The 115,343-nt window shown below is 28.5% G+C and carries 97 protein-coding genes, 34 tRNA genes, 4 rRNA genes, 3 pseudogenes, 2 riboswitches and 1 other annotated feature (1 of these 141 running past the window's edge); of the genes and pseudogenes, 115 read left to right on the top strand and 23 right to left on the bottom strand.

Annotated features, from left to right (window positions below):
* A protein-coding gene (locus tag DR020_RS04680; protein ID WP_112365398.1) for a sigma 54-interacting transcriptional regulator crosses the window boundary here: on the bottom strand, positions 1-157 show its beginning. 1,859 nt of this gene lie to the left of the window's left edge; only the first 157 of its 2,016 coding nucleotides appear in the window; it begins with the start codon at positions 155-157; its stop codon lies off the left edge, out of view.
* A 419-nt stretch (positions 158-576) separates the two neighbouring features.
* On the opposite strand from DR020_RS04680, the gene ptsP reads away from it, so the two are divergent.
* The gene (gene ptsP / locus DR020_RS04675) at positions 577-2,196 is read left to right on the top strand and encodes a phosphoenolpyruvate--protein phosphotransferase (protein WP_055260076.1); all 1,620 of its coding nucleotides are present in this window, start codon (positions 577-579) and stop codon (positions 2,194-2,196) included.
* A gap of 150 nt (positions 2,197-2,346) precedes the next feature.
* On the top strand, positions 2,347-2,661 hold the full coding sequence (gene trxA / locus DR020_RS04670; protein ID WP_055260003.1) for a thioredoxin: 315 nt from the start codon (positions 2,347-2,349) through the stop codon (positions 2,659-2,661).
* A gap of 43 nt (positions 2,662-2,704) precedes the next feature.
* On the opposite strand, the gene DR020_RS04665 is transcribed toward trxA, so the two are convergent.
* Together DR020_RS04665 and DR020_RS04660 are read right to left on the bottom strand one after the other, a co-directional pair.
* Positions 2,705-3,331, bottom strand: a complete 627-nt coding sequence (locus DR020_RS04665) for a cell wall hydrolase (protein WP_112365397.1) — start codon at positions 3,329-3,331, stop codon at positions 2,705-2,707.
* Between the two features lie 74 nt (positions 3,332-3,405).
* Positions 3,406-4,362, bottom strand: coding sequence for a hypothetical protein (locus DR020_RS04660; protein ID WP_112365396.1), 957 nt, complete (start codon positions 4,360-4,362; stop codon positions 3,406-3,408).
* Positions 4,363-4,538: 176 nt separating this feature from the next.
* Here DR020_RS04660 and cdaA point away from each other — a divergent pair, with 176 nt between their 5' ends.
* The 13 genes and pseudogenes from cdaA (at position 4,539) to DR020_RS04595 (ending at position 19,344) form a co-directional block, all read left to right on the top strand.
* A complete protein-coding gene (gene cdaA, locus DR020_RS04655; protein ID WP_055260009.1) occupies positions 4,539-5,393 on the top strand; it encodes a diadenylate cyclase CdaA in 855 nt (284 codons plus the stop codon).
* Positions 5,363-6,667, top strand: a complete 1,305-nt coding sequence (locus DR020_RS04650) for a CdaR family protein (protein ID WP_055260010.1) — start codon at positions 5,363-5,365, stop codon at positions 6,665-6,667. Before cdaA ends, DR020_RS04650 begins: the two co-directional genes overlap by 31 nt.
* Positions 6,668-6,761: 94 nt before the next feature.
* Positions 6,762-8,360, top strand: coding sequence for an NAD(P)/FAD-dependent oxidoreductase (locus tag DR020_RS04645; RefSeq protein ID WP_112365395.1), 1,599 nt, complete (start codon positions 6,762-6,764; stop codon positions 8,358-8,360).
* A 115-nt stretch (positions 8,361-8,475) separates the two neighbouring features.
* Entirely contained in the window at positions 8,476-9,381 is a 906-nt protein-coding gene (gene ptb / locus DR020_RS04640; protein ID WP_112365394.1) for a phosphate butyryltransferase, read from the top strand.
* A gap of 59 nt (positions 9,382-9,440) precedes the next feature.
* Positions 9,441-10,511: a butyrate kinase gene (buk, locus tag DR020_RS04635; protein WP_112365393.1), complete on the top strand. Its 1,071-nt coding sequence runs from the start codon at positions 9,441-9,443 to the stop codon at positions 10,509-10,511.
* Between the two features lie 183 nt (positions 10,512-10,694).
* The gene (locus DR020_RS04630) at positions 10,695-11,804 is read left to right on the top strand and encodes an ABC transporter ATP-binding protein (RefSeq protein ID WP_058993761.1); all 1,110 of its coding nucleotides are present in this window, start codon (positions 10,695-10,697) and stop codon (positions 11,802-11,804) included.
* Positions 11,805-11,831: 27 nt separating this feature from the next.
* Positions 11,832-12,773, top strand: coding sequence for a PucR family transcriptional regulator (locus DR020_RS04625; RefSeq protein ID WP_112365392.1), 942 nt, complete (start codon positions 11,832-11,834; stop codon positions 12,771-12,773).
* Between the two features lie 243 nt (positions 12,774-13,016).
* Positions 13,017-14,237 carry a sugar ABC transporter substrate-binding protein gene (locus tag DR020_RS04620; protein ID WP_058993765.1) on the top strand — a complete coding sequence of 407 codons (1,221 nt, stop codon included), beginning with the start codon at positions 13,017-13,019 and terminating at the stop codon, positions 14,235-14,237.
* A 76-nt stretch (positions 14,238-14,313) separates the two neighbouring features.
* Positions 14,314-15,249: pseudogene (locus DR020_RS04615) on the top strand (ABC transporter permease subunit).
* Between the two features lies 1 nt (position 15,250).
* The gene (locus DR020_RS04610) at positions 15,251-16,138 is read left to right on the top strand and encodes a sugar ABC transporter permease (RefSeq protein ID WP_058993768.1); all 888 of its coding nucleotides are present in this window, start codon (positions 15,251-15,253) and stop codon (positions 16,136-16,138) included.
* Between the two features lie 99 nt (positions 16,139-16,237).
* Positions 16,238-17,272 carry a LacI family DNA-binding transcriptional regulator gene (locus DR020_RS04605; RefSeq protein ID WP_112365391.1) on the top strand — a complete coding sequence of 345 codons (1,035 nt, stop codon included), beginning with the start codon at positions 16,238-16,240 and terminating at the stop codon, positions 17,270-17,272.
* A gap of 39 nt (positions 17,273-17,311) precedes the next feature.
* Positions 17,312-18,793, top strand: coding sequence for a 4-alpha-glucanotransferase (gene malQ, locus DR020_RS04600; protein WP_112365390.1), 1,482 nt, complete (start codon positions 17,312-17,314; stop codon positions 18,791-18,793).
* A gap of 239 nt (positions 18,794-19,032) precedes the next feature.
* The gene (locus tag DR020_RS04595) at positions 19,033-19,344 is read left to right on the top strand and encodes a YerC/YecD family TrpR-related protein (protein ID WP_112365389.1); all 312 of its coding nucleotides are present in this window, start codon (positions 19,033-19,035) and stop codon (positions 19,342-19,344) included.
* 18 nt (positions 19,345-19,362) lie between these two features.
* On the opposite strand, the gene DR020_RS04590 is transcribed toward DR020_RS04595, so the two are convergent.
* On the bottom strand, positions 19,363-20,646 hold the full coding sequence (locus tag DR020_RS04590; RefSeq protein ID WP_112365388.1) for a DUF349 domain-containing protein: 1,284 nt from the start codon (positions 20,644-20,646) through the stop codon (positions 19,363-19,365).
* 259 nt (positions 20,647-20,905) lie between these two features.
* Here DR020_RS04590 and glmM point away from each other — a divergent pair, with 259 nt between their 5' ends.
* From glmM to DR020_RS04560, 6 genes are all read left to right on the top strand, one after another.
* The gene (gene glmM / locus DR020_RS04585; RefSeq protein ID WP_055260022.1) at positions 20,906-22,255 is read left to right on the top strand and encodes a phosphoglucosamine mutase; all 1,350 of its coding nucleotides are present in this window, start codon (positions 20,906-20,908) and stop codon (positions 22,253-22,255) included.
* Positions 22,256-22,669: 414 nt separating this feature from the next.
* Entirely contained in the window at positions 22,670-24,496 is a 1,827-nt protein-coding gene (gene glmS / locus DR020_RS04580; RefSeq protein ID WP_112365387.1) for a glutamine--fructose-6-phosphate transaminase (isomerizing), read from the top strand.
* Positions 24,497-24,689: 193 nt separating this feature from the next.
* Positions 24,690-25,256 (top strand): 5-formyltetrahydrofolate cyclo-ligase, encoded by a 567-nt coding sequence (locus DR020_RS04575; protein WP_070101208.1) that lies wholly within the window; start codon positions 24,690-24,692, stop codon positions 25,254-25,256.
* Between the two features lie 179 nt (positions 25,257-25,435).
* Positions 25,436-26,161, top strand: coding sequence for a gamma-glutamyl-gamma-aminobutyrate hydrolase family protein (locus DR020_RS04570; protein ID WP_058993779.1), 726 nt, complete (start codon positions 25,436-25,438; stop codon positions 26,159-26,161).
* Between the two features lie 58 nt (positions 26,162-26,219).
* On the top strand, positions 26,220-27,515 hold the full coding sequence (locus tag DR020_RS04565) for an APC family permease (RefSeq protein ID WP_112365386.1): 1,296 nt from the start codon (positions 26,220-26,222) through the stop codon (positions 27,513-27,515).
* 171 nt (positions 27,516-27,686) lie between these two features.
* A complete protein-coding gene (locus DR020_RS04560; protein WP_058993784.1) occupies positions 27,687-29,381 on the top strand; it encodes a M3 family oligoendopeptidase in 1,695 nt (564 codons plus the stop codon).
* A gap of 51 nt (positions 29,382-29,432) precedes the next feature.
* Here the strand turns inward: DR020_RS04560 and thrS are convergent, their stop codons facing one another.
* Positions 29,433-31,364 (bottom strand): threonine--tRNA ligase, encoded by a 1,932-nt coding sequence (gene thrS, locus DR020_RS04555; RefSeq protein WP_055260028.1) that lies wholly within the window; start codon positions 31,362-31,364, stop codon positions 29,433-29,435.
* 68 nt (positions 31,365-31,432) lie between these two features.
* Positions 31,433-31,640, bottom strand: a binding site (T-box leader).
* A 280-nt stretch (positions 31,641-31,920) separates the two neighbouring features.
* Between thrS and DR020_RS04550 the strand changes: the two are divergent.
* From DR020_RS04550 to DR020_RS04540, 3 genes and pseudogenes are all read left to right on the top strand, one after another.
* Positions 31,921-34,946 (top strand): annotated as a pseudogene (locus DR020_RS04550) (glycoside hydrolase family 2 TIM barrel-domain containing protein).
* Between the two features lie 226 nt (positions 34,947-35,172).
* Positions 35,173-35,256 (top strand) — tRNA-Leu (locus DR020_RS04545).
* Positions 35,257-35,271: 15 nt separating this feature from the next.
* A tRNA-Gly gene (locus tag DR020_RS04540) sits at positions 35,272-35,346 on the top strand.
* An 84-nt stretch (positions 35,347-35,430) separates the two neighbouring features.
* Here the strand turns inward: DR020_RS04540 and DR020_RS04535 are convergent.
* Positions 35,431-35,835, bottom strand: a complete 405-nt coding sequence (locus tag DR020_RS04535) for an HNH endonuclease signature motif containing protein (RefSeq protein WP_055260030.1) — start codon at positions 35,833-35,835, stop codon at positions 35,431-35,433.
* A gap of 162 nt (positions 35,836-35,997) precedes the next feature.
* Here DR020_RS04535 and DR020_RS04530 point away from each other — a divergent pair, with 162 nt between their 5' ends.
* The 10 genes from DR020_RS04530 (at position 35,998) to DR020_RS04485 (ending at position 39,981) form a co-directional block, all read left to right on the top strand.
* A complete protein-coding gene (locus DR020_RS04530) occupies positions 35,998-36,669 on the top strand; it encodes a hypothetical protein (RefSeq protein ID WP_112365385.1) in 672 nt (223 codons plus the stop codon).
* 108 nt (positions 36,670-36,777) lie between these two features.
* Positions 36,778-36,854, top strand: a tRNA-Arg gene (locus tag DR020_RS04525).
* Positions 36,855-36,857: 3 nt separating this feature from the next.
* A tRNA-Gln gene (locus DR020_RS04520) sits at positions 36,858-36,932 on the top strand.
* Position 36,933: 1 nt separating this feature from the next.
* Positions 36,934-37,007: transfer RNA gene (locus tag DR020_RS04515), tRNA-Gly, on the top strand.
* Between the two features lie 22 nt (positions 37,008-37,029).
* Positions 37,030-37,105 (top strand) — tRNA-Lys (locus DR020_RS04510).
* 3 nt (positions 37,106-37,108) lie between these two features.
* A tRNA-Gly gene (locus DR020_RS04505) sits at positions 37,109-37,182 on the top strand.
* Positions 37,183-37,205: 23 nt separating this feature from the next.
* Positions 37,206-37,281, top strand: a tRNA-Lys gene (locus DR020_RS04500).
* 3 nt (positions 37,282-37,284) lie between these two features.
* Positions 37,285-37,358 (top strand) — tRNA-Gly (locus DR020_RS04495).
* A gap of 101 nt (positions 37,359-37,459) precedes the next feature.
* Entirely contained in the window at positions 37,460-38,293 is an 834-nt protein-coding gene (locus DR020_RS04490; RefSeq protein ID WP_112365384.1) for a pyridoxamine kinase, read from the top strand.
* Between the two features lie 89 nt (positions 38,294-38,382).
* A riboswitch (SAM riboswitch) is annotated at positions 38,383-38,530 on the top strand.
* 143 nt (positions 38,531-38,673) lie between these two features.
* Positions 38,674-39,981, top strand: coding sequence for a Na+/H+ antiporter NhaC family protein (locus DR020_RS04485; RefSeq protein ID WP_055260033.1), 1,308 nt, complete (start codon positions 38,674-38,676; stop codon positions 39,979-39,981).
* Between the two features lie 122 nt (positions 39,982-40,103).
* Here DR020_RS04485 and ispF read toward each other — a convergent pair whose 3' ends face one another.
* The gene (gene ispF, locus DR020_RS04480; RefSeq protein WP_055260034.1) at positions 40,104-40,577 is read right to left on the bottom strand and encodes a 2-C-methyl-D-erythritol 2,4-cyclodiphosphate synthase; all 474 of its coding nucleotides are present in this window, start codon (positions 40,575-40,577) and stop codon (positions 40,104-40,106) included.
* A gap of 115 nt (positions 40,578-40,692) precedes the next feature.
* Here ispF and DR020_RS04475 point away from each other — a divergent pair, with 115 nt between their 5' ends.
* Genes DR020_RS04475 through rluF form a run of 3 tightly spaced genes read left to right on the top strand, consistent with a single transcriptional unit; the run spans position 40,693 to position 43,091 of the window.
* Positions 40,693-41,259, top strand: a complete 567-nt coding sequence (locus DR020_RS04475) for a class D sortase (RefSeq protein ID WP_112365383.1) — start codon at positions 40,693-40,695, stop codon at positions 41,257-41,259.
* Between the two features lie 29 nt (positions 41,260-41,288).
* Positions 41,289-42,305 (top strand): anti-sigma factor domain-containing protein, encoded by a 1,017-nt coding sequence (locus DR020_RS04470; protein WP_112365382.1) that lies wholly within the window; start codon positions 41,289-41,291, stop codon positions 42,303-42,305.
* Positions 42,306-42,326: 21 nt separating this feature from the next.
* Positions 42,327-43,091, top strand: a complete 765-nt coding sequence (gene rluF, locus DR020_RS04465) for a 23S rRNA pseudouridine(2604) synthase RluF (RefSeq protein WP_112365381.1) — start codon at positions 42,327-42,329, stop codon at positions 43,089-43,091.
* 42 nt (positions 43,092-43,133) lie between these two features.
* Here the strand turns inward: rluF and DR020_RS04460 are convergent, their stop codons facing one another.
* A complete protein-coding gene (locus DR020_RS04460) occupies positions 43,134-44,087 on the bottom strand; it encodes an alpha/beta hydrolase (protein ID WP_055260038.1) in 954 nt (317 codons plus the stop codon).
* A 277-nt stretch (positions 44,088-44,364) separates the two neighbouring features.
* Between DR020_RS04460 and DR020_RS04455 the strand changes: the two genes are divergently transcribed.
* The 15 genes from DR020_RS04455 (at position 44,365) to DR020_RS04385 (ending at position 60,312) form a co-directional block, all read left to right on the top strand.
* Positions 44,365-45,819: a tagaturonate reductase gene (locus DR020_RS04455; protein ID WP_112365380.1), complete on the top strand. Its 1,455-nt coding sequence runs from the start codon at positions 44,365-44,367 to the stop codon at positions 45,817-45,819.
* A gap of 80 nt (positions 45,820-45,899) precedes the next feature.
* Positions 45,900-47,387: a UxaA family hydrolase gene (locus tag DR020_RS04450; protein WP_112365379.1), complete on the top strand. Its 1,488-nt coding sequence runs from the start codon at positions 45,900-45,902 to the stop codon at positions 47,385-47,387.
* A gap of 117 nt (positions 47,388-47,504) precedes the next feature.
* Entirely contained in the window at positions 47,505-48,905 is a 1,401-nt protein-coding gene (uxaC, locus tag DR020_RS04445) for a glucuronate isomerase (RefSeq protein ID WP_112365378.1), read from the top strand.
* Positions 48,906-49,205: 300 nt separating this feature from the next.
* On the top strand, positions 49,206-50,213 hold the full coding sequence (locus DR020_RS04440) for a LacI family DNA-binding transcriptional regulator (protein ID WP_055260042.1): 1,008 nt from the start codon (positions 49,206-49,208) through the stop codon (positions 50,211-50,213).
* 287 nt (positions 50,214-50,500) lie between these two features.
* A complete protein-coding gene (locus DR020_RS04435; RefSeq protein WP_055260043.1) occupies positions 50,501-51,151 on the top strand; it encodes a bifunctional 2-keto-4-hydroxyglutarate aldolase/2-keto-3-deoxy-6-phosphogluconate aldolase in 651 nt (216 codons plus the stop codon).
* Positions 51,152-51,164: 13 nt separating this feature from the next.
* The gene (locus DR020_RS04430; RefSeq protein ID WP_055260044.1) at positions 51,165-52,184 is read left to right on the top strand and encodes a sugar kinase; all 1,020 of its coding nucleotides are present in this window, start codon (positions 51,165-51,167) and stop codon (positions 52,182-52,184) included.
* A gap of 76 nt (positions 52,185-52,260) precedes the next feature.
* Entirely contained in the window at positions 52,261-53,328 is a 1,068-nt protein-coding gene (locus tag DR020_RS04425; RefSeq protein ID WP_112365377.1) for a mannose-1-phosphate guanylyltransferase, read from the top strand.
* A gap of 174 nt (positions 53,329-53,502) precedes the next feature.
* Positions 53,503-54,075, top strand: coding sequence for a DUF3867 domain-containing protein (locus DR020_RS04420; RefSeq protein WP_055260046.1), 573 nt, complete (start codon positions 53,503-53,505; stop codon positions 54,073-54,075).
* 150 nt (positions 54,076-54,225) lie between these two features.
* Positions 54,226-54,810 carry a zinc dependent phospholipase C family protein gene (locus tag DR020_RS04415; protein WP_058993810.1) on the top strand — a complete coding sequence of 195 codons (585 nt, stop codon included), beginning with the start codon at positions 54,226-54,228 and terminating at the stop codon, positions 54,808-54,810.
* Positions 54,811-55,258: 448 nt separating this feature from the next.
* The gene (locus DR020_RS04410) at positions 55,259-55,888 is read left to right on the top strand and encodes a redox-sensing transcriptional repressor Rex (RefSeq protein WP_055260077.1); all 630 of its coding nucleotides are present in this window, start codon (positions 55,259-55,261) and stop codon (positions 55,886-55,888) included.
* Positions 55,889-56,250: 362 nt separating this feature from the next.
* On the top strand, positions 56,251-57,141 hold the full coding sequence (locus tag DR020_RS04405) for a sulfide/dihydroorotate dehydrogenase-like FAD/NAD-binding protein (protein ID WP_112365376.1): 891 nt from the start codon (positions 56,251-56,253) through the stop codon (positions 57,139-57,141).
* Complete coding sequence (gene gltA / locus DR020_RS04400; protein WP_112365375.1) at positions 57,141-58,532, top strand: NADPH-dependent glutamate synthase; 1,392 nt, start codon at positions 57,141-57,143, stop codon at positions 58,530-58,532. Before DR020_RS04405 ends, gltA begins: the two co-directional genes overlap by 1 nt.
* Positions 58,533-58,640: 108 nt before the next feature.
* Positions 58,641-58,940 carry a hypothetical protein gene (locus DR020_RS04395; RefSeq protein ID WP_112365374.1) on the top strand — a complete coding sequence of 100 codons (300 nt, stop codon included), beginning with the start codon at positions 58,641-58,643 and terminating at the stop codon, positions 58,938-58,940.
* 20 nt (positions 58,941-58,960) lie between these two features.
* Positions 58,961-59,386 (top strand): C-GCAxxG-C-C family (seleno)protein, encoded by a 426-nt coding sequence (locus DR020_RS04390; RefSeq protein WP_112365373.1) that lies wholly within the window; start codon positions 58,961-58,963, stop codon positions 59,384-59,386.
* Positions 59,377-60,312: a DNA-3-methyladenine glycosylase family protein gene (locus tag DR020_RS04385; protein ID WP_055260052.1), complete on the top strand. Its 936-nt coding sequence runs from the start codon at positions 59,377-59,379 to the stop codon at positions 60,310-60,312. The genes DR020_RS04390 and DR020_RS04385 overlap by 10 nt, the downstream gene beginning before the upstream one ends.
* Here DR020_RS04385 and DR020_RS12730 read toward each other — a convergent pair.
* Complete coding sequence (locus DR020_RS12730; RefSeq protein ID WP_160110448.1) at positions 60,309-60,950, bottom strand: TIGR01906 family membrane protein; 642 nt, start codon at positions 60,948-60,950, stop codon at positions 60,309-60,311. The two genes, DR020_RS04385 and DR020_RS12730, sit on opposite strands and share 4 nt — an antisense overlap.
* Before the next feature lie 406 nt (positions 60,951-61,356).
* Between DR020_RS12730 and groES the strand changes: the two genes are divergently transcribed.
* The 16 genes from groES (at position 61,357) to DR020_RS04300 (ending at position 83,362) form a co-directional block, all read left to right on the top strand.
* Positions 61,357-61,641 (top strand): co-chaperone GroES, encoded by a 285-nt coding sequence (groES, locus tag DR020_RS04375; RefSeq protein ID WP_112365371.1) that lies wholly within the window; start codon positions 61,357-61,359, stop codon positions 61,639-61,641.
* A gap of 45 nt (positions 61,642-61,686) precedes the next feature.
* Positions 61,687-63,312, top strand: a complete 1,626-nt coding sequence (gene groL, locus DR020_RS04370; RefSeq protein ID WP_055260055.1) for a chaperonin GroEL — start codon at positions 61,687-61,689, stop codon at positions 63,310-63,312.
* Positions 63,313-63,748: 436 nt separating this feature from the next.
* Positions 63,749-64,831 carry a TRAP transporter substrate-binding protein gene (locus DR020_RS04365; protein WP_112365370.1) on the top strand — a complete coding sequence of 361 codons (1,083 nt, stop codon included), beginning with the start codon at positions 63,749-63,751 and terminating at the stop codon, positions 64,829-64,831.
* 47 nt (positions 64,832-64,878) lie between these two features.
* A complete protein-coding gene (locus DR020_RS04360) occupies positions 64,879-65,430 on the top strand; it encodes a TRAP transporter small permease (RefSeq protein ID WP_070101207.1) in 552 nt (183 codons plus the stop codon).
* Positions 65,430-66,737 (top strand): TRAP transporter large permease, encoded by a 1,308-nt coding sequence (locus tag DR020_RS04355; protein WP_055260057.1) that lies wholly within the window; start codon positions 65,430-65,432, stop codon positions 66,735-66,737. The genes DR020_RS04360 and DR020_RS04355 overlap by 1 nt, the downstream gene beginning before the upstream one ends.
* Positions 66,738-66,854: 117 nt before the next feature.
* Entirely contained in the window at positions 66,855-67,619 is a 765-nt protein-coding gene (locus tag DR020_RS04350; RefSeq protein WP_058993830.1) for a prepilin peptidase, read from the top strand.
* Positions 67,620-67,747: 128 nt separating this feature from the next.
* Complete coding sequence (locus tag DR020_RS04345; RefSeq protein WP_055260059.1) at positions 67,748-68,170, top strand: type II secretion system protein; 423 nt, start codon at positions 67,748-67,750, stop codon at positions 68,168-68,170.
* 166 nt (positions 68,171-68,336) lie between these two features.
* A riboswitch (purine riboswitch) is annotated at positions 68,337-68,434 on the top strand.
* A gap of 218 nt (positions 68,435-68,652) precedes the next feature.
* The gene (guaB, locus tag DR020_RS04340; RefSeq protein ID WP_112365369.1) at positions 68,653-70,107 is read left to right on the top strand and encodes an IMP dehydrogenase; all 1,455 of its coding nucleotides are present in this window, start codon (positions 68,653-68,655) and stop codon (positions 70,105-70,107) included.
* 53 nt (positions 70,108-70,160) lie between these two features.
* On the top strand, positions 70,161-71,690 hold the full coding sequence (gene guaA / locus DR020_RS04335; RefSeq protein WP_112365368.1) for a glutamine-hydrolyzing GMP synthase: 1,530 nt from the start codon (positions 70,161-70,163) through the stop codon (positions 71,688-71,690).
* A 276-nt stretch (positions 71,691-71,966) separates the two neighbouring features.
* On the top strand, positions 71,967-73,316 hold the full coding sequence (locus DR020_RS04330) for a glucose-6-phosphate isomerase (RefSeq protein WP_055260062.1): 1,350 nt from the start codon (positions 71,967-71,969) through the stop codon (positions 73,314-73,316).
* A 381-nt stretch (positions 73,317-73,697) separates the two neighbouring features.
* Positions 73,698-75,707, top strand: coding sequence for a triple tyrosine motif-containing protein (locus tag DR020_RS04325; protein ID WP_112365367.1), 2,010 nt, complete (start codon positions 73,698-73,700; stop codon positions 75,705-75,707).
* Between the two features lie 115 nt (positions 75,708-75,822).
* A complete protein-coding gene (locus DR020_RS04320; protein ID WP_112365366.1) occupies positions 75,823-76,551 on the top strand; it encodes a pseudouridine synthase in 729 nt (242 codons plus the stop codon).
* Positions 76,552-76,936: 385 nt separating this feature from the next.
* Positions 76,937-79,228, top strand: a complete 2,292-nt coding sequence (gene pcrA, locus DR020_RS04315) for a DNA helicase PcrA (RefSeq protein ID WP_112365365.1) — start codon at positions 76,937-76,939, stop codon at positions 79,226-79,228.
* A 14-nt stretch (positions 79,229-79,242) separates the two neighbouring features.
* Positions 79,243-81,243 carry an NAD-dependent DNA ligase LigA gene (ligA, locus tag DR020_RS04310; RefSeq protein WP_055260066.1) on the top strand — a complete coding sequence of 667 codons (2,001 nt, stop codon included), beginning with the start codon at positions 79,243-79,245 and terminating at the stop codon, positions 81,241-81,243.
* Positions 81,244-81,351: 108 nt separating this feature from the next.
* The gene (locus DR020_RS04305) at positions 81,352-81,825 is read left to right on the top strand and encodes a hypothetical protein (protein ID WP_055260067.1); all 474 of its coding nucleotides are present in this window, start codon (positions 81,352-81,354) and stop codon (positions 81,823-81,825) included.
* Between the two features lie 67 nt (positions 81,826-81,892).
* Positions 81,893-83,362, top strand: coding sequence for an ABC transporter substrate-binding protein (locus tag DR020_RS04300; protein ID WP_112365364.1), 1,470 nt, complete (start codon positions 81,893-81,895; stop codon positions 83,360-83,362).
* A 225-nt stretch (positions 83,363-83,587) separates the two neighbouring features.
* Here DR020_RS04300 and DR020_RS04295 read toward each other — a convergent pair whose 3' ends face one another.
* On the bottom strand, positions 83,588-85,078 hold the full coding sequence (locus DR020_RS04295) for a hypothetical protein (RefSeq protein ID WP_112365363.1): 1,491 nt from the start codon (positions 85,076-85,078) through the stop codon (positions 83,588-83,590).
* A 266-nt stretch (positions 85,079-85,344) separates the two neighbouring features.
* On the opposite strand from DR020_RS04295, the gene DR020_RS04290 reads away from it, so the two are divergent.
* The 23 genes from DR020_RS04290 (at position 85,345) to DR020_RS04180 (ending at position 89,214) form a co-directional block, all read left to right on the top strand.
* Positions 85,345-85,980: an XTP/dITP diphosphatase gene (locus tag DR020_RS04290; RefSeq protein ID WP_058993848.1), complete on the top strand. Its 636-nt coding sequence runs from the start codon at positions 85,345-85,347 to the stop codon at positions 85,978-85,980.
* Positions 85,981-85,990: 10 nt separating this feature from the next.
* Positions 85,991-86,467: a metallophosphoesterase gene (locus DR020_RS04285; protein ID WP_112365362.1), complete on the top strand. Its 477-nt coding sequence runs from the start codon at positions 85,991-85,993 to the stop codon at positions 86,465-86,467.
* 276 nt (positions 86,468-86,743) lie between these two features.
* A tRNA-Pro gene (locus tag DR020_RS04280) sits at positions 86,744-86,819 on the top strand.
* Between the two features lie 15 nt (positions 86,820-86,834).
* Positions 86,835-86,908, top strand: a tRNA-Gly gene (locus DR020_RS04275).
* Positions 86,909-86,935: 27 nt separating this feature from the next.
* Positions 86,936-87,012, top strand: a tRNA-Arg gene (locus DR020_RS04270).
* Between the two features lie 4 nt (positions 87,013-87,016).
* A tRNA-His gene (locus DR020_RS04265) sits at positions 87,017-87,092 on the top strand.
* Between the two features lie 3 nt (positions 87,093-87,095).
* Positions 87,096-87,170: transfer RNA gene (locus DR020_RS04260), tRNA-Gln, on the top strand.
* A 6-nt stretch (positions 87,171-87,176) separates the two neighbouring features.
* A tRNA-Lys gene (locus DR020_RS04255) sits at positions 87,177-87,252 on the top strand.
* A 6-nt stretch (positions 87,253-87,258) separates the two neighbouring features.
* Positions 87,259-87,342: transfer RNA gene (locus DR020_RS04250), tRNA-Leu, on the top strand.
* A 24-nt stretch (positions 87,343-87,366) separates the two neighbouring features.
* Positions 87,367-87,441: transfer RNA gene (locus DR020_RS04245), tRNA-Gly, on the top strand.
* Between the two features lie 3 nt (positions 87,442-87,444).
* Positions 87,445-87,518 (top strand) — tRNA-Gly (locus DR020_RS04240).
* A gap of 27 nt (positions 87,519-87,545) precedes the next feature.
* Positions 87,546-87,622 (top strand) — tRNA-Arg (locus tag DR020_RS04235).
* Positions 87,623-87,626: 4 nt separating this feature from the next.
* Positions 87,627-87,702 (top strand) — tRNA-His (locus DR020_RS04230).
* A 3-nt stretch (positions 87,703-87,705) separates the two neighbouring features.
* Positions 87,706-87,780, top strand: a tRNA-Gln gene (locus DR020_RS04225).
* A gap of 6 nt (positions 87,781-87,786) precedes the next feature.
* Positions 87,787-87,862, top strand: a tRNA-Lys gene (locus tag DR020_RS04220).
* A 6-nt stretch (positions 87,863-87,868) separates the two neighbouring features.
* Positions 87,869-87,952: transfer RNA gene (locus DR020_RS04215), tRNA-Leu, on the top strand.
* Positions 87,953-87,976: 24 nt separating this feature from the next.
* Positions 87,977-88,051, top strand: a tRNA-Gly gene (locus tag DR020_RS04210).
* Between the two features lie 3 nt (positions 88,052-88,054).
* Positions 88,055-88,128: transfer RNA gene (locus DR020_RS04205), tRNA-Gly, on the top strand.
* Positions 88,129-88,155: 27 nt separating this feature from the next.
* Positions 88,156-88,232: transfer RNA gene (locus tag DR020_RS04200), tRNA-Arg, on the top strand.
* A 3-nt stretch (positions 88,233-88,235) separates the two neighbouring features.
* Positions 88,236-88,311, top strand: a tRNA-Pro gene (locus tag DR020_RS04195).
* Between the two features lie 14 nt (positions 88,312-88,325).
* Positions 88,326-88,399: transfer RNA gene (locus DR020_RS04190), tRNA-Gly, on the top strand.
* 43 nt (positions 88,400-88,442) lie between these two features.
* Positions 88,443-88,519, top strand: a tRNA-Arg gene (locus DR020_RS04185).
* Positions 88,520-88,638: 119 nt separating this feature from the next.
* On the top strand, positions 88,639-89,214 hold the full coding sequence (locus DR020_RS04180) for a Pycsar system effector family protein (protein ID WP_112365361.1): 576 nt from the start codon (positions 88,639-88,641) through the stop codon (positions 89,212-89,214).
* A gap of 23 nt (positions 89,215-89,237) precedes the next feature.
* Here DR020_RS04180 and DR020_RS04175 read toward each other — a convergent pair whose 3' ends face one another.
* From DR020_RS04175 to DR020_RS04160, 4 genes are all read right to left on the bottom strand, one after another.
* Positions 89,238-90,644: an NUDIX hydrolase gene (locus DR020_RS04175; protein WP_112365360.1), complete on the bottom strand. Its 1,407-nt coding sequence runs from the start codon at positions 90,642-90,644 to the stop codon at positions 89,238-89,240.
* Complete coding sequence (locus DR020_RS04170; RefSeq protein ID WP_112365359.1) at positions 90,635-91,159, bottom strand: ImmA/IrrE family metallo-endopeptidase; 525 nt, start codon at positions 91,157-91,159, stop codon at positions 90,635-90,637. Before DR020_RS04170 ends, DR020_RS04175 begins: the two co-directional genes overlap by 10 nt.
* Before the next feature lie 93 nt (positions 91,160-91,252).
* Complete coding sequence (locus tag DR020_RS04165) at positions 91,253-92,425, bottom strand: tyrosine-type recombinase/integrase (RefSeq protein ID WP_112365358.1); 1,173 nt, start codon at positions 92,423-92,425, stop codon at positions 91,253-91,255.
* Complete coding sequence (locus DR020_RS04160; protein ID WP_112365357.1) at positions 92,406-93,224, bottom strand: helix-turn-helix domain-containing protein; 819 nt, start codon at positions 93,222-93,224, stop codon at positions 92,406-92,408. The genes DR020_RS04165 and DR020_RS04160 overlap by 20 nt, the downstream gene beginning before the upstream one ends.
* 165 nt (positions 93,225-93,389) lie before the next feature.
* Here DR020_RS04160 and DR020_RS04155 point away from each other — a divergent pair, with 165 nt between their 5' ends.
* The 9 genes from DR020_RS04155 (at position 93,390) to DR020_RS12480 (ending at position 98,750) form a co-directional block, all read left to right on the top strand.
* A complete protein-coding gene (locus tag DR020_RS04155; protein ID WP_160110447.1) occupies positions 93,390-93,587 on the top strand; it encodes a helix-turn-helix domain-containing protein in 198 nt (65 codons plus the stop codon).
* Positions 93,588-93,606: 19 nt separating this feature from the next.
* A complete protein-coding gene (locus DR020_RS04150) occupies positions 93,607-93,840 on the top strand; it encodes a MerR family transcriptional regulator (RefSeq protein WP_112365355.1) in 234 nt (77 codons plus the stop codon).
* 68 nt (positions 93,841-93,908) lie between these two features.
* Positions 93,909-94,694, top strand: coding sequence for a hypothetical protein (locus tag DR020_RS04145; protein ID WP_112365354.1), 786 nt, complete (start codon positions 93,909-93,911; stop codon positions 94,692-94,694).
* 14 nt (positions 94,695-94,708) lie between these two features.
* Positions 94,709-96,031, top strand: coding sequence for a replicative DNA helicase (locus DR020_RS04140; RefSeq protein ID WP_112365353.1), 1,323 nt, complete (start codon positions 94,709-94,711; stop codon positions 96,029-96,031).
* Positions 96,032-96,241: 210 nt separating this feature from the next.
* Positions 96,242-96,523 carry a hypothetical protein gene (locus tag DR020_RS04135; RefSeq protein ID WP_112365352.1) on the top strand — a complete coding sequence of 94 codons (282 nt, stop codon included), beginning with the start codon at positions 96,242-96,244 and terminating at the stop codon, positions 96,521-96,523.
* Positions 96,524-97,304: 781 nt separating this feature from the next.
* Positions 97,305-97,520 (top strand): hypothetical protein, encoded by a 216-nt coding sequence (locus tag DR020_RS12200; RefSeq protein WP_146739586.1) that lies wholly within the window; start codon positions 97,305-97,307, stop codon positions 97,518-97,520.
* Positions 97,521-97,718: 198 nt separating this feature from the next.
* The gene (locus tag DR020_RS04130) at positions 97,719-98,027 is read left to right on the top strand and encodes a hypothetical protein (RefSeq protein ID WP_112365351.1); all 309 of its coding nucleotides are present in this window, start codon (positions 97,719-97,721) and stop codon (positions 98,025-98,027) included.
* 45 nt (positions 98,028-98,072) lie between these two features.
* Positions 98,073-98,438 carry a recombinase family protein gene (locus DR020_RS12485; RefSeq protein ID WP_235865662.1) on the top strand — a complete coding sequence of 122 codons (366 nt, stop codon included), beginning with the start codon at positions 98,073-98,075 and terminating at the stop codon, positions 98,436-98,438.
* A gap of 39 nt (positions 98,439-98,477) precedes the next feature.
* A complete protein-coding gene (locus tag DR020_RS12480; protein ID WP_235865663.1) occupies positions 98,478-98,750 on the top strand; it encodes a hypothetical protein in 273 nt (90 codons plus the stop codon).
* 510 nt (positions 98,751-99,260) lie between these two features.
* Here the strand turns inward: DR020_RS12480 and DR020_RS04120 are convergent.
* Positions 99,261-100,205 carry a hypothetical protein gene (locus DR020_RS04120; protein ID WP_112365350.1) on the bottom strand — a complete coding sequence of 315 codons (945 nt, stop codon included), beginning with the start codon at positions 100,203-100,205 and terminating at the stop codon, positions 99,261-99,263.
* 95 nt (positions 100,206-100,300) lie between these two features.
* Between DR020_RS04120 and DR020_RS04115 the strand changes: the two genes are divergently transcribed.
* From DR020_RS04115 to DR020_RS12470, 3 genes are all read left to right on the top strand, one after another.
* On the top strand, positions 100,301-100,741 hold the full coding sequence (locus DR020_RS04115) for a hypothetical protein (RefSeq protein ID WP_112365349.1): 441 nt from the start codon (positions 100,301-100,303) through the stop codon (positions 100,739-100,741).
* 125 nt (positions 100,742-100,866) lie between these two features.
* A complete protein-coding gene (locus DR020_RS12475; protein WP_235865665.1) occupies positions 100,867-101,238 on the top strand; it encodes a recombinase family protein in 372 nt (123 codons plus the stop codon).
* Positions 101,239-101,267: 29 nt separating this feature from the next.
* Positions 101,268-101,498, top strand: coding sequence for a hypothetical protein (locus tag DR020_RS12470; protein ID WP_235865664.1), 231 nt, complete (start codon positions 101,268-101,270; stop codon positions 101,496-101,498).
* A 463-nt stretch (positions 101,499-101,961) separates the two neighbouring features.
* Here the strand turns inward: DR020_RS12470 and DR020_RS12465 are convergent, their stop codons facing one another.
* Positions 101,962-102,234, bottom strand: coding sequence for a hypothetical protein (locus tag DR020_RS12465; RefSeq protein WP_235865663.1), 273 nt, complete (start codon positions 102,232-102,234; stop codon positions 101,962-101,964).
* Between the two features lie 39 nt (positions 102,235-102,273).
* On the bottom strand, positions 102,274-102,639 hold the full coding sequence (locus DR020_RS12460; RefSeq protein WP_235865662.1) for a recombinase family protein: 366 nt from the start codon (positions 102,637-102,639) through the stop codon (positions 102,274-102,276).
* Between the two features lie 942 nt (positions 102,640-103,581).
* On the opposite strand from DR020_RS12460, the gene DR020_RS04100 reads away from it, so the two are divergent.
* The 3 genes from DR020_RS04100 (at position 103,582) to DR020_RS04090 (ending at position 105,802) form a co-directional block, all read left to right on the top strand.
* A complete protein-coding gene (locus DR020_RS04100; RefSeq protein ID WP_112365348.1) occupies positions 103,582-103,953 on the top strand; it encodes a nuclear transport factor 2 family protein in 372 nt (123 codons plus the stop codon).
* Between the two features lie 389 nt (positions 103,954-104,342).
* Positions 104,343-105,461, top strand: coding sequence for a hypothetical protein (locus DR020_RS04095; RefSeq protein WP_112365347.1), 1,119 nt, complete (start codon positions 104,343-104,345; stop codon positions 105,459-105,461).
* 5 nt (positions 105,462-105,466) lie between these two features.
* Positions 105,467-105,802: a hypothetical protein gene (locus DR020_RS04090; protein ID WP_146739585.1), complete on the top strand. Its 336-nt coding sequence runs from the start codon at positions 105,467-105,469 to the stop codon at positions 105,800-105,802.
* Positions 105,803-105,878: 76 nt separating this feature from the next.
* Here the strand turns inward: DR020_RS04090 and DR020_RS04085 are convergent, their stop codons facing one another.
* Positions 105,879-106,373 carry a site-specific integrase gene (locus DR020_RS04085; protein ID WP_112365345.1) on the bottom strand — a complete coding sequence of 165 codons (495 nt, stop codon included), beginning with the start codon at positions 106,371-106,373 and terminating at the stop codon, positions 105,879-105,881.
* Positions 106,374-106,858: 485 nt separating this feature from the next.
* Between DR020_RS04085 and DR020_RS04080 the strand changes: the two genes are divergently transcribed.
* From DR020_RS04080 to DR020_RS04040, 9 genes are all read left to right on the top strand, one after another.
* Positions 106,859-108,368, top strand: a 16S ribosomal RNA gene (locus tag DR020_RS04080).
* A 93-nt stretch (positions 108,369-108,461) separates the two neighbouring features.
* Positions 108,462-108,537, top strand: a tRNA-Ala gene (locus tag DR020_RS04075).
* 3 nt (positions 108,538-108,540) lie between these two features.
* Positions 108,541-108,617: transfer RNA gene (locus DR020_RS04070), tRNA-Ile, on the top strand.
* Positions 108,618-108,721: 104 nt separating this feature from the next.
* A 23S ribosomal RNA gene (locus DR020_RS04065) occupies positions 108,722-111,625 on the top strand.
* A 56-nt stretch (positions 111,626-111,681) separates the two neighbouring features.
* Positions 111,682-111,799: ribosomal RNA gene (gene rrf, locus DR020_RS04060) — 5S ribosomal RNA — on the top strand.
* Positions 111,800-111,805: 6 nt separating this feature from the next.
* Positions 111,806-111,880, top strand: a tRNA-Asn gene (locus DR020_RS04055).
* A 2-nt stretch (positions 111,881-111,882) separates the two neighbouring features.
* Positions 111,883-112,000, top strand: a 5S ribosomal RNA gene (gene rrf, locus DR020_RS04050).
* Together the 16S, 23S and 5S rRNA genes with 5 tRNA genes alongside form the textbook arrangement of a ribosomal RNA operon.
* A gap of 75 nt (positions 112,001-112,075) precedes the next feature.
* Positions 112,076-112,151 (top strand) — tRNA-Phe (locus tag DR020_RS04045).
* Between the two features lies 1 nt (position 112,152).
* Positions 112,153-112,227, top strand: a tRNA-Cys gene (locus DR020_RS04040).
* A gap of 92 nt (positions 112,228-112,319) precedes the next feature.
* Here DR020_RS04040 and DR020_RS12725 read toward each other — a convergent pair.
* From DR020_RS12725 to DR020_RS04020, 5 genes and pseudogenes are all read right to left on the bottom strand, one after another.
* On the bottom strand, positions 112,320-112,685 hold the full coding sequence (locus DR020_RS12725) for a hypothetical protein (protein ID WP_408069132.1): 366 nt from the start codon (positions 112,683-112,685) through the stop codon (positions 112,320-112,322).
* An 86-nt stretch (positions 112,686-112,771) separates the two neighbouring features.
* A complete protein-coding gene (locus tag DR020_RS12720) occupies positions 112,772-113,149 on the bottom strand; it encodes an LD-carboxypeptidase (protein ID WP_408069128.1) in 378 nt (125 codons plus the stop codon).
* Positions 113,150-113,352: 203 nt separating this feature from the next.
* Positions 113,353-114,293: pseudogene (locus DR020_RS04030) on the bottom strand (magnesium transporter CorA family protein).
* 478 nt (positions 114,294-114,771) lie between these two features.
* The gene (locus DR020_RS04025) at positions 114,772-114,993 is read right to left on the bottom strand and encodes a hypothetical protein (RefSeq protein ID WP_112365344.1); all 222 of its coding nucleotides are present in this window, start codon (positions 114,991-114,993) and stop codon (positions 114,772-114,774) included.
* The gene (locus DR020_RS04020; protein WP_112365343.1) at positions 114,987-115,217 is read right to left on the bottom strand and encodes a hypothetical protein; all 231 of its coding nucleotides are present in this window, start codon (positions 115,215-115,217) and stop codon (positions 114,987-114,989) included. The genes DR020_RS04025 and DR020_RS04020 overlap by 7 nt, the downstream gene beginning before the upstream one ends.
* Positions 115,218-115,343 lie beyond the last annotated feature (126 nt).

Raw genomic sequence — 115,343 nt, 5'->3', positions numbered from 1 at the left:
ACATGCTCATACCAAGCCATTGGGAATATTCTTTTTTCTTTATATATAAAGTAACTTTGTATTTTGATTGAATTTCTGAAGCTTTATTAACTATCATAGCTGAATATCTTGTATGAAGACCTTGGCGATTTTTAAAGGTTATTTCTTGAAAAAACATATTATGATACTCCTTGTAAGTAATTATTGATAAAAAATATCAATATATTTTAAAGTTGATATTTTTTATCAATGATTATAAATAACATTATTAATAGGTTTATATCAATATTATACATTATAAAATAAAAAAAATATAAAAGTTGATAAAAAATATCAAAAAATTAAATTATTATTTTAGATTGTAACAAAAAATTATCTATAATAACAAAATAATAAAAAGATTTTGAATTTTATTAATTTATTAGTAAATATAAGATGTTTTCAAGGAAATATTATTTCTAATTTTAACTTTAAATGAAAAAATATATTAATTTTTTTGAATTGGCATACTTCTTGCTAATAAAAATAAGTAAAGTTTATTTTATTGAATTTTAATATAATTTAAATAAATTATGTATGTTTTAGGAGGCAGTTATGATAAAAAGTGGTATTGCAGCATCAAAAGGATATGCTATAGGAAAAGTGTTTATACAAGAGCATGAAGAAATAGTTATAAATGATAATAAAATTTCAGATATAGAAGCAGAAAAAAATTTATTGAGAGTATCATTACAGGCTTCAAGAGAACAGTTAACTAAGATTAAAGAAAAAACTTTAAATGAAATTGGTCAACATGAGGCTCAAGTTTTTGAAGCTCATTTAATGTTGTTAGATGATGTTGAATTTACAGGTCAAATGGAAATGACTATAGAAAATGAGAGTTTAAATGCTATGAAGGCTGTACAAAATGTTACAGATACTTTTGTTATGATATTTGATTCTATGGATGATCCATATATGAGAGAGAGGGCAGCTGATATAAAAGATGTTTCAAAAAGAATAATTTCTAATTTAGCAGGAAAAGGTGGAAGTGATTTTGCTATAACAGAAGAAAATACAGTAATTGTTGCCCATGATTTAACTCCATCTGATACAGCACAATTAGATAGAAGTAAGGTTATAGGTTTTTTAACTAACATTGGAGGGAGAACATCTCACTCTGCTATAATGGCTAGAACATTGGAAATTCCAGCAGTAGTAGGGTTAGGAGATATAACAACTTCAGTGAATAATGGAGATATGATTATAGTAGATGGTATGGAAGGACTAGCAATAATAAATCCAGATCAACAAACTATAAATGAATATATTTCTAAAAAAGAGAAATTTCATGCAGAACAAGAAGAGTTAAAGAAACTTATAGATGTTAAAACTGTGACTAAGGGTGGAAGAAGAGTTGAAGTTTGTGGTAACATAGGTAAACCACAAGATATAGATCAAGTATTAGCTAACGGTGGAGATGGTGTTGGTCTATTTAGAACTGAATTCTTATATATGGATAGAGAATCTGCACCAACTGAAGAAGAACAATTTGAAAGCTATAAATATGTTTTAGAAAAAGCATGTGGTAAGCAAGTAGTTATAAGAACATTAGATATAGGTGGAGATAAAACACTTCCATATTTACCATTGCCAGAAGAAATGAATCCATTCTTAGGATATAGAGCAATAAGACTTTGCTTAGATAGAAAAGATATATTTAAGGTTCAAATAAGAGCTTTACTTAGAGCGTCTGTATATGGAAATCTTGCTGTAATGTTTCCAATGATATCAGGCTTAGAAGAATTCCAAGCAGCAAAAGAATTTGTTGAGGAATGTAAAGCAGAATTAAAGAATGAAGGAATATCATATTCAGATTCAATTCAATGGGGTATCATGGTTGAAATTCCAGCAGCAGCAGTTTATGCTGATGAACTAGCAAAATACGTTGATTTCTTCTCAATAGGAACCAACGATTTAATACAATATACTTTAGCAGCAGATAGAATGAGTGAAAAAGTATCTTATCTTTACAACCCAATGCATCCATCTGTTTTAAGATTAATAAAAATGACTATAGATGGAGCACATAAACATGGTAAGTGGGTTGGAATGTGTGGAGAAATGGCAGGGGATGAAACTGCTATACCAACATTAGTTGAATATGGATTAGATGAATTTTCAATGAGTGCTACATCAATTTTATCAGCTAAAAAAATAATAATGGAACAAGAATAATTTAATTTGTAACAATACTTATTAACCCTAAGTTTTGTAAAGGTGTAGACAAATTGTCTACACCTTATTTAATAGTAAAATATTTACTAGAATATTTAAATATAATATAATAATTTGATATTTTAATAAGTTAGATTGGAGGAACTTATTATGGTAATGCATGTAAGTGCTAGCGATTTTGAAGAAGAGGTTTTAAAAGAAAAAGGTGTAGTTGTTGTAGATTTTTGGGCAACTTGGTGTGGACCATGCAAAATGATAGCTCCTATAGTAGAAGAACTAGATGAGGAAATGTCAAATGTTAAATTTGTAAAAGTAGATGTTGATAAAAATCCACAAATAGCTAATCAATATAAAATAGTAAGTATACCAACTTTAAAAATATTTAAAGATGGTAAGCTTATCAATACTTTAATAGGATTTAAAACTAAAGATGCATTAAAAATTGATGTAGAAGCATGTTTATAAAATGAAAAAAGAACTGTTTCATTATTTGAAACAGTTCTTTTTTTTATTGTGTTACATTAAAAAAAACATGTTGACCAATGGTTGTTACATTACATTTTTCTATTTCCTTCATCCAAGAACAAGTTGCTATTTTAGGATTGTAAAAATATAGGGCATTTTCTGTTGGATCTAAACCTTTAATAGCATCTTTAACTGCATTATAGCTATCACTATTTGGAGTTGCATTTATAACACCATTTACAACGCAAGAAAATGCATTTTTTTGTGTTATAACTCCTTCAACCGTATTTGGAAAGTTAGGACTAGTAACTCTATTTAGTATTACAGAAGCAACTGCAATTTTGCCAGTGTACGGCTCACCTTTGCTTTCAGCAAAAACTACTTTTGCCATTAAATCTATATCTGATTTTGTTAAATAAACTTTTTTTGATGATGAATTAAAAACTTCAATTATTTCATCAGATTGAGAGAATAAATCAGTTTCTGTTAAAGGTTCATTAGTTATTTCGTCTTGAGTATGATTAAAATTTAATTCGCTTGTGTATATATAGTTATTTGTGATATTTTCCTTATTAAAATTTTCTAGTCCTAAGGCATTTTTTTGACATATATTAGTGATAACAACAAAAATGAAGGTTAATAAAAAACATACATAAGTTTTCTTTTTCATATTGTCCTCCTAATATTAGTGTTATTTTACCTTGTATATTGTATCCATAAAGAGAAAGTTAATTCATGTAAATATTATTTTTTTAAATCATTTAGTAAGGTTTGTAAATTTCTCAATGAATTATTCATATTTTCATATTCTGATTTAGCATTTATATAATATTCATTATTTGAATTATTATTTTTATTTTCTTCTGTAACTCCTTTTAATAACAAATTAATGTAATTACTATAATGGTTTAAAACTTCATTAAATGAGATAAAAATATCGTTGCTGTCTTCTGGGATAGATAAAATATAAAATTTTTTCTTAATAGTTTCAAAATTATTCATTTTATTATGAATATCAGTAATAATTGTATTTAAGCTTCTATTGTTCTTTCTAATAGTCGATATTGTTTCGAATAGATTTTCTGTTAAATCATCAAATTCTAATAGAAGAGAATCTAAAGTAACTATAAATTCATTCATTTGTGTAGTTTTAATATCTGAATCCCTATTTAATTTTATAATTTCATTTATATAGCTGAATATATTATTTAGTAATTTACTGTCATTAGATATTAATGAAACAGATATATTATTTTTGTTACAAGTTTCATAAATATTTATAATGTCATTTTTTAAAGAAGTAGTTTCTTTATACTTGTTGTATAAGTCGTCTGTGGTAGGATCATTTAAAATATCAATTAAAGAAGTGTAAAAGGTTATATTCATGTTTAAACCTTTTTTTAGAGTTTCGTGTATATCTTTATATTTTTTAGATGTTTGTATATCTTTTAATGTATTTGATAGAGTTGTTAGATTATCAATTTTATCTTCTAATATATTTACATATTCATTAGAATTGGTTGTGTCTTCTAAAGGTTCATCTAAATTTATGCTTGTAATTGACTTTCCTAAATTATTTAATGTAATTAAGTCATTAGATTTGACACATGTAATAACAATAATAAAAATTAAAAGTAAAATTAGTATCATTGTAGAAATAAAAAATTTATTTTTATAAAAATCTTTATAGTTAAATTTCAAAATATCCCCCCTGTAAAAGAATTAATAAAAGTTTACACAATAAAAATATATGAAAGCTTTATAAATAACATTACTTATAATATGTAAATTAAAAAATTATCATTAACTTTGTATTTAAGTTAAAAGTTTTATTGTATAATATTAAAGAGTATTTATAACAACTGGAGTGAAGCGATATGCAGACTATAATTAATATGATTTTAAGTGATATTCAAAACATAACTATTTGGTCTGTTGTAGATATATTAGTAGTAGCTTTTATTTTTTATAAAGGTTATATGTTAATTAAGGAAACTAGAGCAGAACAATTGTTAAAAGGTATTTTACTTATATTAATATTAATACCTGTTAGTTATATATTAAAATTGGATATTTTGTACTTTATATTAAGTAAAACAATAACTATTGGAGTTATTGCTGTTATTATAATATTTCAGCCTGAAATAAGAAGAGGATTAGAACATATAGGAAGAAGCACATTTGATGATTTTCATATAATACAAAACGATGAGGAAATTGAGAAAGTAATAACTAATATATGCGAAGCTGTTGAAAATATGGCAAAGACAAAAACAGGGGCATTAATAGCTATAGAACAAGGAACAGGGCTTGGGGATATAGTATCCACAGGAATAAAAATGGATTCTTTAGTGTCTAGAGAGCTTATAGAAAATATATTTGTAAAAAATACTCCGCTTCATGATGGTGCAACTATTATAAAAAATGATAGGATATTAGCATCAGCTTGTGTATTGCCTTTAACCAATAATAATAATATAAGCAAACAACTTGGAACTAGGCATAGGGCTGCTATTGGACTTTCGGAAGCATCAGATGCACTAATAATAATAGTGTCTGAAGAGACTGGTGCAATTTCATTAGCCATTAAAGGAAGATTAACTAGGAATTTTGATGGGGATAAATTAAAATCAATATTATTAAAAATAATAAAGAGTAAAAATCAAAGAAAAAGTAAGTCGTTTGGTCAGAAGGTGAAGGCGTGGGTAAAAATAATAAAAAGAGAAAAATAATTTCTCAAGTATTAAAAATAGTTAAAGAAAAAAATTTAATGGTTAAGCTTGTTTGCTTACTCCTATCTTTTGGTCTTTGGATATATATATCTAATATTGAAAATCCAATTAAGCAGTATACTATAACGAATATACCTGTTCAGATAATAAATTTAGATGTTTTAAAAGAGGATAATTTAACTCTAGCTCCGGATCAAAATTTTACTATTTCTTTAACTATACAAGGAACTTCAACCAATATTTATAGTATAAATAAATCTCAATTTACAGCAGTTGCAAATTTATCTAATTATACGTTAAAATCAGGGGATAATAGTATACCAGTAGAAATAACAAATTCACCTAATAATGTAAATATAAAAAATAATGGAGTATTAAGAATTAATATTAAATTAGAAAATATTACTGAAAAAACAATGCCTGTGAAATCAGAACTTAATGTTACGACTAGTAATAGCACCTATGTTAAGAATATTTCTTTTTCTACCAATCAAATTACAGTATCTGGCCCCGAAGAAACAGTAAATGAAGTTTCTAAATTAGTTGTAAGAGGTAATGTTACTGCAAATAATAGCACGACCACAGCAAGTTTTCCTGTGGTAGCCGTTGATTCAAGTGGCAATGTTGTTAATGATGTTGTGCTATCAACTAATAATGTACAGACAACAATAACAGTAGAAAAAGGAAAATTAGTACCTATAAAAGTTCAAACTACGGGAGAACTTAGGGCAGGACTTACACTAGAGAATATAATAGCAAATCCTAATACAATAAAAATATTGGGTAGTGAGAGTGTCTTAGATAGCACTGATGAGATTTTATCTGAACCTATAAATTTAAATTCTATAACTGGGAATGAAACGATAATAACTAATCTTATAGTTCCTAGAAACATTACATTATTGCCTAATGAAAATGAGATTAATGTGGATGTAAAAGTTTCAGGAGCAGATGAAAATAATTCGGAAAATGTTGTAAATGGAAACACAGAAACTACGAAAACTTTTGAAATTCCAATAACTATAGAAGGAAATTTAAGTGGATATACTGCAAATTTAAGTAGTAATACTGTAACTGTTGTCTTAAAAGGGACAAAAAAAGAATTAGATAATTTACAAGCATCTAACTTATCATGCAAGGTTGATGTTTCAAAATTAACAAAAGAAGGTGGAGTTGTGAGTCCAACTGTAAATATAAATAATGAGAATAATGTTTTAGTGGATAGTCAAAATCCACAAACTGTAGATGTTACATTTACTAAAGCAGAAGAATAAAATATAATTTTAAATTACCACAGAGATATTTATGTAATAAAAATTTCTGTGGTAAAATAATTTTACAAAAGTTTAGAAAAAAGGAGTTTAGTGTATGACTATAAGAGTAAATAATATAAGTTTAAGTATAGATGAAGATATATCTTGTATAGAGAAAAAAGTTTCTAAAAAATTAAATGTACCTGTTAAAGATTTGGGGAAAATAAAAATATTAAAAGAATCAATAGATGCTAGAAAAAAAAATAATATTAGGTTTAATTATGCGATTAGTTTAGAATGCAAAAATGAAAAGAAAGTTGTATCTAGAGCTAATAGTAATGATGTACAGATAGATGTTGCACTAAATACAGAGGAGTTTAAATTTGGGAATAAAGTTTTAGAGCATAGACCGGTAGTTATAGGGCTTGGGCCTGCAGGGCTTTTTGCAGCATTAACTTTAGCAAGACAAGGATATAACCCAATAGTGTTTGAGAGAGGTGAGAATGTAGACAAAAGAAGTGAAACTGTTGAAAAATTTTGGGATACAGGTATTTTAAATACAGAATCTAATGTACAATTTGGTGAAGGAGGAGCAGGAACTTTTTCGGATGGAAAATTAACTACTAGAATAAAAGATGCACGATGTAATATTGTTTTAGAAACTCTAGTAAAACATGGTGCAGATGAGTCTATAATGTATGTTGGTAAACCACATGTTGGAACTGATGTATTAAAGGGAGTTGTTAAAAATATTCGTGAAGAAATAAAATCTCTAGGTGGAGAGGTATATTTTAATTCAAAGTTTGAAGGAATTATAAAACATAATAATAAGTTAAAGGCGATTATAGTAAATGGAGAAGAGATTCCTTGTGAAGTTTGTATTTTAGCATTAGGACATAGTTCGAGAGATACATATGAGTTGCTTTTTAGGGAAGGAATATTTATGACCCCTAAGCCATTTGCAATTGGAGTTAGAATAGAGCATCCTCAAAGCTTAATAAATGTAAATCAATATGGCAATTATGCAAATCATAAAAGATTAAATGCAGCAGATTATAGATTAACATATCAAAGTCAAAAAATGCAAAGGGCAGTATATTCATTTTGTATGTGTCCAGGCGGGGTAGTTGTTAATGCATCGTCAGAGGATGAAAGGCTTTGTGTAAATGGAATGAGTTATAATTCTAGAGATAAAGAAAATGCTAATTCAGCTTTAGTTGTTACTGTTTCTAGTAAAGATTTTAAAAGTGATAAACCTTTAGCAGGGATGGAATTTCAAAGGCATTATGAAAATTTAGCATATAAGATAGGTGGAGGTAATTTTAAAACACCAATTCAACTTTTAGGAGACTTTTTAAATGATAGAAAAACTACCAAACTAGGAAAAGTTAATCCAAGTGTGTTAGCTAATGACTATACTTTAGCTAGTATAGGGGAAGCATTACCAAGTTATGTGGTCGATTCTTTGAAAGAGGGAATAGAAAGCTTTGATAAAAAAATAAATGGATTTGCAGATTATGATGCTATTTTGACAGGAATAGAAACTAGAACATCTGCACCAGTTAGAATAGAAAGAAATAAGAATTTAGAGAGTATATCTTTAACAGGATTATATCCAGCTGGTGAAGGTGCAGGATTTGCTGGTGGAATAATATCTGCTGCAGTAGATGGAATAAAAGTAGCAGAAAGTATTATGGGATACTTTTGTAAATAAGGTAAAAATTAATTAAAATTTTCAGAAAATTTATGTTTTCTGAATTTTTTTTGTTAAAATAATATATATATGTTAATAAAATAACAAATCTATAAAGAATAGGGAGTAATATGTTATGAATAAAAATTTTAATGAATTATTTACTAAAGTTAAATGTATAAATAAAAAGAGAGTTTCTGTAGCTGTAGCACAAGATGAACCAGTTTTAGAAGCTATTAAAGAAGTAGTTCGTGAGGGACTAGTTGAGGCTATATTAGTTGGAAATAAAGAAGAAATACAAGATATAGCTAAAAAAATAGATATGAATTTAGAACAAGTTCAAATAATTAATGAAAAAGATGTAAAAAAGGCAACTTTAAAGGCAGTTGAGATAGTTTCAAATGGACAAGCAGACATGGTTATGAAAGGACTAGTGGATACTGCAACGTTTTTGAGAAGTGTGTTAAATAAGGAAGTAGGTTTAAGAACAGGTAAACTTATGTCCCATGTATCAGTTTTTGATGTGGAAAAAATGAATAGATTACTGTTACTAACAGATGCGGCTTTTAACACATATCCAGATGCAAATGCAAAGAAAGATATGATAGAAAATGCAGTACAAGTTGCTAAATCTTGTGGAATAGATACTCCAAAAGTTGCGGTGGTTGCTCCGGTTGAAGTGGTAAATATGGATATGCAGGCAACGGTAGATGCAGCAATTCTTGCAAAAATGAATGATAGAGGGCAAATAAAAGGGTGCATAGTAGATGGTCCGTTTGCTCTTGATAATGCTATATCAGTAGAAGCTGCACATCATAAAGGAATATCAAGTGAAGTAGCTGGAAAAGCAGATATATTATTGTTACCTAATATTGATGTGGCTAATGTTATGTATAAGACATTAACTTATATGTCAGATTCGAGAAATGGAGGAGTTTTGGTAGGAACGGCAGCACCAGTAATTTTAACATCTAGAGCAGATAGTTTTCATACAAAAGTTAATTCAATAATTTTAGCGGCATTAATTGCTGAAGCAAAATAAAAATATATATTAAATTAAGTTTTTAAGTAAACATTTAAAATTAATGGAGAGTGGTTTAAATGTCATATAAATTATTAGTAATAAATCCGGGTTCTACATCAACTAAAATAGGATTATTTGAGGGAGAGAGAGAGCTGTTTCAAGAAACAATAAGACATACAAATGAAGAATTAAAAGGATATAATGCTATTTATGATCAGTTTAAATTTAGAGAAGACCTTATATTAAATGTACTTAAAGAAAAAAATTTTGATATAAAAAAATTGAATGCAGTAGTTGGAAGAGGTGGTATGTTAAAACCTGTTGAGGGTGGAACGTATATAGTTAATGACATTATGATTGAAGATTTGAAGATTGGGGTGCAAGGTCCTCATGCATCGAACTTAGGTGGAATATTAGCAAGGGCAATAGGGGATGAATTAAATGTACCATCTTATATAGTAGATCCAGTAGTTACTGATGAATTAGAAGATGTAGCTAGATTGTCAGGAATTTTAGAAATCCAAAGAAAGAGTAAATTTCATGCTTTAAATCAAAAAGCAGTTGCTAAAAGATATGGTAAAGAAACAGGAAAAGGATATGAAAATTTAAATTTAATTGTTGTTCATATGGGTGGAGGAATATCTGTTGGAGCTCATAAAAAAGGGAAAGTTGTAGATGTAAATAATGCATTAGATGGAGATGGACCGTTTTCACCAGAAAGAGCAGGAAGCGTACCAGTTGGAGATTTAATAAAAATGTGCTTTAGCGGTAAATATTCTCAAAATGAAGTTTATAGAAAGATAGTTGGAAAAGGTGGTTTTGTTGGATATTTAAATACTAATGATGCGAGAGGAATAATTGATAAAATGAAAAAGGGAGATAAAAAATGCGAAAAAGTTTATAAAGCATTTATTTATCAAATAACAAAAGAAGTTGGAAAAATGGCTGCTGTATTGAATGGACAAGTAGACCAAATACTTTTGACAGGTGGAATTGCTTATTCAAATGTATTAGTGCCAGATTTAAAATCTAATATAGAGTGGATATCAGATGTTACTGTATATCCAGGAGAAGATGAACTTCTTGCATTGGCACAAGGAGCTATAAGAGTATTAAGTGGGGAAGAAAAAACAAAAGAATATAAGTAATTATATAAAGTGAGAGTTGTATGCTAAGTAATGATTACAGTATACAACTTTTTAATATAATAAATTTATATGAATATACAAAAAAATATTAATATATTTGTGTTTTTTTATTATTTATTAAATTTTATAAGAATTGTATAATATTACTATAAAAATATTGTTTTAAATAATGAGGGGGATTTTATGGCTAATTTATCATTAAGGCATATCTATAAAATATATCAAGGGGATGTAGCTGCTGTTAAAGATTTTAATTTAGAAATAGAAGATAAAGAGTTTATAGTATTTGTTGGACCATCTGGTTGTGGAAAATCTACTACATTAAGAATGGTTGCAGGGCTTGAGGAGATATCAAAGGGAGAACTTTATATAGGAGATAAGTTGGTAAATGACGTTGAACCAAAGGAAAGAGATATAGCAATGGTTTTTCAAAGTTATGCGTTATATCCACATATGAGTGTATACGATAATATGGCTTTTGGATTAAAATTGAGAAAAGTTCCAAAGGTAGAAATAGATAAAAAAGTTAAAGAAGCGGCTAGAATTTTAGATATAGAGCATTTGCTAGACAGAAAACCAAAAGCATTGTCTGGTGGGCAAAGACAAAGGGTTGCTCTTGGAAGAGCTATTGTTAGAGAACCTAAGGTGTTTTTGATGGATGAACCATTATCTAATTTGGATGCTAAATTGAGGGTTCAGATGAGAACGGAAATATCTAAGTTACATCAAAGATTACAAACTACATTTATATATGTAACTCATGACCAAGTTGAAGCTATGACAATGGGAACTAGGATTGTTGTTATGAAAGATGGTGTAGTTCAACAAGTTGCAACACCTCAAGAAATATATAATAATCCAGCCAATATATTTGTTGCAGGATTTATAGGAAGTCCACAAATGAACTTCATTGAAGGAAGTGTAATTGAAGAAGGTGGGAAGTATTTTGCTAAGTTCCAATCTGAAAAAATAGAAATTGGAAATGATAAAGGAAAGAAATTAAAAGACAAAGGTTATATTGGGAAAATAGTTACGTTTGGAATAAGACCAGAACATCTAGATGATAACATAAATTTAGTAAAAGAGAATCTAAATAAAATAATTCATGTAAAAACAGAGGTTGTAGAACTTATGGGGGCTGAGAGTTATATATATACTAAATGTGGAAATCAAAATATAACTATAAGAGTAAACGGAAGTACTAAATTAGGAAATGGCGATAATGCTAAAGTGTATATTAATACAGATTATTTACATGTGTTTGATAAGGATAGTGAAAATAAAATAATTTAATTAACAAAAGAATTTTGGGGTGAATTTATGAGAAATTTTCATGATTTTTTTAGTGAAATATATTATAGCACAAAAATTCCTTTTAATATAAAATTAAATAATAATCAAGAAATAAAGTTTTTATCAGATAATTTAAGCAAAGATGATATTGTAGAAGAGAGTATAAATTTAAATAAAGAATTTAAAATTATAACAAGTAAAAGCTATAAAAATTGTATTCCGTTGCTTAGATATATAATAGAAAATAGAATAGATAAAATTGAAACTGATAAGGAAAAAATATTATTAGATTTAATAAAGAATGATATAGTAGATTTAGAATATATAAAAGCTAATTTACCGTGGATTTTAGAGAAAGTTGGGCTAGTAACCATATTTTCAGGTAGCAACAATGAAGATATATTATCTATAATAAAACAAAGTTACTCTAATTATGATATTATAGTTTGGCAATATAATAATTATGTCATGATGTTATGTAATTTGGATGATATTAAAGATCATGTGGAAGGTATTAGAGATTTGCTATATTCAAATCTTTATATTAAATGTTATATAAGTTATTGTGTTATAGATACGATAAAAGATATAAAAAATAAAATACATGAAAATATAAGGATAATAAATTTGGTCAAAAAGTATAATTTGTCCGAAGGAGTGTATAATGAAAAAAATCTTATAATTGAAAATATAGTAGATGGTATTAATAAAGAGATAAAAAAAGAAATAATAAAAAATTTTAGTCATGGATTTTCTAAATTAGATAGGCATACAATTAAAACGATAGATGTTTTTTTAAAATCTGGTTTAAATATAACAGATGCTTCTAAAAAGCTTTATATTCATAGAAATACTTTAATTTATAGATTAGATAAGATAGAAAAGTATACAGGATATGATATAAGAAATTTTAATGAAGCTATGATTTTTAAAATAGCGTTCCTTTTATGCTTAGAGAAAAAAGTGTAAAAAGATAATGCAATATATCTTAATGGTATATTGCATTATTTAATTTTAGATAAATTAACAATTGAAATTTTTTAATTATTTATATAAATAATTACTTATTTAATTAAAATAGTAAAAAAAGAAAATAAATATTGAAAATAAATGAGATGAATATTATAATAATAATTGGAAACTATACACAATAAAATTAAAAAATGGAATTTTAAAAATATTATGATTTTTAGAGTATTTTAGGGGGTATTTATGAGTAAACGTACAAAGGTTTTAGCAGCATTAATGTCTACAATAATGGCAGGATCAATTGTTGGTTGTGGAAGTAGTGATACTACTACAAGTTCAAATGATGATTCAAAGAAGGAACTTACAATATGGTCTCATTTAAAGACTGGAGAGATTAAAGCAATTGAGGAATTAGCTAATAAATGGGGAGAAGAAAATGGATACAATGTAAAGGTTGTAGATGATCAAGGAGAACCTCAAGATTATATACAAGCAGCAAATAGTTCTAAAGGACCAGATATATATTTTGGAGTTGCTCATGATAATTTAGGAACATTCCAAAAAGCAGGACTTTTAGCAGAGGTTCCAGAGGGAGTTATAGATGAAGGGGCTTTAGCATCAGAGCAATTAGTAGATGCTGTAACTATAGATGGAACACAATATGCAGTTCCAATAGCGCAAGAAACAACAGCATTATTTTATAATAAAGATTTAGTTTCAGAAGTTCCAGAAACTATGGAAGAATTAGTAGAAGTAGCAGCAGAAAAGGGATTTAAGTATGCAATTGGAGATTTTTATAGATCTTATGGATTTATAGCTGCTAATGGTGGATACGTATTCAAAAATAATGATGGTGTATTAGATTCCACAGATATAGGTTTAAACAATGAAGGAGCAATAAAGGGATATGAATTTCTTGAAGATTTAGTTGTTAATAGGAAGCTTATGGCATCAGATATAAATGGTGATGCTGCAATAGGAGAGTTTACATCTGGGAATACAGCATTTTTTATATCAGGACCTTGGGATGTAGCAGCATTTGAAGAGTCTGGTTTAAATTTTGGTGTGGCTAAAATACCTAGCTTAAACGGTAATGAGGTTACTCCGTTTATGGGAGTACAAGCGGCTTTTGTAAGTTCTAAATCAGATAAACAAGATGATGCTTGGGAACTTGTTAAATATTTAGCTGAAAATTCAGGAGACATAGTTTTAGAAGAAGGAAACAGGATACCTGTTTATACAGATTCTTTTGAAACAGAGGCATTTAAGAATAATAAGTATATGGGAGCTTTTGTTGAACAAGCAAAAGTAGCAGATCCAATGCCTAATATACCAGAAGTTCAAGCAATGTGGAAGCCAGGAGAAACAAATATATTACTTATGATTCAAGGTCAACAAACAGCAAAAGAAGCTGCAGATAAAACAGTTGAACAAATTAAAGAAGGAATAGCACAACAAAAATAATTTGATATGAGGGGGAGAATTTCTCCCCTGAATTATATTAATTGAATTTATTATTTTGGTATAAGGGGGAGAGATTATGCAAATTTCATTAAAAAATAAAAGTAAAAAGACTACGTTAAAATCTATACCATATCTTTTACCAGCTATGATATCAATATTTATATTTACGATATGTCCTATAATTTATACAATTATCATAGCTTTTACTAATAAAACTTTGATACAAAGTGAACCATTTAGATTTGTAGGATTTAGTAATTTTATAGAAGTTCTTACGGGCCCTTTTAAAGATGTGTTTTTCCCAGTTTTTTCATGAACTATAGTGTTTGCTCTATGTTCAACTTTGGGAACGTTTTTATTAGGACTTATAGTAGCTATATTATTAAACAATCCTAATATAAAGGAAAGAGGGATATATAAAGCTATACTTATTCTTCCTTGGGCTCTTCCAGCAACAGTTGCTATTTTATCATGGCAAGGTTTATTAAATGGAAGTTATGGAGCAATAAATAATCTTCTTATGAATATTAATCTAATATCAGAACCAATTCCATGGCTTACTGATCCAATGTGGGCTAGGTTTGCTCTTATAATGGTTAATATATGGCTTGGATTTCCATATATGATGAATGTATGTTTAGGATCATTAGCTGCAATACCAGATTCTTATTATGAAGCAGCAGATGTTGATGGTGCGAGTAAAATGCTTCAATTTTTTAAAATTACATTGCCTTCATTAGCACAAACTGCTTATCCATTAATAATTTCATCTTTTGCATTTAACTTTAACAATTTTGGTTCAGCATATCTTATAACAGGAGGAAATCCAGCGAGATTAAACACTCAATTTGCTGGATATACGGATATTTTAGCTTCTGTAAATTACAAATTAGCAACTACCTTTGGTAGATTTGAAATAGCATCAACAATAAGTATTATAATATTTGTAATTTTAGCGACTATTTCATATTTTCAAATGAAATTATCAGGACAGTTCGAGGAGGTAGAATAACATGCAAATAGTAGAAAAAGAAAGAATAAGCAAGTCATCAACATTAAAATATAAAAAAAAATTAAGACCAGGAGAAGTAAGAAAAGCTTGGATTTCAAGAATTCTTCTTTGGGTAATGATGGCAATAGTTTTATTTCCGGTTTTAGCTATAGTGTCTGCATCAATGGCGAAAGGAAATGCATTTACTCAATCAACAATTTTCCCGACGTCTTGGACATTAGAAAACTACAAAAAGGTTATAAGTAATACAAATTTTTTAATATGGGTTAAAAATTCATTAATAGTTTGTTTTGCTACAGCAATAATGCAATTAGCAATGACTATACCAGCATCATTTGCCTTTTCAAAGCTTAAATTTAAAGGAAGAAGAAAAGGGTTAATGTTTTTATTGCTTCTTCAAATGTTTCCAACAACTATGGCACTTCCAGCTATACTTGGAATAGCTTATAAATTGAATGGAATGGATAAAATAATTACATTAATAATAATAGGTTGTGGTGGAAGTGCATATAACATATGGCTTCTTAAAGGATTTTTAGATGGTATACCAAAAGAGCTTAGTGAAGCAGCATTTGTTGATGGTGCGACTACTTTTCAAACCTTTGTAAAAATAATATTACCTTTAACTAAAAATATGTTGGTAGTTATATTTTTATTTAGTTTTATAAGTTCTTATGGAGAGTATATATTTGCTTCAGCTCTTTTGAAAAATCCAGATAGTCAAACACTTATGGTTGGTCTTAGAGGTTTTATAAATAATAAATTTTCTGCCAATTGGCCTCAATATTCAGCAGCTGCTGTAATGGCGTCAGCACCAATTGTTGTACTATTTTTAATGTCACAAAAATTCATATCAAAGGGATTAGTGTCAGGTGCTGTAAAAGGTTAAAATATAAAAAATAGATAATTTAAAGATAAAAAATATATATACGAAAAATATTTGGATGATTTTGTGATTACATGCGTATTTTTAGGAGGTAGCTAAATAATGAACATTAAAGATATAGCAAAAATAGCAGGAGTGGGTGTTAGTACAGTATCTCGAGTGTTAAATAATCATTCTGATGTTAAGGATGAAACCAGAGAAAAAATACTTAAGATTATAAAAGATAGTAATTATGTACCTAATAATAGCGCTAGGATTTTAAAACAAAATAATACTAAAAATATAGGAGTATTAGTTAAAGGTGTATTTAACCCTTTTTTCTCAGAGATGATAAATATAATAGGAAATAAAATACATGAATATGGATACACTATGGTTCTTCAACAAAATGATTATACATTTGACGAAGATATGGACACATTGCTAGGGTTTATTAAAGAAAAAAGATTACAAGGAGTTATTTGTCTTGGGGGGAATTTCATTGATATTAAAGAAGATAGTTTTGATTCAGTTGATGCACCCATAGTATTAACTTCTGTAAACACTATATCAGATCTTGGAAAGGGTAAATATTCATCAATAGGAATTGATAATAAAAAATCTGCATATCATGCAACTAAATATCTTATAAATTTAGGTCATAAAAACATAGCTATAATGCTAGGAGAAAAGGATGATTTAGGAATTGGATGGTGGAGACTTAAAGGTTTTAAAGAGGCATTACTAGAATATAATTATAATTTTTCAGAAGAGCATATATTAATCGGAAATTATGAGGTAGAAAGTGCATATAAAACAACTAAAAATTTATTGATGGAAAGACCTGATATAAGCGCTATATTTGCAATATCAGATGCAATGGCAATAGGAGTTGCAAAAGCTATAATAGATAGTGGTCTTAAAATAGGACAAGATATTTCTATCATAGGTTTTGATGGAATGAATATAAGTGAATTTTATAATCCTAGCATAACTACAGTAAAACAACCTAAAGAATTGATGGCAGTAATGAGTATAAATCATTTATTTGATTTAATAAATAAAAAAGAAGGCCATAAACATATATTATTAGATACAGAATTAGTTAAAAGAGAATCATCTAAAGAAGTTAAAATAGTAGAAAATATTTTAGCATAAAATATTTTAATAAACGTGGTAATTTTGGGGGGAGAATAAATGAAAAGACGAAGTGGAATAATAATGCATATATCATCATTGCCAGGGAAATATGGTATTGGCACATTTGGAAAAGAGGCTTATGATTTTGCAGATTTTTTAAAGAAAGCAGGACAAAGTTATTGGCAGATATTACCTTTAAATCAAACTAGCTATGGAGATTCACCATATCAATCATTTTCAGCTTTTGCAGGAAATCCTTATTTTATAGATTTGGATATGTTGAATGAAGAAGGATTTTTAGATGAGAAGGACTATATTAATACAAATTTTGGAGATGATGAAGAAGATATAGATTATGGCTTATTATTCATTGAAAAATTAAAAGTTTTGAGGATAGCTTATGAAAAATCAAAGCATAAATTAGGTGAAGATTATGAAGAATTTAAGAGAGAACAGAGTTTTTGGTTACATGATTATGCCTTATACATGGCAATAAAGGGACGTTTTAATCTTAAATCATGGCAAAATTGGGCAGAAGATATTAAAAAAAGATATGCCTACTCTATGGATTATTATAATAGAGAATTAGCAAGTGATATTGAGTATTGGAAGTTTATTCAGTATATGTTTTTCAAACAATGGTATAAACTAAAAAAATATGTTAATTCCTTAGGAATAGATATAATTGGAGATATGCCTATTTATGTTGCTGAGGATAGTGCTGATGTTTGGTCAAATCCACAAGCCTTTTTATTAGATGAAAATCAAATTCCGATAAAGGTTGCAGGGTGTCCTCCAGATGCATTTTCTAAAACTGGTCAACTTTGGGGAAATCCTATTTATGATTGGGATTATTTAGAGAAAACAGGATATAAATGGTGGGTAGATAGAGTTAGAGAGAGTTTTAAAATATATGATGTAGTGAGAATAGACCATTTTAGAGGGTTTGAATCGTATTGGGAAGTGCCTTATGGAGAAAAAACAGCGATTAATGGGCAGTGGACTAAAGGACCTGGAATGAAATTATTTAAAGCAATAGAGAGTGTATTGGGTAGAGTCAATGTTATTGCGGAAGATTTAGGGTATTTAACTGATGAGGTTCTAGAATTTAGAGATGAAACAGGATTTCCAGGAATGAAAATTCTGCAATTTGCGTTTGATTCTAGAGAAGAAAGTGATTATTTACCTCATAATTATATAAAAAATTGTATAGCTTACACAGGAACTCATGACAATGATACTTTTAGAGGGTGGTATGAGCTTACTGGTAATAAGAAAGATATAGAATATTGTAAAAAGTACTTAAAACTAAATGATGAAGAAGGATATAATTGGGGGTTTATAAGAGGGGTTTGGAGTAGCGTTGCAGATACATCAATAGCATTAATGCAAGATTTTTTAAATTTAGGAAATGAATCAAGAATGAATATGCCATCAACTACGGGAACCAATTGGAGATGGAGATTAAAGAAAGAAATGCTTACAGATGAGCTTGCAAATGAGATATATAATATAACCAAACTATATGGTAGATGCTGATTAGATTTTTATATGGAATTTTAAACAAATTCCATATAAAAATTGACATTTATAGAATAATATAATAAAATATAAGTAGAGAGTAAATTAATTCTCTGAAAAATGGAAACGTTTCTAAAATAAAAATACAATCTCTTTTATTAGTATAGTTAGGATAAGGCTATCCCAAAAGTCTTATCTTTTTTTTTATATAAAAATTAAGTATAATAGTAACATATTAAAAAAGGAGATGAGAGGATTTGAAGGAATTTGAATCTAAGCTAAAATCAAAGGAATTGGATTATTTTTTTACTGCTATTTTAAATATTAAAGATATAGAGGAATGCTATAGATTTTTTGAGGATGTTTCAACAATAAGTGAATTAAAGGCTTTATGTCAAAGATTTCAGGTAGCAAAAATGCTAAGAGAAAAGAAAACTTACATTGAAATAGGGGAAGTAACAGGTGCCTCAACAGCAACTATAAGTAGAGTCAACAGATGTTTAAATTATGGAAGTAATGGATACAATACTATATTAGATAGATTAGAAGTAGAAGAAAAAGAGCAATAAAAATACTGCTCTTTTTTGTTATTTTAAATTATCTATTTGTTTTTTTAAATCAAATATTTCACTTTGAACTTGTTTGATTTTTGCCTTGTTACTTTCAAGTCTAGATTTTATATCTTCAACGATATTTTGCATATTTTCTATTCTCTCTATAGAAGTAGGTCTTCCATTAAATAATCTATCAGTAAAATCATTTAATCTTTCTTCATCATTTTTAATGAATGTTTTTAATTTTTTTATAAACTCTTCTTTTTTGTCTATAAGACCTTGTAAAAATTCTTCTTGTTTATGAGCTCTAGCAGAATTGATTTTATCAAAATAGTCTTGTCTAAGAGCATAAAATTCATCTCTTGCCTCTTTAAATTCGTTTATAATATTTTCATTTTCTTCTTTACCACAAAATCCTATGTGGAAGAATTTTTCACTTAAAGCTTTTACTTTTTCAGATGCTTCTTTCCAATTTTCATTTTCATAAAGACCTTTTAATTCTTCTATAATAGCACGTCTAGCCTCTAAATTAGCTCTATTTCCAGCTTTAAGCTCATCAAAATATTCTTGTCTTTTAGAGAAAAATTCGTTTTTAGCATTTGCATAACCTTCACTTATCTCATCATTGCCTTCTTTTCCTGAGAAACCAATACTTTTAAACTTGTTACATAAAGCTGTAAATTCTTCTGTAGCTTTTTTCCAATTTTCATTATTAACTAATTCTTTAAGCTTTTTAATAATTTCTTTTTTTCTTTCAGCTTTAACAGCAAAATCTTTTTGAAGATTTTTAACAGTTTCTTTTCTCATTGAATAAAGATTTGACTTTATTTCTTTAAATTCATGGAATAATTTATCGTTTATATCTTTTCCTGCAAATCCTATTTCGTAGAATTGTTCACTATATTTTTTTAAAAGTTCATCAGTTTCTTTTAATCCATTAGAGTAAGATAGGTCTTTTAGTAAGTTTATTAATTCTAGTTTTTTATTTTCGTTTTCTTTGAAATGTTCTTTAGATTTATCATAAAATTCTTGTCTAGCCTTAAAGAAACAATCCTTTGCTTCTTTTAATTCTTCGTTTAGCATATTGTTTTCTTTTTGATCGTAGTAAGGAATATTTTTATATTCTTCAAGTAAAGCATCTAATTTGATTTTAGCTTCTTTCCAGTTTGTTGAATTTTGTGCAAGTTCCTTTATTGAATTTATAATTTTTCTTTTTTCATCGGAAGTTTCTTTTTCATGTTCCATTAGAAGATCTCCGAAATTTTCTGTGCTTTTTTCAGTATTTTCTTCTATGTAAATAGATTCATTGTTTGACATATATAAAGTCCCCTTTCTTAAATTAACACTTAATATAATTTTAAGATGTTATTAACATTATGTCTATAAAAAAAATAATTTAATAGTTGCAATTAATATATATTAATAACTATAAAATTTTATGAGCAATTAAAACAAATTATTCTTATATAACATTATTTTGTTATACGGAGAATATAAAATTATTAACAGCTAGTAATATATGTGATATTATAAGTTGAAGAACAAAATATCAATAAAAGAGAAAGGGTGCTGAAATTTGTCAAGATTATTCGGAACAGATGGAGTTAGAGGAATTGCAAATACAGAGTTAACATCAGAGTTAGCATATAATTTAGGAAGAGCAGGAGCTTATGTATTAACAGAAGGAACTCATAAGCCTAGAATAATAGTAGGAAAAGACACTAGAATATCAAGTTATATGCTAGAATCAGCATTAATTGCGGGAATACTCTCTGTAGGTGCTGAGGTATTATGTGTTGGAGTGATACCAACACCAGCTGTTGCACATTTAACAAGAGTTTATGGTGCTGATGCTGGAGTAATGATATCAGCTTCTCACAACCCTGTTGAATATAATGGAATTAAGTTTTTTAATAATAAAGGATATAAATTATCAGATGATTTAGAGGATCAAATACAAAAAGTAATAGAGAATGGATTTAAAGATGTGCCATCTCCAACAGGAATTGCTTTAGGTAGAAAGATAGAAGAATTAGGAGCTCTAGATGATTATGTAGAATTTGCTAAAAATACTGTAGGAATAGATTTAAGCGGATTAAAGATAGCATTGGATTGTGCAAATGGAGCTTCATATCAAGCTGCTGTAAGAGGATTTAGAGAACTTGGAGCTGAGGTTTTTGTAGTAAATGATAATCCAGATGGGACAAACATAAATGAGAACTGTGGTTCAACCCATCCAGAAGAATTAATGGATTATGTTACAAGAAAAAAATGCCATATGGGATTTGCTTTTGATGGTGATGCAGATAGATGTTTAGCTGTTGATGAAAAGGGAACTTTAATAAATGGAGATTATATTTTAACTATTTGTGGAAAGTATTTAAAGGATTTAGGTAGATTAAAAGACGATACAGTAGTTGTTACTGTTATGAGTAACTTAGGAATGATGTTAGCTTGTGAAAAAGAAAAAATTAAAACGGTTAAAACTAAAGTTGGGGATAGGTATGTCTTAGAAGAAATGATTAATAACGGTTATACTCTAGGAGGAGAGCAGTCAGGGCATATAATATTCTTAGAGCATAATACAACAGGTGATGGATTAGTTACAGCTCTTCAAATGGCATCTATAGTTAAAAAGACAGGGAAAACATTAAGTGAATTAGCATCAATAATGAAAGAACTTCCTCAAGTTTTAGCTAATGCTAAAGTACCTAATAATATGAAAAATATTCATCAAGAAGATGAGGAAATAAAAAATGAAATAGCTAAAATAGAAAAAGCATTAAATGGAGTTGGACGAGTTTTAATAAGACCTTCAGGTACAGAACCTTTAGTTAGAGTTATGTTAGAGGGAGAAAATCAAGAAGAGATAAATAAAATGGCTCATGATTTAGCAAATTTAATAATAAAAAAGGCAAATAAATAGTTTGTAAGCTTTGTGTGGGGAGATGTTAAGTCTCCTCTAAGATTACTAGAGTAAAAATTAAAAAAATATCTTTTATAAGATATAGTATAAATATAGATTAAATTACTTGAAAAAAAGTTTTTTGATGGTAGAATATTAAATTGTAAGCAATAATATGCTAAAGCACAATATAACATAGTAGCATATTATATTAGTATAGGACTAAATAGTAAAAATAAAAGCGCCAGAGCTCTAAAATTAAGAGTTGACGAGGATGAGGAGTATCGAATTTTCGGCGGATACCTCACGGTAAGACACTATCGTAAAAGTTGGACAAAACTTAAAAGTGATTTTAAGGACAAAGCCAATAAGGTGTTATAAATAAATTTTATTTAGTCCTTTCTTTAAAAAATTAAAAAAAGGAAGGTATTTCACATGTGCGGAATAGTTGGATATGTAGGCAATGAAGAGGCTACGAAGATACTGATAGAAGGTTTATCTAAATTAGAGTATAGAGGGTATGACTCAGCAGGAGTTGCTGTACTTGAAAATAGAAAGATTAATGTTAGAAAGTGTAAAGGAAGACTTTTAAATCTTGAGAAAAAATTAAAAAATAAACCATTGAATGGAAAAATAGGAATAGGTCATACTAGATGGGCGACTCATGGAGAGCCATCAGATATAAATTCACATCCTCATAGTAATAAAGATGTTACTTTAAGTGTGGTTCATAATGGTATAATAGAAAATTATGCTAAGTTGAAAGAAATGTTAAAAGCAAAGGGATATGAGTTTTTCTCACAAACTGATACAGAAGTTATACCTAATCTTATAGATTATTATTATGAAGGTGATTTATTAGATGCGGTTATGAAAGCTACATCTAAGATGGAAGGTTCTTATGCAATAGGGGTTATTTGTAACAATGAACCAGATAAAATAGTAGCTGTTAGAAAAGATAGTCCATTAATAGTTGGTGTTGGACAAGATGAATTCTTTATAGCATCTGATATACCAGCAGTTTTAAATCATACAAAAGATGTGTATCTTTTAAATGATAAAGAATTTGTTGTTTTAACTCAAAATGGTGTAACTTTATACGATGAAGATAAACAAGTTATAAAAAAAGATATTTATCATGTAACATGGAATGCAGATGCTGCTGAAAAAGGTGGCTATGAAGACTTTATGATAAAAGAAATTCATGAGCAACCAAAAGCCATAAAAGATACAATGACTTCGAGAATAGTATTAGGACAGCCTATAACTTTAGACGATATTCATATAACTAAAGAAAATTTAGAAAATATTGATAGAGTTTATATAGTGGCTTGTGGAACAGCGTATCATGCTGGAGTTATAGGGAAATATGCAATAGAAAAATTAGCTAGAATACCAGTTGAAACTGATATTGCTTCAGAATTTAGATATAGAGATCCTGTGATAACAGATAGAACTTTAATAATAGTTTTAAGTCAATCAGGAGAAACAGCTGATACTTTAGCAGTTTTAAGAGATGGTAAAGCTAAGGGTGCAAGAATTTTAGCTATAACAAATGTTGTAGGAAGTTCAGTATCTAGAGAGGCTGATGATGTTTTATATACTTGGGCAGGTCCAGAAATTGCAGTTGCATCAACTAAAGCTTATGTAACTCAGCTTATTGCAATGTATACAGTGGCATTACACTTTGCAACTTTAAGAGGAACGCAATCTAATGAAAAAATTGAGAGTATAAAAAAAGAAATGTTAACTCTTCCTGAAAAGGTAGAAAAAATACTATCGAATAAGGATGAAATACAAAAATTTGCTGCTAAGCATTATGGTGAAAAAGATATGTATTTCTTAGGAAGAGGCTTAGATTATGGTGTTGCTATGGAAGGTTCTTTAAAGCTTAAAGAGATAACTTATATACATTCAGAAGCATACGCAGGTGGTGAATTAAAACATGGTCCAATAGCGTTGATTGAAAAAAATGTTGTGGTTATAGGGCTTTTAACACAATCAGAACTTGTTGATAAAATGGTAAGTAATATTCAAGAAGTTGTTACAAGAGGAGCTAGAGTTTTAGGAGTTATGTGTGAAAAAGATAAACATTATGCTGAATCTTTAGATGCTTCAATAATAATACCAGATACGATAAGTTTATTAACACCAGTATTAAGTGTAGTACCATTACAACTATATTCTTATTATATAGCAAAACAAAAAGGATTAGATGTAGATAAACCAAGAAATCTAGCAAAATCAGTTACGGTTGAATAATTTTATAATAAAAATGTGCATAGAATTTTTTCTGTGCACATTTTTGTTTTGAAGAATTATTATAAAAGGGGTAGATATTTCTTATATTAATAAATTTTAAATTGCTAATAATTTAATGTAAAATTAAAGGAGTTGATAAACTAATAAAAGAATTATAGATAGGAGAGATTGTAATATCATGGGAGATAAATTTATGAGGAAACAAGATATAAGAAAGATAATTAAAAGAAAAAGACAGGAATTAAATAAAGATATAAAGCAAGAATTAGATAAGAGAGTGATAGATAATTTCTTTAACAGTGAATATATAAAAGATAGTAATATAATATTTATTTATGTGGGAATGGATAGTGAGATAAATACTATTAATATAATAAATAAACTTTTAGATATGGGAAAGAGAGTTGCAGTACCTAAAGTATTGTCGCAAAATAAAGAGATGGTATCTCTTGAAATCAAATCAATTTTAGATTTAAATGAGAGTGGGTCATTTGGTATACTTGAGCCAGATATAAGTAAAAAAGATGTAGGGAATGAGATTGATTTAATAATTGTTCCAGGATTGGCTTTTGACAAAAGAGGATATAGGATAGGTTATGGTGGAGGGTTTTATGATAAATTTTTAGAGAAGCATAATAAAATTAAAAGAATATCTTTGTGTTATAACTTTCAGATAATAGAGAATGTACCTAATGAAGAATTTGATAAGAGAATAGATACTATAATAACAGAAGATGAAATAATAAAAATTAATTTTTAATAAATAGAATATTTTTAACTACTAGCTTAAATTATTGACATCATTAGTTTTAGTTATTATAATAAAAATGCTTATAGCCCCAAATTCCTATAAAAATACTAGGGATAATAGTCAGAAATTATTGATGTCTATATAAAATAAAAACGTAGTATTTAATAAAAGATGATAGGAGAATCAACATGAGTAAAAAAATTATTGGAATATCAGCAAATATAGAAATAGCTACAGACAGCATTTGTTTTGCAGGATGTAAGAGATTGAAATTGTATGATGAGTACGTTAGTTCAGTTATAAAGGCAGGAGCTATTCCTATGATTATACCAGTAGTTACTGATAAAAAAATTTTAGAAGAACAACTTAATATTATAGATGGATTAATAGTTTCAGGTGGATATGATATAGATCCTTTAAGATATGATGAGGAACCACATCCACTTCTTGGACAAGTCTTTCCTGAAAGAGATGAATTTGAATTTACTTTAACAAAACTTGCTATGGAAAAACAAATTCCTATACTTGGAATTTGTAGGGGACATCAAGTATTGAATGTTGTTAATGGTGGAACTTTATATCAAGATATATCTCTTAAGGAAGGAAATAATTTAAAGCATATTCAAGGAGGGCATGGTTCAATAGTTTCCCATAAAATTAAAATAGAAAAAGATTCTATTCTTTATAATGTATTAGGGGAAAATGCATTTGTAAACTCTCTTCATCACTTAGCCGTTAAAGATGTAGCTAAAGATTTTAAAGTTAGCGCTATCGCAAGTGATGGAGTTATTGAAGCTATAGAAAGAAAATCTGGTTCTTTTGCTATGGGGATTCAATGGCATCCAGAAATTTTAGCTGATAAGAATGAAGATATGTTAAATTTGTTTAAATACTTTATAAAAGAAATAAAGTAAACATATAATAAATTTATTTTAAATTATTAGTAGAAGATAAAAGAAAGAGGTTAGAATTATGAACGCACGGAAATCAAAAATAGGATTTCTTAGTATTATTCTTTTAGGTTTTAATGCCATTGTTGGAAGTGGAATTTTTTTACTTCCAAATCAGGCAATGAAACTTATTGGACCTACAAGCTTATTTGTAATATTATTTGATGCTTTTTTAGCCATTACAATAGCTTTATGCTTTGCAGAAATGGGAGGAATTTTTAAAAAAAATGGTGGTCCTTATGTATACACACGAGAGGCTTTTGGAAGTTTTGCAGCATTTGAAGTTGGAATAATGACTTATGCTATATGTGTTATAGCATGGGCTACTATGGCGGTAGGCTTTACAACAGCTTTATCAGTATTTTGGCCTGGGGCAGATAAGGGTATAACTAAAGATATTTTAGTTACTGCTTTTATAATTGCATTAGGAATACTTAATATACTTGGAGTAAATTTCACTAAAATAATAATGAATATAGCTACTGTAGGAAAAATAGTTCCTCTTGTTATTTTTATAGCAATTGGTGTTTTTTTTATGAAAATTAATAATTTTACCCCAATGTTACCTCATGGAACATATATTTCAGGCTCTTTTGGAGCGGCAGCACTTTTAATATTTTTTGCTTTTACTGGATTTGAAAGTATTGCTCTTGCAGCAGAAGATATGGAGAATCCATCTAAAAACATACCTAGAGCAATTATTATTGTTATGATTTTAGTTTCAGCTGTATACATACTTATTCAAGCTGTATCTATTGGAGTATTAGGTTCAGCGCTAGCAAATGATGTAACACCAGTAGCGACTGCCTCATCTAGGTTTCTTGGTTCAGGAGGTGAGATATTAGTAAGTCTTGGAATATTAGTATCTATTATAGGTATTAATATAGCTTCATCTTTCTCTTCACCAAGAATGGCAGTTGCTCTTGCAAATGATGGGTTATTACCTAAAGTTATTGGAAAATATAATAAATTAAATACACCATACGTAGCTATAATACTTACAGTTATATTAACAATACCAATAGCATTATCAGGTTCATTTACAGAACTTGCTTTAATAAGTGCAATATCTAGATTTGCTCAATATTTGCCAACATGCTTAGCAGTACCAGTATTAAGATGGAAGAAGCCAGGTATTAAACGTTCATTTAAAATACCATTTGGTCCAGTAATTCCTATAATAGCAGTTCTGGTAAGTATATGGATATTATTTCAATCTAGCACTCAAGAAATAATTTGGGGACTTGGTGGACTTATAATAGCAATACCATTATATTTTATTATGAAAGCATATAATAAAAGGCAAAGTAATGCTTAAATTTAATTAAGAAAAATTGGAATAGATAAATATTATAGAGATTATAATAAAAATATATTGTAGAAGATTATATTTAAAGTTTTAAAAAATGATTTAAATATAATCTTTTATTTTTTAAATATTAATAAAGTGTTAAAATTATTAAAAGAATATATTAAAGGGGATAAAGATATGAAATTTAATGATTTTAAATATGAAAGACCTAATTATAACAATGTAAAAAATATTTTAGAGGACTTGATATTAGAACTTGAAAAAGCAGATACTTGGAATGATGCAAAAAGCGCAATAAATAAAATATATGATGTTAGAAGTGAAATAGAATCAGCAAGAGAAATAGCAACTATTCGTTATACTATAAATACAAAGGACGAATTTTATGAAAAGGAAAATGAATATTGGGATGAATATTCTCCCTTGTATGAAGAAATTAATTCTAAATTTTATGAAGTGCTAGTGAATTTAAAATACCAAGATGAAATAGAAAAATGTTATGGAAAACAAATACTTAATATAGCAAAGTATTCTTTAAAGGCTTTTTCTAATAATATAATTTCAGACATGCAACTTGAAAATAAGTTAGCATCTAGTTATCAAAAACTTATTGCTTCTGCTAAGATACCATTTAAGGGAGAGGAAAAAACATTATCTGAGTTAACTCCATTTATTTTATCTAAAGATAGAGAGATAAGAAAAGAAGCAAATAAAGCTAAGTATGAATTTTTTACTAAAAATGAAGAAGAAATAGATAAAATATATGATAAATTAGTGAAGGTAAGAGACACTATTTCTAAAAAATTAGGATATAAAAACTTTGTAGAACTTGGCTATGTTAGAATGAATAGATTTGATTATAATGAGGAAATGGTAAAGAAATTTAGAAAACAAGTTGAGGAATTTATTGTACCAGTAAATAATAAGTTATATGAGAGGCAAAGAAAAAGATTAGGATTGGAAAAATTAAATTACTATGATGAAAAGTTTGAATTCCTATCAGGAAATCCAACTCCAAAGGGAGGAGAGAAATGGATAATAAATAATGGAATGAAGATGTATACAGAATTATCTACTGAAACTAAAGAGTTTTTTAATTTTATGGTGGATAATAATTTGATGGATTTAGTGTCTAAAAAAGGAAAAGCAAGTGGTGGTTATTGTACGTATATACCAAAATATAAAGCACCATTTATATTTTCAAACTTCAATGGCACATCAGGAGATGTTGATGTTTTAACACATGAAGCAGGACACGCTTTTCAAGTATACAGAAGTAGTTATATAAATGTTTTGGAATGCAACTTTCCAACTTATGAAAGTTGTGAAATTCATTCTATGAGCATGGAGTTCTTTGCTTGGCCTTGGATGAATTTATTTTTCAAGGAGGATACAGAAAAGTATAAATATCTTCACTTAGGTTCAGCACTTAAATTTATTCCATATGGAATAACAGTAGATGAATTCCAACACTTTGTATACAAAAATCCAAATGCAACGCCAAAAGAAAGAAAAGAGTATTGGAGAAGTCTTGAAAAAAAATACCTTCCACATAAAAACTATGAAGAATGTGATTTTTTAGAAAGAGGAGGTTGGTGGTTCCAACAAGCCCATATATTCTTAGACCCATTTTATTATGTAGATTACACATTAGCACAAATATGTGCCCTACAATTTTGGAAAAAAGATAGGGAAAATCACAAAGAAGCTTGGGAAGATTATTTAAGATTATGTAGTATAGGCGGATTAATGCCTTTTCAAGAACTTGTTAGATATGCCAATTTAAAATCACCATTTGAAGATGGCTGTGTAAGTGAAATAATCAAAGATATAAATAGCTATTTAGAAAGTATTGATGATAGTATTTTATAAATAAAAGGTCATGAAAATTCATGACCTTTTATTATTGTAGATATATTTTAGTTATATTTCTTTATTGTAAACTTCGTTAGCAATTCTATTAACTAAAGTATCTAGAGCTATTGCTCCTTCTTCACCATTTTTTCTACTTCTAACTGAAACTTCATTATTTTCAGCTTCTTTTTCTCCTACAACTAAAATATAAGGAGTTCTTTCAAGTCTAGCTTCTCTTATTTTATAACCTATTTTTTCAGCTCTATAATCAGTTTCAACTTTTAAGCCTCTATTTCTTAATTCATTGGCAACTTTATCTGCATAGTCATTATATTTATCAGAGATAGGAAGAATTTTTGCTTGAACAGGACATAACCAAGTTGGTAGAGCTCCAGCATATTTTTCTATAAGCATAGCTAAAGTTCTTTCATAACATCCTATTGAAGATCTATGAATGATATAAGGACGTTTCTTTTCACCATCTTTATCAACGTAAGTCATGTTAAATCTTTCAGCTAAAGCGAAATCTATTTGTACAGTTATTATTGTATCTTCTTTTCCATGAACATTTTTAAATTGAATATCAAGTTTTGGACCGTAGAATGCTGCTTCATCATCAGCTTCAACATAATTTATATTTAAATGATTTAATATATTTCTCATTATATCTTGAGTGCTTTCCCAAGCTTCTGGATTATTTATATATTTTTCAGTATTGTTTGGATCCCATTTAGAGAATCTATAAGAAATATCACCAGCTATTCCTAAAGTGTTCATGATATAATCAATTAAGCTTACAACACCTTTGAATTCTTCTTCTAATTGTTCAGGTGTACATACTATATGACCATCTGCTAAAGTAAATTGTCTAACTCTTATAAGACCATGCATTTCTCCAGATGCTTCTTTTCTAAATAAAGTAGAAGTTTCAGCATATCTTATAGGTAAATCTCTGTAACTATGTTGTTCTGCATTATATATAGTATATTGGAATGGGCATGTCATAGGTCTTAATGCTAAAACCTCATCATCCTTTTCTTCATCTCCTAGAACGAACATTCCATCTTTGTAATGATCCCAGTGACCTGAAACCTTGTATAAATCGCTTTTAGCCATTAAAGGAGTTTTAGTTAAAACATAACCTCTTTTTTCCTCTTCATCTTCTACCCATCTTTGAAGAGTTTGAATTATTCTAGCTCCTTTTGGCATTATTAGAGGTAGTCCTTGACCTACATTTTCATCAGTCATAAAATATTTTAATTCTCTACCTAATTTATTATGATCTCTTTTTTTAGCTTCTTCTAAAGCTTCTAAATGAGCATCAAGATCTGATTTTTTTTGGAATGCAGTGGCATATATTCTAGATAACATCTTATTTTTTTCATTACCTTTCCAATAAGCACCTGTACAACTTAAAAGTTTAATAGCTTTTAAAGGTTTTAAAGACATTATATGCGGACCTGCACAAAGATCTACAAAATCACCTATTTGGTAAAAAGATATTATCTCATCTTCGCCTAAGTCATTTATAAGTTCAAGTTTATAAGGTTCATCTTTCATAAGTTCTAAAGCTTCATTTCTAGGAAGTTCAAATCTTTTTATTTCAGGATTTTCTTTTATTATTTTTCTCATTTCATCTTCAATTTTAGCTAAATCTTCAGAAATGAAAGATTTTTCACTATCAAAATCATAGTAGAATCCATTTTCAATAGAAGGTCCTATAGCAAGCTTTACATTTGGGAATAATCTTTTAACAGCCATTGCAAGTACATGAGATGCAGTATGTCTAAATGCATTCTTTCCTTCTTGAGAATCAAAAGTACATATTTCAAGTGTTGAATCTTTATCAACAACAAATCTTAAATCTTCAACCTTTCCATTAACAATACCACAGTAAGCATTTCTAGCTAAGCCTTCACTTATGCTTTTAGCTATGTCTAAAACAGAAATAGCGTTATCAAATTCTTTTACAGAGCCATCTTTTAAAGTAACTTTTATCATATTAACAATCTCCCTTCAAAAATAAGTTTATAAAATAAAAAACTCTCATCCCTAATCTTATTAAAAGAAAAAGGGACGAGAGTGTATATTCCCGTGGTTCCACCCAAATTGCAAAATTATTTTGCCACTTAATAAATCGTAACGTGATTTAAACGTACTGTATTAAAGTCGCTCAGAGGTGGTTTTCAGCTAATTATATTTAAAAATACTCACACCAATGTATTTTCTCTCTGGAAAAATATTAAAAAAGCTTACTCTTCTCATCATAGCTTTTAACTATTGTTTAAACAATAAATATTAAATTGATACTATATATTATAGATAGATTAAATAAAAGTGTCAATGAAAAATAAAATTAAAAGTTGTAGTTATATATAAGTTTGAATTTCATTATAATTTAAGGATAAATTTATAAAAAATAGAAAAAAATATTGATTAATAAGTGGATAAGAGTGATAATAGATATAGGTTATCAATTATATATTTTAAGTGTTTTGAAAATGATTAACCTAAAGAGCAAATAAGAATTAACTTAAAATGAAAAGGAGAGTTTTTTATGAGCAATAGTCCTAATTTAGATTGGTTAGAGAATCCAGAAATTTTTAGAGTAAATAGAATAGATGCACATTCAGATCATCTATATTATGAGGATAAAGAGCATATAAAATTAAAAGATAATATGCCACTTAGACAATATTTAAATGGAAAATGGAAATTTTCTTATGCAGAAAATCCAGATAAAAGAATAAAAGATTTTTATAGAGAAGATTTTAATTGTGGAAATTTTGATGAGATAAATGTTCCAGGGCATATACAACTTCAAGGATATGATAATTTACAATATATAAATACTTTATATCCTTGGGATGGACAAGAAGAACTTAGACCTCCATATGTTTCTAAAGAATATAACCCTGTTGGAAGTTATATTAAATATTTTGAATTAAAAGATGAATTGAAAAATAAAAAAATATTTATTTCATTTCAAGGAGTGGAAACTGCTTTTTATTTTTGGTTAAATGGCAAATTTATAGGTTATAGTGAAGATAGTTTTACGCCATCAGAGTTTGAATTAACAGAATATTTAAAAGATGGTGAAAATAAATTAGCAGTTGAAGTATATAAAAAAAGTAGTGCTAGTTGGATTGAAGATCAAGACTTTTGGAGATTTTCAGGAATATTTAGAGATGTTTATTTGTACGCAACTCCAAAATGTCATGTGCAGGATTTATTTGTAAAGCAAAATTTAGATGATACTTATAAAAATGGACAATTAAATGTTAACATAAAGTTAGATAGTTTGGAAAAGTGTACAATTAAGGGATACTTAAAGGATAAAGATGAAAAGCTAATATGTGAATTTAAAGAAGTGCAAGGAAAAGAAAATGTAGAATTTAGTAAAACTATAGAAAATGTTAATTCATGGAGTGCTGAAAATCCATATCTTTATACTTTATATATCGAAGTTTTAGATGAAGAAAATAATTTAATAGAAATAATACCTCAAAAAATTGGTTTTAGAAGATTCGAGTTAATAGATAACATAATGCATTTAAATGGAAAAAGAATTGTGTTTAAAGGTGTTAATAGGCATGAGTTTAGTTGTAAAACTGGACGAGCTATAAGCAAAGAAGATATGATTTGGGATATTAAATTTTTAAAACAAAATAATATAAATGCTGTTAGAACTTCTCATTATCCAAATCAAAGTTATTTCTATGATTTATGTGATGAATATGGAATTTATTTAATAGATGAGGCTAATTTAGAAAGTCACGGTTCATGGCAAAAATTAGGAAAGTGTGAGCCAAGTTGGAATGTACCTGGTTCGTTGAAAGAGTGGAGAAATGTTGTTGTAGATAGAGCTGAATCTATGCTTCAAAGGGATAAAAATCATCCGTCAATTCTTATTTGGTCTTGTGGAAATGAATCGTATGCTGGTGAAAACATTTTAGAGATGACTAAATATTTTCATGAAAATGATAACACTCGTTTGGTTCATTATGAAGGAGTGTTTTGGAATAGAGAGTTTAATGATATAAGTGATATAGAAAGTAGAATGTATGCAAAACCAAATGAGATAGAAGATTATTTAAAGAGTAACCCTAAAAAACCTTATATAAGTTGTGAGTATATGCATGCTATGGGAAATTCATGCGGAGGAATGAATCTTTATTCTGAACTTGAAGATAAGTATGAAATGTATCAAGGTGGATTTATATGGGATTATATAGATCAAGCTATAGAAACAACAGACGAAAATGGAAATAAAATTCTAGCATATGGTGGAGATTTTAATGATAGATCAACTGACTATTGTTTTTGTACAGATGGGATAATTTATGCAGATAGAACAGTATCACCAAAAGTTCAAGAAGTTAAATATTTATATTCAAATGTTAAAATAGTTCCAGATACTGAAGGAATACTTATAAAAATAACAATTTATTTGTAGGAACAGAAGAATATGATTTTATAGTTTATATAGAAAAAGAAGGAAAAAAAATATTTCAATATACCATGGATGTAGATGTAAAGCCTCAATCTCAAGAATATGTAAAATTTGATTATCCAAAGATAAAAGAAAATGGGGAATATACTATAAATGTATCAATGAAATCTAAAAATGATACATCTTGGGTAAATAAGGGGCATGAAGTAGCTTTTGGGCAACATGTGTTTAATGTATCTAATTTTAAAGAGGATATTTATGAAGAAAAAGATAGATTCAAGGTTATTCGTGGAGATGGAAATATAGGAGTTAAAGGGGAGAACTTTTACTTCATGTTTTCATTAAGCGAAGGTGGAATTATTTCTTTATGTTATGATGGTAAAGAATATATAACAAGAGCACCTAAAACGTCTTACTTTAGAGCAACAACAGATAATGATAAAGGAAATGCTCATAATTTTAGATGTGCACAGTGGCAAATTGCAGGTGCAAATCAAAAGCTTATTGATTTTAATTTAGAAGAAAGAGAAGATGAGGTTTCATTAACGTATACTTTTGCATTGCCAACAGCTATTGTAACTAATAATATAGTTAAGTATACAGTGAAAAAACATGGAGATATAGATGTAAACATTAAATATAAAGGGGTAGAAGGATTATCTGAAATTCCTTTAATTTCTATGGATTTTAAACTTAAAAAAGAATTTGAAAACTTTAAGTATTATGGTTATGGTCCAGAAGAAAATTATATCGACAGAAAAGAAGGTGCAAGACTTAATGTATTTGAAAGCACAGCAAGAGAAAATATGTCAAGATATTTAATACCTCAAGAATGTGGAAATAGGACAAATGTGAGATGGGTAAAAGTAACTAATAAAGATGGAGAGGGCTTAACATTTAAATATAAAGATACTCCATTTGAATTAAGTGTGCTTCCATATAGCGCATATGAAATTGAAAATGCAATGCATATATATGAGTTACCATATGTAAATTATACGTGGGTTCGTATAATTGGAAAACAAATGGGTGTTGGTGGAGATGATAGTTGGGGAGCTCCGGTTCATAATGAATATCTAATTCCATCAAATGAGGATATAGAGTATACATTTACTATTTCAAAAATATAAAAAAGATTTAATTTAGTTTGTTTAAACAGTTATTGATTTTAGGTAAATATGAGATATTTTTAGAGTTAAAATATTTTCACTTTTATTTAAAATCAATACTGTTATTTTAAAGTAGAGAGTTAAAATTTTAATCATTTAATTAGATGTAGATAGGGTGTAAGAATGAAAGTTAATTTATTTTTATACTTGCAAATACTATAGTTATTTGATAAAATATAAATAAGATGCAGATGTGGCGGAATTGGCAGACGCACTAGACTTAGGATCTAGCGCCTTTGGCGTGGGGGTTCGACTCCCTTCATCTGCACCAATTTTAAATTAATATGCGGAAGTGACTCAATGGTAGAGTGTCACCTTGCCAAGGTGAAAGTTGCGGGTTCGAGTCCCGTCTTCCGCTCCAATTTATAAGAGTAGTTTTATAACTACTTTTTTATTTTTTTAATAAAAAAATTTGAACAGTTAAGAGTAATTAAAGTGTTAATGATTATAAATGTGAAAACAATTCTTCAATTAATAAATCTTCTATATATTCTTTAGAATATTTTTTTCTACCCATAAGTTCAAATATTATATCCTTAGACATATAACCTTCTTTATATAATTTCAAATTCTTACTAAGTTTTTTCAATTGGTTTTTTTTAATATGAGTTAGTTCGTATATTTCATCTAGTGAGTAAAATTCTTTTTTTAGAGTTGATTCTAGGGCTATTTGCATTTCTAATTTATAGTTTAAATCTACAAATTTATTTTTATGAGGTCCATTTTTACCCCTATGATGGTTTGGACATAAATATTTATAATTTAATTTAAAGTCTAACCCACCTTCGCTTCTATGAACTATATGATGGATATCACCATCTTTTTTGCATATTTCACAAGAATAACTCAAATAATCACCTCTAAATAAATATAAAAAATAAATATATATATAAACTATCATAAAGAATAAACTGAATCAATAAATTATTATAATTAATAGAAATAATTAAAGGTGTTTTTATTAAGTTTATGGAAGTAAATAGTGATTTTATTATATATAGGGGGAGAGTTTGTGAAAAATTATAATTCTATATCTTATTGGGAGCCTTTTATACGAAAGAATAAAACTTTAAGAGAAAGGGTGTTTAGATATGACTATGTAACAGATAAAACTATATATCTCCATTATACTATTTTCACTAAAAAATCTGGGGTAGAAAGTGGATGGGTGCCTGCTCCAAATATAGATGCTTTTTTGGGATATGTACAGTATTGCTTTTTGCCACAAGCTTATTATATGTGGATTTATGGAAGAGAAAAAACTATTACTAAAATTCCGATAGCAACAGTAGATTCTATACTTAATGATGCGGTGATAAAGAATAAAGTTACAGATGATGAAAGAAAATATATAGAAGGCGATATAGAGGAAATTAAAAAATTATGGAGATTTAAAAATGAAGATTGTCATAGAAAAATTATAAGTTTTTGTAGTAAATTTAACTCTAATTGGATAGGTGATGCTAATTCGTTTTTATATATGAAAGCATTTTTTACTTCTAAGGAATTAGGTAAATTTGTTATAAAAACGATTTCTCAGACGAATTATACGGAATGTTTTAAACAAGAAACGTCTATGACTAGAGATGAATGGTTAAATTTTTGTGAGCAGGCAAGTAAGGATAGGCAAAAAGGAGAACAGTTAAAGCAATATTTATTCAAAGAACTAAAGGAAATAATTTAATATTTATCATGTTGTATATATAAAATAAAAATAATAAAATGTATTGACAAGATAAATTACATGTTATATAATTTATCTTGTCGTTGAAAAACGTACAAGCAAAAACGTGTATCTTTAGCTCAGCTGGATAGAGCAACGCCCTTCTAAGGCGTGGGCCTGGGGTTCGAATCCCTAAAGGTACACCATTTTGGGATATCGCCAAGCGGTAAGGCAACGGACTTTGACTCCGTTATTCGTAGGTTCGAATCCTGCTATCCCAGCCATGCGGGTGTAGTTCAATGGTAGAATGTCAGCCTTCCAAGCTGAACACCCGGGTTCGATTCCCGGTACCCGCTCCATTAAAATTAAAAACAGTTTTGTGCATTATTAGCTCAGTTGGTAGAGCACCTGACTCTTAATCAGGGTGTCCAGGGTTCGATCCCCTGATGATGCACCATATGCGGGTATAGTTCAATGGTAGAATGTCAGCCTTCCAAGCTGAACACCTGAGTTCGATTCTCAGTACCCGCTCCATTAAAAATTAAAAACAGTTTTGTGCATTATTAGCTCAGTTGGTAGAGCACCTGACTCTTAATCAGGGTGTCCAGGGTTCGATCCCCTGATGATGCACCATATGCGGGTGTAGTTCAATGGTAGAATGTCAGCCTTCCAAGCTGAACACCTGAGTTCGATTCTCAGTACCCGCTCCAAATAAAGAACAGTTTGATAATAGCTTATCAAACTGTTTTTGTTATATAAAAATGAAAATATGTAAGAAAGGATTGTCTAAAATAAGGCTAGAGTAAAAAATATGAATTATATAAAAAGAATTGCAGCCATACATGATATGTCTTGTTTTGGGAAAGCATCATTAACTACAATAATACCTATTTTATCTGTTATGGGAAATGAAGTTTGTCCTATGCCAACGGCTATTTTATCTACACATACAGGTGGATTTGGCAAACCGGCTTTTGTTGATTTGAGTGGTTTTATGGAAGAGGCCAAAAAACATTGGGAAAGTTTAGGGGTAAATTTTCAATGTATTTATAGTGGGTATTTAGGAAACTCTAATCAAGTTGATTTTGTAATTGATTTTATAAGAAGTTTTAAAAAAAATGATACACTTGTAGTTGTTGATCCTGTTATGGGGGATAATGGGAAACTTTATACTGGAATAGATACTAAGATGGTAGAAAGTATGAAAAAGCTTATAGCATTTTCTGATATTATAACACCTAATATAACAGAGGCTTGTTTTTTACTTGGAAAAGAATATAAAGAGTTTTTCACAAATGAAGAAGTTGAAGAATATGCTATAGAACTTAGTAAATTAGGGATAAAAAAAGTTATCATAACTAGTGTAGTAAATGAGTATAATAAGGAGTATATAAATACTATAGCTTATGATAAAGAAGAAAGGAAGATTATTAAAATAAAAAACAAAAGGATAAATGCTTCTTACTCTGGAACTGGGGATGCATTTACTTCGATTGTAATAGGCTCAATGATGCAACACAAATCTTTTGAGGAATCTGTAAAAAAAGCTTGTGATTTTCTACAAAAAGTAATTAAAAATAGTTCTAAACTTAATTATCCTAAAAATCAAGGAATAATTTTAGAAAAATTTTTAAAAGATATTTAGAAAAAAGTTTAATAAAATGTAGAAAATACATATAAATTTATACTTGACAAATTTTATAATAGATGTTAATATAAATAAAAATCGAATAATTCTTATCAAGAGAGGCGGAGGGACTGGCCCTGTGAAGCCCAGCAACCAATATTATTAATTTGCTTTTAATAAGTGTATTTAGGCTTTTATTAGTAATATTAAAATATAGTGGTGCTAATTCCTGCAGATTTAACTGAGAGATAAGTGATAAACACGTATATGTAGCTTCTGTCTAAATCGGCAGAAGTTTTTTTGTTTTATAAATGCTATTATAAGGTTTGAAACTTTGTTAACTTAGGTTTACTGCTTTTAAGATTATTTGGTTTAATTATTTTAGGGAGTGATTTTAAATGGAAAAAAGTAAGGGAAATGCCTTAGCATTATTGCCATTAATTCTTTTTATGGCTATATATTTAGGAGGAGGTATATTATTAAATGATTTTTATGCTATGTCTGTTTTGGTTCCAGGAATAATTGCAGCAGTTGTAGCTATTTTCATGAATAGAAAAAAAGGTTTTAATAATAGTTTAGAAACATTTTGCAAGGGTGCTGGACATTTAGATATTATCTTAATGGTGTTTATATTTATTTTAGCTGGAATTTTTGCTCAAGTTGCAAAATCAATGGGTGCTGTTGAAGCTACAGTAAATTTAGGGCTTACAGTTATTCCAAGCAATATCTTAGTTGCAGGGATATTTGTTATTTCGGCTTTCATTGCCATATCTTTAGGTACATCTATGGGGACAATCGCGGCTGTTGCTCCAATAGCTGTTGAAATAGCAGCTAAAACAGGACTTGCTACTCCTTTAATAGTTGGTGCAGTAGTTGGAGGAGCTATGTTTGGAGATAACCTATCAATGATTTCTGATACAACAATTGCGGCAACAAAAACTCAAGGTTGTGAAATGAAGGATAAATTTAAAACTAATTTTAAAGTTGTTTTACCTGCAGCTATTATAGCTATTATAGTTTATATTGTTTTAGGAAATGGGGCGCAAGTTGCATCTGCTTCTTATGATTACAATCTTATAAAAGTTATACCTTATTTAGGTATTTTAGTAGCAGCATTGTTAGGTGTTAATGTAATAATGGTGTTAACAGGTGGAATTGTATTAGCTTCAGGAATAGGCTTTTTAACAAATTCTTTAACTATAAATACATTTTTAGATTCTGTATCTTCTGGTATATCAGGAATGAGTGAGACAATTATAATTGCTCTTTTAATAGGAGGTATAGTAAATGTAGTTAAAGAAAATGGTGGAATAGATTTTATATTAAATTTAATAACAAGCAGAATAAAAACAAAAACTGGAGCAGAACTTGGAATTGGAGCTTTAGTTGGAATTGTTGATGCGTGTACAGCTAACAATACAATAGCAATAGTTACGGTAGGTCCAATAGCTAAAAATATATCAAATAAATATGGTTTAGAATCTACAAGAATTGCAGGGATACTAGATATGTTCTCTTGTGCAATGCAAGGAGTTATACCATATGGAGCACAACTTTTATCAGCAGCAGCAATAGCTTCTGTATCTCCAATAGAAATAATGAAATATCTTTTCTATCCATATTTAATGGGGATTTGTGCAGTGATATTTATTACTGTATTCAAATCAAGAAGTAAGGCAAGTGTTCTTAAAAAAGAATTAGCATAAACTAAAAAGGGATTGTATCAAATGTTTGATATAATCCCTTTTTTATTTTAAGATAATGTGCTAAAAAGTAAAAATTTTTTACTTTGCAATATATTATTTTAATATTAAAGGTTAAGAAATTATTATTTTTTTAGTAAAAGACAGATACTTTGTGAAGAAATACCTTCTTTTTTACCAGTAAACCCTAAACCCTCTTCTGTTGTTGCTTTTACATTTATTTGATTCATATCTATATTAAGAGCGTTTGATATATTCTCTCTCATGGTGGTTATGTGAGGCGCCATTTTAGGTGCTTGTGCAATAATTGTAGAATCTATGTTTAATATTTCAAAGTTATTTTTTTTAAGTAATTCACCTACATAAGTTAATAGCTTTATGCTACTTATTCCTTTATACTTTTGGTCAGTATCTGGAAAATGCTTACCTATGTCTCCTAGGGCAGCTGCACCTAAAAGACTATCCATAATTGCATGAAGTAAGACATCAGCATCTGAATGCCCTAAAAGCCCTTTGTCATAAGGAATATTAACGCCGCCAATTATTAAATCTCTATTTTCTGTAAGTTTATGAACATCATAGCCCATTCCTATTCTCAAAAAAATCACCTCTTTTAAAATTTTACATTATTTCAATTTTCAAGAACTTAATATAAATGTATAATATAAATATATAATATTAATTTAATTTTAGAAAGGGAGAATTTTATGTTTTATGTATAAATTAAAAAACGTGATTGGCATTATTTTTATGGGTATAGGTATTTTGTTAATTTCAGTTACTATTTTTATGAAATATGATACTTATAAAAGACAACAGGATAGTTTAGAAAGTTTTAAAAATTTAAATTCTTATGATGAAGATGATGAGCAAGTTGAGATAGAGAATAATGTGGATAAGCCTATGGCAGTTTTAAATATACCAAAAATAAATTTGGAGATAGCTGTAGTTGAGGGGGTAGAAAAAGAAAATATAAAATATCTTGTGGGGCATTTTAAAGATAGTGTTATGCCAGGTGAGGTGGGTAATTTATGTATTGCAGGGCACAGAACGTCTAATTATGGTCAACCATTTAAAGAAATAGATAAATTGGAAAATGGAGATGAAATTATATTTACTTATAAAAATAAAGAATATATATATTTAGTAAATTCAAGTTTTGTAGTCACTCCAGATGAAACTTATATATTAGATAATACTGAAAATGAATCTATTGTAACAATAGTTACTTGTACATTAGACAGCAAGAATAGGTTGATAATAAGAGGAAGATTGAAATAACAAAGGGTTAAATGGGGGATTAAATATTTATGGATACACAAAGTATAGATTTTATGAGAGACAAATATATTTTTTCAAAGGAAAGACATATAAGAAAGGTTAGAAAAAATATTTCTAAAGAGCGTATACGCCTTTTTATAAATGAACTAAAAAAATATAAAATATCATTGCTTAAATTAAGTAGAAAAGAAATTAATCAAAGAGATAGAAATTTATTGTTAAATATAGCTTTATATATTTATGAGGATGATAGAATGTTAAAATTAATAAGAAAGAATAAAACTTTACCTTTTAACAAACTATCCAAACAAACCAACATAAATATGGATTTTTTAATAAAGTGGAGGGGTTATATATTAGCTTATGTTATATTAGCTTCGGATGATAAATATGTAGACATTTATGATTATCTTGATGTAAACTTTAAAGAGTTAGAAAATAATAATACTAGAAGAACTTATGTAGACATTGATATATATAGAGGTGTTGTTCTTGAAGTGTATAAAAATAGTGCTGTAATATTAACAAGTTCAGGTGAATTTATTAATATAAATAAAAGAAATGAGATTATAGGTGCTGATATATGCGGGAGAAGAAAGTTAGGACTTAAACCATATAAAAAATTAATAATTTGCATTTCTTTATTATGTTTTATAGTGGGGGCTTTAGGTTTTTATTCTTATGGGAGAGAAAAGTCTACAATAGTAATTCAAGGGACATCACGAATAAAGTTTACAGTAAATAGTTTTAATAGGATAACTTATGGGTATTCTGCTACGGAAAAAGGAAAGTTGCTTTTAAATGAAGCAAAATGGAAAAATAAAAGTGTAACTTCAGCTCTAGATGATATTTTTAGTTTCATGAGCGAACTCGATATGATTCCTAATAATAGGAAAATTGAAATAATAGTTACAGGAGAGAGTTTAAAAGAATCTAATATAGATAATATTTCTGAATATGTTTCGTGTATAAATAGTGATGGTGATTCAAGTAATGATATAAGAGTGATTATAAATAATTCTGGAAATGAAAAAATATTAAAATAAACTAGAGAAAGGTTTGTTAATATGGATAAATGTTTAGAGAACAAACGAAGAGAAGAAGTAAGATTAAATAAGTATATAAGTGATACAGGCTTTTGCTCAAGAAGAGAGGCTGATAAATTAATTGAAGAAAATAGAGTGAAAGTAGATGGTATTAAAGCTACTATGGGGAGTAAAGTTTTTAGAGGGCAAAAGGTTACAATAGATAATAAAGAATTAAAAGTAGAAAATAAATTAATTTATATAGCATTAAACAAACCAAGAGGAATAACGTGCACTACTGAAAAGAAAATAAAAGGGAATATAGTAGACTTTATAAATCATGAGAAAAGAATATTCCCTATAGGAAGATTAGATAAAGATTCAGAAGGATTGATATTTTTAACTAATGATGGGGATATTGTAAATAAAATATTAAGAGCGGGAAATAATCATGAAAAGGAATATATCGTAACTGTAAATAAAAATATAAATGATAAATTTATAAGAGGAATGGCAAATGGAGTACCTGTTTTAGATACTATAACAAAAAAATGTTATGTTGAGAAATTAGGAAAAAATAAATTTAAAATAGTTTTAACTCAAGGGCTTAATCGACAAATAAGAAGAATGTGTGCGTATTTTGGATATAATGTTATAAAACTTGAAAGAGTAAGAATAATGAATGTAAAATTAGATAATTTGAAGACAGGAAGTTGGAGATATTTGAGTGAAAAAGAATTAAAAGAGATAAATAGGCTTACATCAAATTCTATAAAAACAGAAGAGGCTTCTAAAATAAAAAAATAGGAGATTTTTGATTAAAAATCTCCTATTTTTTTATAAACACTTTTAACTTATATATTTATCTGTGTCGTTTAAAGCATTTTGAATGAAATCAGATATTTTTCTAGAATAAAGTTCTTTGTTGACAATTACGGACTCTGCATGAGCTGCATTATCTACAAGAAAGATTTGTTTAAGACCTTTCGTCTTAGCATTATAAAGTTTTTCACACATATAAGAGGGTACAAAAGTATCCTTGCTTCCATGAATAAATAGTATAGGTATGGATGTGTTTTTTACTATGTTTATAGGACTAACATCTTGAAATCTAAATTTAGCCTTAAATTTTATAATTAAATTTGTAATGTTAAGAGCCAGTAATAATGGGTAGTAAGAAATTTTATTAGCATGACATGATACCTCATATTTCATAAGTTCATATAAGTCACAATAACCACAATCTTCAATTACGAATTTTATGTTGTTATTTAATGGGATGGTTTGAAGAACTGTACTAGCTCCCATTGATTCACCATGTAATCCTAGAATGATATTTTTCCCAAATCTGTGTACTAGATAATTTATCCAAAGATTAACATCTTGTTTTTCAAAATAACCATAAGTAGAATATTTACCTTCACTTTTACCATGCCTTCTTTGATGTATAATAAGTACGTTAAATCCATTATTAAAAAATATATCAAAGTATTTTAAAGATCCAATATATCCAATAGATATTCCATGAACCAAAATTATAAATTTATTTGTATGTTTTTTATTTAGAAGCAACATGGCAGATAATTTTAAATTATCAATAGATGTTATTTCTATATTTTCTTTTTTTAGAGATTTATATAAATCATCATTTATAACTCTTTTTTTTAAGAGAAAATCGTAGCTTTCATTTTCATTTCTTAATTTGCGAGTTATAGAGGATTTAAATATAAATATAGAAAAATATATGACAAATAAAATAAATAGAATTAGAAATATACATAAACATATTTCAAAATAAATCATAAAAAAATCCTCCTTGTATAATATAATAATTATCATTATATTATACTTTAAAAAAATATAGAAACATAGAATAAAAATTTTATATACTTTTATATTTATTAAATTTGAACACGATAACAATAAGATAAAATATGAACTATAAATTATTTTGCAAAATAATTACAAATAGTATTGTTCACGTGTTCAATAGATGGTATAATAAAATAAATTAAGATTTGTTAATACTTAGAAAATTTGTTTTAAATAAAAAATAAGTTTTAATATTAGGGGGATTTTTATGAGATTAAATAAAGAATTATTTCAAAGCTATAAAACTTACCCAGAAAAAATTGTACAATTTGGAGAAGGAAATTTTTTAAGAGGTTTTGTTGATTGGCAAGTTCAAAAGATGAATGAAAGAGCGGATTTTAATGGTAGTGTTGTAGTTGTACAACCATTAGAGAATGGAATGGTACAAATGTTAAACAATCAAGATTGTTTATACACATTATATTTACAAGGAATGAAAAAAGGTGAAGCTGTTAGAGAGCATGAGGTAATAAATAGTATAAGTAGGGGCTTAAATCCTTACAAAGAGTATGAGCAATATTTAAAGATAGCTGAACAATCTGAAATAAGATTTGTCATATCAAACACAACTGAGGCTGGTATTGCGTTTGATGAAAACGATAAATTGGAAGATAAACCTCAAAATACTTATCCAGCAAAGTTAACAGCTTTCTTATATCATAGGTTTAAATTTTTTAATGGAAATAAGGAAAAGGGATTAATAATTATCCCATGTGAGCTTATAGATAGAAATGGCGAAAAACTTAAAGAGATGGTTTATAAGTATGTTGATCTTTGGAATTTGGAAAGTGAATTTATAAACTGGCTTGATGAGGCAAATATATTTTGTTGTAGTTTAGTTGATAGAATAGTTCCTGGATATCCAAGGGATAATATTTCTAAAATAACAGAGGAATTAGGTTATGAGGATAATCTTGTAGATGTTGGTGAGCAGTTTTATCTTTGGATAATAGAAGGACCTAAGGAAATAGAAAGAGAATTTCCAGTGGAAAAAGCTGGATTGAATATAAAATTTGTTGATGATATGACGCCTTATAGAACTAGAAAAGTTAGGATTTTAAATGGAGCGCACACATCTTTAGTTCCAGTTGCTTATCTTTGTGGATTAGATACTGTTAAAGATTCGGTTGAAGATAATTTAGTTGGTCAATATTTAAGAGAAATAATATTTGATGAAATTATTCCAACATTAGATTTACCAGAAGATGAATTAAAAGAATTTGCAAATGATGTTTTAGAAAGATTTAGAAATCCGTTTATAAAGCATTATTTAATGAGTATAGCATTAAATTCTATGTCAAAGTTTGAAACAAGAGATTTGCCATCATTATTAGAGTATCTAGATAGAAAAGGAACTCTTCCTAATAAGTTATGTTTTTCTTTAGCTGCATTAATAGAATTTTACAAAGGTAAAAGAGGAGATGAAGACATTGCTCTAAAAGATGGACAAGATGTTTTAGGATTTTATGAATCTTTATGGAGTAAATATGATGGAAATGATAATAGCTTAAGAGATATAGTTATAAATGTTTTAGGATATAAAACAATTTGGAAAAGGGATTTAAATGAAATACCAGGATTAACAGATAAAGTTTCTGATTATTTGATAGATATTGAAAACTTAGGAATTAAAAATGCTGTAAGAAAAGTAATGAATAAATAGAAAGGAGTGCAAGGGTAATTTAATTATAGTAATTAAAAATTGTACTGGGTTTTAAAATTATTGATATCCTTGCTAATGTTATGGAAAGTATCATTAAAATAAATGAAAATGACAATGTATGTGTAACATTAGAAGATTTAAAGAAGGGGGATATTATTGATGTTAGTGGTAGAAAAATATTAATAAAAGATGATATAAAGACGGGGCATAAGGTAGCTATAAAAAGTATTAAGAGCAATGAAAATGTGATAAAGTATGGTTTCCCAATTGGGCATGTATTTTTGGATGTTGAGGAAGGAAGTCATGTGCATACACATAATTTAAGAACTAATTTAACAGGGGTTAGGGATTATAGTTTTGACCCTAAATTAATAGTAAATAATATAAAAAATGAGAATTTAACTTTTAAAGGGTATAAAAGAGAAAATGGAGAGGTTGGTATAAGAAATGAAATTTGGATAGTGCCAACTGTTGGTTGTGTAAATGGTATAGCCGATAAAATAATGGAGAGATTCAAAAAAGAAGTTGGAGAACTAAAGATAGATAACACTTTAGTTTTAAAACATAACTATGGATGTTCTCAGTTAGGTGATGACCATGAAAATACAAGAAATATTCTTAAAGATGCTATTAGGCATCCAAACGCTGGTGGGGTTCTAGTCTTAGGTCTAGGGTGTGAAAATAATAATATGACTGATTTTAAGAAATTAGTTGGAGATATTAATAGTTCTAGAATAAAATTTTTAATTTCTCAAGAGGTTTCAGATGAAATAGAAGAAGGAGTAAAGATTTTAAAAGAAATCTATGAAGTTGTAAAGAATGATGAGAGGGAAGATGTTAAATTATCAGAGCTTAAGATAGGTTTAAAGTGTGGAGGCTCTGATGGATTTTCAGGGATAACTGCTAATCCTCTTTTAGGAAGATTTTCAGATTTTTTAATAGCGCAAGGTGGTACAACTGTTTTAACTGAAGTTCCAGAAATGTTTGGGGCTGAAACAATTCTTATGAATAGATGTAGAGATAAAGAGGTATTTGATAAAACAGTTAATTTAATTAATGATTTTAAGGAATATTTTATTAAATACAATCAACCAGTTTATGAAAATCCATCACCAGGAAATAAAGAAGGTGGAATAACAACTCTTGAGGATAAATCATTAGGATGTACGCAAAAGGCTGGAAGTGAAAAAGTAGTTGGTGTTTTAAATTATGGTGATAGATTAGAGCAAAGAGGATTAAATCTTTTAAGTGCTCCGGGAAATGACTTAGTAGCAGCATCAGCTCTTGCATCATCTGGTTGTCAAATGGTTTTATTTACAACAGGAAGAGGAACTCCGTTTGGAAGTTATGTTCCTACAATGAAAATATCAACTAATTCTAGACTTTATGAGTTTAAAAGAAATTGGATAGATTTTAATGCGGGTGAATTAGTTAAAGGGAAATCTTTTGATGAGGTTTTAAAGGGTTTTATAGATTATATTATAAAAGTTGCAAGTGGAGAATTAGTTAATAATGAAAAAAATGATTTTAGGGAGATAGCTATATTTAAAACAGGAGTTACTTTATAAAACTATAGTATAAAATTAGTGCTGTTCAAAATATAAAAATAGATGAGATAACATGGAATTGTTAGAAGTATAAGAAAAAATGCTAGTAGGCAAGTTCAAATTAGGGGGAATTATATTATGAAAAAATTTATGGATGAGAATTTTTTATTATCAAATGATACAGCAGTTGAGCTTTATCATAAATATGCTAAGGAAATGCCAATAATAGATTATCACTGTCATCTAAATCCACAAGAAATATATGAAAATAAACAATTTAAAAATATAACAGAGGTTTGGTTATATGGAGATCATTATAAATGGAGAGCTATGAGAAGTAACGGTATAGATGAAAGGTTCATGACTGGAGATGCCACAGATTATGAAAAATTCATGGCTTGGGTAAAAACACTTCAAATTGCTATAGGAAATCCACTTTATCATTGGACACATTTAGAGCTTCAAAGATTTTTTGATATTCATGAACCTTTAAATGAAAAAACAGCAGAGAGCATTTGGAATAAGGCAAATGAAATGTTACAAAGAGAAGATTTTAGAGCAAGAGATTTAATAAAAAAATCTAATGTGAAAGCTTTATGTACGACAGATGATCCTGTAGATTCTTTAGAGTATCATATAAAGCTTAAAGAAGATAAAGATTTTGATGTTAAAGTATTGCCAACCTTTAGACCAGATAAAGCTATTAGAATAAATAAAAAAACATTTATTCCTTGGATAAATAAGTTGGGAGAAGTTACTGGAAAAGAAATTCAATCTTATGATGATTTATTAAAGGGTTTAAGAGAAAGAGTTAAATTTTTTCATAGTGTTGGATGCAGAATATCAGATCATGCATTAGATAGTGTATTTTATAAAGAGGCGTCTTATGATGAACTAAATAGAATATTTATAAAGGGATTAAGTGGAGAAGAAGTTTCTAAAGATGAAGAAAAGGCTTATACAACTGGAATTTTAAAATATTTAGGGGAAACTTATTCAGAGTTTGGTTGGACAATGCAATTGCATATTGCTGCAATGAGAGATAACAATACTAGAATGTTTAATAAAAAAGGAGCGGATATAGGTTTTGATTCTATAAATGATGAGGAAATTGCATATCCCCTTTCAAGACTATTAGATTCATTAGAAAGTGAAGATAAGCTTCCCAAAACCATATTATACACTTTAAATCCAAAGGATAATTATGTTATTGGAACTATGCTTGGAAATTTTCAAGGAACTACTGCAAAAGGAAAAATTCAATTCGGCTCAGCATGGTGGTTTGTTGATAACAAACTTGGGATGGAAGAACAAATGTCGACACTTGCTAACTTAGGTCTTTTAAGCAATTTTGTTGGTATGTTAACAGATTCAAGAAGCTTTTTATCATATCCAAGACATGAATATTTTAGAAGAATACTTTGTAATTTAATTGGAACATGGGTTGAGAATGGAGAATTTCCAAATGATATGGAGATATTAGGAAAGATAATTAGTGATATTTCTTATAACAATGCAGAAAATTATTTTAATATGTAAATAAAATAATTTGATTGTTAGGTGTGTTTGTCTTTTAAATAAGAATTAAATTTATTTTTAAATATATATAATAATTTAGTAGAAAATAAACGCTATGGATTTATTAATTTACGGTAAATTCATAGTGTTTTATACAATATGTGTATTTTTTATGTAGTTTGATATGGAAAAATGTGATAACATAAGATAAAACTTAGTTTAAAATATATTAGTATTTGTTAAGAATATATAGATTAATAAAATTAAAAATGTATTTAGCTATTAATTTGTATTACTTAAATAATAGAAAGGTGAAGAAAGATGAGTGTAACTATAAAAGATATAGCTAAATTAGCAAATGTATCACATACGACAGTATCTAGAGCTTTAAATAATAGTTCTTTAATAAATGAAGAAACAAAGAAAAAAATAAAAGAAATAGCAAAAGAACTTAATTACGTTCCAAATTATAATGCAAAGAGTTTAGTTTTGCATAAATCATATACAATAGGTTTGTTTTTTACTAGTATAACTCAAGGAACATCTCCTAATTTTTTCTTTGATGCTATAAAAGGGGTAAACAAATCTATTACAGATCAATACAATTTAGTTGTGAGAGCAATTGATAGTTATAAAGAATTTTCATCAATTAATAATAAAAGATTCGACGGAATAATATTAATGAGTCAAAGTGATGATGATAATGCATTTATATATCATGTTATTGCTCAAGGGATACCATTAGTTATATTAGATAGAGATATAGATATAGAATCAAATAATGTAGTAAATATCTTATCTAATGATAAAGAAGCTGTATTTAATGCAGTAGAATATATAATTGAAAATGGACATAGGGATATTGCGATATTAACAGGAAAAAAGGAATTTAAATCAACAGCAAAAAGAAAAGAAGGCTTTGTTAATGCACTCATAAAAAATAAGGTTCAAATAAATGATGAATATATAGTTTCAGGAAATTATAGTTTAGACGGAGGATATAAAGCTATGCAAAAACTTATAAGTTTAAGCAAACCTCCAACAGCGGTTTTTTGTTCAAATGATGATATGGCAATTGGAGCCATCAAAGCTATAATAGATGCCAATTTAAGTATTCCAGAAGATATATCTATAATTGGATTTGATGATATAAAATTTTCAGCCTATACAACTCCATCTTTAACTACAATAAAGAGAAAAATTGAAAAGATAAGCGAAATAGGTGGAGAAAAAATTTTGGATATGATAGATAAGAAAAACATAGAAAAAGAAAAGATTTTTGTTGAAACTGATTTTATTATTAGAGATTCAGTTTTAGATTTAAAATAGATATTTTAAAATATTGTTTTGAATTTTATAAGATTGCTAGTTTCTAGGATTTATGTTATTTAAATATTAGAAATTTATAGCAATTTTATTTTTAATATAATAAAAGTAATTAATTTTAATAAGAAAAAATTAATAATGTATTAATTCGGTAGTAATATTTTTTTATTACTTGTTCACGTGTGCAAGTAATGATATAATAAAAATAGGAAATATTAAATAGATTTACAAATAAAATGAAAGAAAATGTTTAAATCAACACGAAATAATTTAATTTGGAGGGGAAATTAATGATAGAGAAGATAAGGACATTAAATAAAATTACAGATGTTGGAGTTGTAGCAGTAGTTAGAGCAAATAGTATAGAAGAGGCTGAAAAAATATCAGCAGCTTGTATAGAAGGGGGAATATCAGCGATAGAAGTTACATTTACAGTGCCAGGAGCAGATAAAGTTATAGCTAGTTTAAAAGAAAAGTTTTCAGAGGAAGAATTAGTAGTTGGAGCAGGAACAGTTTTAGATAGTGAAACAGCTAGAATTGCAATTTTAGCAGGTGCTAAGTATATAGTAAGTCCAGGGTTTGATTTAGAAACAGCAAAGCTATGTAATAGATATCAAATTCCATATATGCCAGGTTGTATGACGATTACTGAAATTATAAAAGCTATGGAGGCTGGGGCTGATGTGATAAAAGTATTTCCAGGAAGTGCTTTTGGACCAAGTATAATAAAAGATTTTAAAGCACCTCTTCCACAAGCACCTATTATGCCAACAGGTGGTGTCGATTTAGAAAATGTTGGTCAGTGGATAAAGAATGGTTGTATTGCAGTTGGTGTTGGTGGAAAATTAACAGCTGGAGCTAAAACAGGAAATTATGTTGAAGTAACTAGAATGGCAAAATTATTTGTAGAAAAAGTTAAAGAAGTTAGGAGAAGTTTATAGGAGGAATTTTAAGGTGAAAAAAGTTGTTACAATTGGTGAAGTTTTATTAAGACTATCTCCACCAGGATATGAAAGATTTCTTCAAGCAAGTACATTGGAAATGGCATATGGTGGAGCTGAAGCTAATGTTGCCATAGCACTTGCAAATTGGGGAATTAATTCTTGTTTTGTTACACAATTGCCTAACAATGATATTGGACAATCTGCAATTAATAATTTAAGGAAATATGGTGTAGACACCAGATATATACAAAGAAAAGGAGATAGGATTGGACTTTATTATTTAGAAAAAGGAAATTCAACAAGAACTTCTAATGTAATATATGATAGGGCTAATTCTGCTATGGTAAACGTAAACCCAGATGACTTTGATTTTGAAGAAATATTTAAAGATGCTGATTGGTTTCATGTATCTGGAATAACTTTGGCTTTAGGGGAGAAGTGTATAGCTTTAGTTGAAAAAGCTATAAATGAAGCTAAAAAAAGAAAGATAGGCATAAGTGTAGACTTAAATTATAGGAGTAAACTTTGGACTTTAGAAGAATTTGAGAATGTATTACCAAGATTTTTGGAGGATATAGATGTATGCTTTGGGTGGCTAAGTAGTATTGAGGGAAAACAAAAGGAATATAATGTAGCTAATTTTGCTAAAGATAAGTTAGATGAAGAGATGTTTACCAAGATATTTTCTAAGATGAGAGAAAAATTTCGTATAAAATATGTAGTATCAACTTTAAGAGAAACTTATTCAGCATCGCATAATGCATTATCTGCCATAATTTATGATGGAAATGAGCTTTATAAATCTGCAAGATATGATTTTTCGGTTCATGATAGAGTTGGAGCAGGAGATTCTTTTGCAGCTGGACTTATATATGGATTAGTAAATGGAGAGAATCATAAAGAAGCATTGGAATTTGGAGTTGCAGCAGCTGTTATAAAGCATAGTATAGAGGGAGATGTTGATTTAGTATCAGCAGATGAAGTCTTAGCACTTAAGAATGGAAAAGGTATACAAAGTGTAAACAGATAGTGTATATACTGTATATTTCACAAAGCTTTAAGTTGATACATAAAATAAAGAAAAGTATTGAGTGGAGCTGACAAGTGTGATATATGGGCTTATTTTAGCTGGTGGAAAGGGGACAAGGTTATATCCTCTTTCAAGGCAAAAGGAACCAAAACAATTTTTAAAAATTATAAATAACAAAAGTTTTTTACAAAATACTGTTGATAGATTGAGGCTTTTAGTTGATACAGACAATGTATACATTGTTACAAATAGTGATTATCAAGCTAAGATAAAAGATGAAATTGAACATATAAATGAAAAAAATATATTTACAGAACCATTAAATAAAGAAACTGCGACTTGTATAGGATTATCAGCTGTAAAATTTTTAAAAAAGGATAAAGATGCAATCATGGTAATCTTACCATCTGATCATTATATAGAGGAAAATGATAAGTTTATACAAACGTTAAAACAAGCTGTAGAAATAGCTGACAGAAAAAGAGGAATTGTAACAATAGGGATATCTCCTACTAGACCAGAAACAGGATATGGATATATTGAAATGGGAGAGCGTATAAACGGAAAAATTCCAAGTTATAAAATATCAAGGTTTACAGAAAAGCCTAATATAGAGGTAGCTAAAGATTTTTTGTCTAAGGGAAATTATCTTTGGAATAGTGGAATATTTGTATTTAGGGCAGATATAATATTAAGAGAAATAGAAAAGTATATTCCAAAGATGTATAAATCATTAATGGATATATATGTTCATTTAGGCGAAGAAACTGAAGAAGAAATTATTAGGCAAGAATATAAAATGATAGAAGGCATATCAATAGATTTTGGGATAATGCAAAAAACTAGAAAAGCTTATGTTATAAAAGTGGATTTTTTTTGGGATGATATAGGTAGTTTTTCAGCATTAAGTAGATTTTTAAATCATGAAGAAAGTAATAATATATCTAAAAAAGTTTTTTTAGAAGAATGTAATAATTGTTCTATATTTGGAGGAAAAAGATTAATTGTTGGTCTTGGAATTGATAATTTAGTTATAGTAGATACAGATGGAGTCTTACTTGTTATGGATAAAAATAGAGAGCAAGAAATAAAACAACTTTTAAAGGATATGGAGAAAAACAAAGAATTAGAAGGGTATTTGTAATATTTAAGCTATAACTCAATTTTAGAGTTATAGCTTATTTTTGTAGCGGATTTCTATGGAAATAAAATAATAATAGTATTATAATTATTTTAATATAAAATTGTATCTAGGGTTTTAGAATTAATAAGATTGGGAATAATAATTTTAGTGTTATTGATGGAGGATATAGATAAAATGGATGATAGAGTAGTTGATTTTAATGAACTTAAAAATAAAGTCAGAGATAAAGATATAGATAAATTTGAATCATATATATATGACCTTTACTATTCAGTAGCAACAGGTGGAATGTCAATGGCTGACTTTACTAAAAAAGTAACAGAATATATGAATGACAATAATATATCTCAAGAAAAATTTTTTAACATTCAAAAAGAAATGTTAAAAAGATATGGTTTTGATTTAGGCGACATAGAGCAACAAATGAAGGGATTTGGTATGAATATGGGAATTCCTAATATGATGCCTTCAGAAGAAAGTTATGAAACATTTAGAAAAAATATCGGTTTTCAAGAAAAATATAAAAATCAATTAAATATAAAAAATATAAATGTTTGTAAAATAAAAAATGATTTAAATGATTTAGAAATATTTCTAAATGAAAAAGAGTTGATTATTAAGAGTGATAAGAAGGTTAATTTTAAAGATTTAGAGTTAAATGATTTTATATGTTCTTATAAAAAAACATTAGATGATGATAAAATTAAAGTAAGAGTATGTGATAGTGAAACAACTTATGAATATTAAATAAATTAGACTCCATTAGGAAAGGAATAAGCTATTTATAGATTTCTTAGTGGGGTTTAAATTTGTTTTTATTGATAAAATTTATATTAATTTTTATTTGATTTTATATTAAAATCTTATAAGCAAAGTGGTTAAAACTAAGGAGAAAAAATGTTAATAGGCACACATATGTTAATGGCAAAAAATATTTTGAAAAACATGAATGAGAATAAAAAGAATATGTTAAGTAATTTCAATTTCATATATGGGAATATAAAACCAGATATATTATCAAAATATAAATTAAAAAAACATTATGCAAAAGAATCTTATTCTATGGTATTAAATAAAATAATAAATCTTTCAAAACTTAGTATTATGGATATAGAGAAAAATATAGCTATTATTAAGTTTAGTCAGGAACTTGGAGTCATTTGTCACTTTTTATGTGATTTTTTCTGTATAGCACATAGTGAAACTTGGAGAGAAAAATATAAAATATTTACGCATATTAGTTATGAAAAAAAACTAGCTAGCAAAGCTAAAAAATTTAATTTTGATAATGCGATAGTTCAAATGCAGATATGTGATATAGGATTATTTATGGAAAATTGTTTTAGGCAACATGAAAAAGAAAGTAATTTTAATAATGATATAAGCTTTGCATATTATGTATGTAGTAATATTATTGATTATATTTTAGAATGTATAATAAATAATAGCTTTAATGGAAAATATATTAGTAAAATAATATAATTTTTATTTTGTTAGTAGGGTATTTTATTAATTAGGCTTAAATAAATATAGTTTTAATAAATAAATAAGTGAAATTTTAATATACATATAAGGAAAAATGTCAAAAGGTGTTGACAGAAAAAATCAGATTTTATATAATAGAAGAGCAAGAATACTTTCAGGCAGAAGTATGGATTGTGGGATTTATTCCCAAGCTTAGATTAATATTCTCTTTTAGAGTAAAAGGCTTTGTGTACGTAGTTATAGTGTTACACCAAGCCTTATTTTTTTAAGAGGTATATATTAATAAGGTGAAAAATTTATAATTATAACATAAAGTTATAAGTAATGTTAAAATATAGATAAATTTTATGTAAATATGATAAAATAGAAATAGGATAAATAAATTTATAACAAAGTTTGCAAAATAAGCTTTATAAAAATAATGTAAAAGAGGTGTTTAATTGTGATAGAGAAAAAGAAAAATATATCTATGGCTGTAATTAAAAGATTACCTAAGTATCATAGATATCTTCAAGAGCTTATAAATAATGATGTTGATAGAATATCTTCGAAAGAATTAAGTGAAAAAATAGGTTTTACTGCATCTCAAATACGTCAAGATTTAAATTGTTTTGGTGATTTTGGGCAACAAGGTTATGGATATAATGTTAAAGACCTATATAATGAAATTGGAGTAATTTTAGGGCTTGATAAAAGGTATAATACAGTAATAATAGGGGCTGGGAATATAGGGCAAGCAATTGCTAATTATACCAAATTTGATAAAGTTGGTTTTGAATTAACAGGTATATTTGATGCAAATCCTAAAATGCTTGGAATTAAAATAAGAGATGTCGCTATAAGAGATATTGATGATTTACCAAAGTTTTTGGAAGAAAATAAAATAGATATAGCTATAATATGTGTGCCTAGAATTAGTGCTCAAAGGGTTTGTGACGAGGTATTAAGAGGTGGAATAAAAGCTATATGGAATTTTGCCCCTGTTGATTTAGATGTTCCTGAAGATGTTACAGTAGAAAATGTTCATTTAAGTGAAAGCTTATACACATTAGTATATCAATTAAATGATAAATAATTTCGTTGAATTTAACATAATATATTTTTAATGAAGTATTATACAAAATACTTCATTTTTTTTGTTTATTTTGTTAACTTTATAACTAAAAATTAAAAAAATATTTATATAAATAACTAAAAAAATAAAAATATAGATATTTTAATAAAATAAATAGTGAATTTAATTAATTAAATTAAAAGTAAATTTTAAAATATAAACTAAAATAAATTGTAATTATTATCTAAATGAATTAATAGAGTTAAGTAGAGTTATCAGTTTTTAAATTTTGTGGAGTTTAAATGTTTGCTGAAAAATATTTATTGTACTTTAAACTTTTATAAAATAAAGTATTAGCTTGTGAATTATTTGGAGGGAATTGCATGTATGAAATAGTTGAGAAGAAACAATTAGCTGAAAGTATTTATTTTATGAATATAAAAGCTCCTAGAGTAGCTAAAGCTGCAAAACCAGGACAATTTATAATAGCTAAGATAGATGAAAAAGGGGAAAGAATACCTTTAACTATATGTAATTATGATGAGGATAAAAAAACAATAACAATAGTGTTTCAAGTTGTTGGTGAATCAACTAGAAGAATGTCATTGCTTAATAAAGGTGATTATTTTAGAGATTTTGTTGGACCTTTAGGTGTTGAATCACAATTTGTAAATGAAGATATAAGTTGTTTAAAAAATAAAAGGATACTTTTCGTAGCTGGAGGTGTTGGAGTTGCACCAATTTATCCTCAAGTTAAATGGTTAAATTCTAAAGGGATAAAAGCAGATGTCATTATTGGGGCTAAAAATAAAGATATGTTAATTTTTGAAAATGAAATTAAAAATGAGGTAGGTAATCTTTATATTACAACGGATGATGGTTCATATGGAATGAAGGGACTTGTAACAGATAAAATAAATGATTTAGTAAATATTAAAAATAAAGAATACGATTTAGTGGTTGCCATTGGACCTATGGTAATGATGAAATTTGTAGCACGTCTTACAAAAAAATTGAATATTCCTACGGTTGTGAGTTTAAATCCAATAATGCTTGATGGGACAGGTATGTGTGGTGCTTGCAGAGTAACTGTTGGAGGAAAGGTTAAATTTGCATGTGTTGATGGTCCAGAGTTTGATGCTCATAAAATAGATTTTGATGAAGCAATGAAAAGACAAAGCATATATAAAACTGAAGAAGGAAAAAAATATTTAAAAAATATTGAGGGAAAAACTCATAGTGGGGGATGTGGAATGTGTGGAGGTGATAAATAATGATAAATTCTAAAAGAATTCCCTTGAGAGAACAAGATTCTAAAATTAGAGTTAAAAATTTTGAGGAAGTATGCTTAGGGTATAGTAAAGAAGAAGCACTGCTTGAAGCTAACAGATGTTTAGGATGTAAAAAGGCTAAATGTAAGGAAAAATGTCCAGTGAATATAGATATTCCAGAGTTTGTTAAACAAATTAAAATTGGAGATATAGAAGAAGCTGCTAAAATAATAGGGAAATCATCATCACTTCCAGCAATATGCGGTAGAGTTTGTTCGCAAGAACTTCAATGTGAAAGTCAATGTGCTTTAGGATTAAAAGGCGAAGCGCTTGCGATTGGAAAATTAGAAAGATTTGTTGCGGATTATATGATAGAGAATAATATTTCAATAACGTATGATATAAATAAAAATAATAAAAAAGTTGCTATAGTTGGAAGTGGACCATCAGGTCTTACTTGTGCTGGAGATTTGGCTAAGTTTGGATATAATGTAACTATATTTGAAGCCTTACATGAAGCTGGTGGAGTTTTAGTATATGGTATACCAGAATTTAGATTGCCTAAGAATAAGATAGTTAAACATGAAATAGAGAATGTAAAAAAATTAGGTGTAAAGATAGAAACAAACGTTATTGTTGGAAAAACGGTTAGTATTGAAAAACTTTTTGAAGAAGGATTTCAAGCTGTATTTATAGGGTCAGGGGCAGGACTTCCTAAATTTATGGGAATAAAAGGAGAGAATGCTAATGGGGTTTTTTCTGCTAATGAATTTTTAACTAGAAATAATTTAATGAAAGGTTTTGATGAAAATTATGATACTCCTATAAAAATTGGGAAAAAAGTAGCGGTAGTTGGCGGAGGAAATGTAGCGATGGATGCAGCAAGAACTGCATTAAGGTTTGGAGCGAAAGTTTCAATAGTTTATAGAAGAAGCGAAGATGAACTTCCAGCTAGAGCTGAGGAGATTTATCATGCTAAGGAAGAAGGAATAGACTTTAAAGTTTTAACTAGTCCAATTGAAATAATACAAGATGATAAAGGTTGGGTTAAGGCAATGAAATGTGTAAAAATGAGACTTAAGGGTGCGGATAGTTCAGGAAGAAAAAGACCAGTAGAGATTGAAGGATCTGAGTTTATTTTAGATGTCGATACTGTGATAATGTCCATAGGTACATCACCTAATCCAATTATTACATCTAATACTAAGGGATTAAATGTAAGTAAGGGGCAATGTATTGTAGCGTGTGAAGAAACAGGGCAAACTTCAATAAATGGTGTATTTGCAGGAGGAGATGCGGTAACTGGTGCAGCTACAGTTATATTGGCTATGGGGGCTGGAAAAAAAGCTGCAAAAGCTATAGATAAATATTTAAGAGGAAACGGTATTAAGTAGTTTTTTTGTATATTTGAATAGTGTAATTATTGGTGTATAATATATAAAACATTAATAATTGCATTATTTTTGTTTTATAAACCTATTTTTTTAGGGAGGTTTTATTAAATGGTAAATAAAATTAAAGAAAAATATAATGTTTTAAAAGTTAATACTAAAAAATATATTAATACTGCTAAAGATGTTGTGCATATGGCAAAAGAAACCATAGATACTGCAAAGGTTGGGTATAAAATTGTTAAAGAATTTAATGATTTAAACAATAGAAACATTCATGATAAAGCTAACAGTAATAATTATAATAAGGGTTATTATAAAACAAGAAATTCAAAAAGTGGTTCATACAAGAAAAGTAATATAGATATTAATAATAAAGATGCAATAGATGTTGAATTTGAAGAAGTTTAATATAGAGAAGGAAAAGAAAGATGTTAATAGATTTAATAAATAAATATTGGGATAAAAAATATGATTTAAACTGTGCTGAGTGTATGCTTTATGCTGCTAATGAAGAATACGATTTAGGGCTTTCTAAAAGAGAATTTAAAATAATGGCAGGATTTGGTGGAGGAATGGCGATAGAGGGAGTTTGTGGGGTAGCTTCTGGAGCAGTAGCAACGATAGGTATTATGTTTACAAAGGATAGAGGTCATGAAAGTGTCATAGTTAAAGAACTTACAAAAGAATTTATGCAAAGGTTTCATGAAACTTTAAAAACGTATAAATGCGATGAACTTAAGGAAAGATATAAAAAGAATGATGATAGAAGATGTATTTACATTTTAGAAGAGGCAGGAAAAATTTTAGCAAGGATAATTGAACGTGAAAGGAAAAATATAGTGAAATGGGATTAGATATACACTATTTAGATAACAAAGTAGTAATAAATAATATTAAAAACTTTAATATAAAGCAAATTTGTGAGTGTGGACAATGTTTTAGGTGGAAAAAAGAAAAAGAAAATAATTATATTGGAGTGGCTTATGGAAGAGTTATAGAAGTTCTTCAAGAGGATGATACAGTAACTATATATAATGCAAGTGAAGAAGATTTTAAAAATATATGGATTAAATATTTTGATTTAGAGAGAGATTATTCAAAAATAAAAGACATTTTATCTCAAGATGAAATTTTAAAAGTTGCACTCGAATATGGATATGGAATAAGAATTTTAAATCAGGATCCTTTTGAACTTGTAATATCATATATAATATCAGCTAGAAATAGTATACCTGTAATATCAAAAACGATAAATAATATATGTGAAGCTTATGGGAAAAAATTAGACTATAAAGGAAAGATATATTATGCTTTTCCAACAATAGAAGAGCTTTCTAAAGCTAGTGTAGAGGAAATAAAAAATTTAGGAGGCTCTTTTAGAAGTAAATATATAGTAGATACAACAAATAAGATATATATGTGCAACCTTGCTAAAGAAAAAAAATTGGATGAATCAAAAGAAATTATTGAGGAGTTGCTAGAAAAATATGATTTAGAAAAAATAAAAAATATGTCAGATAATGATTGCCATAAAGCACTTCAAGAATTTAAGGGAATTGGTGCAAAAGTTTCTGATTGTATAATGTTATTTTCTATGCAAAAATATTCTGCATTTCCTGTAGATATATGGGTAAAAAGAGCAATGATTCATTTTTATGGAGCTAATGATACATCATTAAATAAAATAAGGGTATTTGCTAGAGAAAAATTTGGGGAATTGTCAGGGTTTGCTCAACAGTATCTTTTTTATTATGCTAGAGAAAAAGGGATTAAATTTTAAAATCCCTTTTTTATTTTTATCTTATGATAATATAGTTTTAATATAAAAGAAATAAGTAAAATGATTGCTAATATAAAATATACACATATCATAAAAAATTCCTCAGGGAAGATTAATATTACAGAATCTTTTATCGGATTAAAAATCCAGTAATTATTGTTAAATAATATATTATGAAAAATAGTGAAAGATGAAGAAAAATTAGTGAACAAGGAAATAAAAAGAATGAAAATAAATAAAATAATAAAATAAAAATAATAATTAAAATTTTTAATTAAATTCATAAAAAATGATTTTTCATAAAAATAGTAGAGGATTATTGAGATAAAGATAATAATAAAAGCAATTGTAAAAATTATTGAAAAAATATTTTTTACTTCTTGAAAATGAATATAGGCAGTATTACTTATAGAAAAGTAATCTAATTCTAAATTGTTTATCCAAGGAAATCTTAAATAGTTTATAATATTTTTATAATCTGAGCATATATATTTAGAAGATAAGTTTATTTTTAGGTTTAAATTTGTAGATTTTACAAATAATTTGTGTATAAGTATTGATGAATTCAAAACCAAAATAATAGAAAATAATATTGATGAAATAAATAAATATATTATAAATCCAATTTTTTTTATCAAAATTAATTCTCCTTTTGTACATAAGATAAAATTTATAAATAAAAATTTTTTATTTAGTAATAATAAATTAATATGATTAGTATAAATAGAAATAGTTGTTAAAGATTATAAACTTTTATGTTTGTTAATCGTTGTTAAAAATTAATAATAATATTATTAACATAATTTACAAAAAATATAATAAAATTATTAATTTTCTTTTAAATAGAAAAATAGAGTAAAGATAAGATAATAGGAGATAATCAATGGATTTAATTAAAAATAAAGATTTAAATTAATAAAATGCAAATCTTTACTGTTGAAATTAATTCATAAATTGTCTATTATAATATTAAATATTAGCACTCTTGATTAGTGAGTGCTAAAAACTTTATGTTTAATTTGTAAATTTGAGGAGGAGTTCTGAATGAATATCAAACCACTTGGAGATAGAGTTGTTATAAAAAAATTAGAAGCTGAGGAGACAACAAAAAGCGGTATTGTTTTAACTGGTGCAGCTAAAGAAAGACCACAAGAAGCTCAAGTTGTAGCGGTAGGACCTGGAGCTATGTCTGATGGGAAAAGAGTAGAAATGGAAGTAAAAGTAGGGGATAAGGTTTTATACTCAAAATATTCAGGAACAGAAGTCAAGGTAGAAGGTAATGAATATACAATTTTAAAACAAGATGATATATTAGCGATTGTAGAGTAATTAAAATTTAAAAATAAAATTAAAGTAAATGGAGGTTTTTTATTTATGGCTAAAACAATATTATTTGGTGAAGAATCAAGAAGAGCTATGCAAGAGGGTGTTGATAAGCTAGCTAATACCGTTAAAGTAACTTTAGGACCAAAGGGACGTAACGTTATATTAGATAAAAAATTTGGTTCACCACTTATAACAAATGATGGTGTAACTATAGCACGTGAAATAGAACTTGAAGATGCATATGAAAATATGGGAGCACAACTTGTTAAAGAGGTTGCAACAAAGACTAATGATGTAGCAGGAGACGGAACAACTACAGCTACTCTTTTAACTCAAGCTATAATGAGAGAAGGATTAAAAAATGTTACTGCTGGTGCAAATCCAATGCTTATAAGAAGTGGAATAAAAATGGCAGTAGATAAAGCAGTAGAGGAGATTAAATCTATATCTAAACCAATAGAGGGTAAAGAGGACATAGCAAGAGTTGCAGCAATTTCTGCGGCAGATGAAAATGTAGGTAAGCTAATTGCAGATGCTATGGAGAAAGTAGGTAATGAAGGCGTTATAACGGTTGAAGAATCAAAATCTATGGAAACAGAACTTGATGTTGTTGAAGGTATGCAATTTGATAGAGGGTATGTTTCAGCTTATATGGTAACTGATACAGAAAAAATGGAAGCTGAATTAGATAATCCATATATTTTAATAACAGATAAGAAAATAACTAATATTCAAGATATATTACCACTATTAGAGCAAATAGTTCAAAACGGAAGAAAACTTTTAATCATAGCTGAAGATATTGAAGGAGAAGCTATGGCAACACTAGTTGTTAATAAATTAAGAGGAACATTTACATGTATTGCTGTTAAAGCTCCTGGATTTGGTGATAGAAGAAAAGAAATGTTACAAGATATAGCTATTTTAACAGGTGGTACAGTAATTTCAGAAGAACTTGGAAGAGATTTAAAAGAAACTACATTGGAAATGCTTGGGGAAGCTGAAAGTGTTAAAGTAACTAAAGAAAGCACAACAGTTGTAAATGGCAGAGGAAACAAAGAAGAAATTAAAAATAGAGTTCATCAAATAAGAATGCAAATAGAGGAAACAACTTCTGAATTTGATAAAGAAAAATTACAAGAAAGATTAGCTAAATTAGCAGGTGGTGTAGCAGTAATAAAGGTTGGAGCAGCAACTGAAACAGAGCTTAAAGAAAGAAAATTAAGAATAGAGGATGCTTTAGCTGCTACAAAGGCTGCGATAGAAGAAGGTATAGTTCCAGGTGGTGGAACAGCTTATGTGAATGTTATAAATAAAGTAGCTGAGTTAACTTCTGATGTAGCTGATGTTCAAGTAGGTATAAATATAATAGTTAGAGCTTTAGAAGAACCAATGAGACAAATTGCTCATAATGCAGGGGTTGAAGGTTCTATTATAATAGAAAAAGTAAGAAATAGTGAACAAGGCATGGGATATGATGCCTTAAAAAATGAATACAAAAACATGATTAAAGCAGGAATAGTTGATCCAACAAAAGTTACAAGATCAGCACTTCAAAATGCAGCATCAGTTGCTTCAACATTCTTAACAACAGAAGCTGCTGTAGTTGATATTCCTGAAAAAAATCCTCCAATGCCAAATCCAGCAATGGGTGGAATGGAAGGAATGTACTAAAATAAAGCGCAGGATTAGTGCATTAAATTAAAGAGTAGTGTTAATAGCATATCTTTTCAAGTATTTAGGTTTTCTAAAACTTTAAAAGATATGCTTTTTTAATATAATTTTTTAATTTGATTGATAGACAATAGAATTGTTATATAAAAATAATATATGATTTAAGCATTTATAATAATAAATTGTGAAATATTTGTCGACAAGAAAATATGTAAATGTTTTAAAAATATAATATAATTTACTTATAAGTATTTAATATATATTTATAAAGGGGGAGGATTAAATATAAAATGTTTGATGTTAAAAGTCAATGTTTTATGTAAAGGTTGACAAAATGATATTAATAAATAATTGGGTTTATATTCTTTTAATTTATTAACTAAAAGGGTATTAGGTGAGTTTTTGAAAATAACATATTGTTTTAAAGGGGAAAGTTATGAAAAAAAGGGGATTAATAGCTAAGTTATTAATTATTAGTGTAGTTAGTACATTTTCATTAGGATTTGTAGGGTGTCAAACGTCTAGTACGAATGCTGAAAGTAATACAGCTAAAAGGGTTGTTAGGGTAGCACACGTTCAAAATGAAAATCATCCGATACATGGTGCTTTACTTGAATTAGAAAAGTATATAGAAGAAAAAACAAATAATAATATAGACGTTCAAATATTTCCTAATGAATTATTAGGCCCACAAACACAAACGATTGAACTTACACAAACAGGAGCAGTAGATATGGTTGTTGCGGGACTTGGAGCTCTTGAAGCATTTAATAGTGCATATACAGTGTTTAATCTCCCATATATAATGGACAGTATTGAGCATTATCATGCTGTTATGAATGATGAAAATATTATGGGAGAAGTATTTAATTCAACAGAGAGTAGTGGATTTGTAGGATTAACTTGGTTCGATGCAGGGGTTAGAAACATTTATACTAAAAATAAAGTTATACAAACACCAGATGATTTAAAGGGATTAAAGATAAGAGTTCAAACAAGTCCAACGAATGTAAAAATGTTGCAAGCGTTAGGAGCGTCACCAACACCAATGTCATTTGGAGAGGTTTATACAGGTTTACAACAAGGTGTTATAGATGGAGCTGAAAATAACGAGTTAGCTCTTGTTAATAATAAGCATGGCGAAGTTGCCAAGGTGTATTCATACAATATGCATGCTATGTTGCCAGATATTTTAATTATTAGTACAAGTCTACTAGACAGACTTACTGACGAAGAAAAACAAATATTTATAGAGGCAGCAAATCTTGCAAATGAATGGGAAATTAAAAAATGGGAACAGAGTGTAGAAGAGGCTAAGGTTACAGCAGAAAAAATGGGCGTTGAATTTTATTATCCTGATGTAAAACCATTTCAAGATAAAATGGCTGATTTACATGCAGAGTATACTCAGGATGAGAATATGAAGGTTATATACGATAAAATAAAAGCAAAGGGAATTGAAGTTGCAAAAGCCAAAGAATATGAAGAGGATAGTGTTTTAGAAGAGACAGAAGAATAAAATAATCATAAATAAAATTTTAATTAATTATTAAGGGGAGAAATAAAATGAGTGGTTTAAGAAAAATTCTTGATAAATTTTTAGAAACTATTTGTTGTACATTATTAGTTCTAATGACACTTACTGCATCATGGCAAGTAATATCGCGTTATATTTTAAATAATCCAAGTACTGCTACAGAAGAATTAACGCTTATAGCATTTGTTTGGACATCTCTATTTGCAGCAGCTTATGTTTTTGGTAAGCAAGATCATATGAAAGTTACTTTTATTCTTGATAAATTTAGTGAAAGTAATAAAATAAAGTTAAAAATTTTTGCTGAGATTGTGATTTTAGGATTTTCAGCACTTGTGTTAATTTTTGGTGGGTTTAAAATGTGTAGTTTATCTATGGCACAAGCATCATCATCATTACAAATTCCTATGGGGTATATATATTTAGCATTACCATTCTCGGGATTGTTTACGTGTGCATACAATTTATTAAATTTGATAAGCTTAAAAAAAGACTTTACTAATCTTAAAAAGAAAAAATCTAATTTAATAAATTTAAAGGTGAAAGGTGTTAAAAATGAATTGTTAGTAGGAGGTAAAAAGTAATGAGTTTAGCATTAACAACTGGATTATTGCTTTTAGTAGTATTTGCTGTATTACTTATTGTGGGAGTGCCGATAGCTGTAACGATAGGAATATCTTCGGTCATAGGTGTCTTAGCAGCACTTCCATGGGAGAATGCTGTATTTACAGCATCTCAACGTATATTTACAGGAATAAATTCATTTTCACTTCTTGCAATTCCTTTTTTCGTTCTTGCAGGGAATATAATGAATTCAGGAGGGATAGCGATACGACTTGTAAATGTAGCTAAATTACTTGCAGGAAAACTTCCCGGTTCTTTGGCACATACAAATGTTGTTGGAAATATGTTATTTGGTTCTATAAGCGGTTCGGGTGTTGCGGCTTGTGCAGCAATTGGTGGAACGATGGCTCCTATTGAAAAAGAAGCAGGATATGATGTAGACTATAGTGCAGCTGTTAATATATCATCAGCTCCTACAGGACTATTAATACCTCCAAGTAATTCATTAATTGTATATTCGCTTGTAAGCGGAGGTACATCAGTGGCAGCTTTATTTATGGCTGGATATATTCCAGGAATTCTTTGGGGTGTCAGTGTTATGGTTGTTGCTTACATTTTAGCTAAGAAAAATAACTATACAGTAAAAAGGGATAAATTAACGGCAAAAATAGTTGGTAAGGTTCTTTGGGATGCAATTCCTAGTTTATCGTTAATAGTTATAATTTTAGGTGGAATTTTAGGTGGAATTTTTACAGCAACAGAAGCTGCTGCAATAGCAGTTGTATATTCATTTTTATTAGCATTTGTATTTTATAGAACAATAAAATTAAGAGATATAAAGGGAATACTTATGTCATCAGTTCAAATGACGGGAACAATAATATTTTTAATAGCAGCTTCATCAATAATGTCATGGGTTCTTGCTTTTACTAATATTCCAACTATAATAACAGAGTTTATTTTGGGAATTTCAAGTAGTAAAGTGTTAATATTATTAGCAATGAATATTTTATTGTTAGTAGTAGGAACATTTATGGATTTAACTCCAGCTATTTTAATATTTACACCAATATTATTACCAATAGCACAAAATTTTGGAATGGACACAGTGCAATTTGGTATAATGCTAGTATTTAATCTTTGTATAGGAAATATTACACCGCCTGTTGGAAATACATTGTTTGTAGGTTGTAAAGTTGGAAAAACTAAGATAGAAAATGTAATAAAACACATGTTACCTTTTTACGTAGCTATAGTTACAGTTTTAATGTTAGTAACATTTATACCACAAATAAGTTTATTTATACCTAATATTTTGGGATTATAAAATTTATAAAATAATGTTTGCAAGAAATGTATTGCAAGCATTATTTTTTTTATGTAGTGAATATGAAATGATATATGTGTCAATATTTAATATAAAAGAGATAAGAGGAGAATTCTTTTGAAATATATATTTGTATTTTATTATGGAATGGTTTTGGGAAATTTTTTTAGTACTTGCGTAGATAGAATACCACAAGAAAAAAGTGTCTTATATCCTAATTATTGTTGTAATAATTATAATAGTAAGTTAAAATATTACAATTTAATTCCATTATTAAGTTTTTTAAATTTAAGAGGAAAGTGTAAGAACTGTAATAAAAACATAGGGATACAGCATGTCATAATAAAAATTTTAACAGGAATTATGTTTGTAGTATTGCTTAAATATTTTAATTTTTCATTAAATTTTATTAAATATGGCTTATTGTTCTCTATTCTCATGGTGTCGTCTTTTATTGATTACAATACTCAATACGTTTTTTTTAATGTTTCAATAATTGGGATAGTTAGTGGAGTATTGTTTTTTATTTTAGATATTTTAAATGGTAAAGAAATATTATCAATGTTTTTAAAAGTAATAATTCCATTATTTCTAATATACGGGATTATGTTTATAGTTAAAAAGATAAAGAAAATTGATGGAATTGGTTATGGAGATTTGGAGATATTTTTAATTTTAAGTTTGTATTTAGAATTGAGAGTAGTGTTTTTAAGTATGTATTTATCAATATTATTAGTATCCTGTGTAGCCATTATAAAATATATTAAAAAAAATAGGCAACAATATGTTGCATTTGTTCCATATATGTCTATAGCGACATTTGTATCTGTCATTTTTTATGAAGATATAATTAATTATTATTTATCTTTGCTCACCTTTTAACTAAGATAATGTATTACTTGAAATTAATATCTATAAAACATAAATAATTTAATTTTATATAAAGCAATATTCTAGTTAATAAATATAAAATTTATGAAATTAAAATCACTTTGGTATGGGAGGTTTATATGAAAAATATTAATTTAATAAAAAGAAAGAAAGGATTTACTTTAGTTGAACTTATGGTAGTTTTGGCTATAATAGCTACAATGACATTTATTGCAGTTCCTAATTTTACATCTATTAAAACTAGTGTTAATGAGAAGGTAGATAAACAAAGTTGTGAGGCAATAAAAAGAATTATAACTACGTTTGTCATAGATGAAACTATAGATGCATCAAAGCAGACAGTAAACTTAACTTATAATGCGACTGGTGAAAATAAAGGTATTAATGGGCTAGATAAAAATTCAGACAAAATTAAGACTTTAAATAGTGCTTTAAATGATGTAAAACCTCCTAGAAGTAATAATGATGAGTTATATAAAATTTCTGTTAACAAAGGAGGAAGTAATATCGTTGTAAGTGTGGGTAATATATGTACCGATTAATAATATTAGATAAAAATTAATAAAAAACATAATAAAAATTATAATTTTTATTAATTGTATATAAAAAACGAGTGATTAAAAATAAATTTATACAAATATTATGAATATAAATGAATACAATTACAGTCGTTGACAACTTTTATATCATGAATTATAATTAAAAAAATTAATGATAAAATAAATCGCTCGTATAAACCCTGAATATGGCAGGGTGTCTCTACCGGAAACCTTAAAATTCCGTCTATGAGTGAATTTAATATAGTCTAAAGCGTTTTTGAATAGTTTTGGGCGTATTAACTTCACTATAGAGTTAATACGTCTTTTTTGATTTTTTAATATTTATTTTTATGTAATAAATAGTAAGTTAATAATAAAGATGATTTAGCAAAAGACATTGAGTTTATAATTTTATTAAAATCGGTAATATTATCTATTCTTTTAACAAATATGGATATTAAAAATAGTAATGGAGAGTGAAAAAAATGGCAAGAATATTAAAACAAGCTTATACCTTTGATGATGTATTATTAGTTCCTAACAAATCTGAAGTTTTACCTAATGAAGTGAGTTTAAAAACTAAATTAACAAAATCTATAACATTAAACATACCTCTTATGAGTGCAAGTATGGATACTGTAACAGAATCTAAAATGGCTATAGCAATTGCAAGAGAAGGTGGTATCGGTATAATCCATAAAAATATGACTATAGAAGAACAGGCTAGAGAAGTTGATAGAGTTAAAAGACAAGAAAATGGAGTTATAACAGATCCAATATCATTAACTGCAAATCATACAGTTAATGAGGCTTTAGACCTTATGGCACAATATAGAATATCAGGTGTTCCTGTAACTGAAGGAAGTAAGTTAGTTGGAATTATAACTAATAGGGATATCGTTTTTGAAACAGATTATAATAAAAAAATTTCAGAGGTAATGACAAAGGCACCTTTAGTAACTTCTAAAGAAGGAACTAGTTTAGAAGAGGCTTTACAAATTCTTAGACAACATAAAATAGAAAAATTACCTTTAGTTGATGATGATAATAACTTAAAGGGGCTTATAACAATAAAGGATATAGAGAAAGCTAAAGCGTTCCCAAATGCTGCAAAAGATGCTAAGGGCAGATTATTATGTGGAGCATCAGTTGGTATAACAAAAGACATGATGGAAAGGGTTGATGCCTTAGCAAAAGCTCAAGTTGACGTTATAACTTTAGATACAGCTCACGGACACAGTAAAGGGGTTTTAGAAGGAGTTAAAAAGATAAAAGTTAAATATCCAAATCTTCAAATAATAGCAGGAAATATTGCTACAGCAGAAGCAGTTAGAGATTTAGTAGAGGCCGGAGCAGACTGTGTAAAGGTAGGAATAGGACCAGGTTCAATTTGTACTACAAGAATAGTTGCAGGTGTTGGTGTACCACAATTAACAGCAGTTATGGACTGTGTTGAAGAAGCTAGAAAAACAGGAACTCCAGTAATTGCAGATGGTGGTTTAAAATATTCAGGAGATATAGTTAAAGCATTAGCAGGTGGTGCACAAGTTGCAATGATGGGTTCATTATTTGCAGGTTGTGAAGAAGCGCCAGGAGAAATGGAAATTTATCAAGGAAGAAGTTATAAAGTTTATAGAGGTATGGGTTCTTTAGGAGCTATGGAAAAAGGTTCAAGTGATAGATACTTCCAAAATGGAACTAAGAAATTTGTTCCAGAGGGAGTTGAAGGAAGAATAGCATATAAAGGTCATGTTGCAGATACAATATACCAATTACTTGGAGGAATAAGATCAGGTATGGGATATTTAGGAGCGGCTACTTTAGAAGATTTATATGAAAATGCTACTTTTGTTACACAAACATCTTCAGGAATAAGAGAAAGTCATCCTCATGACATAAATATAACTAAAGAAGCGCCAAACTATAGTGTAAATCAATAGCCTATGTGGTAAGATAAATTAGATAAAATTTTAAAATTAACGGAGGATACACTTTGAGAGATTTAGTATTAGTTATTGATTTTGGTGGACAATATAACCAACTTATAGCTAGAAGAGTTAGAGAATTTGGTGTTTATTGCGAGATAGTACCATATAACTATGGAATAGAAAAAATAAAAGATAAAAATCCTAAAGGAATAATATTTACTGGAGGTCCTAACTCAGTTTATGGAGAAGATACACCTCAAATAGAAAAAGAAGTGTTTGAATTAGGTGTGCCTGTTCTTGGAATATGCTATGGACAACAATTAATGTCTCACCTTTTAGGTGGTAGAGTTGATACTGCACCAGTTAGAGAATATGGAAAAAGTCATGTGAATTTAGATAATTCATCTAAATTATTTAAAGGAATAGAAAAAGAAGAAGTTTGTTGGATGAGTCATACTGATTACGTAGCAGAGGCACCAGCAGGATTTAAAATAATAGCACATACAGATGTATGTCCAGTAGCTGCTATAGCTAATGAAGAAAAGAAACTTTATGGAGTTCAATTCCATCCAGAAGTTGAGCATACTCCATTTGGTAAAGATATGTTAAGAAATTTCGTTCTTAATATATGTGATTTAGAACCATCTTGGTCAATGGCATCTTTTGCAGAAGAAAAGATAGCTGAAATAAAAAGAGTTGTAGGAGATAAGAAGCTTATTTGTGCTTTATCTGGTGGAGTTGATTCATCAGTTGCTGCTGTTTTAGTTCATAAAGCAGTTGGAAAGCAATTAACTTGTATCTTTGTTGATCATGGTCTACTTAGAAAAGATGAAGGAGATGAAGTCGAAAAGATATTTAGAGAAGGCTTTGATATGAATCTTATAAGAGTAAATGCTCAAGATAGATTCTTAGGAAAGCTTGCAGGGGTTTCTGATCCAGAAAGAAAGAGAAAAATAATAGGTGAAGAGTTTATAAGAGTATTTGAAGAAGAATCAAAGAAATTAGGGCAAATAGACTTTTTAGTTCAAGGAACTATATATCCAGACGTTGTTGAAAGTGGAACTGGAACTTCAGCTGTTATAAAGAGTCATCACAATGTTGGAGGACTTCCAGAAGATATAGAATTTTCTTTGATAGAACCTTTAAGAGAATTATTTAAAGATGAAGTTAGAGCAGTTGGTGAAGAGCTTGGAATACCTCATCACTTAGTTTGGAGACAACCGTTTCCAGGTCCTGGATTAGCTATAAGAGTTTTAGGTGAAGTTAATGAAGAAAAACTTGAAATAGTTAGAGAAGCAGATGCTATATTTAGAGAAGAAATAGCTTTAGCAGGACTTGAAAGTGAAATATGGCAATACTTCGCAGTTTTACCTAATATACAATCAGTTGGTGTTATGGGAGATGAAAGAACTTATTGCCACACTGTAGGATTAAGAGCTGTAACATCATCAGATGGTATGACATCAAACTTTGCTCATATACCATATGAGGTTATAGATAAAGTTTCTAGAAGAATAGTTAATGAGGTTAAAGGAGTTAATAGAATAGTTTATGATGTAACTTCTAAACCACCAGCAACTATTGAATGGGAATAAAAAATAACTTAGCCAAAAAAATCACATTTATATAAATAAAGGTCTAGTATATCTATGATTAGGTGTACTAGATTTTTTATGTTTAAAATTGTATTGACGAGGTATACTGTATTTATATGTGAATAGATTGAAAAATAATATAATTAACTACTTAGTAATAAACATGCATAAAAATTTATGATATAATATTCTTATGGAAAAAATGTTTTCCTAAGCAATAATATACTGATTATTAATAAAAATATTTAAATTTTATATTTTGGAGGGCAACATCTAATGAGAAAAGGATTAACTATTGATTTATCAAAAGCAGATTTAAGTTTAAAGGATCATGAAATAGCTTATATGCAAGAAGCTGTGAATATGGCACATGATAAGATACACAATAAGACAGGTGCTGGAAATGATTTTTTAGGATGGGTTGATTTACCTGTAAATTATGATAAAGAAGAATTTGCAAGAATAAAAAAAGCAGCTAAGAAAATACAAGATGATTCAGATGTTTTAGTGGTTATAGGAATTGGTGGATCTTACTTAGGAGCTAGAGCTGCAATTGAAATGTTAACTCATAACTTCAATAATATGTTATCTAAAGCAGAAAGAAAAACTCCAGCTATAGTATATGCAGGAAACAATATAAGTTCAACTTATTTATCTGAATTATTAGATGTTTTAGAAGGAAAAGATATAAGCTTAAACGTTATATCTAAATCAGGAACTACAACAGAACCTGCTATAGCATTTAGAGTTTTAAAAGAATACATGGAAAAGAAATATGGAAAAGAAGAAGCTAAGAAGAGAATATATGCAACAACAGATGCTAAAAGAGGTGCATTAAAAGGTTTAGCGACTGAAGAAGGTTATGAAACTTTTGTTATACCTGATGATGTTGGAGGAAGATATTCAGTTTTAACAGCTGTAGGATTACTTCCAATAGCAGCAGCTGGAATTAATATAGATGAAATGATGGAAGGAGCACAAGATGCAAGAGAGGAATACTCTAATCCATCATTAAAAGAAAATGTTTGTTATAAATATGCAGCAGCTAGAAATGCATTATATAATAAAGGAAAAGCTATAGAAATATTAGTAAATTATGAGCCAAGCGTTCATTTCTTTAATGAGTGGTGGAAACAATTATTTGGAGAATCAGAAGGAAAAGATGGTAAGGGATTATTCCCAGCAGCTGTAGATTTTTCAACTGATTTGCATTCAATGGGACAATATATCCAAGAAGGAAGAAGAAATCTTTTTGAAACAGTAATAAATATAGAAAAAGCTTCAAAAGAAATAGTAATAGAAAAAACTGAAAATGATGCTGATGGATTAAACTTTTTAGCTGGAAAAACTATTGATTTCGTAAATAAAAAAGCATTTCAAGGAACACTTTTAGCACATTCAGATGGAGAAGTTCCAAATTTAGTTGTTAATGTTCCAGAAATAAGTCCATACTACTTTGGTAGATTAGTTTATTTCTTTGAGAAAGCTTGTGGTGTGAGTGCTTATATAATGAATATAAACCCATTCAATCAACCAGGAGTTGAAGCATATAAGAAAAATATGTTTGCTCTTCTTGGAAAACCAGGATATGAAGATTTAAAGAAAACTTTAGAAGATAGACTTTAATTTAATATTAAAGAAGTTTATAAATTTAATATGTTTTAAAAACTATACCAAGATTTTTGGTATAGTTTTTGTTTTTATAAATAAATACTTTTAAATATATAAAATTAAAAGGCTAGAGCTATAAATAGTATCATAAAAGGTAATAAAAATATTTAGAAAGCCTCAAAATAATTTGAGGCTTTTATGGTTTATTATATGGATATAATAAAATTAGGAGATTTATAGTGTTATAACACTTTACTATTATTAACAATAAAGTACACTATTATACATTTAGGAACAAATAAATTAAAAAACATTTATTTTTATTTACATAATATGGCAAATAATATATAATTTATAATATATGTATCGATTGTTAACAGTTGGGGGAGGGTATACATGGGAGATTTGCTATTAGAAATAGAAGAAAAAGGTATAATAAAAGATAATAAATGGGTAGATATAAAAGTTACTAATAATACTAAGGATGCTTTAACATATAAAATTTTAGCAGGTAAAGATGGAATTTGGGATACTATAAGTGATTTTGATAAAAATGAAAATGGACATATAGAGTGGGTTCCAAAGGAAGAAGGAAATTATATGATAATAGCTCAAGCAAGGAGAAAAGATTCTAAGAAGCCATTTGATTATAAGGTGTCTCAAAGTATAACTATAGGAGATTATGATGATAAGCTTATAAAGGATTTATATATTGAAAAAAATAAGTTTAAGATAGGTGATAAAATAACAATTAAAGTCGAAGGATATAAATCTCCTCTTATGTTTAGGTATTTTATAGGCAGTAAACAGGATTGGAAGCTTATAAAAGATTATACTCCAGAGGATACAATTACGTATACGGCTAATAGAAGTGGTGAATTTGAATTTTTAGTTGAATGTAAAATTCCAGAATCAACTCATAATTTTGATGATTTTAGAACAATACCATTTAAAGTTTGTGATTTTGAAAGACCAGAGATAACGGATTTTAAGTGTCTTACAAAAGAGATGGTTGCAAACAATCAATTGACCTTTGAGGTAAAGGGTAGTTTTGAAGATGATAGAACAGCACTTTATAAGTTTGTAAAAATAAATTCTGATGGAAAGGGATGTAGTATTCAGGATTATTCATCAAAAAACACCATATCTTTTGAAGAAGAAGTTCCAGGAAAATATAAATTACTTTGTCTTATAAAAGATATGTATTCAAATAGAGAATATGATGATAGGGCTGTTATGGTCTATGAAGTAAAGCCATATAAAGCAATAAACTTAAAAACTTTTGATACAGATTTAAATTCACCACAGGTTATAGGGTCTAACATACTTATAAAAGCCTTAGCAAAAGGAGGAAAAAATCTTTTATATAGATTTAAAATAGATGGTCCGATAGGTGAGGATTCAGGTTTTAGTAAAAATACCACATTTCTTTGGGAAGCAAAGGCAGAGGGAGAATATTTAATAACTCTTTTGGTTAAGGATGAATCATTTAAAGGTGAATACGAAACTTTATCTCAGATAAACTATGTTATAGATAAGAAAAGAACCAAACCTATAAAAATAGCTGATATAGTTTTTAGTAAAGAAAAAAATTATATAAAAAATGAGCCTATAAATGTTAAAGTTATTACAGATGGGGGAAAAAATACTAGATATTCATTTGAAGTTACAAGAGATGAAATAGTGATAGCAAGTACAGCTTATAGCGATAAGAATTGGATTGAGTTTATTCCGAGGGAAGAGGGAGAATATAAGCTAGAGATAAAAATAAAGGATAAGTATTCAGAGAAAGAATATGATACTCATACTAATTCATATTTTAGGGTAAAGGAATATTTAGAAGCTAATATAGAACATATATTACTTCCATCTAATGGTTATTTCTTGGTGGGAGATAAGGTGGATATAGAAATAATAACCGAAAATACTAAAGATACATTAATAAAATATATAACAAAAATAAATGAACAAGTAGTTGAGGAAATTGATTATGAGGTTAGCAAAAAAATAAATATTATACCTAAATGTTCAGGAAAATATACTGTTGAAATTTATGCTAAAAATAAGAAGTGTATAACGGAATATGATAGTAAAAAGGAAGTGAAATTTTATGTTAATGATTGTCTGCCTATAACCTCAACGAGATTGATTTCAGAAAAGAAAGAATTTAAGTTAAATGAAGAAATTACACTTAATGTAGAAAGTGATGGTGGAACTGAGGTTTGCTATGAATACTATATTATGAAAGATGGAGATTGGAATTTAGTTCAAAATTATAGTAGAAAAGATTATTACACTTTTAGAGCGCTTAAAGAAGGGGATTACAGAGTTTTAGTTTTAGCGAAAAGTCATTATAAAAAATGTGCTTATGAAGATTACGATATGTTTGAATTTAAAGTTATATAATCATGGTTTAAAAGCTCCTTTAATAAGGAGTTTTTTTACAAAATATATTCTTTTGTTTTATAAATTTTGAATATAAGATAAAATTAATAAGTAAAAGAACTTTAGGAGGAATTTTATGGAAAGATTAGATAAGGTATTATCAAATTTAGGATATGGGACAAGAAAAGAATTAAAACAAATAATAAAAAAGAAAATGGTGACTGTAAATGGGCTATTAGCAAAAGATAGTGGCATGCAGGTTAATCCTGAGAAAGATAAAATAGTTATAAATGGAGAAGAAATATTTTATAGAAAATATATATATTTATTAATGAATAAGCCTCAAGGAGTAGTATCTGCAACATTTGATAATAGAGATGAAACAGTTATTGATTTGCTTTATGCAGAAGATCAGGCATTTCAACCATTTCCTGTTGGAAGATTAGACAAAGATACGGTAGGGCTTCTTATTTTAACTAATGATGGGGAACTTAATCACAAACTTATCTCTCCCCAAAATCATGTAGATAAAGTGTATTTTGCCAAAATTAATGCACCTATTAATGAGAAAGATATAAAGGCTTTTAAAGATGGTATAACTTTAGATGATGGGTATAAGTGTATGAGTGCAAAACTTGAAATAATAAATAATTTTGAAGGCTCATCAGAGGTAAAAGTTACAATTCAAGAGGGAAAATTTCATCAAGTAAAAAGAATGTTTATAGCTAGAAATAAAAGAGTTGAATATCTTCAAAGAATAAAATTTGGTGAATTAGAATTAGATGAAAGTTTAGAGGAAGGGGAATACAGAGAGATAACTGCAGAAGAACTTGCAAAATTAACAAGTGTTTTTAATAAAAATTAAAGAAAAATAGAATTGATATTGTTTTCAAAGATGATATAAGAAAGTTTTTTAAAACTATTGCAATTTTTTTTAGCATTTAATATAATTATTATGCAAGAATAAATAAAAGGAAGAATAGCCCCCTTTTTATTTATTGCTTATTGCTTTAACGTAACCTGGCCCCAAGGGTTACGTTTTTTATTTTATATAAAAGTACATAAATAAAAACTAAAAAAATAAGTAAAAAAGACTATTTATAAAATGTACAAATAGTCTTTTTTATTATTGAGTTTTAAAATTTGGATTTAAAGGGATAATTATAATAATGAGTATTAATATAGAGTTAAGGAAAATGTAAAGTAGTATGGTATAATGTCTATATAGATAAAATTAAGGAGTGGTTTGAGTGGATTTAAAAAGCTTATTAAATAAGGAGCAATACATTGCAGCCTCTACAATTGAAGGACAGGTGCTTATATTAGCAGGAGCAGGGTCAGGAAAAACTAGAGTTTTAACTCATAGAATAGCTTATATGGTTTCAGAGCTTAACATAAGACCATACAATATATTAGCTATAACTTTTACAAATAAAGCGGCAAAAGAGATGAAAGATAGAGTTAGAGCTTTAGTTGGTGATGAGGCTGATAATATGTGGATATCAACTTTCCATTCATCATGTGTAAGAATTTTAAGAAGAGAAATAGATAAATTAGGATATAAAAAAGATTTTTCAATATATGATACTTCAGATCAAAAAACTCTTATAAAGCATGTAATGAAAGAACTTAATATAAATGAAAAAGATATAACTGATGGAGAAATATTAGCAACAATAGGGAAAGCTAAGGATATGCTTATAACTGCTAGTACCTTTAAACGAGAAAATGAAGGGAATTTTAGAAAAAATAAGATAGCAGATGCTTATGTTTTATATCAAAAAAAATTAAAAGAAAATAATGCATTGGATTTTGATGATTTGATATTTAAGACTGTAGAGTTATTTAGGAGATATGAGGATATATTAGAATTTTATCAAAACAAGTTTAAATATATAATGATAGATGAATATCAAGATACTAATAAGGCACAATATGAACTTGTAAAACTTTTAGCTGATAAATATAAAAATATATGTGTAGTTGGCGATGATGACCAATGTATTTATGAATGGAGAGGCGCAGATATAAGAAATATATTGGATTTTGAAAAGGACTATCCAGATGCAATTGTAGTTAAGCTTGAACAAAATTATAGATCAAAGAAAAATATACTAGAAGCGGCTAATAGTGTTATAAAAAATAATAGTGAAAGAAAACAAAAAGTTTTAAGGACTCAAGAAGATGACGGAGAAAAAATAGGAATTTATAGAGCTTATTCTGATAAATTAGAGGCTGAGTTTGTAGTATCTAAGATAAAGGAACTTGTAAAAGAAGAAGAATTAAAGTATAGAGATTTTGCAATTCTTTATAGGACTAATGCACAATCTCGTGTATTTGAGGAAGTTTTGAGAAGGTCAGCTATTGCATATAAAATATTTGGAGGGCTTAAGTTTTATGACAGAAAGGAAATAAAAGATATTTTAGCATATCTTAAGGTTTTAGTTAATCCTCAAGATTCTATAAGTTTAAGAAGAATTATAAACACTCCAAAGAGGAGTATAGGTGATGCTACTATAGAAAAAATTCAAAAACATGCAGATGAGATTGAGAGTACATTGTATAATGCATTACTTGATGTTGAGTTTATACCTGGATTAACAACAAGAGCTATAAATCCAATAAAAAGATTTATAGAGATAATTGAAGATTTAGTGGTTATGTCACAAACACTTTCAGTTTCAAAACTTATACAGTATGTTTTAGAGAAAAGTGGATATTTAAAATCTCTTGAAGAGTCTAAAAGCTTAGAAGATGAGAGTAGGATTGAAAACTTAAAGGAATTGGTATCAGATGCTGTAGATTTTGAAAAAAATAATGAGGATAAATCATTATCTGCATATCTAGAAAGAGTTGCATTAGTTCAAGATATGGATTCTATGGACGAGGAGAATAATTGTATTATGCTTATGACAGTTCATAGTTCAAAAGGATTGGAGTTTCCAGTTGTATTTATGGTTGGAATGGAAAACGGAATGTTTCCAAGTATGGGATGCTTTGACAAGATAAAAGAAATGGAAGAGGCTAGAAGGCTTTGTTACGTTGGAATAACAAGAGCTAAAGAAAGGCTATATATGACATCAGCTGAAAGCAGAATGGTTTTTGGTAGAACTGTTTCATATCAAGAATCAGATTTCTTAAAAGAAGTACCTGAAGCTTTGAAAAATATGATAATGAATGAAACAAACAAGCAAAAACAAAATAAAGCAACCTCAAAGGTTGATAAGGTTAGAAGTAGATTAAACAGTGCATATTCTAATCCTCATAGTATAAGAGGAAGTCATTATAATAAATATAATAGTAAATCATCTTTGGCTGTTGATAAAAAACTTAAAGAAATTTTATCTGATGAAGAGGATAAACAAAATTTATGCACAGCAGAAACAGCTATTCCTGGAAGAAAAGTAAAGCATTCAAAATTTGGAGAAGGAACAATAATCACTGCAATGAAAGTTGGAGCAGATTATAAGATAACAATAGCTTTTGATAATCAAGGAATAAAAAACTTAATGTTAAGTTTTGCCCATTTAGAATTGTTATAGTTTAGGAGAAAAAAGTGGATAAAAAAATTATAATAGAAAATTTAGTTAATGAATTAAATAAATATGCTAATGAATATTATGTTCTTGGAAATCCATCAGTTTCGGATAAAGAATATGATAAAAAGTATGATGAACTTGTAAACTTAGAAAGAGAAACAGGATATGTGATTCCTTATTCACCAACTCAAAGGGTTGGTGATAAGATACTTCCTGAATTCAAAAAATATGCTCATAAAGGAAAACTTTTTAGTTTAGATAAGGCTCAAAGTATAGAAGAAATAAGAGATTGGCATGTTAAAAATTTAAAATTTATAGATGAATATAACAGAGTAAATCCCGATAAAAAACTTCCAAGCTTAAAGTATATAGTTACTAAAAAATTTGATGGACTAACAGTTAATTTGTCATATGATGAAAATGGGGTTTTGCTAACTGGAGCAACAAGAGGAACTGGAACTATAGGAGAGGATGTAACAGCGCAAATTAAAACAATAAAATCAATTCCTTTAAAGATAGACTTTGATGATTTTATTGAAGTACATGGAGAAGCTCTTATGACTAAAGAAGCTTTTGAAAAATACAATAAAGATGCTCTAATTCCTCTTAAAAACTTAAGAAATGGTGCGGCAGGAGCTTTAAGAAATTTAAATGTAGCAGAAACTGTTAAAAGAAATTTATCAGCTTTTTTTTATGATATAGGATATAGTAAAAATACAAAGTTTAAAACATACAAAAGTATGTTAGAATTTTTAAAATTTAAAGGGTTTCCAGTAGATTCATACATAAGGGTATGCACATCCTTAGATGATATTAAGAAGGAAATAGAATATATAGAAAATATAAGATTTGATTTAAATTATGATATAGATGGATTGGTTATAGCAATAGATGATATAGAAACTAGAGAACTTTTAGGTAATACTGTGAAATTCCCTAAGTGGGCAATAGCTTATAAATTTGAAGCACAAGAGACAACAACAACGCTTTTAGATGTAGAATGGAATGTTGGAAGAAGTGGTAGGGTTACGCCAACTGCTATATTAGAACCAGTAGAATTAGCTGGAGTAACAGTTAAAAGAGCAACTTTGAATAATATAGATGATATATCTAGAAAGGGTATAAAAATAAATTCAAGGGTATTTGTACGAAGAAGTAATGATGTTATACCAGAAATTATGGGAATTTCACAAGATAGTTTTGAAAATGGGATAGATATAATTCCACCGAAAGTTTGCCCAGCTTGTGGCTCTCATCTTATAAAAGAAGAAAAGGGAGTTCATATATATTGTGAAAACTCTTTAGGGTGTAAACCTCAAATGGTAAAGGCTATAGTTCATTTTGCTGGCAGAGAAGCAATGAATATTGAAGGGTTTTCAGAAAAAACAGCTGAACAACTTTTTGAAAAATTGGATATAAGAGCAATATCAGATCTTTATAGATTAACTTATGAAGAGTTATTGAGTTTAGATAAATTTGGAGATAAAAAGGCTAATAATTTATTAAATGCAATAGAAAAAAGCAAAAATTGTTCATTAGAATCTTTTATATACTCTTTAAATATACCTAATGTGGGGATAAAAACGGCTAAAGATTTAGTGAAACAATTTAAATCTTTAGATGCCATAAAACGAGCGACTTTTGATGAACTTATACAAGTGGCGGATATTGGAGATATAGTAGCTAATAGTATAATAAACTTTTTTAAAGAAGAGAGAATACTAAAAATTATAGATGATATGATAAATATAGGAGTTACACCTGTATATGAAGAGAAATTTGTAACAAATAACGAATTTGAGGGTAAAACTGTAGTAGTTACAGGAACATTAGAAAACTATTCAAGAACGCAAATAAAAGAGAAATTAGAATCTTTAGGGGCTAAGGTTTCAAGTAGTGTAAGTAAAAAGACAGACTATGTGATAGTTGGAAAAGAAGCAGGTTCTAAATATGAAAAAGCAAAATTATTAAAATTAAATATTTTATCAGAAATTGAATTTGAAGATAAATTAAAGTAAAATCATCCCTTCCTTAAGTTTTATATAAATAATTTGTGGATAGAATATATTAAATAATTACTAGTTCTATTCATATAATTAAATATAGATAAAAAGGAGGGGATGATTTTGCATTTTATAGATACTGTTATATTAAAGCTTCATAAAGATAAAATAGAAAAAGGGCTAATATTTTTAAATAGAATTTCAGTAAATAAAATAAATAAAATTATAACAGAAGAATGTCATCAAAAATCCTTGAAATATAGAATAATAAGCAAAAAAAATAATGAAGTTACTTTTAAGATTAAAAGAAGAAAAAAGGTATATATTGTAAAGTATCACAAAACATTAGCTGTTAATAAATTAGATTATAATAATTTTTTGGAAATTTATGATAAAAATAATGCGAAAAAGGCTTATTATATAACTACAGGAGTGTTTCTTCAAGATGTGTATAATATAAATTATAATATTTTTTTTAATAGACCTATAATTCTAGTAGATGGCATAAATTTTGTTGTTAAAGATAAAAAGTTTTATTTAAGCAAAAACTTTAGTTCAAGCAATTTATCTTTTAGAAGATATTTTCCTAAATTTTAAATGTTTAAATATTTTATTAAAGTCAATAATTTTAAGATATTAAAACTATTTAGGAGTTATTACTATTATGCAAAAAAAAATAGGATTAAGTGTTATGCTTATTATGATGGTTTTTGTACTAAGTGGATGTTATAGTGAAGAAACTGTTAGTTATAAAAGTGAAGAAAAGGCGCTTGTTTATTCCATAGAAAAAATACCTGAAACTTTAATAAATAGTGAGGAAACAGTTGATAGAGAAAATGATGTTATTTGTTCATTGTTTGAAGGGTTAGTTGAAATGAATGAGAGTGGAGATGTAATTCCATCTTTATGCCAAGGTTGGAAAGTGAGTAATGATGGTTTGGAATATATATTTAAGTTAAGAGAGGATATCAAATGGAGTAATGGGGAAAAAATAACATCATTTGATTTTATAGATTATTTTAAATATATTTTATCTCCAGATAATGAGAATTATAAATTAGATGAATTATATACGATTGAAGGAGCTAAGGATTATAAAAATGGTGTTTGTGATTTTGAAAGTGTAAAAATACAGGCAACAGACAAGAAAACTATAGTAATAACGTTAAATGCTTGTGATGAAGAATTTTTAAAGAAATTGTCAAAGCCTGTATATAGGCTTAGAGATGTAAGTGAGCCTCTTAATTATTATAAGGATAACTATTCAAAAATACGATATACAGGTGCGTATGTAATATCTAATACATCAGCAACTGATATTACTTTAAAAAGAAATGATTATTATTTAGATGATGCTATAAGTATGGAAGAAATAAAAATAAAAGAGCAACAATCTGTTGAAGCGGATTTTGCATCATATAACTTAGAAAATATAGATATAGTATCATCTCCACCAGTATTGTCTTTAGATAAGGGAGAAATGCATACAGCAGTGGAATATTACCCATCTAATGTGATAAAAGTATTAGTGTTTAATAATGAAAATAATATAACATCAGATATTAGATTTAGAAAGGGATTATTTGATGGGATATTTTTAGAAATATTAGATAGCTATATGATTAAATATAATTTAGGTATGTGGGCAGTTAATGATATTGCATATAATGATTTATTAAATAAATCATTATATTTAACTAAAGAGTATGAGGTAAATGAAAAACCTAAACTAAAAGAAAATGCTAAGCAACTTTTAAATCAACTAGATACTCGAAAAAAAGTAGTGTCGTTAGTAGGAAAAAATATATCTGAAAATAAAATAATATCTGAATTTATAAAAAACACTTTTCAAGATGAATATGATATATCAGTCGAAATAACTCTTTTAGATGATAATGAGTTAGAAAATTATTTGAAAGAGAAAAAATTTGATATATATATAGATGATTTTGATTTAGATACTTATAAGTTAAGTAATGATTATATTCTTGAGGAATTAAATGAAAGCTTAAGAGATGATTATAGCATAATATCTTTATATTATAAAAATTTTTTATGGTGTAAATCTAGTAAAATAGATAATTTATATATTGATGCAAATGGTAATTTAATTCTTAAGTATACTAAAATATAGATTTATATAAAAAGTAAAGTTATTTAAAGTAAATTTTGTTTGCTAATTGTTGATTTTAGATAAGCTAAGCTTTAAAAAATAACATAGAGTTTAATTATTATCTAAAATCAACATCATATATGTTTAAAGAAATTGATTATTAAGTTAAAGCTATCTATTAAATTAATATTGTTAATTTTAAAATATGACTAAAGTTAAATTCAAATATTTGTACGAGTTTAGTTTTTATGAGTCAATACTTTCGCTAATGTAATCATTAATTATATTATTATCATTGATCTTATTCGTATCGCTAAGAGAATATGTTGTTTGTTTTATTTTATTTAAAATATTATTATTCTTGTACTTATCTAGTATGTGGAGTGATAAGAAGATTAAGAACATATTTATAGAACTATCAAAAGTAATATTTGAATTTGAAAGTGTATTTTTTTTGGTGGAGTAAACTATATTTTTTGTAAATATTGGGGCTAATCCACTTAGATTAGGACTTAGAGTATTGGTGATTCTAAACATAGCTTCATCAAGCAAGTCGTCTGATTTTAATGAAAAATTTTTATATCTTTCATTAGAGTCAAGTGGTGGAGCATCTGGAAAACTTGTTATTAATCCTGAGTCAGAGAAATATTTTTTATAAAAAGTAGATACGATATTATTTAATTTACTATCAGTATTTTCATAAGAGAATACGATAAGATTTATTAAAAAAGGTACTAATTCTTTAGAATAATATTTTATATCTTTTTTATTGCTAGTTTTTTTAAGATTAGATTTCTCCTCATCATAAAGATTTTTTAAAAGTATACTTATATCATTAAATGAATCTTTAAATAAAGAAATATTAGTATTTTTATAAGTTAGAAGCATATTGAGAGAAAGCAGAGTGATGTTTTCTATGTTGGATAGAGAAATTGTACTTTCTGTATGTTTTGAAAGAGTAAATTCACTCAAATCTATAAGTAGATTTTTACATCTTTCATTCTTCGAATATTCATACATAATATTAAAAATCAAGCATAAATTGCAACAGTTATTAAAAGATTCAGAGTATAAATTTTCTTTTAGATTGAAAAACATATCTAAAATTTCTAAAGAGAAACTTTTAAATTCAGCACTATCTTTATTATTTTTACAAGTAATAGAATATAAATAATAAGACAACATCATATATCCTTGATCTATAAAGCTAAAACTAGCATCTTTTTCTGAAAAGTTAAATTCTTTTGATTCTGTTTGGCGTTCATCCTTTTTATTTACAAAAAAACCTTCAGCATTTCTTAAATGATTATAATAAAAGTCTAATTGAATTTTACTTAAATCTTTATATAATTTTGAAATATTATAAATAGAGCTATTTATTCCTTGAAATCTATCGTAGTATTTAGTAGTTTCTAGCATAGATAAAGTCATAAGAGCATTTGGAAGAATTAATACGTCTTTTTTAAAAGTACTCATGTCCCAACTTTTAGAATACTTAGATGAATATATGTTGGGTTTACCTTTTTTATATATACAAAGCAATGGTGTATTGTTTTTGAAATTTTCTATATAATTATCAGATGCTAAGGGTTTTAAGGTTTTATAATTTATGCAAATTCCACACCTAGATTCTAAAACTATATGTTTTAAGGATTCTCTACAAAAAAATAAAAGTTGTGATTCTATTTCTTCTATTGAGAGTGAATTCATTCTGAAAAATTGTCCAATATATTTCAAATTATCAACCTCTTAAAAATAATTCTTGATATTATTAATATGAAATTGAGTTTTAAATATTGCTAAATAATAATATATAGATAAATATTATTTTGTAAAAATAATTTGACTTATTTTATAAAGATTAAAATTTATAAATAATTCATTTTTAAATATTTGTTGGAGATTTTTAATAATATTATGATAGTGGTATTACCCCTAATATGCTATGATGAAAATAGTAATAATTAAGTATAAATATTATTATATTTGAGGAGGAAGAGAATTTGAAGATAATAGTAGCAAGTAATAACCAACATAAAATAAGTGAAATAAAAAATATATTAAAAGATTTAAATTTAAGTATATATTCTCTAAGAGAATGTAACATAAATATAGACGTTGTAGAGGATGGGCATACTTTTAAAGAAAATGCTTATAAAAAAGCAGAAGAAATAAGAAAATATTTAATAAATATAGGTGAGAAAGATTTTATTGTTATGGCAGATGATTCTGGGCTAGAAGTTGAATATTTAAATAAAGAACCAGGAGTTTTTTCGGCAAGGTATGCAGGTGAACATGGAAATGATGATAAAAATAATGAAAAGCTTCTTGAAAAATTAAAGGATGTTAAAGATAATGATAGAAATGCGGAATTTATATGCTCTATCGCTTTAGTAGATTGGACAGGAAAAGAATTATTCATAGAGGGGAGATGTAAAGGCATTATTGCTGAAAAAAAACAAGGTAATGATGGATTTGGGTATGACCCATTGTTTTATATACCTAGATTGAATAAAACTTTTGCACAGCTAACTCCTGAAGAAAAAAATAGGATAAGTCATAGAGGAATAGCACTTAAAGAATTGAAAAATAAAATAAATATTTTTAATTTAGATAATAAAATAGAAAAGACAAAGTAGGGAGAGAGAAATGTTAATAGCGGTTGTAAGTGATACTCATGGTAATGAAAATACTATTTTAAAAATAAGAAATGAAATTAAAGAAAGAAACGTAAAATATATGATTCATTTAGGTGATAATATAGACGATGCAGAAAAAATAGTAGATGGACTTGATTGTACATTTTATGGGGTAAAAGGAAATTGTGATTTAGCTAATTTCCCAGATGAATTAATAGTGAAAATTGAAAATAAAAAATTTTTTATAACTCATGGACATAAATATGGAGTTAAAATGGGGTTAAATAACATATTTTATAAAGGTAAAGAATCGGAAGTAGATGCTGTGTTATTTGGACATACTCATATAAAAATTATTTCAAAAGAAGATGGATTATGGATTATAAATCCAGGAAGTCCCTTTCTTCCTAAAGATAGGGTGCCATCCATTGCTTTTATAGAGATAAAAGGTAATGAAATATATCCATCAAGTTTTACAATAAAATAATTTATAAAGATGTTGATTTTAGGCTAGCTTGGCTTAGCTTATTTATAAGCCTAAAATTAACATCTTGCTGTTTTTAAATAAAAGGTAGAAAATTTGACTTTTAAAATTATTAATAGACGTTTAAAACACGTAAAAAATAGTGTAATTATAGAAATTAAATTTATATTAAATAATATATATAAAAAAATATAAAAAAATTAATAAAAAGTGTTGACATAATATCGGTGATGATGTAGAATAACTATTGTCGTCAGCAAGAGATTGTTAGATGAGCCTCGGGGTGTGGCGCAGATGGGAGCGCGCGTGGTTTGGGACCATGAGGTCGCAGGTTCGATCCCTGTCACCCCGACCATTAAATTTAATATATGCGGGTGTAGTTCAATGGTAGAATGTCAGCCTTCCAAGCTGAATACCCGGGTTCGATTCCCGGTACCCGCTCCAATAAAACAATAAAATGTTTTACAATGTGTATCTTTAGCTCAGCTGGATAGAGCAACGCCCTTCTAAGGCGTGGGCCTGGGGTTCGAATCCCTAAAGGTACACCATATGGTGGACGTAGTTCAGTTGGTAGAGCACCAGATTGTGGCTCTGGTTGTCGTGGGTTCGACTCCCATCGTTCACCCCATGTTGGGGTATCGCCAAGCGGTAAGGCAACGGACTTTGACTCCGTTATTCGTAGGTTCAAATCCTGCTACCCCAGCCAAAACTTGGTTCACTAGCTCAGTCGGTAGAGCACATGACTTTTAATCATGGTGTCCGGGGTTCGATTCCCCGGTGAGCCACCATAAGATGCAGATGTGGCGGAATTGGCAGACGCACTAGACTTAGGATCTAGCGCCTTTGGCGTGGGGGTTCGACTCCCTTCATCTGCACCATTAAAAATAAGAAAATATAAGTATGCGGAAGTGACTCAATGGTAGAGTGTCACCTTGCCAAGGTGAAAGTTGCGGGTTCGAGTCCCGTCTTCCGCTCCATATGCGGGTGTAGTTCAATGGTAGAATGTCAGCCTTCCAAGCTGAATACCCGGGTTCGATTCCCGGTACCCGCTCCAATAAAACAATAAAATGTTTTACAATGTGTATCTTTAGCTCAGCTGGATAGAGCAACGCCCTTCTAAGGCGTGGGCCTGGGGTTCGAATCCCTAAAGGTACACCATATGGTGGACGTAGTTCAGTTGGTAGAGCACCAGATTGTGGCTCTGGTTGTCGTGGGTTCGACTCCCATCGTTCACCCCATGTTGGGGTATCGCCAAGCGGTAAGGCAACGGACTTTGACTCCGTTATTCGTAGGTTCAAATCCTGCTACTCCAGCCAAAACTTGGTTCACTAGCTCAGTCGGTAGAGCACATGACTTTTAATCATGGTGTCCGGGGTTCGATTCCCCGGTGAGCCACCATAAGATGCAGATGTGGCGGAATTGGCAGACGCACTAGACTTAGGATCTAGCGCCTTTGGCGTGGGGGTTCGACTCCCTTCATCTGCACCATTAAAAATAAGAAAATATAAGTATGCGGAAGTGACTCAATGGTAGAGTGTCACCTTGCCAAGGTGAAAGTTGCGGGTTCGAGTCCCGTCTTCCGCTCCACATGCGGGTGTAGTTCAATGGTAGAATGTCAGCCTTCCAAGCTGAATACCCGGGTTCGATTCCCGGTACCCGCTCCAATAAAACAGTAAAATGTTTTACAATGTGTATCTTTAGCTCAGCTGGATAGAGCAACGCCCTTCTAAGGCGTGGGCCTGGGGTTCGAATCCCTAAAGGTACACCATTTCGGGGTGTGGCGCAGATGGGAGCGCGCGTGGTTTGGGACCATGAGGTCGCAGGTTCGATCCCTGTCACCCCGACCATTAAATTAATATATGCGGGTGTAGTTCAATGGTAGAATGTCAGCCTTCCAAGCTGAATACCCGGGTTCGATTCCCGGTACCCGCTCCATTAAAGACAATCTATATAATAGATTGTCTTTGTCATATTTTAAGCATCTATAGCTTAGTTGGATAGAGCGGTGGACTTCGAATCCAAAGGTCGGGGGTTCAAATCCCTCTAGATGCACCATAAAGTAAGTGATAAAGCCATTTGTTGAATTGAAAAATAATTTTATTTTAAATAAATACAGCAACCGTGCAGCAATACGAAAGATTAATGTTACACATTCAATATAGAGGGGGATTAAAGTGGGAACAAATAACTTAGAAGAAAGATTAAATAGTGTATTAGCTGATATTACGGATTGGTTAAAGTTTGCAGAAGCTAAAAATGCATTATTAATTACATTTAATGGCGCATTTTTAACATTTTTAGTTGAAAAGATTTTCAACTATAGCAATACAAACGTACTATTTAATATTGTATTGATAGTGTTAGTATTACTAAATATATTATCATTATTCACATGTTTAATTTCTTTTACACCTAAAACATTTAGAATAGGAATTATTGACTGGCTAATATCTAAAACTCTTAAGGAAAAAGAAGAAAATGATAATATATTATTTTATAAAGATATAGCTAAATATTCTACTGAAGAATATTATAAGAGGTTTCAATTAAAAGTTATGAATGATAATGAAACAGAAAAATATGATAATGAAAGAAAAGGTATGGATTTTTTTTTAACAAAGCAGATAGTTACGCTTTCTAAAATTGCATACGAAAAATATTTTCTCTTTAATATAGCTATTATTTTAACGATGATAAGCGTTATGATTTCATTCTGTGGTTTTATTATAAAGTTAATTTTTAATACATAAGAATAAGTGATATTTAAAATCACTTATTCTTTATTTCTAGAGTTGTAAAATTTAAAAGCTTTTTTTAATGTATCCTTGAAGTCAGGAATAGCTTGATCGCTAAATGAATCAATCTCATCTTCAGAAATAAATTTAATAATTTCATGTTTTTTAGTTTGTCTAGGTATATCATTAATATCACTAATTATTGTTGCTATAAATATTATACCTTTATTCTCTTTACCATCCTTAGCAAGTGAATAAATACATAAAGGAATTGGTTGTACATCTTCTGTTCTATTTGTATCTGTATAGATATCTATGTCTACTTTAAAATCATTTTTATATTCATTTTTTAATGTATCAATTAATGCTAAGTTTGCACTTGCTTTTGCACAACCAAACTCCCAGTTACCTGGAGCATCACTTTTTTTGCTAGAACGTTTTGCTATTAAAATTTTGTTATTTTTAGGATCTATACATACAGTAACACAATGTAATTCAACTAATTTTGATACTGCAGGGTTATTAGGCTTTTTATTATCCGTTTTATTAATAATATCGGTAATAACTTCGATTTTATTTTCTAAATTCATTTCAGTTAGAATTTTTTTTAGTTCAGATATTGAAGTTATATGAAAATTATTTGCTTTTAACGTAGCACATATTTCTGATGTATCATATTCATCATATAAGAACATAGAACTCATATTAGACCAATTTTTATGATACCAAATAATAGGATATAGCCTATTATTCCAAATTCCTTTAAGTTTCTTAAAGCCTACAATTTTTAATCTATCTTCTACGTTATAATCACATAAATTATTTACTAATTCTTTATTTTCATAAAGAATATATGCTAATTTAGAATCTATAACAAGCTTGTTTTGAGATGAAAATTTAGCTATTCTAAATCCTTCATCTATATCAATTCCAATATAATCCCGAATAGATTCTTTTAGGTCAGGCATAATATTATGGACTAATGTATTTGTTTTATCATTAGATTTTTTTACAGCAGCAGTCCAAATTGTCGATTTTAAATATAATATATTTTTACATTTAGTATGTTCATCATATAATTTTTTTTGACAGAATTCCATTAGTGAAAATACCTTAGATGGAGCTTGTAACAATAAATTTAGATGTGTTATCTCCTGATAAAATAAGATTTCATCACCAATATACTTCCAAACTTCTGAATTTTCTAGCTTATCTTTAAATTGATTTTGAACTATTGAAAAAAAATCAGAAAATACATTTGGCCAATTTTCATCTAATTGTTTATAATTTGTAGAATTTACCAAATCAATAGAAATAAAAATGAACACCTTTGCTTTATGCTCATTTTTTATATGATTATCCTTTTCAAGTTTATGAAGAAGATTTTGCAAATTTGATGATTCTTTCAAACTAGAAACTGTATTTTTATTTTCACTTAATTCCATAAGTTTAGTATTCTCCCACGTACGTTAACAGCTTCTATCGACACATCAAATTCATCAGATATATTTTTTAAATTATAATAGTTATCTTCAATATTTTCATTTGCAACTTTTATAAATTCTGATTTTGGCATTAAAAATGCTCCCGCAAATTCATTTGCTTCAGATTCATACTCAGTATAAGGTATATTTGTATTTCTAGCATGACTTGTTCCTATTTCTATATTATTCCATTTTTCTTCATTTAAATAATGCATATGAAGGAATAAATGCCCTAATTCATGTGCTATTGAAAATCTTATCCTTTGATAGTTGGAAACATCTGATAGAGATATTTCGAAATTATCATCTGAGGATTTAGTTATGGCAGCTTCATCAAGATTATAATGATTTTTTGTTATACTTCCATTTAAGATTTTTACAATATTTTCAATATCAAATTTATTTTCTTTAATGTTTAAAAGAAGCCTAATTTGTTCAGCAATATTATTTATTATATCTCTTTTGTTAGCATCCATAAAAACACCTCCTATTAACTAGTTTAATGAATATATTATATAATAATATAGTTTATTATTAAATAGTAAATTAATTTTGTTAAAAGTATGATATTAAAAATTAAATATATTATTAAGTTTTTCAATAGCATCAATTTTCACATCATTTGTAACGTGAGTATAGATATTCATGGTTGTATTTATATCTGAATGTCCTAATAATGCTTGAACTGTTTTAATTTGAACACCCTCCTCAAATAATCTAGTGGCGTAAGTATGCCTAAGAGCGTGGAACTTAATATTATTTATTTCAGCTTTTTTTAATAATCTACTATATACCTTTCTAAGGTTAGATGTATTTATAGGAGTTCCTATTGAAGTTGTGAATACTAAGTCGCTAGGCATATATAATTCACCATTAGATAGCCTTTCTTTGTTCTGAGTTGCTTTAAATTGTTTTAATTTGTGTATTATGTTACTTGGAATTGGTACGGTTCTTATACTTGTTTCTGTCTTAGGTGGTTGTATGATAGTAGTATACTTACCTTCACCTTTATTGTTAAATATAGTTTCCTGTCTAATGCTTTTATTTACTGATACTGTTTTATCATCAAAATTAATATCATCCCACGTTAAGGCTAGTATTTCACCTAATCTTAATCCAGTACCCAAAGCAAATAAAAACAAACATTCTAATCTATGACCACCACAAGCCTGTATAAAACGTTTTTGTTCATCAATAGTCAAATATACTATATCTTCCTTTTTGCTCTTCTTAGGAAGGCTTACAAGTGTACAGTAGTTTTTTAATAAATAACCTTCTTTAATTGCTTGAGCGAAACAACTTTTTAAAACTTTATTTATAGTTAATATTGTTGAAGAGGTAATATTATTATCATCTATAAGTCTATTGTAGTAGGTTTGAAGTTGTTGAGTCCTTAAGTCTTTAAGTTTAATTTTACCTATCTGAGAGCCGTTTATATGGTTTCTATAAATGCCTTCATATCTTGTAATAGTTGATGATTTAACCTCATTAATCTTATATTCAAACAGCCAATATCTAAAGTATTGCTCTATGTTCATACTTTCATCTATTGGTAACATATCGTTCATATTTTTATATTTATAATCAGTTAATTTATCAGATACTTCTTTCTTAGTCTTACCATAGAAGTATTTTCTTTTCAATTTACCCTCTTCATTTCTACCAATAGTTAAAACAGAACACCAACGACCTTTACTATCTTTATAGATAGAGCCTTCACCATTAGCTTTTTTTGTTGTCATTGTTATCACCCTCTATAGAGTTAATTTTAATTGATAAATCGCCCTTGTTAATAGCATGTATTAACAGTTTTTCTTCTAAACAATGTAAAATTTCATTAACTAATTGTTTTTCTGAATTTAAATTATAATCTAACAAATTTTTTAATACTTTTTGATTAGATGTATTTTTTATATAATTTAAAACTGTTTGCAAAGAAGTTAAAACTATAGAGCAATCTATACTATTATTATAATTTTTTGGATTATTAGAAAAAAGATCAGATTTCAGTTGTTCTAATGATAAATTAAAAAAATTCAATTTAGAATCTATAGTTTTTAAATTACTTATTGAAAATAATAATATTAACTTATAATAAGTAGAAAATATATGTATAAATTCCTCTAAATCGCTTTCTAATACTGCTAATAACATTATGGTTAGTTGTTCTTCATTAAACATATTATCTTTAGGACGCTTAAAGCCACAAAATTTTTTGAAAAATTTATTTTCAACAATAGACCAATTTGGTGTAAGGAATTCTTCAGGATTATTTATTAATGCTAGTTCAGAAATATAATTTAATAAATCTTGAGTTAATTCGTATACCTCCATAGCATCTATATCGTTTGTTTTTAAAAGAGTATTTAGAGATATATTAAGTGCTTCAGCAATTTTCGTTAATGTTTGTATATTAGGTGTAATATCATTACTTTCATATTTTTGAATTGTTCTTAAGCTTTTACCAATATATTTTGCTAATTTTTCCTGGGTAATTCCTTGTTCTTTACGTTTTAATTTAATATTTTCTCCTATTGTCATTTTATCACCTCATTTATATAATATCATAATACGAAAAAAAAATACATAAAATTAAAAAAATATGTTGAAATATGAAATATCTAGTCATATAATACTAAATATAACGAATTTAAAAGTCGTATTTTAATAAAAATAACGAATTAAAAAGACATTAAAGGAGAAATGATGAATACGAGTAAGATGAAAATGGAAAGAATTAAAAATGGTCTAACGCAACAAGATTTAAGGGGAATAACTAAAATAGGTTTAACTACTTTAGTTAAAATAGAAAAAGGGGATATAGGTGGAGTGAGAGTTAAAACATTAGAAAAAATAGCTAGCGCTTTAAATACTAGTATAGTTGATTTATTTTTTAAAGAATAGAAATAAGGAGGAATTTTTTATGGAAGATATCATTGAAGAACTTACAGAAAAAGTACAAGCTCATAAACACAAAGTAGAGAGAAAGACAATTAGTGTAAGGGAGTTAGCTGATATATTAGGTGTCAGTTATAACAAAGCAAACATATTAACTCATAGGAATGATGCACCAGTATTAGTTATTGGGAGAACTAGAAGAATAATTATATCTAAGATAGATTCATGGTTAGATAATATGATAGGTTGTGAATTATAAATAAGAATTATTATCTATTGCAGAGATAACGATAACATAAGTTGTTTAAAATTTAAGGAGGTGAAAGAATGAATAATAAAGAACGAGAAATTTATGATAAATATGCTTATGATAAAACCCTTAATTATGTATTTTTAGTTTATATGGAATTTGAGAGAAGGGTTAATGGTAGAGAAGTGTATGAAGAGTTGAAAAAAGGAGAATGTAGGTTTGATTATGCTAGTTGGGAGAAACGGTTAAGTATAACTCATAAAAGAATGATAAAAGCTATTAAAATATTAATTAAAGAAAATTATATAGAACAGAGAAGTAAGGGGAAAAAAGGTATTGCTAGTATTTATTATTTGAGTAGATTTTTACAGGAACAGAAAAAAGAACAAAAACAGGAACAGAATTTGGAACAGAAAAAACATAGTAATATCAATAGTTTAGACTATATAGAGGAACAAAATTTGGAACAGAAAGAGGAACAGAAAAAGGTTCAATCATCAAAGAATAATATATCAAAGAATAATATCTTCATTGAAAATTCTAATGAAATGGAGTTATCTAGATTACTATTCTCTTTAATGCAATCTAATAATCCAAAAGTAAAACAACCTAATTTTCAAAGTTGGAGTAAACAATTTGATTATATATTAAGAATTGATAAAAGACAGATAGAAGATGTTACAAGGCTTATAAGATGGTGTCAAAGTAATTCATTTTGGAAAAGTAATATATTAAGTCCTAACAAGCTTAGAGAGAAATATGATATGTTGTATTTAAAAATGATTGAAGAAAGTAGAAAAAATCAAGAGTCTAATTACAAAATTATAGATTTTAATGATACAAGAGAAAAATATTATAGATAGAAGAGGCGTTATAAATGAAATATACATTAACAGAGTTGCATAATAATGAAGTTGAAAAAAATATTATATCAGGTTGTTTTCAAGATAACAGTTTAATTGATGAAATAGAGGTAGAGTGGTTTTATTCATCTTCAAATAAAGAAATAGTAAAAGTATTTAAGGAACTAAAAAATAAGGGGAGAGATATTGATTTAATTATATTTAGTGAGTATCTGATAAATAAAAAAATGTCTGTATCTTTGGCAGAAGTTACAGACATACACAATAGTTTTCTAACACTCACTAATATAAATGAACATATTGAAATTTTAAAGGAACTATTCAATAAAAGAGCCATTTATTTAGCTGTTAATAAATTAGATTATAGCATGAAATCTAATAATATGATAGATAGAATGTTTAAGTTATGTGAAGAACTTTATTCAAATAGTGAAAATAAAGAAAGTACAAGAGAGTATTTATATTCATATATTGACAATCTTTATAAGAACGATATAAAGTCTAATATTAAAACAGGATTATTAAAGCTTGATAATGATATAGTGGGGTTCTTAAATGGTCAATTAATAACTATATCAGCTTATACAGGCATTGGTAAAAGTATTTTTACAAGTCAATTAATATTAAACATGCTTAAGCAAAACAAAAAGATAGATTTATTTAGCTTAGAAATGGGAAGAAGTGAAATAATCAATAAATTTGTCTCTAATGGCTGTGATATTGAGTTTAATAAGATTTATAAAAAAGAATTAAATGATACAGAAAAAGAAAAAATAACCCTGTATATTAGTGATTTTCTATCTACTAAGCATTTAGAGATATATGATTCTATAAGTGATATAGATAACATAATAAGCACTATAAAAAGGGACAAGCTTAAAAACAATATAGATATTGCTTTTATAGATTTAATTAACAGGGTATCTAATAAATTAGTTAATCTTAAGAATAGAGCTGAATATCTTGGAGAGCTTACAAGAAGATTAAAACTATTAGCATTACAATTAAATATTCCCATAGTAATAACAGCCCAAATTAATAGGGTTATCGAGGGAAGACAAGACAAAAGACCAACATTAGCAGATATAAAAGAAAGTGGTGGAATTGCAGAGGATTCGGACCTTGTTATCGGATTATATAGAAATAGGGAATTAGACAGAAGAGAAGTAAGAGAAAGTTTAAGAAATAAAGGAATATTAGATTATAATTCAAAAAATCCTGATAAAAATCCTTTTGCAATGGAGCTTATAACATTGAAAGGGCGTAATGTTCCAGTTGAGGTTTATAGCCTTAATTGGGAAGGTAAATACCAAAGGATTAATGATTGGGTTAGATAGGAGTGATTGTAATTAAGAGAAATAATAATATAAGTGAGATTATTTTAAGAGTAAAAATAAAGTATAAACAAGCACCAAAAAACAGGAGAAAACAACTTTACTTTTATATGTTTCCTCCTAGGAAGAGATATGATTTATTAAACTAAGTTTATGAGAAAGAATTAATAAAATAAATAAAAATAAGATAAATATAAAGGCGGGTTTAAATTTATGAAGGAAGAAGAATTAATTAAAAACTTAGAAAAAGAGTTATTTGATAGAGATACTTTAAAATCAAATGGAATAAGTGAAAAAGATATCAAAATATTACTTGATATTGAGAAAATGATTAAAGTTAATCATAAATATTTGTATTTGTTTATGGAAATGTTTAGCAATAAAATTAGTAACAATCAAATAAAAAAGGTGTTATTAAATTCAAATGATATAGAAAGTAAATTAGAACATGTTAAAATACTAGTTAATACAACTTATAATTTACTGAGTATTTAAAGTAGGTAATGGCGATTTAAAAAAATAGTTGAACATAATTATAAATATATAATGTGATATATGATCAAATAAGTTTGATAAGCAATATTAACCTGTGAAATGGAAACAGTTAGTTTTCTTTTACAGGTTTTATATTTACTATATTGAAATATTCTTTAAATATAAAACCTGTCTACAAGGCGTATATAAGTTTATAATTGATTATTCAAAAAAGAGCAACCAATATTTATTGAATATATATCATAGATTTGCGATACGTTAAAGCTATTACTTTTAAATGAGTAATAGCTATTTTTATTTAAAACAAATGTACCAAAAAGTACACCTGTATTTTAGAATCTAAAACCGAAATACTATAATTAAGTTAGTTTGAACTTGCTCAAAAACGAGCAAGTCTATTGTTATGATAAATGCAAGAATATATTATGTTTAAAGGGTAGTCCAAAAATGTCCAAACCTTTATGTAAACTCATTAAAATTATCTTATTTCATTATATTTTTTAATGTGTTTTGCTAATATTTTAATTAATTATATATATTTTTGATATATATATGTTAGGGATTATCAGCATTTAAAGATATTTTTACCCCCCTTTTAGTATTTTTTAGAATTTTGTAAAAAGAAACCTACTGGAGCGACTTTTCAAATCTTTTTTTATTCCTGGAACTACTCCCCCCTCATATTTTTTAGAATGCCAAATTGTAAATTTATATTTAATTGATTGAGAAAAGATAAAACACCATCAATTTTTTATATAATTCAGATAAAAAAATCGGACAAGTGAATGACCAAGTAAGTGAACAGGCAAGTGGACAAGCGGAACACAGTAATTTGAACGGTTTAGATGATATAAAAGAACAAGCGAGTGGACAAGTAAGTGGACAAGCGAGCGGACAGTATAAAAAAGAAATATTAAAAAGAAATATTAAAAATAATATATATATATCTAAAGATATATATGTATCAACTGGCGTTGATTTAGTAATAGAAAAATAAGATTTATTAAATTTATACAAACCATATTTACATAAATGTATGAAATGAATTTTATTAAGTCTATAATCAATTCTAAGAGCTTTTAATATATTTATAATATAAATTAAGTTTAAAATATAAAACCTCTCTACAAGGCGTATATTGGCTTATAATTGCTTAGTCAAAAATGACTAGATAATAATTTAGGTATAAAGGTACATGCTCAAAAAAGAACATATACTTATTGAATATGCTCCATCAATTTATCTGTATAATTCAATCGAAAAAATTGAACCTGTTAACGAGTCTGTTAGCAAGTCTGTTAATAAGTCTGTAGAAAATAGTGTTTACAATTATTTGCTGATAATCAATGATTCTGTTGATAACCATGTTGATGGGTCTGTTAATATGTCACCTAAAAAAGAATTATTAAAAAGAAATATTAAAAAGAATAATATATCTAAAGATATATATGTATTAAAATTTAATACTATTTATAAAAATAGTAATTTTGATATCATAACATAGTATCATTTAAACTATAGTTTAATTAACATATGGAGGATTAAAAATATGGGAAATTATTATAGCTACATGAGAATTTCAACCAAAGAGAACAATGATAAACAAAGTTTTAATAGGCAAGAGAAAAGCTTAAAGACATATGCAAAAGATAATAACATAGAATATTTATTAAGCTTTAAAGATGATACAACTGGAGGTACATTTAATAGACCATCTTGGAGTAAACTAGAAAAGATATTACAAAAGGGGGACACGATAGTATTTAAAGAAATATCAAGATTCACACGTCAGGCTGAAGAGGGATATAAAAAATATATGGAGCTAATGCAAAAGGGTATTAATTTAATATTTTTAGATAATCCAACTGTATCAACAGATTATATAAAAAACTTAACAAGTATTGCTAATACATAAAACTTAGTTACTAAAACTGCTTTAGATAGCACAATAAAATTGTTATTGATAGTTGAACTTGATAGAGTGGAGCAAGAAAGAGAACTTATAGTAAAGAGAATAAAACAAGGTATTGAAGCAAGTGATAAAAGAAATGGAAGAAAACAAGGTAAACTTGATAAAATGAGTGATAAATTAAGAGATGACATAAAAGAGTTTTTAAGTGATAGAAGTATAAAGCAAATAGATTTGATGAATAAACACAATATAAGTCGAAATACGCTAAAGAAGTATATAGCGATAGTAAAAGGACAACAATATCAGATACAATAATAAGAAAATAGAATATTGTAACATCAGATACTATTTATTTAGTGTCTTTTATTTTACCTCTATGCCCATTTATAAAGTGTTTGAAATTTACAAATATAATTTCACATCTAAATATGATTTTAAAAGCCTTATAGACTGATGTAGAGCGAGAAAAAGGCATGCATAAAATTACTTTAGAGAATATTTAAAAATTAGGTGGGGGGTAATTTAGTGAAACGATAGGTGGTTTTTTCAAGTGATTTTTCAGTAGTTAGTAAACTTACACACATAATATTTTTGAAATGTGAATTGAAAACATATAAGATAAAAACTTAGGTTTGAGGAAATGTATTTTATTTTGTGTATTCTAAAGATTAGCTTTGCCTAAAGTGTTTATATTCTATATGCGTAATATATAATGCACTTGCAATAAGCTAATCCTTTTTTCTATAAATACACGATTTAATTTACATTCTCGTTTATTCTCTTTACGAATTGTAAGTATTCAAGGTCTAAGGAGGTCGAATATTGCTATTCTACCTCTAGTGTAAATCTTAATGATTTTCTTAGGGGAACATACTCACTCCATTCATTAGGATTTTCTACTAAAAAGGAACTTATTTCATATTTACCTGGCTTATTAGGAGCTTTAATAGTAAATGTCCCATAACATGCTTTATCTTTTTGAATATTTATTATTTTATATGGTTGATTATCAATTGCTGTTTGTTTCCAACCTACATTTAAGCATAATAGCACCTTATCAGTTGTAATATCGGCACCAATTCTATATGCTAATTCTACAGTTTCTCCTTGACTTACCTTCAAAGAATTAGGTGGATATTTAGCTTCATTACTTTCACTAAAATCATTATTTATCACAAATGTATAAAAAGGTTCTTCAAAGTAAATATCTGCATTTGATGAATTTTGATTTAATTCTATTACATTCTCAGTAGTATTATTAACGCTTAAAAAATAATCTAACACTATTCCATAGGAGTCAGTTGGTAATTCGTTAATGTTGGATGCTGATATCTCCGGAGAAGCTATTAAAAATACTGTTAGTTTAGAATTTGTAAGAGGATTTATATTTTTTAATTTTAAAGGTATAGTAATTGATTTACTTTCACCTATAGAGAATTCGTAATTTTTATATTCTAAATCATCTATGAAAAAACTTATTTCTTCGTAATTTAAATATAACTTTATCATAAAATTTCTTTCTTTACCTATATTCTTAACAACAGCATTTAATGTAGTATTATTATCAAACTCTATCAAACCATTTCTTTCAATATTTTCATTACCATTTGTATATAAGTCCAGGTAATATCCATTTTCAATTTTAAGATTTTCAGCTTCTTGATATATTACACTAGATATATTATTTGTATCATTTTTTACTAAGTATAATATAAAACAACTAGATATTATTAATAATAATGTTATTATAATTTTATTTATTTTTTTCACTTTATCATCTCTCCCTTGTATTATTATATTTACATAATAATACATTTATGTTAAAATGTATACAAATAATTTATTATAATTAAGGGGGATTTATTATGAAAAAATTATTATTATCTTCTGTGCTAGCTACATCAATTTTTGCTGGGCTATGTACTCCAGTTTTTGCAAGCACAAATGCTACTTCTGTTAGTGATGATGCTATTGTATCAGTATGTGAATTAAGTGATGGTGTAACAAAAGCTTCTTGGGGAAAAGGTACATTAACTTCTAAAAATCCATTGGGACAAAAGCCATGGGCTTATGCTAAAACATCAACTTACTCAGGTAATGCATATAAATTAAGGGCGCAAACAATAGTTAATAATGATGGTATTTCTACAGATTCAACACTTGTGGCAGAAAAAATGAATACAAGTTCTGTTCAAAGTTCAACTTTAACTGCTAAAACAGAAAAATGTACTTTTACTGGAAAACATTCCTTACAAGATACATCATCATCTGGATGGCAAACAGCTACTACTAGTAAGACATATTAAAAAAAAAGCCTTTCGCTTAATTAGTGAAGGGCTTTATGTATTTTTTGATTAGTTTAATATGCGTTTAAGAAAAATACATAAAGTATACCGATAGTTAAAATAATATAGTAAGTTATTATAGTTACATGAGAATATCAACTAAAGAAAGTAATGACAAACAATCATTCAGTAGGCAAGAGAAAAGCTTAAAGACATATGCAAAAGATAATAACATAGAATATTTATTAAGCTTTAAAGATGATACAACTGGAGGTACATTTAATAGACCATCTTGGAGTAAACTAGAAAAGATATTACAAAAGGGGGACACGATAGTATTTAAAGAAATATCAAGATTTACACGCCAAGCTGAAGAGGGATATGAAAAATACAAAGAATTAATGGATAAAGGAATTAATTTAGTATTCTTAGATAACTTAACAGTATCAACAGACTATATAAAGAATTTAACTAGCATTGCTAATAATCAAAACTTAGTTACTAAAACAGCACTATAAAACTATTATTAATAGTTGAACTTGATAGAGTGGAGCAAGAAAGAGAACTTATAGTAAAGAGAATAAAACAAGGTATTGAAGCAAGTGATAAAAGAAATGGAAGAAAACAAGGTAAACTTGATAAAATGAGTGATAAATTAAGAGATGACATAAAAGAGTTTTTAAGTGATAGAAGTATAAAGCAAATAGATTTAATGAATAAACACAATATAAGTCGAAATACGCTAAAGAAGTATATAGCGATAGTAAAAGAACAATAAAAAATTGAAGAATGTACATTAAATCGTGTATTTATAGAAAAAAGGATTAGCTTATTGCAAGTGCATTATATATTACGCATATAGAATATAAACACTTTAGGCAAAGCTAATCTTTAGAATACACAAAATAAAATACATTTCCTCAAACCTAAGTTTTTATCTTATATGTTTTCAATTCACATTTCAAAAATATTATGTGTGTAAGTTTACTAACTACTGAAAAATCACTTGAAAAAACCACCTATCGTTTCACTAAATTACCCCCCACCTAATTTTTAAATATTCTCTAAAGTAATTTTATGCATGCCTTTTTCTCGCTCTACATCAGTCTATAAGGCTTTTAAAATCATATTTAGATGTGAAATTATATTTGTAAATTTCAAACACTTTATAAATGGGCATAGAGGTAAAATAAAAGACACTAAATAAATAGTATCTGATGTTACAATATTCTATTTTCTTATTATTGTATCTGATATTGTTGTCCTTTTACTATCGCTATATACTTCTTTAGCGTATTTCGACTTATATTGTGTTTATTCATCAAATCTATTTGCTTTATACTTCTATCACTTAAAAACTCTTTTATGTCATCTCTTAATTTATCACTCATTTTATCAAGTTTACCTTGTTTTCTTCCATTTCTTTTATCACTTGCTTCAATACCTTGTTTTATTCTCTTTACTATAAGTTCTCTTTCTTGCTCCACTCTATCAAGTTCAACTATCAATAACAATTTTATTGTGCTATCTAAAGCAGTTTTAGTAACTAAGTTTTATGTATTAGCAATACTTGTTAAGTTTTTTATATAATCTGTTGATACAGTTGGATTATCTAAAAATATTAAATTAATACCCTTTTGCATTAGCTCCATATATTTTTTATATCCCTCTTCAGCCTGACGTGTGAATCTTGATATTTCTTTAAATACTATCGTGTCCCCCTTTTGTAATATCTTTTCTAGTTTACTCCAAGATGGTCTATTAAATGTACCTCCAGTTGTATCATCTTTAAAGCTTAATAAATATTCTATGTTATTATCTTTTGCATATGTCTTTAAGCTTTTCTCTTGCCTATTAAAACTTTGTTTATCATTGTTCTCTTTGGTTGAAATTCTCATGTAGCTATAATAATTTCCCATATTTTTAATCCTCCATATGTTAATTAAACTATAGTTTATTTAACACTTTTAATTAATAGTCATTTAAACTATAAACAAATTTATTTTGACATTTTTATAATTAATTTTTATAGAAATAGTTATTTTGACATATCATCATTCTAAAGTAAATATATCTAAGTTCTAAATTTATTACTTGCCTATTAACTTTATTTTTATAACACCTGTGGAAAACAAAAAGATTTTATTTATTATTCTTACGCTCCCCAAAATTAGTGAGCGTGTTTTATATAAAGCTGTTGTCCAAAAATGACCGATAGCTATTAATCAAAAAAGAATAGCAGATAATAAAAACGCTCGCTTAAATTAGCGAGCCTTATCACTCATATTGTCTTTAACCAATAAATTATAAAAACATATACCAAAGTGTCACAAAATTGTGAGGATATATTTAGAATCATGCAGAATTATAAAAAACATATAGGGGGTATAGCTCTAGGAAAAAAATTCTTTTTAAAAGTCGCATTGGTAGTTTTCTTTTCGCAAATTTCCCAAAACTCATCAAAGGGGGGTAAATTAATATTAAAATAGCATAAATACGATATTTGAATCAATTACTAACCATAAAAATAATAGTATTTTGAGATAATTTAAACTAAAGAATATTATAAAACATAAGAAAATGTATAGTTTAATAAATATTTTAAAAATTTATTTATTATAAATAATTCCTAAAAAAATATATAATAAAATTATAGGTTTAGATAAACTTATTATTATATTATTATATGGAAAGAATAAATAAAGCTATTAAAAAGAGGTGTAAAGATTTAAGAATAGATATAAATACTTAAATGAAGAAAATAAAGAATAGATTTACTGCTTAGGTTTATGATAAATAAATTAAAGATAGAGATAGATAATTTAATGAAATAAACTTAATTAAGAAGAGGATGTGATAAGGTGGATGCTACTAGTGAACATATATTATATTTGGAAAATTATTTATTAAAGTCAGAAGTAAGAAAATCTCCACGAAAGATAAGTCGTGTGTTAGAAGATGATTTTATTGAATTTACAAGCTCAGGATATGAATACTATTATAAAAAGGGGGATGTATTTCAAAAAGAAGATGACAATAGTATTTTATCTTGGGAAATTATTGAGTTTGAAATTAAACGATTATCAGATAAGTGTGTACTGGCTACATATAAATTAGTGAAAAATAATAAATTAGATAAAGAATACTCACTTCGTAGTTCAATATGGAAGTATAGTAACGGAAAATGGAAGATGAGTTTTCATCAAGGAACAATAACAAATTATAAATTATAAGTCAATTGGATAAAATAGAGCTTATAGTAGGAGTTATATGGGTTTAAGTGAAGTTAAAAATACAGCAACCGTACAGCAACATAATTAAAAAATTCATATAATAGTAAACAGAAAACGAAGGGATGTGTATAAAAAACATAGATATAATCAGTATTAGATGTTATAGATTAAAATTGGAAAAAGTAATACAAAAACTACTAAACGAATCCAAAGGTCGGGGGTTCAAATCCCTCTAGATGCACCATAAAGTAAATGATAAAGCCATTTTCCTAATTGGAAAATAGGCTTTTTTATATAAGTACAGCAACAGAGATAATAGTCTATTTATATTTTACCTATAAAATGAAATATTGTATAATTAATACATAAAAATATTTAAAGGAGGATATATGGAAAATTTATTAGTTGGTAATGGAATAAATATACAATTTGATAATTTAAATTATACTACTAGGTCAATTGTGTTACGAATTTTAGAAGAGTTAGGGTCGGATGATTTTCCTAGAGATGTTATAATAGACGATCCTATATCATTAAAACTTTACATTGGAAAGCTATTTTTATATGCAAGAGATGCCATTGATGGTGTTTTTAATAATTGTACTACCTGTTCAGATGAAAAAATAGCTTTAGCTGATTTTATTAGCCGTTATAAAAATAAAAAACAAAGCTTACGTATTGCAGATATTGGATTTGAAGATTATTATTTAATTCATGATTTAGTTTGTCATAAGTTTGGAATTGGTAATCCTAACATGTATGTTATAAGGGAATGTATGAGAATGACATATTTATATTCTATATATAATCATGGAAAGTTAAATTTATTGCATATGAAATATAGTGAAAAATTGAAAGAATTTCTTTCTATGTTTGATAATATTTTTTCCACTAACTATGATAATAATATTGAGGCTGCAACTGGAAAAAATGTATTCCATATTCATGGACAATTTGATAAATTAAGCGATGTTTATAATAAAGACTCATTTAGAAATCAATTAAGTGATTCTCCATTAGAGGGTATTAATCTTGATTCAACTTATGATTATTTACATTCTACAGCAATTTCAACTTATTGTGGAAACTATAAACAGTACGAAATTAAACAACACTCTGTAGTAAACGAAGTATTAGAAAAATTCGCAAATGCTTATTTGCAAGTAGAAAATGTAAAAGAGGAGATTGATAATTGGAAAATGAGCGAGAATAATTTAATTGCAAATCTAGGAGAGGCAATAAAACTAAAAAGCGTTAATTCAGACCTTGCTTTTGAAGAGTATTATCCTATTAAAGAGTTAACTGAAGTTAAAGGAAAATTAACAATTTTAGGGCTATCTCCATATAATGATTATCATCTTTTTGACATTATTGATAATTTAGATATTATAGAATGTATTTATTATTTTTACGATAGAGATGAATGTAAAAAAATAAAAGAAATATTACCTAAATTAAATGCTAGTGGTAAGTTGAGTTTTAAAAACGTTAAAGAATTTTGGGGGTAACTGTGGTGAAAAATATTAAGTGGATAAAAGTATCCAGAAAGGAAATATGGCAAAGAGTAAATGTGAATAAACTTCTAGCAAAAAGCTTAGAAAATACTCAAGTAATTATTAATCAGTTTAATAAGTTAAAGCCTAATGAGAGGCTAGAAATTAAAAAAGCATATTCAATGCGTGAGGAAAAATTGAAAAAAACTTTAATAGAAATAGATGAAGATAAATATTTTACAGCTGTTATGATTGAACTTAATATAATAGCATCGCAATATAATATTGATCCAGCTACTGTTTGTATGTGTATTGATTCTCCTTGTATGTGTAATGAAAAATTAATTTTAAAATAAAGCAAATAAACTAAAAGTACGTTAAGACTTCTAGTTCTAGACTAAATTAAATATTTTATTAAGTTTTTCAACTGCATTATTTTTTTACATCACTTGTAACATGAGTATAGATATTCATGGTCGTATTTATATCTGAATGCCCTAGTAATGATTGAACTGTTTTAATTTGTACACCCTCTTCAAATAATCTAGTAGCATAAGTATGCCTAAGAGCATGAAACTTAATATTATTGATATCGGCTTTTTTTAGTAGTCTACTATATATCTTTCTAAGGTTAGATGTATTTATAGGAGTTCCTATTGGAGTAGTAAATACTAAATCACTAGGCATATATAATTCACCATTAGATAACCTTTCTTTATTTTGAGTTATTTTAAACTGTTTTAACTTTTGTATTATATTACTTGGAATTGGCACGGTTCTTATACTTGTTTCTGTTTTAGGTGGTTGTATGATAGTAGTATACTTACCTTCGCCTTTATTATTAAATATAGTTTCCTGTCTAATGCTTTTATTTACTGATACTGTTTTATCATCAAAATTAATATCATTCCATGTTAAGGCTAGTATTCACCTAATCTTAATTCAGTACCCAAAGCAAATAAAAACAAACATTGTAATCTATGAGCATTTCAAGCCGGTATAAAACGTTTTTGTTTATCAATAGTATAATATATCTTCCTTTTTGATCTTCTTAGGAAGGTTTACAAACATGCAGTAATTCTTTAAATAGTAAAGATAGCTTTTCTATAAAATATTAGTTTACATTAATTTAAACTTAGGAGTTTTATGAATTGCTTAGAATATAGTAAATAGTTTTTTAAAATTACAATACATCTTAAGTTCTTAAAAGATTATTATCAAGTTTTTTTAAAAATATTATTGACATAAAGATAAAACAATGATATCATAAAGAAGTCGCTTGAGGGAGATAGAGAAAAAAGAAAAACAATGATCTTTGAAAATTAAACAGATAATTTAAGTAAACCAGCAATTCTTTTATAAGTAATATGAGTAGATTAAACTCAAATAAAAACTAAGAAATTAGTATATTTTAATTTGAGAGTTTGATCCTGGCTCAGGATGAACGCTGGCGGCGTGCTTAACACATGCAAGTCGAGCGAGAAAAGTTCTTCGGAGCTTTTCTAGCGGCGGACGGGTGAGTAACACGTGGGCAACCTGCCTCATAGAGGGGAATAGCCTTCCGAAAGGAAGATTAATACCGCATAATATTGTTGAAAGGCATCTTTTAACAATCAAAGGAGCAATCCGCTATGAGATGGGCCCGCGGCGCATTAGCTAGTTGGTGAGGTAACGGCTCACCAAGGCGACGATGCGTAGCCGACCTGAGAGGGTGATCGGCCACATTGGAACTGAGACACGGTCCAGACTCCTACGGGAGGCAGCAGTGGGGAATATTGCACAATGGGGGAAACCCTGATGCAGCAACGCCGCGTGAGTGATGAAGGTCTTCGGATTGTAAAGCTCTGTCTTTAGGGACGATAATGACGGTACCTAAGGAGGAAGCCACGGCTAACTACGTGCCAGCAGCCGCGGTAATACGTAGGTGGCAAGCGTTATCCGGATTTACTGGGCGTAAAGGGAGCGTAGGCGAATATTTAAGTGGGATGTGAAATACCCGAGCTTAACTTGGGAGCTGCATTCCAAACTGGATATCTAGAGTGCAGGAGAGGAGAATGGAATTCCTAGTGTAGCGGTGAAATGCGTAGAGATTAGGAAGAACACCAGTGGCGAAGGCGATTCTCTGGACTGTAACTGACGCTGAGGCTCGAAAGCGTGGGGAGCAAACAGGATTAGATACCCTGGTAGTCCACGCCGTAAACGATGAATACTAGGTGTAGGGGCCCCAAGCCTCTGTGCCGCCGCTAACGCATTAAGTATTCCGCCTGGGGAGTACGGTCGCAAGATTAAAACTCAAAGGAATTGACGGGGACCCGCACAAGCAGCGGAGCATGTGGTTTAATTCGAAGCAACGCGAAGAACCTTACCTAGACTTGACATGTCCTGAATTACCAGTAATGTGGGAAGTTCCTTCGGGAATAGGAACACAGGTGGTGCATGGTTGTCGTCAGCTCGTGTCGTGAGATGTTGGGTTAAGTCCCGCAACGAGCGCAACCCTTATTGTTAGTTGGTACCATTAAGTTGACCACTCTAGCGAGACTGCCCGGGTTAACCGGGAGGAAGGTGGGGATGACGTCAAATCATCATGCCCCTTATGTCTAGGGCTACACACGTGCTACAATGGCAAGTACAAAGAGAAGCAATACTGTGAAGTGGAGCAAAACTCAAAAACTTGTCTCAGTTCGGATTGTAGGCTGAAACTCGCCTACATGAAGCTGGAGTTGCTAGTAATCGCGAATCAGAATGTCGCGGTGAATACGTTCCCGGGTCTTGTACACACCGCCCGTCACACCATGAGAGTTGGCAATACCCGAAGTCCGTAAGCTAACCGTAAGGAGGCAGCGGCCGAAGGTAGGGTCAGCGATTGGGGTGAAGTCGTAACAAGGTAGCCGTAGGAGAACCTGCGGCTGGATCACCTCCTTTCTAAGGAAGAACATCTTAGGAAAACTAAGATGATAATAAAGAATGCTTCTTAAATATCTGTTTAATTTTGAGAGATTAACTCTCAAAACATATGGGGGTATAGCTCAGTTGGGAGAGCACCTGCCTTGCACGCAGGGGGTCAAGGGTTCGAATCCCTTTACCTCCACCATATGGGTCTATAGCTCAGCTGGTTAGAGCGCACGCCTGATAAGCGTGAGGTCGATGGTTCGAGTCCATTTAGACCCACCATGTTCTTTGAAAATTACACATAAGTATTAATAAATAGAGTAAAGCCAATTAAATTTACTATTCTTTGTAAAATTGATTGCAACTATCTAAAAGATAGAAACAAAGGTCAAGCTACAAAGGGCGTATGGTGAATGCCTTGGCATCAGGAGCCGATGAAGGACGTGATAAGCTGCGATAAGCTTTGGGTAGACGCACATAGTCTGAGATCCAAAGATTTCCGAATGAGGAAACTCACATGGGAAACCCCATGTATCGTTAACTGAATAAATAGGTTAACGAGGGTAAACCTAGGGAACTGAAACATCTAAGTACCTAGAGGAAGAGAAAGAAAAATCGATTTTCTAAGTAGCGGCGAGCGAAAGGGAAAGAGCCCAAACCGGAAACTTGTTTCCGGGGTTGTGGATAGAACATAACGAGAAACTATAACTAATTGAAGAGAGCTGGAAAGCTCTACCGTAGAAGGTAATAGTCCTGTAAATGAAAGTTAGAGTAATCAAGTTCTAATCCAGAGTACCACGAGACACGTGAAACCTTGTGGGAAGCAGGGAGGACCACCTCCCAAGGCTAAATACTACCTGATGACCGATAGTGAAGCAGTACCGTGAGGGAAAGGTGAAAAGAACCCCGGGAGGGGAGTGAAATAGAACTTGAAACCATATGTTTACAACCGATCAAAGCACCTTATGTGTGCGATGATGTGCTTTTTGTAGAACGAGCCAACGAGTTACGATATGTAGCAAGGTTAAGTACTTAAGGTACGGAGCCGAAGGGAAACCAAGTCTTAATAGGGCAACTAGTTGCATGTCGTAGACCCGAAACCGGGTGACCTATCCATGGCCAGGTTGAAGCGAGGGTAAAACCTCGTGGAGGACCGAACCACGTTGCTGTTGAAAAAGCATGGGATGAGCTGTGGATAGCGGAGAAATTCCAATCGAACTCGGAGATAGCTGGTTCTCCTCGAAATAGCTTTAGGGCTAGCGTCGAATATGAGTAATGGAGGTAGAGCACTGAATGGGCTAGGGGGCATAGCGCTTACCGAACCTTATCAAACTCCGAATGCCATATACTATAAGTTCGGCAGTCAGACTACGAATGATAAGATCCGTGGTCAAAAGGGAAACAGCCCAGATCGTCAGCTAAGGTCCCAAAGTGTAAGTTAAGTGGAAAAGGATGTGGGATTTCTAAGACAACTAGGATGTTGGCTTAGAAGCAGCCACTCATTAAAAGAGTGCGTAATAGCTCACTAGTCGAGAGATCCTGCGCCGAAGATGTTCGGGGCTAAAACTTACCACCGAAGCTACGGGCTTGAATTTATTCAAGCGGTAGAGGAGCGTCGTAATCGGGCTGAAGTCATACCGTAAGGAGTGGTGGACTGATTACGAGTGAGAATGTTGGCATTAGTAGCGAGATGTAGGTGAGAATCCTACAGGCCGAATACCTAAGGTTTCCTCAGGAAGGCTCGTCCGCTGAGGGTTAGTCGGGACCTAAGCCGAGGTCGAAAGGCGTAGGTGATGGACAACTGGTTGATATTCCAGTACCACTACCATCGTTATTATCGATGGCGTGACGTAGGAGGATAGTGTGTGCTAGCTATTGGATGCTAGTCTAAGCATTTAGTCAGTTACAATAGGCAAATCCGTTGTAATAATGATGAGATGTTATGGGGAAGGTTCTACGGAACCGAAGTACATGATTCCACGCTGCCAAGAAAAGCGTCTAGAGAGAGAAGTAGTGCCCGTACCGCAAACCGACACAGGTAGGTGAGGAGAGAATCCTAAGGCCGGCGGAAGAATTGCAGTTAAGGAACTCGGCAAATTGATCCCGTAAGTTAGCAATAAGGGATGCCTATGAGAGTAGGCCGCAGAGAATAGGCTCAAGCAACTGTTTAGCAAAAACACAGGTCTCTGCTAAAGCGTAAGCTGATGTATAGGGGCTGACGCCTGCCCGGTGCTGGAAGGTTAAGGGGAACACTTAGCGTAAGCGAAGGTGTGAACTTAAGCCCCAGTAAACGGCGGCCGTAACTATAACGGTCCTAAGGTAGCGAAATTCCTTGTCAGGTAAGTTCTGACCCGCACGAATGGCGTAATGACTTGAGCACTGTCTCAACTGCAAATCCGGCGAAGTTGTAGTACCAGTGAAGATGCTGGTTACCCGCGATTGGACGGAAAGACCCCGTAGAGCTTTACTGTAGCTTAGCATTGAATTTCGGTATTGTCTGTACAGGATAGGTGGGAGACTGAGAGACTAGGGCGTCAGCCTTAGTGGAGTCGACGTTGGGATACCACCCTGATAGTACTGAAGTTCTAACTGGCGGCCATGAATCTGGTCACAGGACATTGTTAGGTGGGCAGTTTGACTGGGGCGGTCGCCTCCTAAAAAGTAACGGAGGCGCCCAAAGGTTCCCTCAGAACGGTCGGAAATCGTTCGAAGAGTGCAAAGGCAGAAGGGAGCCTAACTGCGACACCCACAAGTGGAGCAGGGACGAAAGTCGGGCTTAGTGATCCGGTGGTACCTCGTGGGAGGGCCATCGCTCAACGGATAAAAGCTACCTCGGGGATAACAGGCTGATCTCCCCCAAGAGTCCACATCGACGGGGAGGTTTGGCACCTCGATGTCGGCTCGTCGCATCCTGGGGCTGAAGTAGGTCCCAAGGGTTGGGCTGTTCGCCCATTAAAGCGGCACGCGAGCTGGGTTCAGAACGTCGTGAGACAGTTCGGTCCCTATCCGTCGCGGGCGTAGGAAATTTGAGAGGAGCTGTCCTTAGTACGAGAGGACCGGGATGGACCGACCTCTGGTGTACCAGTTGTTCCGCCAGGAGCACAGCTGGGTAGCTAAGTCGGGAAGGGATAAACGCTGAAAGCATCTAAGCGTGAAGCCCACCTCAAGATGAGATTTCCCATAGCATAAGCTAGTAAGACCCCTTGAAGAACACAAGGTTGATAGGTCAGAGGTGTAAGTATGGTAACATATTTAGCTGACTGATACTAATAGGTCGAGGGCTTGATCTAATTAACTTTATGTTAATGCTTAGTGTAGTTTAAAAAGAATATTTTTTAAATGAATATCTAGTGATTATGCTCTTTAAGGTAACACCCGTTTCCATTCCGAACACGAAGGTTAAGCTTTTAGAGGCCGATAGTACTGCATAGGGAACTGTGTGGGAGGGTAGGTGGTTGCTAGGTTTATGTTCCTCTGTAGCTCAATGGTGGAGCACTCGGCTGTTAACCGATAGGTTGGAGGTTCGAGCCCTCTCGGAGGAGCCATATCTGGTGATAATGCGTTTTAAGGTAACACCCGTTTCCATTCCGAACACGAAGGTTAAGCTTTTTACGGTTGATGGTACTGCATAGGAGACTGTGTGGGAGAGTAAATGGTTGCCAGGTTTTAAAATTTATTTATATTAAAAATGTCTTGACAAAAATCATATTAATTAATATAATTTATAATGTGGTTTGTAAGGCTCGATAGCTCAGTCGGTAGAGCAGAGGACTGAAAATCCTCGTGTCACTGGTTCGATTCCAGTTCGAGCCACCATGGCGCTATAGCCAAGTGGTAAGGCAGAGGTCTGCAAAACCTTTATTCCCCAGTTCAAATCTGGGTGGCGCCTCCAAAAATCTCAGCTTAAGCTGAGATTTTTTGTTTTATAATAAATTATTATTTTTAACTTATTTAAATTTTTTATTTTAAGAGTTAGAATGTTTCCTATTTAAATATGGGCTCAATTGATATGATATTTTGCGAAAAATCTATTAAAATATTGCCTCCAAGTGGTAATGACACATTAGGATATGCATGACCACTTGGAAAACCTAGTATAATAGGTTTATTTAAAGGTAAAAGTATGTTTTTTATTAAATTTAATGTATTGATATCATATGGGGTGAAATGTCCCAAAATAAAACCACAACATTTATCTAGCTTTTTAGACATAAGAAGTTGAGTTAGCATTCTATCTATTTTATATGCAGGTTCATTTATGTCTTCTAGCAAAAGAATTTTATTGTTCGTATCTATATCGTAAGGTGTTCCTAAAGCGCTACAAATCATAGAGAGGTTTCCACCACATATTTTTCCCGTAATATTTCTAATGTTAAAAGTTTTTATGTTTTTAAAGTTTTTTAAGTTTATAGAACTATATTTCTTAGTTAAAAGATTTAAAAAAAATTTTGTGTTACAAAATCTTGAAGATTGGAATTTACCATAGGCGTGTGAAATGTAGGAATATTTGATACCTTATTTATATAATTTAAGAGCAAGGTTATATCACTAAATCCACAAAATATTTTAGGATTGTTTTTTATTACATCCCAATTAACATAAGGCATCATTCGTATAGAGCCATAACCGCCTCTATAACACATGATAGCAGCTACTTCTGGGTCTTTAAACATATTCATAAAGTCAGATGCACGTTCTTTATCGGTGCCTGCAAAATAATTATTTGTTTTTCTTAAATGTTTACCTTCTTTAATTTTAAAACCTAATTTTTTTAATTGATTTAAATTATAGTCTATTGAATTATTTTTTTTCACAACCAGCTGGACTAATAACACCTATAGTATCATTAAATTTTAATTTATTTAATATATTAAAAACCTCCTTTTTATAGTTACTTGCATAAGATAAGATTATTTTAATTTTAGTAGTATTATATTATTTAATACTATATAAATAACACTTTATATTAAAATAAAAACTTATATAATAATAAGGAGTATAAATAAATCTATAAATTCTATAACATGTCTTTTTTATAAAGTAGTAAGGCTACTAAAAAACATAATGCAAAAGATATACCCATAACTATAATAAAAGCATTAGGACTATCAGCAAAAGGAAGTTTAGATATGTTCATTCCATATATTCCAGAAACAACTGTAAAGATTGACATTAAAATAGTTACAGAAGCCATTACTTTCATAACAATATTTAAATTATTAGATATTACAGAAGCAAAAAAATCCATGGTACTTGAAAGAATGTTACCATAGATTTCAGTCATTTCTATAGCTTGTTTATTCTCTATTTACGTCTTCTAGTATGTCTTTATCTTCTTTCATATTTTTGAATTAGTTCTAATTTCAGCATTTTTTCTAACGTTATCTCATTGGATTTTAAAGATGTAGAAAAATATACTAAAGATTTTTCAAGCGAGTGCAATTGAATAAGTTCTCTATTTTTCATGGATTTATGAAGTCTTTTTTCTATCATTAAACTTTTTTTATCTATTTGTCTTAAATAAAGAAGATAATAGGTTGAAATTCTATTTAATATTTGTAAAGTAAATCGAGATTTTTTAAAAGTATAAAATGATTTTATTTTATTTCTAGTGAAATCCGTTAATATCTTACTATTTTTTAAACAGACGGTGATTAATACATTGCTAGTATGAATTATAGATAATGGATAAGTATCATACGTTAATGAATTATCTTCCATTTCTGTAAAAGGAATATCAACAATGATTAAAAGATTTTCTCCTTCTATGTCTATACGAGAAGTTTCTTCATCATCTAAAGAAGCTCTTAGAAACTGTAGTGGTATAGATGTTTTTTTAGAAATTAAATTAATTCTTCTTGAGAAGGTGCAACTATATTAATCCAGCAACCATTCTCTATTGTGTCAATATTTTTTTAATTCTCCAGTATTATTATAAGATTTATATATCTGAATCAAAATTTCACCTCCAACGTAATTATTATACTATTTAAATATTTATAGGTAAACATACTATCTAGAGTAAGTAATATAATTAATTAAGTAATTTATCAGAAACATTTAATAAAAAAAATAAAGGCAATATTAAATAAGTTTATTAATTAACATCGCTTTTATCTAGTATCACTTTATATAAAATTGATCTAAGTGTAATAAAAAAATAAGGATTTAGGTTATTAGTAAAGTGATGATTTCGCTTCATTTAACAGAGAATCATTTTCTATTAAATCTAAAGCAGTTTGAGCTAAGGCATAGGAAGCTTTTAATCCTTGTTCAAATCCAAAAGAAGATATTGTTTGTTCAGCGAATTCTTTGGTTCCGAAATAAATTACACCTTTTTCTATTATATTAATATAAGGATGAATACAGGGAACTATAGTACTTATGTTTCCAATGCTTAATCTAGATTCTATATGTAAAGGAGGACATATTTCAATTACCCATTTTCTTTTAAATTATTTATAAAAAGCCTATTTAATGTTTTATTTGATAATAATTCTTCACTTGGGGGTTCATAAAGAGAATAGGAACATTGAAGACCCATAAGTTTACTTACATACAGTGTTAGTTCTCTAATTCTTTCTTCAGCAAACTTGGCCATATCCATATTTTTAGCCTGTATATAAAATTTAGCTTCTGCCTCTTCAGGAACTAGCAAAGGTGTATTACATCCCTAGATAGAATAAAATTTATAGATATATCTGGTGTTAAAGCTTTTAAAAGTGAATTTAATATATTAAATGATAATAGTATTCCATCTAAAGATGTATATGTTTTTGAATTTAGGAAGCTAAGCCCATTTCCACCTATAAATTTAACTTCTAAAGGAATAGTTGCTTTAGATAAGCCACTTTCTGCTGTGACTAATTCTGGTTGAACCATTAAAACTGCATCTATATTATCAAAACTCCGAGTTTAGCAAAAATAGATTTAGAACCCTAAGAATTCACCAGGAGAACCAATTACAGTTATGGTTCCAGTGAATTTATCTGTAAACTTACCAAGACC

This window comes from Sarcina ventriculi (assembly GCF_900456775.1).
In the GTDB taxonomy this organism is placed as follows: Bacteria; Bacillota; Clostridia; order Clostridiales; family Clostridiaceae; genus Sarcina; species Sarcina ventriculi.
This window is presented reverse-complemented; position numbering and strand designations above follow the sequence as displayed.

Excerpts from the sequence above, each read along its gene's own strand:
- DR020_RS04165 (WP_112365358.1), bottom strand. The coding sequence starts at position 92,425 with ATGACAACAAAAAAAGCTAATGGTGAAGGCTCTATCTATAAAGATAGT.
- DR020_RS04385 (WP_055260052.1), top strand. The coding sequence starts at position 59,377 with ATGGGATTAGATATACACTATTTAGATAACAAAGTAGTAATAAATAAT.
- DR020_RS04390 (WP_112365373.1), top strand. The coding sequence starts at position 58,961 with ATGTTAATAGATTTAATAAATAAATATTGGGATAAAAAATATGATTTA.
- DR020_RS04490 (WP_112365384.1), top strand. The coding sequence starts at position 37,460 with ATGAATTATATAAAAAGAATTGCAGCCATACATGATATGTCTTGTTTT.
- thrS (WP_055260028.1), bottom strand. The coding sequence starts at position 31,364 with ATGATAAAAGTTACTTTAAAAGATGGCTCTGTAAAAGAATTTGATAAC.
- DR020_RS04145 (WP_112365354.1), top strand. The coding sequence starts at position 93,909 with ATGAATAATAAAGAACGAGAAATTTATGATAAATATGCTTATGATAAA.
- buk (WP_112365393.1), top strand. The coding sequence starts at position 9,441 with ATGTCATATAAATTATTAGTAATAAATCCGGGTTCTACATCAACTAAA.
- DR020_RS04365 (WP_112365370.1), top strand. The coding sequence starts at position 63,749 with ATGAAAAAAAGGGGATTAATAGCTAAGTTATTAATTATTAGTGTAGTT.
- DR020_RS04360 (WP_070101207.1), top strand. The coding sequence starts at position 64,879 with ATGAGTGGTTTAAGAAAAATTCTTGATAAATTTTTAGAAACTATTTGT.
- groES (WP_112365371.1), top strand. The coding sequence starts at position 61,357 with ATGAATATCAAACCACTTGGAGATAGAGTTGTTATAAAAAAATTAGAA.
- DR020_RS04150 (WP_112365355.1), top strand. The coding sequence starts at position 93,607 with ATGGAAGATATCATTGAAGAACTTACAGAAAAAGTACAAGCTCATAAA.
- DR020_RS04625 (WP_112365392.1), top strand. The coding sequence starts at position 11,832 with ATGAGAAATTTTCATGATTTTTTTAGTGAAATATATTATAGCACAAAA.
- gltA (WP_112365375.1), top strand. The coding sequence starts at position 57,141 with ATGATAAATTCTAAAAGAATTCCCTTGAGAGAACAAGATTCTAAAATT.
- DR020_RS04405 (WP_112365376.1), top strand. The coding sequence starts at position 56,251 with ATGTATGAAATAGTTGAGAAGAAACAATTAGCTGAAAGTATTTATTTT.
- DR020_RS04160 (WP_112365357.1), bottom strand. The coding sequence starts at position 93,224 with ATGACAATAGGAGAAAATATTAAATTAAAACGTAAAGAACAAGGAATT.
- DR020_RS04140 (WP_112365353.1), top strand. The coding sequence starts at position 94,709 with ATGAAATATACATTAACAGAGTTGCATAATAATGAAGTTGAAAAAAAT.
- DR020_RS04460 (WP_055260038.1), bottom strand. The coding sequence starts at position 44,087 with ATGATTTATTTTGAAATATGTTTATGTATATTTCTAATTCTATTTATT.
- DR020_RS04355 (WP_055260057.1), top strand. The coding sequence starts at position 65,430 with ATGAGTTTAGCATTAACAACTGGATTATTGCTTTTAGTAGTATTTGCT.
- DR020_RS12460 (WP_235865662.1), bottom strand. The coding sequence starts at position 102,639 with ATGGGAAATTATTATAGCTACATGAGAATTTCAACCAAAGAGAACAAT.
- DR020_RS04590 (WP_112365388.1), bottom strand. The coding sequence starts at position 20,646 with ATGTCAAACAATGAATCTATTTACATAGAAGAAAATACTGAAAAAAGC.
- DR020_RS04645 (WP_112365395.1), top strand. The coding sequence starts at position 6,762 with ATGACTATAAGAGTAAATAATATAAGTTTAAGTATAGATGAAGATATA.
- DR020_RS04130 (WP_112365351.1), top strand. The coding sequence starts at position 97,719 with ATGCTCAAAAAAGAACATATACTTATTGAATATGCTCCATCAATTTAT.
- DR020_RS04630 (WP_058993761.1), top strand. The coding sequence starts at position 10,695 with ATGGCTAATTTATCATTAAGGCATATCTATAAAATATATCAAGGGGAT.
- glmS (WP_112365387.1), top strand. The coding sequence starts at position 22,670 with ATGTGCGGAATAGTTGGATATGTAGGCAATGAAGAGGCTACGAAGATA.
- DR020_RS04485 (WP_055260033.1), top strand. The coding sequence starts at position 38,674 with ATGGAAAAAAGTAAGGGAAATGCCTTAGCATTATTGCCATTAATTCTT.
- guaB (WP_112365369.1), top strand. The coding sequence starts at position 68,653 with ATGGCAAGAATATTAAAACAAGCTTATACCTTTGATGATGTATTATTA.
- DR020_RS04565 (WP_112365386.1), top strand. The coding sequence starts at position 26,220 with ATGAACGCACGGAAATCAAAAATAGGATTTCTTAGTATTATTCTTTTA.
- DR020_RS04325 (WP_112365367.1), top strand. The coding sequence starts at position 73,698 with ATGGGAGATTTGCTATTAGAAATAGAAGAAAAAGGTATAATAAAAGAT.
- DR020_RS04395 (WP_112365374.1), top strand. The coding sequence starts at position 58,641 with ATGGTAAATAAAATTAAAGAAAAATATAATGTTTTAAAAGTTAATACT.
- DR020_RS12475 (WP_235865665.1), top strand. The coding sequence starts at position 100,867 with ATGAGAATATCAACTAAAGAAAGTAATGACAAACAATCATTCAGTAGG.
- ptb (WP_112365394.1), top strand. The coding sequence starts at position 8,476 with ATGAATAAAAATTTTAATGAATTATTTACTAAAGTTAAATGTATAAAT.
- DR020_RS04345 (WP_055260059.1), top strand. The coding sequence starts at position 67,748 with ATGAAAAATATTAATTTAATAAAAAGAAAGAAAGGATTTACTTTAGTT.
- DR020_RS04575 (WP_070101208.1), top strand. The coding sequence starts at position 24,690 with ATGAGGAAACAAGATATAAGAAAGATAATTAAAAGAAAAAGACAGGAA.
- DR020_RS04665 (WP_112365397.1), bottom strand. The coding sequence starts at position 3,331 with ATGAAAAAGAAAACTTATGTATGTTTTTTATTAACCTTCATTTTTGTT.
- DR020_RS04605 (WP_112365391.1), top strand. The coding sequence starts at position 16,238 with ATGAACATTAAAGATATAGCAAAAATAGCAGGAGTGGGTGTTAGTACA.
- DR020_RS04170 (WP_112365359.1), bottom strand. The coding sequence starts at position 91,159 with ATGGATGCTAACAAAAGAGATATAATAAATAATATTGCTGAACAAATT.
- uxaC (WP_112365378.1), top strand. The coding sequence starts at position 47,505 with ATGAAAAAATTTATGGATGAGAATTTTTTATTATCAAATGATACAGCA.
- DR020_RS04095 (WP_112365347.1), top strand. The coding sequence starts at position 104,343 with ATGGAAAATTTATTAGTTGGTAATGGAATAAATATACAATTTGATAAT.
- DR020_RS04285 (WP_112365362.1), top strand. The coding sequence starts at position 85,991 with ATGTTAATAGCGGTTGTAAGTGATACTCATGGTAATGAAAATACTATT.
- DR020_RS04300 (WP_112365364.1), top strand. The coding sequence starts at position 81,893 with ATGCAAAAAAAAATAGGATTAAGTGTTATGCTTATTATGATGGTTTTT.
- DR020_RS04435 (WP_055260043.1), top strand. The coding sequence starts at position 50,501 with ATGATAGAGAAGATAAGGACATTAAATAAAATTACAGATGTTGGAGTT.
- DR020_RS04560 (WP_058993784.1), top strand. The coding sequence starts at position 27,687 with ATGAAATTTAATGATTTTAAATATGAAAGACCTAATTATAACAATGTA.
- groL (WP_055260055.1), top strand. The coding sequence starts at position 61,687 with ATGGCTAAAACAATATTATTTGGTGAAGAATCAAGAAGAGCTATGCAA.
- DR020_RS04135 (WP_112365352.1), top strand. The coding sequence starts at position 96,242 with ATGAAGGAAGAAGAATTAATTAAAAACTTAGAAAAAGAGTTATTTGAT.
- DR020_RS04450 (WP_112365379.1), top strand. The coding sequence starts at position 45,900 with ATGGAAAGTATCATTAAAATAAATGAAAATGACAATGTATGTGTAACA.
- trxA (WP_055260003.1), top strand. The coding sequence starts at position 2,347 with ATGGTAATGCATGTAAGTGCTAGCGATTTTGAAGAAGAGGTTTTAAAA.
- DR020_RS04610 (WP_058993768.1), top strand. The coding sequence starts at position 15,251 with ATGCAAATAGTAGAAAAAGAAAGAATAAGCAAGTCATCAACATTAAAA.
- DR020_RS04115 (WP_112365349.1), top strand. The coding sequence starts at position 100,301 with ATGAAAAAATTATTATTATCTTCTGTGCTAGCTACATCAATTTTTGCT.
- DR020_RS04155 (WP_160110447.1), top strand. The coding sequence starts at position 93,390 with ATGAATACGAGTAAGATGAAAATGGAAAGAATTAAAAATGGTCTAACG.
- DR020_RS12485 (WP_235865662.1), top strand. The coding sequence starts at position 98,073 with ATGGGAAATTATTATAGCTACATGAGAATTTCAACCAAAGAGAACAAT.
- DR020_RS04330 (WP_055260062.1), top strand. The coding sequence starts at position 71,967 with ATGAGAAAAGGATTAACTATTGATTTATCAAAAGCAGATTTAAGTTTA.
- malQ (WP_112365390.1), top strand. The coding sequence starts at position 17,312 with ATGAAAAGACGAAGTGGAATAATAATGCATATATCATCATTGCCAGGG.
- DR020_RS04175 (WP_112365360.1), bottom strand. The coding sequence starts at position 90,644 with ATGGAATTAAGTGAAAATAAAAATACAGTTTCTAGTTTGAAAGAATCA.
- DR020_RS04470 (WP_112365382.1), top strand. The coding sequence starts at position 41,289 with ATGGATACACAAAGTATAGATTTTATGAGAGACAAATATATTTTTTCA.
- DR020_RS04475 (WP_112365383.1), top strand. The coding sequence starts at position 40,693 with ATGTATAAATTAAAAAACGTGATTGGCATTATTTTTATGGGTATAGGT.
- DR020_RS04570 (WP_058993779.1), top strand. The coding sequence starts at position 25,436 with ATGAGTAAAAAAATTATTGGAATATCAGCAAATATAGAAATAGCTACA.
- cdaA (WP_055260009.1), top strand. The coding sequence starts at position 4,539 with ATGCAGACTATAATTAATATGATTTTAAGTGATATTCAAAACATAACT.
- DR020_RS04440 (WP_055260042.1), top strand. The coding sequence starts at position 49,206 with ATGAGTGTAACTATAAAAGATATAGCTAAATTAGCAAATGTATCACAT.
- rluF (WP_112365381.1), top strand. The coding sequence starts at position 42,327 with ATGGATAAATGTTTAGAGAACAAACGAAGAGAAGAAGTAAGATTAAAT.
- DR020_RS04420 (WP_055260046.1), top strand. The coding sequence starts at position 53,503 with ATGGATGATAGAGTAGTTGATTTTAATGAACTTAAAAATAAAGTCAGA.
- DR020_RS04320 (WP_112365366.1), top strand. The coding sequence starts at position 75,823 with ATGGAAAGATTAGATAAGGTATTATCAAATTTAGGATATGGGACAAGA.
- DR020_RS04415 (WP_058993810.1), top strand. The coding sequence starts at position 54,226 with ATGTTAATAGGCACACATATGTTAATGGCAAAAAATATTTTGAAAAAC.
- DR020_RS04455 (WP_112365380.1), top strand. The coding sequence starts at position 44,365 with ATGAGATTAAATAAAGAATTATTTCAAAGCTATAAAACTTACCCAGAA.
- DR020_RS04020 (WP_112365343.1), bottom strand. The coding sequence starts at position 115,217 with ATGGTTCAACCAGAATTAGTCACAGCAGAAAGTGGCTTATCTAAAGCA.
- DR020_RS04620 (WP_058993765.1), top strand. The coding sequence starts at position 13,017 with ATGAGTAAACGTACAAAGGTTTTAGCAGCATTAATGTCTACAATAATG.